This is a genomic window from Cupriavidus sp. C3SS-1, assembly GCF_057073755.1.
In genome coordinates this window covers 2,263,511-2,376,320 of record NZ_CP172699.1, presented here as the reverse complement: position 1 = coordinate 2,376,320, position 112,810 = coordinate 2,263,511, and the positions used below count along the sequence as shown (strand labels likewise).

General features: G+C 66.2%; 97 protein-coding genes, 2 tRNA genes and 1 pseudogene (2 of these 100 cut by a window edge). 53 read left to right on the top strand and 47 right to left on the bottom strand.

The window, feature by feature from the left end; all coding sequences use genetic code 11:
* The 3 genes from ACIGJC_RS11015 to ACIGJC_RS11005 form a co-directional block, all read left to right on the top strand.
* Positions 1 to 638: the 3' portion of a threonine aldolase family protein gene (locus ACIGJC_RS11015; RefSeq protein ID WP_483708807.1), read on the top strand. 397 nt of this gene lie to the left of the window's left edge; 638 of the gene's 1,035 nt are visible here — the last part of the coding sequence; its start codon lies off the left edge, out of view; it ends in the stop codon at positions 636 to 638.
* A 64-nt stretch (positions 639 to 702) separates the two neighbouring features.
* The gene (locus ACIGJC_RS11010) at positions 703 to 1,287 is read left to right on the top strand and encodes an NUDIX domain-containing protein (RefSeq protein ID WP_483708806.1); all 585 of its coding nucleotides are present in this window, start codon (positions 703 to 705) and stop codon (positions 1,285 to 1,287) included.
* Positions 1,288 to 1,314: 27 nt separating this feature from the next.
* Positions 1,315 to 1,542: a sulfurtransferase TusA family protein gene (locus tag ACIGJC_RS11005; RefSeq protein WP_071014635.1), complete on the top strand. Its 228-nt coding sequence runs from the start codon at positions 1,315 to 1,317 to the stop codon at positions 1,540 to 1,542.
* A 76-nt stretch (positions 1,543 to 1,618) separates the two neighbouring features.
* On the opposite strand, the gene galU is transcribed toward ACIGJC_RS11005, so the two are convergent.
* Both galU and ACIGJC_RS10995 read right to left on the bottom strand, forming a co-directional pair.
* The gene (galU, locus tag ACIGJC_RS11000; RefSeq protein WP_483708805.1) at positions 1,619 to 2,515 is read right to left on the bottom strand and encodes a UTP--glucose-1-phosphate uridylyltransferase GalU; all 897 of its coding nucleotides are present in this window, start codon (positions 2,513 to 2,515) and stop codon (positions 1,619 to 1,621) included.
* Between the two features lie 111 nt (positions 2,516 to 2,626).
* On the bottom strand, positions 2,627 to 5,494 hold the full coding sequence (locus ACIGJC_RS10995; RefSeq protein ID WP_483708804.1) for a valine--tRNA ligase: 2,868 nt from the start codon (positions 5,492 to 5,494) through the stop codon (positions 2,627 to 2,629).
* A 649-nt stretch (positions 5,495 to 6,143) separates the two neighbouring features.
* Between ACIGJC_RS10995 and ACIGJC_RS10990 the strand changes: the two genes are divergently transcribed.
* Positions 6,144 to 8,504, top strand: coding sequence for a UvrD-helicase domain-containing protein (locus tag ACIGJC_RS10990; RefSeq protein ID WP_483708803.1), 2,361 nt, complete (start codon positions 6,144 to 6,146; stop codon positions 8,502 to 8,504).
* Between the two features lie 87 nt (positions 8,505 to 8,591).
* Here the strand turns inward: ACIGJC_RS10990 and ACIGJC_RS10985 are convergent, their stop codons facing one another.
* The 4 genes from ACIGJC_RS10985 to ACIGJC_RS10970 all read right to left on the bottom strand — a co-directional run bounded on the left by ACIGJC_RS10985 (position 8,592) and on the right by ACIGJC_RS10970 (position 12,061).
* Positions 8,592 to 9,380 (bottom strand): BPSS1780 family membrane protein, encoded by a 789-nt coding sequence (locus ACIGJC_RS10985; RefSeq protein ID WP_483708802.1) that lies wholly within the window; start codon positions 9,378 to 9,380, stop codon positions 8,592 to 8,594.
* Positions 9,381 to 9,385: 5 nt separating this feature from the next.
* Positions 9,386 to 10,381 (bottom strand): homoserine kinase, encoded by a 996-nt coding sequence (locus tag ACIGJC_RS10980; RefSeq protein ID WP_483708801.1) that lies wholly within the window; start codon positions 10,379 to 10,381, stop codon positions 9,386 to 9,388.
* A 113-nt stretch (positions 10,382 to 10,494) separates the two neighbouring features.
* Positions 10,495 to 10,896: a hypothetical protein gene (locus tag ACIGJC_RS10975; protein ID WP_483708800.1), complete on the bottom strand. Its 402-nt coding sequence runs from the start codon at positions 10,894 to 10,896 to the stop codon at positions 10,495 to 10,497.
* Positions 10,897 to 11,119: 223 nt separating this feature from the next.
* The gene (locus tag ACIGJC_RS10970) at positions 11,120 to 12,061 is read right to left on the bottom strand and encodes an LOG family protein (RefSeq protein WP_483708799.1); all 942 of its coding nucleotides are present in this window, start codon (positions 12,059 to 12,061) and stop codon (positions 11,120 to 11,122) included.
* A 4-nt stretch (positions 12,062 to 12,065) separates the two neighbouring features.
* On the opposite strand from ACIGJC_RS10970, the gene polA reads away from it, so the two are divergent.
* From polA to ACIGJC_RS10950, 4 genes are all read left to right on the top strand, one after another.
* Positions 12,066 to 14,885: a DNA polymerase I gene (gene polA / locus ACIGJC_RS10965; RefSeq protein WP_483708798.1), complete on the top strand. Its 2,820-nt coding sequence runs from the start codon at positions 12,066 to 12,068 to the stop codon at positions 14,883 to 14,885.
* Between the two features lie 217 nt (positions 14,886 to 15,102).
* Entirely contained in the window at positions 15,103 to 16,437 is a 1,335-nt protein-coding gene (locus ACIGJC_RS10960; protein WP_483708797.1) for an NAD(P)/FAD-dependent oxidoreductase, read from the top strand.
* Between the two features lie 119 nt (positions 16,438 to 16,556).
* Positions 16,557 to 17,432 carry a dienelactone hydrolase family protein gene (locus ACIGJC_RS10955; protein WP_483708796.1) on the top strand — a complete coding sequence of 292 codons (876 nt, stop codon included), beginning with the start codon at positions 16,557 to 16,559 and terminating at the stop codon, positions 17,430 to 17,432.
* 175 nt (positions 17,433 to 17,607) lie between these two features.
* Positions 17,608 to 18,420, top strand: coding sequence for a ZIP family metal transporter (locus ACIGJC_RS10950; RefSeq protein ID WP_483711522.1), 813 nt, complete (start codon positions 17,608 to 17,610; stop codon positions 18,418 to 18,420).
* Positions 18,421 to 18,435: 15 nt separating this feature from the next.
* On the opposite strand, the gene ACIGJC_RS10945 is transcribed toward ACIGJC_RS10950, so the two are convergent.
* The 3 genes from ACIGJC_RS10945 to ACIGJC_RS10935 form a co-directional block, all read right to left on the bottom strand.
* Positions 18,436 to 19,299: a sulfurtransferase gene (locus tag ACIGJC_RS10945; protein WP_483708795.1), complete on the bottom strand. Its 864-nt coding sequence runs from the start codon at positions 19,297 to 19,299 to the stop codon at positions 18,436 to 18,438.
* Positions 19,300 to 19,333: 34 nt separating this feature from the next.
* Positions 19,334 to 20,257 carry a DMT family transporter gene (locus ACIGJC_RS10940; RefSeq protein WP_483708794.1) on the bottom strand — a complete coding sequence of 308 codons (924 nt, stop codon included), beginning with the start codon at positions 20,255 to 20,257 and terminating at the stop codon, positions 19,334 to 19,336.
* Between the two features lie 196 nt (positions 20,258 to 20,453).
* Entirely contained in the window at positions 20,454 to 21,557 is a 1,104-nt protein-coding gene (locus tag ACIGJC_RS10935; protein ID WP_483708793.1) for an aromatic ring-hydroxylating oxygenase subunit alpha, read from the bottom strand.
* A 365-nt stretch (positions 21,558 to 21,922) separates the two neighbouring features.
* Between ACIGJC_RS10935 and ACIGJC_RS10930 the strand changes: the two genes are divergently transcribed.
* From ACIGJC_RS10930 to folE2, 4 genes are all read left to right on the top strand, one after another.
* Complete coding sequence (locus ACIGJC_RS10930) at positions 21,923 to 22,225, top strand: exodeoxyribonuclease VII small subunit (RefSeq protein WP_483708792.1); 303 nt, start codon at positions 21,923 to 21,925, stop codon at positions 22,223 to 22,225.
* The gene (locus ACIGJC_RS10925) at positions 22,222 to 23,106 is read left to right on the top strand and encodes a polyprenyl synthetase family protein (RefSeq protein WP_483708791.1); all 885 of its coding nucleotides are present in this window, start codon (positions 22,222 to 22,224) and stop codon (positions 23,104 to 23,106) included. Before ACIGJC_RS10930 ends, ACIGJC_RS10925 begins: the two co-directional genes overlap by 4 nt.
* A gap of 43 nt (positions 23,107 to 23,149) precedes the next feature.
* A complete protein-coding gene (gene dxs / locus ACIGJC_RS10920; protein ID WP_483708790.1) occupies positions 23,150 to 25,066 on the top strand; it encodes a 1-deoxy-D-xylulose-5-phosphate synthase in 1,917 nt (638 codons plus the stop codon).
* Positions 25,067 to 25,300: 234 nt separating this feature from the next.
* Entirely contained in the window at positions 25,301 to 26,113 is an 813-nt protein-coding gene (gene folE2, locus ACIGJC_RS10915) for a GTP cyclohydrolase FolE2 (protein WP_483708789.1), read from the top strand.
* Between the two features lie 70 nt (positions 26,114 to 26,183).
* Here the strand turns inward: folE2 and tsaD are convergent, their stop codons facing one another.
* A complete protein-coding gene (tsaD, locus tag ACIGJC_RS10910; RefSeq protein ID WP_483708788.1) occupies positions 26,184 to 27,218 on the bottom strand; it encodes a tRNA (adenosine(37)-N6)-threonylcarbamoyltransferase complex transferase subunit TsaD in 1,035 nt (344 codons plus the stop codon).
* Between the two features lie 163 nt (positions 27,219 to 27,381).
* On the opposite strand from tsaD, the gene ACIGJC_RS10905 reads away from it, so the two are divergent.
* From ACIGJC_RS10905 to dnaG, 3 genes are all read left to right on the top strand, one after another.
* Positions 27,382 to 28,632, top strand: coding sequence for a BaiN/RdsA family NAD(P)/FAD-dependent oxidoreductase (locus ACIGJC_RS10905; RefSeq protein WP_483708787.1), 1,251 nt, complete (start codon positions 27,382 to 27,384; stop codon positions 28,630 to 28,632).
* 225 nt (positions 28,633 to 28,857) lie between these two features.
* Positions 28,858 to 29,304 carry a GatB/YqeY domain-containing protein gene (locus tag ACIGJC_RS10900; protein ID WP_483708786.1) on the top strand — a complete coding sequence of 149 codons (447 nt, stop codon included), beginning with the start codon at positions 28,858 to 28,860 and terminating at the stop codon, positions 29,302 to 29,304.
* Between the two features lie 193 nt (positions 29,305 to 29,497).
* Positions 29,498 to 31,312: a DNA primase gene (dnaG, locus tag ACIGJC_RS10895; protein WP_483708785.1), complete on the top strand. Its 1,815-nt coding sequence runs from the start codon at positions 29,498 to 29,500 to the stop codon at positions 31,310 to 31,312.
* A 97-nt stretch (positions 31,313 to 31,409) separates the two neighbouring features.
* On the opposite strand, the gene ACIGJC_RS10890 is transcribed toward dnaG, so the two are convergent.
* Positions 31,410 to 31,814 (bottom strand): hypothetical protein, encoded by a 405-nt coding sequence (locus tag ACIGJC_RS10890; RefSeq protein ID WP_483708784.1) that lies wholly within the window; start codon positions 31,812 to 31,814, stop codon positions 31,410 to 31,412.
* Here ACIGJC_RS10890 and rpoD point away from each other — a divergent pair.
* From rpoD to ACIGJC_RS10860, 6 genes are all read left to right on the top strand, one after another.
* On the top strand, positions 31,804 to 34,074 hold the full coding sequence (gene rpoD, locus ACIGJC_RS10885) for an RNA polymerase sigma factor RpoD (protein WP_483708783.1): 2,271 nt from the start codon (positions 31,804 to 31,806) through the stop codon (positions 34,072 to 34,074). The two genes, ACIGJC_RS10890 and rpoD, sit on opposite strands and share 11 nt — an antisense overlap.
* A gap of 10 nt (positions 34,075 to 34,084) precedes the next feature.
* Positions 34,085 to 34,163, top strand: a tRNA-Ile gene (locus tag ACIGJC_RS10880).
* Between the two features lie 135 nt (positions 34,164 to 34,298).
* Entirely contained in the window at positions 34,299 to 34,682 is a 384-nt protein-coding gene (locus ACIGJC_RS10875; RefSeq protein WP_483708782.1) for a single-stranded DNA-binding protein, read from the top strand.
* 214 nt (positions 34,683 to 34,896) lie between these two features.
* Positions 34,897 to 36,234, top strand: coding sequence for an MFS transporter (locus tag ACIGJC_RS10870; protein ID WP_483708781.1), 1,338 nt, complete (start codon positions 34,897 to 34,899; stop codon positions 36,232 to 36,234).
* Between the two features lies 1 nt (position 36,235).
* Positions 36,236 to 37,474, top strand: coding sequence for a metal-dependent hydrolase family protein (locus ACIGJC_RS10865; protein WP_483708780.1), 1,239 nt, complete (start codon positions 36,236 to 36,238; stop codon positions 37,472 to 37,474).
* 118 nt (positions 37,475 to 37,592) lie between these two features.
* Positions 37,593 to 38,492, top strand: a complete 900-nt coding sequence (locus tag ACIGJC_RS10860) for a LysR substrate-binding domain-containing protein (protein WP_483708779.1) — start codon at positions 37,593 to 37,595, stop codon at positions 38,490 to 38,492.
* A gap of 34 nt (positions 38,493 to 38,526) precedes the next feature.
* Here the strand turns inward: ACIGJC_RS10860 and ACIGJC_RS10855 are convergent, their stop codons facing one another.
* Positions 38,527 to 39,456, bottom strand: a complete 930-nt coding sequence (locus ACIGJC_RS10855; RefSeq protein WP_483708778.1) for a 2-hydroxyacid dehydrogenase — start codon at positions 39,454 to 39,456, stop codon at positions 38,527 to 38,529.
* A 1-nt stretch (position 39,457) separates the two neighbouring features.
* Positions 39,458 to 40,237, bottom strand: a complete 780-nt coding sequence (locus tag ACIGJC_RS10850) for a class II aldolase/adducin family protein (RefSeq protein ID WP_483708777.1) — start codon at positions 40,235 to 40,237, stop codon at positions 39,458 to 39,460.
* A 117-nt stretch (positions 40,238 to 40,354) separates the two neighbouring features.
* Here ACIGJC_RS10850 and ACIGJC_RS10845 point away from each other — a divergent pair, with 117 nt between their 5' ends.
* From ACIGJC_RS10845 to ACIGJC_RS10830, 4 genes are all read left to right on the top strand, one after another.
* Complete coding sequence (locus tag ACIGJC_RS10845) at positions 40,355 to 41,035, top strand: Crp/Fnr family transcriptional regulator (RefSeq protein WP_483708776.1); 681 nt, start codon at positions 40,355 to 40,357, stop codon at positions 41,033 to 41,035.
* Between the two features lie 108 nt (positions 41,036 to 41,143).
* A complete protein-coding gene (hutC, locus tag ACIGJC_RS10840; RefSeq protein ID WP_483708775.1) occupies positions 41,144 to 41,899 on the top strand; it encodes a histidine utilization repressor in 756 nt (251 codons plus the stop codon).
* 211 nt (positions 41,900 to 42,110) lie between these two features.
* Positions 42,111 to 43,784 carry a urocanate hydratase gene (gene hutU / locus ACIGJC_RS10835; RefSeq protein ID WP_483708774.1) on the top strand — a complete coding sequence of 558 codons (1,674 nt, stop codon included), beginning with the start codon at positions 42,111 to 42,113 and terminating at the stop codon, positions 43,782 to 43,784.
* A gap of 90 nt (positions 43,785 to 43,874) precedes the next feature.
* Entirely contained in the window at positions 43,875 to 45,173 is a 1,299-nt protein-coding gene (locus ACIGJC_RS10830) for an MFS transporter (protein ID WP_483708773.1), read from the top strand.
* Positions 45,174 to 45,192: 19 nt separating this feature from the next.
* On the opposite strand, the gene ACIGJC_RS10825 is transcribed toward ACIGJC_RS10830, so the two are convergent.
* Positions 45,193 to 45,522, bottom strand: a complete 330-nt coding sequence (locus ACIGJC_RS10825; protein WP_483708772.1) for a hypothetical protein — start codon at positions 45,520 to 45,522, stop codon at positions 45,193 to 45,195.
* 235 nt (positions 45,523 to 45,757) lie between these two features.
* On the opposite strand from ACIGJC_RS10825, the gene ACIGJC_RS10820 reads away from it, so the two are divergent.
* Positions 45,758 to 47,251, top strand: a complete 1,494-nt coding sequence (locus ACIGJC_RS10820; protein WP_483708771.1) for a DEAD/DEAH box helicase — start codon at positions 45,758 to 45,760, stop codon at positions 47,249 to 47,251.
* 50 nt (positions 47,252 to 47,301) lie between these two features.
* On the opposite strand, the gene gluQRS is transcribed toward ACIGJC_RS10820, so the two are convergent.
* Positions 47,302 to 48,207 carry a tRNA glutamyl-Q(34) synthetase GluQRS gene (gluQRS, locus tag ACIGJC_RS10815; RefSeq protein WP_483708770.1) on the bottom strand — a complete coding sequence of 302 codons (906 nt, stop codon included), beginning with the start codon at positions 48,205 to 48,207 and terminating at the stop codon, positions 47,302 to 47,304.
* 15 nt (positions 48,208 to 48,222) lie between these two features.
* Positions 48,223 to 49,146, bottom strand: coding sequence for a LysR family transcriptional regulator (locus ACIGJC_RS10810; RefSeq protein ID WP_483708769.1), 924 nt, complete (start codon positions 49,144 to 49,146; stop codon positions 48,223 to 48,225).
* A gap of 151 nt (positions 49,147 to 49,297) precedes the next feature.
* Here ACIGJC_RS10810 and ACIGJC_RS10805 point away from each other — a divergent pair, with 151 nt between their 5' ends.
* Positions 49,298 to 49,996 (top strand): pirin family protein, encoded by a 699-nt coding sequence (locus ACIGJC_RS10805; RefSeq protein WP_483708768.1) that lies wholly within the window; start codon positions 49,298 to 49,300, stop codon positions 49,994 to 49,996.
* A gap of 229 nt (positions 49,997 to 50,225) precedes the next feature.
* On the top strand, positions 50,226 to 51,221 hold the full coding sequence (locus ACIGJC_RS10800) for a CobD/CbiB family protein (RefSeq protein ID WP_483708767.1): 996 nt from the start codon (positions 50,226 to 50,228) through the stop codon (positions 51,219 to 51,221).
* 17 nt (positions 51,222 to 51,238) lie between these two features.
* On the opposite strand, the gene ACIGJC_RS10795 is transcribed toward ACIGJC_RS10800, so the two are convergent.
* Genes ACIGJC_RS10795 through ACIGJC_RS10785 form a run of 3 tightly spaced genes read right to left on the bottom strand, consistent with a single transcriptional unit; the run spans position 51,239 to position 53,802 of the window.
* Entirely contained in the window at positions 51,239 to 51,544 is a 306-nt protein-coding gene (locus ACIGJC_RS10795; protein WP_483708766.1) for a putative signal transducing protein, read from the bottom strand.
* A gap of 42 nt (positions 51,545 to 51,586) precedes the next feature.
* Positions 51,587 to 52,558 carry a ribosome small subunit-dependent GTPase A gene (rsgA, locus tag ACIGJC_RS10790; RefSeq protein ID WP_483708765.1) on the bottom strand — a complete coding sequence of 324 codons (972 nt, stop codon included), beginning with the start codon at positions 52,556 to 52,558 and terminating at the stop codon, positions 51,587 to 51,589.
* Positions 52,555 to 53,802, bottom strand: a complete 1,248-nt coding sequence (locus ACIGJC_RS10785) for a M48 family metallopeptidase (RefSeq protein WP_483708764.1) — start codon at positions 53,800 to 53,802, stop codon at positions 52,555 to 52,557. The genes rsgA and ACIGJC_RS10785 overlap by 4 nt, the downstream gene beginning before the upstream one ends.
* A 191-nt stretch (positions 53,803 to 53,993) precedes the next feature.
* Between ACIGJC_RS10785 and orn the strand changes: the two genes are divergently transcribed.
* A complete protein-coding gene (orn, locus tag ACIGJC_RS10780; RefSeq protein ID WP_483708763.1) occupies positions 53,994 to 54,617 on the top strand; it encodes an oligoribonuclease in 624 nt (207 codons plus the stop codon).
* An 84-nt stretch (positions 54,618 to 54,701) separates the two neighbouring features.
* Positions 54,702 to 55,583: an AEC family transporter gene (locus tag ACIGJC_RS10775; RefSeq protein WP_483711521.1), complete on the top strand. Its 882-nt coding sequence runs from the start codon at positions 54,702 to 54,704 to the stop codon at positions 55,581 to 55,583.
* Positions 55,584 to 55,611: 28 nt separating this feature from the next.
* Here ACIGJC_RS10775 and mog read toward each other — a convergent pair whose 3' ends face one another.
* Positions 55,612 to 56,250: a molybdopterin adenylyltransferase gene (gene mog / locus ACIGJC_RS10770; RefSeq protein ID WP_483708762.1), complete on the bottom strand. Its 639-nt coding sequence runs from the start codon at positions 56,248 to 56,250 to the stop codon at positions 55,612 to 55,614.
* On the bottom strand, positions 56,247 to 56,855 hold the full coding sequence (gene yjgA / locus ACIGJC_RS10765; RefSeq protein WP_483708761.1) for a ribosome biogenesis factor YjgA: 609 nt from the start codon (positions 56,853 to 56,855) through the stop codon (positions 56,247 to 56,249). The genes mog and yjgA overlap by 4 nt, the downstream gene beginning before the upstream one ends.
* 57 nt (positions 56,856 to 56,912) lie before the next feature.
* On the opposite strand from yjgA, the gene pmbA reads away from it, so the two are divergent.
* Positions 56,913 to 58,280, top strand: a complete 1,368-nt coding sequence (gene pmbA / locus ACIGJC_RS10760; protein ID WP_483708760.1) for a metalloprotease PmbA — start codon at positions 56,913 to 56,915, stop codon at positions 58,278 to 58,280.
* 149 nt (positions 58,281 to 58,429) lie between these two features.
* Here pmbA and ACIGJC_RS10755 read toward each other — a convergent pair whose 3' ends face one another.
* The 4 genes from ACIGJC_RS10755 to ACIGJC_RS10740 form a co-directional block, all read right to left on the bottom strand.
* Entirely contained in the window at positions 58,430 to 58,690 is a 261-nt protein-coding gene (locus ACIGJC_RS10755) for a hypothetical protein (protein ID WP_483708759.1), read from the bottom strand.
* A gap of 305 nt (positions 58,691 to 58,995) precedes the next feature.
* On the bottom strand, positions 58,996 to 59,496 hold the full coding sequence (locus tag ACIGJC_RS10750) for a dihydrofolate reductase (protein WP_483708758.1): 501 nt from the start codon (positions 59,494 to 59,496) through the stop codon (positions 58,996 to 58,998).
* On the bottom strand, positions 59,493 to 60,287 hold the full coding sequence (locus tag ACIGJC_RS10745; RefSeq protein WP_483708757.1) for a thymidylate synthase: 795 nt from the start codon (positions 60,285 to 60,287) through the stop codon (positions 59,493 to 59,495). The genes ACIGJC_RS10750 and ACIGJC_RS10745 overlap by 4 nt, the downstream gene beginning before the upstream one ends.
* 130 nt (positions 60,288 to 60,417) lie before the next feature.
* Positions 60,418 to 61,131: a TerC family protein gene (locus ACIGJC_RS10740; RefSeq protein WP_483708756.1), complete on the bottom strand. Its 714-nt coding sequence runs from the start codon at positions 61,129 to 61,131 to the stop codon at positions 60,418 to 60,420.
* Positions 61,132 to 61,653: 522 nt separating this feature from the next.
* Between ACIGJC_RS10740 and egtD the strand changes: the two genes are divergently transcribed.
* Entirely contained in the window at positions 61,654 to 62,772 is a 1,119-nt protein-coding gene (gene egtD / locus ACIGJC_RS10735; RefSeq protein ID WP_483708755.1) for an L-histidine N(alpha)-methyltransferase, read from the top strand.
* 82 nt (positions 62,773 to 62,854) lie between these two features.
* A complete protein-coding gene (locus tag ACIGJC_RS10730; protein WP_483708754.1) occupies positions 62,855 to 64,111 on the top strand; it encodes an SUMF1/EgtB/PvdO family nonheme iron enzyme in 1,257 nt (418 codons plus the stop codon).
* A 101-nt stretch (positions 64,112 to 64,212) separates the two neighbouring features.
* Here ACIGJC_RS10730 and ACIGJC_RS10725 read toward each other — a convergent pair whose 3' ends face one another.
* Together ACIGJC_RS10725 and ACIGJC_RS10720 are read right to left on the bottom strand one after the other, a co-directional pair.
* Positions 64,213 to 66,081: a DEAD/DEAH box helicase gene (locus ACIGJC_RS10725; RefSeq protein ID WP_483708753.1), complete on the bottom strand. Its 1,869-nt coding sequence runs from the start codon at positions 66,079 to 66,081 to the stop codon at positions 64,213 to 64,215.
* Between the two features lie 830 nt (positions 66,082 to 66,911).
* A complete protein-coding gene (locus ACIGJC_RS10720; protein WP_483708752.1) occupies positions 66,912 to 67,136 on the bottom strand; it encodes a hypothetical protein in 225 nt (74 codons plus the stop codon).
* A 439-nt stretch (positions 67,137 to 67,575) separates the two neighbouring features.
* On the opposite strand from ACIGJC_RS10720, the gene ACIGJC_RS10715 reads away from it, so the two are divergent.
* Complete coding sequence (locus ACIGJC_RS10715) at positions 67,576 to 69,624, top strand: serine/threonine-protein kinase (RefSeq protein WP_483711520.1); 2,049 nt, start codon at positions 67,576 to 67,578, stop codon at positions 69,622 to 69,624.
* 45 nt (positions 69,625 to 69,669) lie between these two features.
* Here the strand turns inward: ACIGJC_RS10715 and ACIGJC_RS10710 are convergent, their stop codons facing one another.
* Positions 69,670 to 70,914 carry a formylglycine-generating enzyme family protein gene (locus tag ACIGJC_RS10710; protein ID WP_483708751.1) on the bottom strand — a complete coding sequence of 415 codons (1,245 nt, stop codon included), beginning with the start codon at positions 70,912 to 70,914 and terminating at the stop codon, positions 69,670 to 69,672.
* 324 nt (positions 70,915 to 71,238) lie between these two features.
* On the opposite strand from ACIGJC_RS10710, the gene ACIGJC_RS10705 reads away from it, so the two are divergent.
* The 8 genes from ACIGJC_RS10705 to ACIGJC_RS10670 all read left to right on the top strand — a co-directional run bounded on the left by ACIGJC_RS10705 (position 71,239) and on the right by ACIGJC_RS10670 (position 83,354).
* On the top strand, positions 71,239 to 71,664 hold the full coding sequence (locus tag ACIGJC_RS10705) for a DUF4399 domain-containing protein (RefSeq protein WP_483708750.1): 426 nt from the start codon (positions 71,239 to 71,241) through the stop codon (positions 71,662 to 71,664).
* 16 nt (positions 71,665 to 71,680) lie between these two features.
* The gene (locus ACIGJC_RS10700) at positions 71,681 to 72,109 is read left to right on the top strand and encodes a DUF4399 domain-containing protein (protein ID WP_483708749.1); all 429 of its coding nucleotides are present in this window, start codon (positions 71,681 to 71,683) and stop codon (positions 72,107 to 72,109) included.
* A 394-nt stretch (positions 72,110 to 72,503) separates the two neighbouring features.
* Positions 72,504 to 73,961, top strand: a complete 1,458-nt coding sequence (locus ACIGJC_RS10695; protein ID WP_483708748.1) for an efflux transporter outer membrane subunit — start codon at positions 72,504 to 72,506, stop codon at positions 73,959 to 73,961.
* A 207-nt stretch (positions 73,962 to 74,168) separates the two neighbouring features.
* Complete coding sequence (locus tag ACIGJC_RS10690; RefSeq protein WP_483708747.1) at positions 74,169 to 76,748, top strand: FHA domain-containing protein; 2,580 nt, start codon at positions 74,169 to 74,171, stop codon at positions 76,746 to 76,748.
* On the top strand, positions 76,745 to 78,124 hold the full coding sequence (locus ACIGJC_RS10685) for a beta-barrel domain-containing protein (RefSeq protein WP_483708746.1): 1,380 nt from the start codon (positions 76,745 to 76,747) through the stop codon (positions 78,122 to 78,124). The genes ACIGJC_RS10690 and ACIGJC_RS10685 overlap by 4 nt, the downstream gene beginning before the upstream one ends.
* 61 nt (positions 78,125 to 78,185) lie before the next feature.
* Positions 78,186 to 78,938: a peptidylprolyl isomerase gene (locus tag ACIGJC_RS10680; RefSeq protein WP_483708745.1), complete on the top strand. Its 753-nt coding sequence runs from the start codon at positions 78,186 to 78,188 to the stop codon at positions 78,936 to 78,938.
* Complete coding sequence (locus ACIGJC_RS10675; protein WP_483708744.1) at positions 78,919 to 82,038, top strand: peptidase domain-containing ABC transporter; 3,120 nt, start codon at positions 78,919 to 78,921, stop codon at positions 82,036 to 82,038. The genes ACIGJC_RS10680 and ACIGJC_RS10675 overlap by 20 nt, the downstream gene beginning before the upstream one ends.
* On the top strand, positions 82,035 to 83,354 hold the full coding sequence (locus ACIGJC_RS10670; RefSeq protein WP_483708743.1) for a sigma-54 interaction domain-containing protein: 1,320 nt from the start codon (positions 82,035 to 82,037) through the stop codon (positions 83,352 to 83,354). The genes ACIGJC_RS10675 and ACIGJC_RS10670 overlap by 4 nt, the downstream gene beginning before the upstream one ends.
* Positions 83,355 to 83,410: 56 nt before the next feature.
* Here the strand turns inward: ACIGJC_RS10670 and ACIGJC_RS10665 are convergent, their stop codons facing one another.
* The 5 genes and pseudogenes from ACIGJC_RS10665 to ACIGJC_RS10645 form a co-directional block, all read right to left on the bottom strand.
* Positions 83,411 to 84,187, bottom strand: coding sequence for a PP2C family protein-serine/threonine phosphatase (locus tag ACIGJC_RS10665; RefSeq protein ID WP_483708742.1), 777 nt, complete (start codon positions 84,185 to 84,187; stop codon positions 83,411 to 83,413).
* A 638-nt stretch (positions 84,188 to 84,825) separates the two neighbouring features.
* Positions 84,826 to 84,900: transfer RNA gene (locus ACIGJC_RS10660), tRNA-Arg, on the bottom strand.
* A gap of 210 nt (positions 84,901 to 85,110) precedes the next feature.
* A pseudogene (locus ACIGJC_RS10655) lies at positions 85,111 to 85,203 on the bottom strand (transcriptional regulator); the annotation flags it as partial.
* Positions 85,204 to 85,215: 12 nt separating this feature from the next.
* Entirely contained in the window at positions 85,216 to 85,365 is a 150-nt protein-coding gene (locus ACIGJC_RS10650) for a hypothetical protein (protein WP_483708741.1), read from the bottom strand.
* Between the two features lie 49 nt (positions 85,366 to 85,414).
* Positions 85,415 to 85,747, bottom strand: coding sequence for a DMT family transporter (locus tag ACIGJC_RS10645; RefSeq protein WP_483711519.1), 333 nt, complete (start codon positions 85,745 to 85,747; stop codon positions 85,415 to 85,417).
* 246 nt (positions 85,748 to 85,993) lie between these two features.
* Here ACIGJC_RS10645 and ACIGJC_RS10640 point away from each other — a divergent pair, with 246 nt between their 5' ends.
* Positions 85,994 to 86,500 carry a hypothetical protein gene (locus ACIGJC_RS10640; RefSeq protein ID WP_483708740.1) on the top strand — a complete coding sequence of 169 codons (507 nt, stop codon included), beginning with the start codon at positions 85,994 to 85,996 and terminating at the stop codon, positions 86,498 to 86,500.
* 16 nt (positions 86,501 to 86,516) lie between these two features.
* Here ACIGJC_RS10640 and ACIGJC_RS10635 read toward each other — a convergent pair whose 3' ends face one another.
* Both ACIGJC_RS10635 and ACIGJC_RS10630 read right to left on the bottom strand, forming a co-directional pair.
* Entirely contained in the window at positions 86,517 to 87,695 is a 1,179-nt protein-coding gene (locus ACIGJC_RS10635; RefSeq protein WP_483708739.1) for a benzoate/H(+) symporter BenE family transporter, read from the bottom strand.
* 94 nt (positions 87,696 to 87,789) lie between these two features.
* On the bottom strand, positions 87,790 to 88,719 hold the full coding sequence (locus ACIGJC_RS10630) for an amino acid ABC transporter substrate-binding protein (protein ID WP_483708738.1): 930 nt from the start codon (positions 88,717 to 88,719) through the stop codon (positions 87,790 to 87,792).
* A 495-nt stretch (positions 88,720 to 89,214) separates the two neighbouring features.
* Here ACIGJC_RS10630 and ACIGJC_RS10625 point away from each other — a divergent pair, with 495 nt between their 5' ends.
* Positions 89,215 to 91,143, top strand: coding sequence for an ATP-binding cassette domain-containing protein (locus ACIGJC_RS10625; RefSeq protein WP_483708737.1), 1,929 nt, complete (start codon positions 89,215 to 89,217; stop codon positions 91,141 to 91,143).
* Here ACIGJC_RS10625 and ACIGJC_RS10620 read toward each other — a convergent pair.
* A complete protein-coding gene (locus ACIGJC_RS10620) occupies positions 91,140 to 91,283 on the bottom strand; it encodes a hypothetical protein (RefSeq protein WP_483708736.1) in 144 nt (47 codons plus the stop codon). The genes ACIGJC_RS10625 and ACIGJC_RS10620 overlap by 4 nt on opposite strands.
* A complete protein-coding gene (locus tag ACIGJC_RS10615) occupies positions 91,280 to 92,497 on the bottom strand; it encodes an MFS transporter (protein ID WP_483708735.1) in 1,218 nt (405 codons plus the stop codon). Before ACIGJC_RS10615 ends, ACIGJC_RS10620 begins: the two co-directional genes overlap by 4 nt.
* Positions 92,498 to 92,834: 337 nt before the next feature.
* Here ACIGJC_RS10615 and ACIGJC_RS10610 point away from each other — a divergent pair, with 337 nt between their 5' ends.
* From ACIGJC_RS10610 to ACIGJC_RS10590, 5 genes are all read left to right on the top strand, one after another.
* Positions 92,835 to 94,826 (top strand): DNA topoisomerase IV subunit B, encoded by a 1,992-nt coding sequence (locus tag ACIGJC_RS10610; RefSeq protein WP_483708734.1) that lies wholly within the window; start codon positions 92,835 to 92,837, stop codon positions 94,824 to 94,826.
* Positions 94,827 to 94,902: 76 nt separating this feature from the next.
* Positions 94,903 to 95,706 (top strand): lytic transglycosylase domain-containing protein, encoded by an 804-nt coding sequence (locus ACIGJC_RS10605; protein WP_483711518.1) that lies wholly within the window; start codon positions 94,903 to 94,905, stop codon positions 95,704 to 95,706.
* A gap of 72 nt (positions 95,707 to 95,778) precedes the next feature.
* A complete protein-coding gene (parC, locus tag ACIGJC_RS10600; RefSeq protein WP_483708733.1) occupies positions 95,779 to 98,121 on the top strand; it encodes a DNA topoisomerase IV subunit A in 2,343 nt (780 codons plus the stop codon).
* A 105-nt stretch (positions 98,122 to 98,226) separates the two neighbouring features.
* Entirely contained in the window at positions 98,227 to 98,784 is a 558-nt protein-coding gene (locus tag ACIGJC_RS10595) for a chromate transporter (protein WP_483708732.1), read from the top strand.
* The gene (locus ACIGJC_RS10590; protein ID WP_483708731.1) at positions 98,781 to 99,311 is read left to right on the top strand and encodes a chromate transporter; all 531 of its coding nucleotides are present in this window, start codon (positions 98,781 to 98,783) and stop codon (positions 99,309 to 99,311) included. Before ACIGJC_RS10595 ends, ACIGJC_RS10590 begins: the two co-directional genes overlap by 4 nt.
* 63 nt (positions 99,312 to 99,374) lie before the next feature.
* Here ACIGJC_RS10590 and ACIGJC_RS10585 read toward each other — a convergent pair whose 3' ends face one another.
* Positions 99,375 to 101,051 carry an L-lactate permease gene (locus tag ACIGJC_RS10585; RefSeq protein WP_483708730.1) on the bottom strand — a complete coding sequence of 559 codons (1,677 nt, stop codon included), beginning with the start codon at positions 101,049 to 101,051 and terminating at the stop codon, positions 99,375 to 99,377.
* 377 nt (positions 101,052 to 101,428) lie between these two features.
* Between ACIGJC_RS10585 and ACIGJC_RS10580 the strand changes: the two genes are divergently transcribed.
* Complete coding sequence (locus ACIGJC_RS10580; protein ID WP_483708729.1) at positions 101,429 to 102,076, top strand: LysE family translocator; 648 nt, start codon at positions 101,429 to 101,431, stop codon at positions 102,074 to 102,076.
* Positions 102,077 to 102,098: 22 nt separating this feature from the next.
* On the opposite strand, the gene ACIGJC_RS10575 is transcribed toward ACIGJC_RS10580, so the two are convergent.
* The 7 genes from ACIGJC_RS10575 to ACIGJC_RS10545 all read right to left on the bottom strand — a co-directional run bounded on the left by ACIGJC_RS10575 (position 102,099) and on the right by ACIGJC_RS10545 (position 107,264).
* The gene (locus tag ACIGJC_RS10575) at positions 102,099 to 102,743 is read right to left on the bottom strand and encodes a glutathione S-transferase family protein (RefSeq protein ID WP_483708728.1); all 645 of its coding nucleotides are present in this window, start codon (positions 102,741 to 102,743) and stop codon (positions 102,099 to 102,101) included.
* A 32-nt stretch (positions 102,744 to 102,775) separates the two neighbouring features.
* Complete coding sequence (locus tag ACIGJC_RS10570; RefSeq protein WP_483708727.1) at positions 102,776 to 103,966, bottom strand: aminotransferase-like domain-containing protein; 1,191 nt, start codon at positions 103,964 to 103,966, stop codon at positions 102,776 to 102,778.
* A 42-nt stretch (positions 103,967 to 104,008) separates the two neighbouring features.
* Positions 104,009 to 104,338: a DHCW motif cupin fold protein gene (locus tag ACIGJC_RS10565; RefSeq protein WP_483708726.1), complete on the bottom strand. Its 330-nt coding sequence runs from the start codon at positions 104,336 to 104,338 to the stop codon at positions 104,009 to 104,011.
* Between the two features lie 19 nt (positions 104,339 to 104,357).
* Entirely contained in the window at positions 104,358 to 104,813 is a 456-nt protein-coding gene (locus tag ACIGJC_RS10560; protein WP_483708725.1) for a RidA family protein, read from the bottom strand.
* Positions 104,814 to 104,824: 11 nt separating this feature from the next.
* The gene (locus ACIGJC_RS10555; RefSeq protein WP_483708724.1) at positions 104,825 to 105,811 is read right to left on the bottom strand and encodes a DMT family transporter; all 987 of its coding nucleotides are present in this window, start codon (positions 105,809 to 105,811) and stop codon (positions 104,825 to 104,827) included.
* 15 nt (positions 105,812 to 105,826) lie between these two features.
* Positions 105,827 to 106,465: a LysE family translocator gene (locus ACIGJC_RS10550; RefSeq protein WP_483708723.1), complete on the bottom strand. Its 639-nt coding sequence runs from the start codon at positions 106,463 to 106,465 to the stop codon at positions 105,827 to 105,829.
* Positions 106,466 to 106,586: 121 nt separating this feature from the next.
* Entirely contained in the window at positions 106,587 to 107,264 is a 678-nt protein-coding gene (locus ACIGJC_RS10545; RefSeq protein ID WP_483708722.1) for a VOC family protein, read from the bottom strand.
* An 84-nt stretch (positions 107,265 to 107,348) separates the two neighbouring features.
* Between ACIGJC_RS10545 and ACIGJC_RS10540 the strand changes: the two genes are divergently transcribed.
* The 3 genes from ACIGJC_RS10540 to ACIGJC_RS10530 all read left to right on the top strand — a co-directional run bounded on the left by ACIGJC_RS10540 (position 107,349) and on the right by ACIGJC_RS10530 (position 111,478).
* Positions 107,349 to 108,887, top strand: a complete 1,539-nt coding sequence (locus ACIGJC_RS10540; protein ID WP_483708721.1) for an aminotransferase-like domain-containing protein — start codon at positions 107,349 to 107,351, stop codon at positions 108,885 to 108,887.
* Positions 108,888 to 108,992: 105 nt separating this feature from the next.
* Complete coding sequence (gene htpG, locus ACIGJC_RS10535; RefSeq protein WP_483708720.1) at positions 108,993 to 110,894, top strand: molecular chaperone HtpG; 1,902 nt, start codon at positions 108,993 to 108,995, stop codon at positions 110,892 to 110,894.
* A gap of 68 nt (positions 110,895 to 110,962) precedes the next feature.
* The gene (locus tag ACIGJC_RS10530; protein ID WP_483708719.1) at positions 110,963 to 111,478 is read left to right on the top strand and encodes a DNA-deoxyinosine glycosylase; all 516 of its coding nucleotides are present in this window, start codon (positions 110,963 to 110,965) and stop codon (positions 111,476 to 111,478) included.
* Positions 111,479 to 111,490: 12 nt separating this feature from the next.
* Here ACIGJC_RS10530 and ACIGJC_RS10525 read toward each other — a convergent pair whose 3' ends face one another.
* Complete coding sequence (locus ACIGJC_RS10525) at positions 111,491 to 112,573, bottom strand: SRPBCC domain-containing protein (protein WP_483708718.1); 1,083 nt, start codon at positions 112,571 to 112,573, stop codon at positions 111,491 to 111,493.
* Positions 112,570 to 112,810: the 3' portion of an ArsR/SmtB family transcription factor gene (locus ACIGJC_RS10520; RefSeq protein ID WP_483711517.1), read on the bottom strand. Its footprint extends 128 nt past the window's final position; 241 of the gene's 369 nt are visible here — the last part of the coding sequence; the start codon falls outside the window, past its right edge — the gene reads right to left on this strand; its stop codon occupies positions 112,570 to 112,572. Before ACIGJC_RS10520 ends, ACIGJC_RS10525 begins: the two co-directional genes overlap by 4 nt.

The window sequence follows — 112,810 nt, the reverse complement described above, 5'->3', positions numbered from 1 at the left end:
AGCCCAAGGTGGTGTCGCTGACGCAGTCCACCGAGGTCGGCACGGTCTATACGGTGGAAGAGGTGCGCGCGATTGCCGCCATCGCCAAGCGCCGGCAGCTTCGCGTGCATATGGACGGCGCGCGTTTCGCCAACGCTGTGGCCTCGCTCGGCGTGCATCCGTCGGAGATCACGTGGCGCGCCGGCGTCGATGTGCTGTGCTTCGGCGGCACCAAGAACGGCTTGCCGGTGGGCGAGGCGGTGGTGTTCTTCGACCGGCGCCTGGCCGAGGACTTTGCCTATCGCGTCAAGCAAGCCGGGCAGCTTGCATCGAAGATGCGTTTCATTTCGGCGCCGTGGCTCGGGCTGCTGGAAAACGATGTCTGGTTGTCGAACGCCCGCCACGCCAACGCCATGGCGCAACTGCTGCAGTCACGCATCGCCGACATTCCCGGTGTGCGCATCATGTTTCCGACCGAGTCCAATGCCGTGTTTGCCGAGCTGCCATTGCCGGCGATCGAAGCGCTGCGCGCGAAAGGCTGGCGCTTCTATACGTTCATCGGCGCGGGCGGCTGCCGCTTCATGTGCGCGTGGGACCTGCAGCCGGAGACCGTCGAGGCCCTGGCGGCCGATCTGCGCGCGGCCTGCGCCGCCTGCTGAAACGAGCCGGCAGGCGTAAGATACCGGGCGGTAGCACATAACGAGACACACCCAGGAGCCCCTGATGCAATACCGATTCTGCCCGCAATGCGGCGCGCCGCTCGAGGTGCTGCCGCTGTCGGGGCGCGAACGCCACGCCTGTGTCCAGTCGGACTGCGGCTTCGTGCACTGGAACAACCCGCTGCCGGTGCTGGCCGCGGTGGTCGAGTACGAAGGCAAGCTGCTGCTCGCGCGCAATGCGGCGTGGCCGGAACAGATGTTCGCGCTGGTCACCGGCTTCCTGGAGCGTGACGAGACCCCCGAGCTTGGCGTGGCGCGCGAGCTCAAGGAAGAAACGAATCTCGACACCGAAGCCGTGTCGCTGATCGGCGTTTACGAGTTCATGCGCAAGAACGAGCTGATCATCGCTTATCACGTGAAGGCGAGCGGCAATATCGCACTGTCCGAAGAACTGGCCGAGTACAAGCTGGTGGCGCCCGAAAAAATGCGCATCTGGTCCGCCGGCACCGGGTTCGCGGTGGCCGACTGGCTGCACGCCCGAGGGTATCCGGTACGCTTCTTCGATCGCCGCACGGGCGAAGACATCCCCGACCCGCGCCAGCCGAGTGACTTCAGCGTCCTGAGCGGTTCGCTACAATACCGGGTCTGAAGACTGATAAAAGCAAGGAAGAGAGGAATGGAGTTCCAGAAAGAAGTGGATGCGCGCGGCCTGAACTGCCCGCTGCCGATCCTGCGTACCAAGAAGGCCCTGGCCGACATGGCCAGCGGCGAGGTGCTCAAGGTGCTGGCCACCGACCCCGGCGCCACGCGCGATTTCCAGGCGTTTGCCAAGCAGACCGGCAACGAATTGCTGTCGCACCAGGAAGTCGACAAGGTGTTCGTGTTCTACATGCGCCGCCGCTGAACGCTGCGGCCAGACGGCCGGAAAGCAGAAAAGCCGCCCAAGGGCGGCTTTTTTACTGGCGCGTGCCGACCTGTTGTCAGGCCGCCGTGCCGTCGGCCAGGTACGTGCCGCGGTGTTCCAGGTAGTCGCGGAAGCCCGTGCCGACTTCGGGGTGCTTCAGCGCGTACTCGACGGTCGCCTTCAGGTAGCCGAGCTTGCTGCCGCAGTCGTAGCGGGTGCCCTGGTAGCGGTAGGCCAGTACCTGTTCCTGGCTCAGCAGCGACTGGATCGCGTCAGTCAGCTGGAACTCGCCGCCCGCGCCCGGCTTCAGTTCGCGCAGGTGGTCGAAGATGCGCGGCGTCAAAATGTAGCGGCCGACCACGCCGAGGTTCGACGGGGCCTCTTCCGGCGCCGGCTTTTCGACGATGCCCGACATCTTGATGACGCCTTCGTCCCATTCGCGGCCATCGACCACGCCATAGGAGCGGCTTTGTTCCGGGGCGATCTCTTCGACGCCAAGCACCGAGCAGTTGTAGTGGTTGTACAGGTCCACCATCTGCTTCATCACCGGCGGGGTGCCGTCGATCAGGTCGTCCGCCAGCATCACCGCGAACGGGGCTTCACCCACGAGCTTCGCGGCGCACAGCACGGCGTGGCCCAGGCCCAGCGCTTCGGGCTGGCGCACGTAGTAGCACTCCACATTGGCGGGCTTGATTGAACGCACCACATCGAGCAACGCCTGCTTGTTCTTGGCCTCAAGCTCCACTTCCAACTCGAAGGCCTTGTCGAAGTGATCTTCGATGGCGCGCTTGGAGCGGCCGGTGACGAAGATCATTTCGGTGATGCCGGCGGCCATGGCTTCTTCCACCGCGTACTGGATCAGCGGTTTGTCGACCACGGGCAGCATTTCCTTGGGGCTGGCCTTGGTGGCCGGCAGAAAACGGGTGCCCAGGCCCGCGACCGGGAAGACGGCCTTGGTAACGCGATTTTCCATGTCTGGTATTCCTTCGGTTTCGATTTATAACCGTGCCGGATCGTGCGGGGCCCGTCTGTCGGTCTCTGTCCGACGCAAGCCGGAACAGAGGCCGATGCACCCTCAAATAGTTTAGGCCGGCAGGCGCTGCAACTGGTCCTGGAGCTTGACCAGCGTCTGTTCGAAATCGGTCAGGCGCTGGGTTTCCTGTGCCACCACGGCGGGCGGCGCCTTGGCGACAAAGCTCTCGTTCGACAGCTTGCCACGGCACTTTCCGATTTCGCCGGCGATGCGCTCGATCTCCTTCGACAGGCGCACGCGCTCGGCGGCAACGTCGATCTCGATCTTCAGCAGCAGGTGGTTGCCACCGACGATGGCTACCGGCGCGCCGGCGCCTTCGGTCTGCAGGGTGGCGTCGTCTTCGAAGATGCGCACCTCGGATAGCTTCGCCAGTGCCTGGATGTGCGCGCTGGCCTCGCGCAGGAAGGCGTTGTCGCCATGCGCATAGAGCGGAATACGCTGGGCCGGCGAGATATTCATTTCGCCGCGCAGGTTGCGGCAGGCGTCCACCATGGCCTTGAGCTGCGCCACCCATTGCTCGGCGGCTTCATCGATCTTCGCCATGGCCGGCAGCGGGTAGGCCTGCTGCGCGAGGCTTTCGCTGCCATCGCCCTTGGCGCGGCCGGCCAGCGGCGCGACCTTTTGCCACAGCTCTTCCGTGATGAACGGGATGATCGGGTGCGCCAGGCGCAGCACGGTTTCCAGCACGCGCAGCAGCGTGCGGCGCGTGGCGCGCTGCTGGGCTTCCGTGCCGGTCTGGATCTGCACCTTGGCCAGTTCCAGGTACCAGTCGCAGTACTCGTCCCAGACGAACTTGTAGATGGCGTTGGCGACGTTGTCGAAACGGTACTCGGCAAAGCCCTTTTCGACCTCGGCTTCCACGCGCTGCAGCAGCGACACGATCCAGCGGTCGGCCTGCGAGAAGTGCAGGTAGCCGTCCGGGCCACAGTCGTTGTTGCACGGGCCCATGCCGCAATCATGGCCTTCGGTGTTCATCAGCACGAAGCGCGTGGCGTTCCACAGCTTGTTGCAGAAGTTGCGGTAGCCTTCGCAGCGGCCGGTGTCGAAATTGATGTTGCGGCCCAGCGTCGCCAGCGAGGCAAAGGTGAAGCGCAGCGCATCGGCGCCAAAGGCGGGGATGCCTTCGGGAAATTCCTTCTTCGTCTTCTTCTCGATCTTCGGTGCGTCCTTCGGGCGGCGCAGGCCGGTGGTGCGCTTCTTCAGCAGCGTGTCGAGGTCGATGCCATCGATCAGGTCCACCGGGTCGAGCGTGTTGCCCTCGGACTTGCTCATCTTCTTGCCTTCCGAGTCGCGCACCAGGCCGTGCACGTAGACGGTATGGAAGGGGACCTGGCCGGTGAAGTGCTTGGTCATCATGACCATGCGCGCCACCCAGAAGAAGATGATGTCGTAGCCGGTCACCAGCACCGACGACGGCAGGAAGTGCTTGAGTTCGGGCGTTTGCTCGGGCCAGCCCAGCGAGGAGAACGGCACCAGGGCCGACGAGAACCACGTGTCGAGCACGTCTTCCTCGCGGCGCAGCGCGCCGGTGCTGCCGGCGGCCTTGGCCTTGGCAAGCGCTTCTTCTTCCGTGCGCGCGACGAAGCAGTTGCCGGCGTCGTCGTACCAGGCCGGGATCTGGTGGCCCCACCACAGCTGACGCGAGATGCACCAGTCCTGGATATTGGCCAGCCACTGGTTGTAGGTGCTGTTCCAGTTCTCGGGCACCAGCTTGATCTCGCCGCTTTGCACGGCGTCGAGCGCCACTTCGGCGATCGAGCGGCCCGGGTGGAAGGTGCCTTCCGGCGCCGGCTTGCTCATGGCGACGAACCACTGGTCGGTCAGCATCGGTTCGATGGCGCTGCCGGTGCGTTCGCTGCGCGGCGTCATCAGCTTGTGCTTCTTGGTCTCGACCAGCAGGCCTTGGGCGTCGAGGTCGGCGACGATGGCCTTGCGCGCGTCGTAGCGATCCTGGCCGGCATAGTGGCCGGGCGCGTCGGCAGTGATCTTGGCGTCCAGCGTGAGGATCGAGATCTGCGGGAGATTGTGGCGCTGGCCGACGGCGTAGTCGTTGAAGTCATGCGCCGGCGTCACCTTGACCACGCCGGTGCCGAATTCGCGGTCGACGTATTCGTCGGCAATCACGGGGATGCGGCGGCCGGTCAGCGGCAGTTCCACTTCCTTGCCGATCAGGTGGGCGTAGCGCTCGTCCTCGGGATGGACCATGACGGCCACGTCGCCGAGCATGGTTTCGGGGCGGGTGGTGGCGACGGTCAGGTGCGTCAGGCCGCCCTTGGCGTCGGCCTCGACCAGCGGGTAGCGGATATGCCAGAGGAAGCCTTCTTCCTCGACGCTGTCGACTTCCAGGTCCGACACGGCGGTGCCCAGCACCGGATCCCAGTTCACCAGGCGCTTGCCGCGGTAGATCAGGCCCTGTTCATGCAGGCGCACGAAGACCTCGGTGACCGCCTTCGACATGTCGGGCGACATGGTGAAGTACTCGCGGGTCCAGTCGATCGACGCGCCCATGCGGCGCACCTGGCGGGTGATGGTCGAACCCGACTCTTCCTTCCAGGCCCAGACTTTCTCGGTGAATTTTTCGCGGCCCAGGTCGTGGCGGGATACGCCTTGCGCTTCGAGCTGGCGCTCGACCACGATCTGCGTGGCGATCCCCGCGTGGTCCGTGCCCGGCACCCAGAGCGTATTCGCGCCCAGCATGCGCGCATGGCGGGTCAGGCCGTCCATGATGGTCTGGTTGAAGGCATGGCCCATGTGCAGCGTGCCGGTCACGTTGGGCGGCGGCAGCTGGATGGCGAAATCAGGCTTGGCCGGGTCGAACGTCGGCTGGGCGATGCCGCGCTTCTCCCACTCGGGGCCCCACTTCGCCTCGATGGCGGCGGGTTCGAAGCTCTTGGCAAGGGATTGGTCTTGGGCGGTCATGCTGGGATGTCGAGGTTTTGCGTCGGGGCATGTCGCAGGCGGGGTGCGCTAGGCCTGCGGCTGGCGGGGGCATTGTGCATTGCGCCAGTAAAACCCCAAATTATACGGAACGTCGCCGGACGGGGAGGAATTCGTTCGCTTCGCGGGGTGGGGGGTCGGTATAATTTGGGGTTTGAATTTGATTGTGTGGCGGGTTTTGGGGTTGGACTGGCCTTGGCGTGCTTGGCAATAGCTGCTGTTTCGCCGGCGTAGCCGGCGAGTCACTTTTTGTCCGAGCCAAAAAACGCGTTTACCGGCGGGCACAAGCCCAAGCTCGTAGGGACCACCTCCTTCGAAATCGCTGAGCTGGGAGTGGCCCCCGGTGGATGCTCTCGGGTGAGGCAGCCTCGGCCTCTTCGAGTCTTTCCACCGAGAGTTGTCGCTGCGGCGTCGAATTGCTCCGCCCTTTCCAGTGGGGACCACTCAGAGAGTAGCGGTTTCGAAGGAGGTGGCTTTATCGGGCATGCCCGCCGGTAAACGCGCTTTTTGGTTACTTTTTGTCGCTTGGACAAAAAGTGACCCGCCCGCTACGCCGGCGGAACCGCAGCGCCTCCACGAGCCCAGACCCGTAAACAACCAACCACCCATCCGCCTAATCAGAACATCCCTGATGTCCGACCTGCTCGCCAACCTGAACGCCGAACAACTCGCCGCCGTCACGCTACCTGACGAGCCGGCCCTGATCCTGGCCGGCGCGGGCAGCGGCAAGACGCGCGTGCTGACCACGCGTATCGCCTGGCTGATCCAGAACGGACGCGTATCCCCCGCGGGCATCCTTGCAGTGACCTTCACCAACAAGGCCTCCAAGGAAATGCAAACGCGCCTGTCGTCCATGCTGCCGATCAACACGCGCGGCATGTGGATCGGCACGTTCCACGGCCTCTGCAACCGCATGCTGCGCGCGCATTTCCGCGATGCCGGCCTGCCGCAGACCTTTGCCATCCTCGACAGCCAGGACCAGCTTTCAGCCCTCAAGCGGCTGCTAAAAGCCCTCAATGTCGACGACGAGAAGTACCCCGCCAAGAACCTCCAGTACTTCATCAACAACGCCAAGGAACAAGGCCTGCGCCCGGCCGACGTAGAGGCCAACGACGACTTCAACCGCCGCTTCGTCGACCTCTACGCAGCCTACGACCAGCAGTGCCAGCGCGAAGGCGTGGTGGACTTTGCCGAGCTGCTGCTGCGCTGCTACGAACTGCTGCGCTACAACGACGCCATCCGCCAGCATTACCAGCACCGTTTCCGCCATGTGCTGGTGGACGAGTTCCAGGACACCAACGTGCTGCAGTACCAGTGGCTCAAGCTGCTGGCCGGCCACGGCACGCAAAATCCGGCCGCGGTGTTCGCCGTGGGCGACGATGACCAGAGCATCTACGCGTTCCGTGGCGCGAACGTCGGCAATATGCGCGACTTCGAACACGAGTTCCGCGTCCGCAAGATGATCAAGCTGGAGCAGAACTACCGCTCGCACGGCCATATTCTCGATTCTGCCAACCACCTGATCTCGCACAATGCCCGCCGCCTGGGCAAGAACCTGCGCACCGATGCCGGCCACGGCGAGCCGGTGCGCGTATTCCAGGCCGGCTCGGACCAGCAGGAGGCGGCGTGGATGATCGAGGAGATCCGCGACCAGATCGCGCAGGGCATGAGCCGCTCGGAAATCGCGATCCTCTACCGCAGCAACGCGCAGTCGCGCGTGATCGAGCATGCGCTGTTCTCGGCCGGTATCGCGTACCGAGTGTACGGCGGCCTGCGCTTCTTCGAGCGCGCCGAAATCAAGCACGCGCTGGCCTACCTGCAACTGCTGGAGAACCCCCGCAACGACGCTGCCTTCGGCCGCGTGGTGAACTTCCCCGCGCGCGGCATTGGCGCGCGCTCGCTCGAACAACTTCAGGACGCCGCCCGCCAGTACAACTGTTCTCTGTCAGAGGCCGTGGCCTATGTGGCCGGCGCGGCGGGCAGCAAGCTGGCAGCATTCGTCCGCCTGATCGAGCAGATGCGCGCCGAGACGCGGCGCATGACGCTGGCCGAGGTGGTCGAGTACGTGACCAACACCAGCGGCCTGATCACGCATTACCAGGGCGAGAAGGAAGGCCAGGACCGCATCGAGAATTTGCAGGAACTGGTGACCGCGGCGCAGGCGTTTGTCGTGGAGGAAGGCTACGGGCTCGACGCGCTGGCCGCGGTGATCCCGGTCGGCTTCGAATCGCGCGTGGCCCAGGCCGTGCCGCAACTCGCCGACGGCGATCAGGCGCAGCAGGTGCTCGACCCCGAAGCGCTGCCGGTGGTGATGACGCCGCTGGTGGCCTTCCTGACCCACGCTTCGCTGGAGGCCGGCGACAACCAGGCCCAGGCCGGCCAGGACGCGGTGCAGATGATGACCGTGCATGCGGCCAAGGGCCTTGAATTCAACGTGGTGTTTATCACGGGACTGGAAGAAGGCCTGTTCCCGCATGAAAACAGCGCGATGGAGCCGGACGGGCTGGAGGAAGAGCGTCGCCTGATGTACGTGGCGATCACGCGTGCGCGCGAGCGCCTGTACCTGTCCTTTGCGCAAAGCCGCGTGTTGCACGGCCAGATGCGCTACCACGTGCGCTCGCGCTTCTTCGAGGAACTGCCCGATGGCGCGCTGAAGTGGCTGACGCCGCAGCAGCAGGGCTATGGCGGCGTCAGCCGCCAGGAACGCGACACCGCGTGGGGCCGCGACTGGTTCCGCAAGCCCGAGGATGTCCCGTACTCCGGCAACAAGCCCACCGGCGGCATGGACACCGGCAACGGCTACGCCGATGCCAAGCGCGAGGCCGGCACGGGCTTCCGCGTCGGCCAGCAGGTCTTCCATACCAAGTTTGGCGAGGGCAAGATCAAGGCGCTGGAAGGGGATGGCGCGGATGCCCGCGCCCAGATCGATTTCAAGCGCCACGGCACCAAGTGGCTGGCCCTGGCGGTGGCGAAGCTGGACCCGATCAACTGAGCGGGGCCGGCTTCGTGGCGGATTCAGGGGAGGGGTGGCCGGAATTCGGCGGTCCTTTGCCGCCGCGCCGACCGTTGCCTTGGCCGCTCAGGTCGGCGTGGCTTCTTCCGCGGGGACGACATTGAAGCAGCCCCGGTACGTCGCATAGAACGAGCAGTACAGGATGGCCAGCATCAGCAGCGAATACGGCGTGACCAGGAACGACAGCACGGTCTCGGCGCCGAACGCGCTGAAGAGGAGTTCAAGGAAGAACGGAATCGCCACCAGCAGCACGGCGAACAGCACCACGTAGGTGAAGAAAGCCCCGCGGTTGCGCCAGCACGCGGTCCAGCTGAAGAACATCGCCTTGACGGGCGGCACGCCATGCCACGCTGCCAGCAGCGGCGCGAACCAGAACATCATCGCGATCGGCGTGTAGAGCAGCGCGCCAATCAGCAGCGCATAGTAGAGCTGGCGCACGGCCTCGGCCGTCAGCGTCTCTTCCTTCAGCAGGATCGGCAACAGCGCGCTCATGTCCACCAGTGCGCCGGCGATCAGGCTCAGCAGGAACACCAGCCCCGCATAGACCCCGCCGAGCACCAGCAGGTTGCGCGTGGCTTCCTTGCCGTTGGTGCGGAATCCGGCCAGTAACACCGTCGGCAGCACGCGCTTGTTCTGGATGACTTCACGGCAGGCTGTCATCACGCCCACCGACAGGCCGGGCGTCACGACCAGCAGCGCGATGATGCCGATCAGCGGTACCACGATGGCCAGTTGCGCCGCGATCAGGTAGATGAACAGCAGCATCAGGAACGCAAGCGGATTCTTGCGGAACAGCCAGATGCCCTGGCGGAACCAGACGTAGCCTTCCTTGGCGGGGACTTCCAGTAGTTGCATACCAATCAGATCCAGGCGAGCGCGGCGGCGTCCGCGGTCATGGCAAGGCGCCGGCGCAGAATGCGTTCGAAATGGGTCGGGTCATGCGGCTGAAGCATGTCGGCTTCGCGCGGGAGGTAGAAGTCCCACAGGCGCGACACCCAGAAGCGCAGCGCGCCCGCGCGCAGCATGTTGCGCCAGTGCGTGGTTTCAGTGTCGGTCAGCGGCCTGACCGCATGATAGGCCCGCACCAGTGCCTGCGCCCGGGCGTTGTCCAGCTCGCCGGTGGCCAGGTCGATGCACCAGTCGTTGACGGTCACGGCCAGGTCGAACAGCCACTTGTCGTTGCCGGCGAAATAGAAATCGAAGAAACCGCCCAGGCGGTGGTGGCCCTTGCCGTCTTCCTCGAACAGCGCGTTGTCGCGGAACAGGTCGCAGTGGCACGGCCCGCCCTGCAGCACCGCGTAGTCGGCACTGCCGAAGAACGCCGTCTGGTGCGCGATTTCCTGCTGCAGCAGCGTCCGCTGCTGCGCGTCGAGGAACGGCACGATCTCGGCTTCGGTCTGCTGCCACCAGGACAGGCTGCGCAGGTTGGGCTGCTGGCGCGGGTAGTCCTCGCCGGCCACGTGCATGCGCGCGAGCATGTCGCCGACCTGCGCGCAGTGCTCGGCGTCGGGCTTGAGCTGGGATGCGCCCGGCAGGCGCGTGACGATGGTGGCGGGCTTGCCCTTGAGCGTGCGCAGGATCTCGCCGTCGCGCGCCGGGATGGGCGCGGGCACGGTGATGTCGCGTGCGGCAAGGTGCGCCATCAGGTGCAGGTAGTAGGGCAGCTGCGCGAACGTCAGCCGCTCGAAGATAGTCAGCACGTACTCGCGCGTGCAGCCATCCTGCTCCATGGTCAGAAAGAAGTTGCTGTTCTCGATGCCGGAGGCGATGCCGCGCAATGCGCGGACTTCGCCAAGGTCGTAGTCAAGCAGCCAGCGGGCGATCTCGTCCTGCGAGACCGTGGTGAATACGGCCATACTCGTCGTGTGATGCGAAACGGAAAGCGGCGGCACGAAGGGGGCCGCCGCCGCGGCAATACTGCCGGAGGACCGGCGCGGCCCGGGCATGCCCGGGCCGTGGGTAGTCGGAATCAGAACTGCAGATTGACCGAAGGCACGCGATTGACGTCATGCTCGCGGATCTTGGGCGAGCTGTCTTCCGGCTTGCTCATCTGGTACTTGGTGCCGAACCCGGACTTTACCTGGATATCGGTGGCACGGCCCTTGTCGCGGTACTCACGCACTTGCGTGCCATCGCGCTCATTGAGCTGGAAGCTCGGCTCGCGTGGCTTGTTGATCTGCGACTTTGCGGCCGGGGCAATCGGTTGGTTGTTGATCCGGTTCAGTTCCTGCTGCGTCAGGGCGTTGCTTTCCTCGGCGGGCTGCGCAAGCGTGACGCCGGGCAGTGCCAGCGCCAACACCGCGGCGGCCAGGGCAAGGCGCGGCGTCCGTGCGGTGGCCTTCTCTGCGGACCGGAGTGAGGGGGAGTTCATCAGGGGCTCCTGTGCGGCGCAGCGGTCGGGACGGCACGCTGCGCGGCGGAATGGGGCGTTGGCTGCAACCCGGGACGCCGGGCTTTGGCAAGCGGATACCTCCCATTCTAGCAATTCCTGCCGCGAAAGGGCCGCTGCCGTGGCCTCTGGGGCACCCGGGCAACGCCGTATCGGGTGGCCCTTGCGCCGGTGACGCAGGGCTCCCTTGTCCACCACTCTTGTCTTACAGGTAGAACATTTCTTCCTTGGGCGGGATCGGCTTGTCGCCGCCGCGGCGCTCGTAGTATTCATAGACCGCTTCGAGCACTTCATGCGGCTCGTCGACGATCTTCATCAGATCGAGGTCGTGTTCCGCAATGAGTCCCATGGGCAGCAGCGTGAAGCGGAACCAGTCAAGCAGGCCCTTCCAGAAGCGGCTGCCGAACATCACCACGGGCACCGAACGCGACTTGCCGGTCTGCACCAGCGTCAGCACCTCGGCGAGTTCATCGAGCGTGCCGAAACCGCCCGGCATGACGATGAAGGCGTCGGAGTTCTTGACGAAGGTGACCTTGCGCGTAAAGAAATGGCGGAACCGCATGGCAATGTCCTGGTACGGATTGCCCTGCTGTTCGTGCGGCAGTTCGATGTTCAGGCCGACGCTGGCCGACTTGCCGGCGTGCGCGCCCTTGTTGGCCGCTTCCATGATGCCGGGGCCGCCGCCGGAGATCACGGCGAAGCCGGCGTCGGAGAACAGCCGCGCGATTTCGATGGTGCGCTGGTAGTAAGGCGAGTCTTCGCGCAGGCGCGCGCTGCCATAGATCGACACCGCTGGCCGGATCTCCGACAGGTACTCGGTGGCCTCGATGAACTCTGCCATAATCGTGAACATTTGCCACGAGGCGCGCGCCTTCTTTGCGGTGGCGCGATCTTCGTCGGCCAGCGCACGCAGGCTCGGAATCATCTTGCGCGGATTCGCGCGCGAGCCCGCCGTGCCATCGGCCGGCGCCTGCGCGGGGTGGCCCGCGGCGGCGGCGTCGGCCGCGGCGGCCACGGCCGCGGCGTGTTCAGCAGCAGCTTCCGGCGGGGGTTGGACGGTATCGCCGGAGATATCGGAAACATCCGGGTCGGCAAGGGGGGCGGTCGAGGCACCGCCAGCTGCAGCACCAGTCAATTTAGAGTCCATGGGAATGTCGGATAGTCCAAAAACACTCTTGCTCGTCGATGGATCGAGCTATTTGTATCGCGCTTATCACGCGCTGCCGGACCTGAGGAATGGTGAGGGTCTGCCCACAGGGGCAATCTACGGCATGATCAATATGCTGCGCAAGCTGCGCAACGATTACCCGGCAGAGTATAGCGCCTGCGTGTTCGACGCCAAGGGCAAGACCTTCCGCGATGACATGTATCCGGCGTACAAGGAGCATCGCCCGTCGATGCCCGAAGACCTGGCGCGCCAGATCGAGCCGATCCACGAAGCCGTGCGCGCGCTCGGCTGGCCGATCGTCGTGGTCGACGGCGTGGAGGCCGACGACGTGATTGGCACGCTCGCGCGGCAGGCGTGCGAGCAGGGCGTGCGCACGGTGGTGTCCACCGGCGACAAGGATCTTGCGCAGCTCGTCAACGACCACGTCACACTGGTCAACACCATGAGCGGCGAAGTGCTCGACCCGGCCGGCGTCAGCAACAAGTTCGGCGTGCCGCCGGAACGCATCGTCGACTACCTGTCGCTGATCGGCGATGCGGTCGACAACGTGCCCGGCGTGCCCAAGGTCGGCCCCAAGACCGCCGTGAAATGGCTGAACGAACACGGCACGCTCGACGCGATCATGGCGAACGCCGCGGGCATCAAGGGCGTGGTCGGCGAGAACCTGCGCAATACGCTGGACTGGTTGCCGAAGGCGCGCGAGCTGGTCACGGTGAAGACCGACTGCGACCTCAACGCATCGGTGGCGGATTTCCACGCGCTGCGCGAAATGGGCGAGGACAAGGAAAAGCTGATCGCGTTTTTCACGCGCTATGGCTTCAAGACGTGGCTGCGCGAGGCGACCGGCGAAAGCCTTCCTGATCCGCGCGCGCAGGCACGCGCACGCGCCGCGGCGGCACCGGCGCAAGGCGGGCTGTTCGATGCTCCGGCCGCCCCCTCGGCCGCGCCGGATGCCATGCCCGCCGAGGACGCGGCGCCGAGCGAGATCCGCTACGAGATGGTGACGAGCGAAGCCGCGTTCGAAGCGTGGATGCAGCGTATTGAAAGCGCGCCGCTGACGGCGATCGATACCGAGACCACATCGCTCGATCCGATGCTCGCGCAGCTGGTCGGCATCTCGCTGTCGGTGGAGCCTGGCGAGGCATGCTATATCCCGGTCGGCCACCGCGGCCCCGATGTCGCTGGCATGGACAACAACGGCCAGCTTTCGCGCGATGCCGTGCTCGCCCGCATGCGCGCGTGGCTGGAGGACGACAGCAAGCTGAAGCTCGGCCAGAACATCAAATACGACATCCACGTGTTCGCCAACCACGGCGTGACGCTGCGCGGCGTCGCGCAGGACACCATGCTGGAAAGCTACGTGCTGGCCTCGCACCGCAATCACGGCATGGACAGCCTGGCTGAGCGCCTGCTGAACCTGAAGACCATTACTTACGAAGAAGTCTGTGGCAAGGGCGCGAGCCAGATCGGCTTCGACCAGATCGACCTGGCGCGCGCCACCGAGTACGCGGCCGAAGACGCCGACGTCACGCTGCGACTGCATCGCAAGATGTTCCCGCAGGTACACGCTGCGCCGGGCCTGCGCCGCGTGTACGAGGAGATCGAGATCCCGGTGTCCGTGGTGCTGCAGAAAATCGAACGCAACGGCGTCCTGATCGATGCCGAACGGCTGGCCACGCAGAGCGCCGAACTGGGCCAGCGCATGCTCGCGCTGGAGCAGGCCGCGTACGATGCGGCGGGGCAACCGTTCAACCTGGGCTCGCCCAAGCAGATCGGCGAGATCCTCTTCAACCAGATGAAGCTGCCGGTGGTCAAGAAGACCGCGAGCGGCGCGCCGTCGACCGACGAAGAGGTGCTGCAGAAGCTGGCCGAGGATTACCCGCTGCCCAAGGTGCTGCTGGACTACCGCGGCCTGGCCAAGCTCAAGTCCACCTACACGGACAAGCTGCCGAAGATGGTCAACCCGAACACCGGTCGCGTGCATACCAGCTACGGTCAGGCTACGGCGGTGACGGGCCGGCTGGCATCGACGGAGCCGAACCTCCAGAACATCCCGGTGCGCACGGAAGAGGGCCGTCGCATCCGCGAAGCGTTTATCGCGCCGCCGGGCAGTGTGATCGTATCGGCCGACTACTCGCAGATCGAGCTGCGCATCATGGCCCATATCTCGGGCGACGAGAACCTGCTGCGCGCGTTCGCCAACGGCGAGGACATCCACCGCGCCACCGCCGCCGAAATCTTCGGCGTCGAGCGCGAGGCCGTCAGCAGCGAGCAGCGCCGCTATGCCAAGGTGATCAACTTCGGCCTGATCTACGGCATGAGCGCGTTCGGGCTGGCCAGCAACCTGGGCATCGAGCGCGAAGCCGCCAAGCACTATATTGACCGCTACTTCATGCGCTACCCCGGCGTGGCGCAATACATGGAAGACACGCGCCAGACCGCGCGCGAACAGGGCTATGTCGAGACCGTGTTCGGCCGCCGCCTGTGGTTGCCGGATATCAAGGGCGGCAGCGGGCCGCGCCGCCAGGCCGCGGAGCGCGCGGCCATCAACGCGCCGATGCAGGGCACGGCCGCGGACCTGATCAAGCTGTCGATGATCGCGGTGCAGGGCTGGCTGGAACGCGACGGCTTGCAGACGCGCCAGATCATGCAGGTGCACGATGAACTGGTGCTCGAAGTGCCGCAGGCCGAACTGGAGCTGGTCAGGGTCAGGTTGCCGGAGCTGATGTGTTCGGTGGCGCAGCTGCGCGTGCCACTGGTCGCGGAAGTCGGCACCGGCGCGAACTGGGAAGAAGCGCACTAAGACCACGTTGCGCACGCAATGAAGAGACGGCCGGTGAGTACCCGGCCGTATTCATTTGCATGCCCTTGAGGCCCCGAAAATACGACACCTGATGTACGGAATGAAGCGACCGCTGAATCGGTAATTGCCGTCTTGCCTGCGCTATTGCGATGCAGCAAACTGAGGGCAAGTGCCGGACGGCCAAGCGTTTCTCAGCAAAAAAAGCATCGGGTAGACCATGACCACAGGAGCAGACGGCAGGGCGCATCGCATCATCGTTGTAGGGGGCGGGGCAGGCGGACTGGAGCTGGTGACACGGCTTGGCGACAAGCTCGGCAAGAAGGGCGTCGCCGAGGTGGTGCTCGTGGACCGCTTGCCCACGCATATCTGGAAACCGCTGCTGCATGAAGTTGCCGCGGGCAGCATGGATCCCAACACGCACCAGCTCGAATACGCGGCGCAGGCGCGCTGGCATCACTTCGAGTTCCAGCAGGGCGAGCTGACCGGCATCGACCGCTCGCGCAAGACGATTTCGGTTGCCGCGTGCATGGACCCCGACGGCGCGGAACTGCTGCCGGCGCGCGAACTGCGATACGACACGCTGGTGCTGGCCATCGGCTGCGTCACGCATTTCTTCGGCGTGCCCGGCGCGGCGCAGAACGCGATTGCCCTTGATACCGTCGCGCAGGCGGAGCGTTTCCGCCGCAGGCTGATTGCGGCCTGCGTGCGCGCGCAGAACGGTCGCGGGCGTGTCGGCGAAGACGGCCGACCACGCGTGGATGTGGCCATCATCGGGGCGGGCGCGACCGGCGTGGAGTTGTCGGCGGAACTGCGCAACACCGCGCACGTGCTCAATGCTTACGGACTGCACCAGCTCGACCCGCGCCGCGATGTGCGCATCCATGTGATCGAGGCGGGCCCGCGCATCCTGCCGGCGCTGTCCGAACGCGTCTCGGCCGAGACGGCGAAGCTGTTGCGCAAGCTCGATGTCGACGTCCTTACCAGCGAGCGCGTGACCGAGGTGACGACCGAAGCGGTGCTGACCGCCAGCGGCAAGCGCATCGACGCGGACCTGACGGTGTGGGCCGCGGGCATCACGGCGCCGCCCGTACTGGCCGCGCTCGGCTTGCCGGTCAGCCGCCAGGGGCAGATCCTGGTGCGCCCGACGCTGCAGAGCGAGGGCGATCCGGATATCTTCGCGTTTGGCGATTGCGCAAGCTGCCCGTGGCCCGAAAAGCAGACCGCGGTGCCGCCGCGCGCCCAGGCCGCGCATCAGCAGGCTACCTTCCTGTTCGACGCGCTGCGCGCGCGGCTGTCCGGCAAGCCGCTGCCGGAATTCGGGTTCAAGGATTTCGGCTCGCTGGTGTCGCTCGGGCATTTCAGTGCGGTGGGCAGCCTGATGGGCGGGCTGATCGGCGGCTCGATGTTTATCGAGGGCCTGATGGCGCGCTTTATGTACACCTCGCTCTACCGCATGCACGTACTTGCGCTGCACGGCGCGGTCGGCATGGGGCTGGACACGGTGACGCACTGGCTGCGCAGCAAGACGAGCCCGCGGGTGAAGCTGCACTGAGCCGCACCCGGGTGAGGGCGGGTGCACGTGACGGCATGTTTGCTTAGAATCGGCGGTTGGCGTCCCCTCGGGCATTTTCCGGGGCGGCCGCCCAACCGCCAACGATCCTGGAGACATGCATGCTGAAACCCGAAGTGGAGAGCCTGGTACCCGGCCAGACTTTCAATCGCCGCGGCTTCGTCAAGACAGCGCTGGGCTCGGCGTTCGCCGCGGCCGCGCTGCCCGTGATGGCGCAGGCGATCAAGACTGACTTCGCGGGCCTGACCGCCGGCGAGGTGACGATTCCTTCCGGCGGATTCGGCATGCCGGCCTACCGTGCGCTGCCCGAAGGCAAGGCGAAGTTGCCGGTGGTGCTGGTGGTCAGCGAGATCTTCGGCGTGCACGAGTACATCGCCGATGTTTGCCGCCGCTTTGCCAAGCTCGGCTACCTGGCGATCGCGCCGGAGTTGTTTGCGCGCCAGGGCGACCCGCAGAGCTTCGGCACCATCCAGGAACTGCAGGCGAACCTGATCGCCAAGGTGCCCGACGCGCAGGTCATGGGCGACCTCGACGCCGCGGTGGCCTGGGCCGGTGCGAATGGCGGCGACGTATCGCGGCTGGCCATTACGGGTTTCTGCTGGGGCGGGCGCATTACGTGGCTGTATGCCGCGCACAGCGAGCGCCTGAAGGCCGCGGTGGCTTGGTATGGACAGCTGGCCGGCGAGCCTACGCCGCTGAAGCCGAAGAGTCCGCTGGACCTGGTTGGCAAGCTGGACGCGCCGGTGCTGGGCCTTTATGGCGGCAAGGACACGGGCATCACGCAGGAACAAGTGGAAAAGATGAAGGCGGCGCTGTCGGCGTCCTCCGATCCGGAAGCCAAGGCGTCCAAAGTGATCGTCTATCCCGAGTCCGGCCACGCTTTCCACGCCGACTACCGCCCCAGCTACCGCGAGGCGGATGCCAAGGATGGCTGGAACAAATGCCTGGACTGGCTACGGCAACACGGAGTCGCCTGACAGGCTGTGCCGCTGCCGCGGCGCGCGAGGATTGCAAAGTGAGCGCCGGAATACGTACAATGCGGCCTTCCAGTTGCAACATTGTTGCGTTTGCCGTCCGACCAGCGCCGGGCGGATCCGGCCCGTCGCCAACGCGGCATGGCCGCCCCGGGAGCCCATCATCCACTCGACCCTTCTGTATATCCTGCTCGCCGCCACCATTTCCGGCGTGGGCAGCATTTTTGGCGCCGCGCTGCTATCGCTGACGATGGCCGGGCGCGTGGTCGAGCGCATGGTCAGCTTTTCCGTCGGCGTGTTGCTGGCCACTGCCTTGCTCCATTCGCTGCCGGAGGCGTTTGAATCGGGCGCCGATCCGCGGGCGCTGTTCGGCACGCTGCTGGCCGGACTGCTCGGCTTCTTCCTGCTGGAAAAGATCTCGCTGCTGCGCCATTCACACCATCATGAGGGCGACGGGCACCACCATCACCACGGGCATGACCGCGAGGAGGCCGGCCGCAGCGGCCTTACCATCCTGGTCGGCGATACCTTCCACAACTTTGCCGACGGCATCGTCATCGCGGCGGCTTTCCTGGCCGATCCGCATATCGGCCTCGTCACGGCGCTGGCCATTGCCGCGCACGAAATTCCGCAGGAAGTCGGGGATTTCATCGTGCTGCTCAACGCTGGCTTCTCCAAGGCACGGGCGTTCGCCTTCAACCTGCTGTCGAGTGTCGCGGCCGTGGCCGGCGGCCTGGTCGGGTATTTCCTGCTCGACCAGATGAGCGGCTGGATCCCCTATGTGCTGGTGATCGCGTCCAGCAGCTTCCTTTACATCGCCGTGAGCGACCTGATGCCGCAGATGCAGCGCAAGCCGCGCTGGCGCGAGTCGGCCATCCAGGTGGTGCTGGTGGCCGCCGGCATCACGGCGATCGTCTTCATTACCAATGGGGTTCACGAGCGCCACGCCCACGTCGGCCATGGCCATGCGGCAGCCGTGGCTGCCGACTGAGTCTTCCGCGCAGGATCAGCCCGCGGCGCCGGTCGCGACCGGGCGAGCCGGATCGGCGCACCATTCGCTCCACGAACCCGGATACAGCGCGGCGCCTTCCAGCCCGGCGACTTCCAGCGCCAGCAGGTTGTGGCAGGCGGTAACGCCCGAGCCGCACTGCATCACGGCGTTCGTCGCCGCATGCTGGCCCAGCACGGCCGCAAACTCCGCGCGCAGTTGGGCCGCTGGCTTGAACTGGCCTTCCGAAGTCAGGTTGTCCTTGAAGAAGCGGTTGGCCGCGCCGGGGATGTGTCCGCCGACAGGATCCAGCGTCTCGTTCTCGCCGCGGAAGCGGTCCGGCGAGCGGGCGTCCACGACCAGCCGTGTCGGGCGATCGAGGTTTTCGAGCAGCGCGGCGGCGTCCACGGTGGTGACCAGCGGCTGGCCGCGCTCCAGATTGCCCGGCATCTCGGGGTCCGGCGTTGCGCCATGTTCGAGCGCTAGTCCGGCCTTGACCCAGGCGGGCTTGCCGCCATCGAGCACGCTCACGGCGGCGTGGCCGATCCAGCGCAGCAGCCACCACAGGCGGGCGGCGTACATGCCACCTTGCGCGTCATAGGCAACCACTTCGGTGCCGCTGTTCACGCCCAGCGCGCGCAGTCGGGCCGTGAACGCGTCGGGGTCTGGTAGCGGATGGCGGCCGTTGCGGCCGGTTTTCGGCCCCGATAGTTCGTTGTCGAGATGCAGGTAGAACGCGCCGGGCAAATGGCCGACCTGGTAGGCCTCTCGGCCGGCGGCCGGGTTGGCCAGGTCAAAGCCGCAATCGATGACCACAACTTGGCGCGCGGGCGCCGCCTGCAAGGCCTGCAGCGCGGCGACGGAAATCAGCGGATTTGGCATGGGGCTCCTGGAGCAATGGGTGAACCCGAAAATGCTACACCTCCGGATGCACTTCCGCCTCCGGCGATTTGACCGGCGTATCCGGCGTCGGTTTGTGTCCGGAGTCCTGGCGCGCGCGGGCGAGCGTGGTGGCGATGCCGCTGGCAATGATCAGCCCCATGCCGAGCCACGAAAGCCAGTTGAGCTTGTCCGACCAGATCAGCATGCCCCAGATGCTCGAAAACACGATGCCGGCGTACTGCAGGTTGGCCGTGAGCAGCGTATTGCCGCGCTTGTAGGCGCGCGTCATGGCGGTCTGGCCGAGCGTGGCCAGGACGCCGATGGCGAGCAGCAGGCCAATGCCGTGCCAGGTGTGAGCGGTGGGGCCGGAATACAGCATCCAGACCAGCCCGACCACCAGGCCGACGGCCGAGAAGTAGAAGACGATACGGTGCTCGGGCTCGCCAAGCTGTCCGAGTTGCCGGACCTCGACATAGGCCAGCGCGGTAAACATGCCCGAGATCAGCCCGATCAGGCCGCCGGTGAGCTGGTCCTTGCCCACCGACGGCTGCAGCAGGAACAGCACGCCCGCGAAGGACATCAGGATGGCCACGATCAGCTTCTTATCCGCGGTGCCGGCGGTGCCCGCGAGCGCGGCACCGGCGCCCAGGATCAGCGCGATCCACACGGGCGACATGTAGTTCAGCGTCATCGCCGTGGCCAGCGGCAGCAGCGTGATGGACGTGAACCACAGCAACAGGGCGGTCACACCGAACAGGCTGCGCTTGATGTGCGTCACCATGTGCGGCGTGCGCACCGACACGCCTTGCGACGCCATCAGCGCCCACATGATGGCCACGCCGATCACGCTTCGATAGAAGACGATCTCGCCCGTGGTGTAGAACTCGGATGCCAGCTTGACGCCCACCCCCATCAACGAAAACGAGAAGGCGGCAAACAACATCCAGAGCGATTGCATGGCGTGGGAGGAGGGGGCGGATCGAATGGGGGCGCGAGTGGGGCTTCATGGTGCGGGGCCGCGTCGCGAATCGGAGCGGTGAGGCGAGGGCCACGACCGAGCCGCCATTGTAGCGTGCGTTGTGATGCCGCCAACGCAAAACGGACCGCCTGGGCGGTCCGTTCCTGTCTGCCTTGTGCGGTAATCGCCCGTCGGGTCAGCCCTGATAGGCCATGGCGCGGCGGTACCACTCATGGAAGTGCTGCATGCCGTCTTCCATCGGCGACTGGTAGGGGCCAACCTCGCTGGTGCCGCGCTTCATCAGCGCCAGGCGGCCGGCATCCATGCGCTCGGCGATCTCGTCGTCCTCGATGCAGGTCTCCATGTAGGCGGCGCGCTCGGCCTCGACGAACTCGCGCTCGAACAGCGTGATTTCCTCGGGGTAGTAGAACTCGACCACGTTGCGGGTCTTGCGCGGGCCCATCGGGTGCAGCGTGGAGACCACCAGCACGTTCGGGTACCACTCCACCATGATGTTGGGGTAGTACGTCAGCCAGATCGCGCCGTGCTTGGGCAGCACGCCGTTATTGAAGCGCAGGACTTCGTCGTGCCACTTCTGGTAGGTCATGCTGCCGGGCCGCTTCAGGCCGGCGTGCAGCCCCACGGTCTGCACGCTGTGCCACTCGCCGAACTCCCACTTCAGGTCGTCGCACGAGACAAAGCTGCCCAGTCCCGGGTGGAACGGCACGACATGGTAGTCCTCCAGATAGACCTCGATAAAGGTCTTCCAGTTGTAGTTGCACTCATGGACCTCGACGTGGTCGAGCAGGTAGCCTTCGAAGTTCAGGTCCTCGGCCACGCCCAGCCTGGCCAGGTCGGCGCGTACATCGCGCTTGCCGTCGAACAGCAGGCCGTTCCAGTTCTGCAGGGGCGAACGCTTCAGGTGCAGGCAGGGCTGCTGGTCGAAATGTGGCGCGCCGAGCAGCTCGCCCTTCAGGTCGTAGGTCCAACGGTGCAGCGGGCAGACGATGTTCTTCGAATTGCCCTTGCCGTTGAGCATAATGGCCTGGCGATGACGGCAGACGTTGGACATCAGCTCCACGCCAGCCGCGTTGCGGACCAGCATGCGGCCTTCGTCCTCGGCCTTCAGCGTGTGGTAGTCGCCGACCTCCGGAACCATCAGTTCGTGTCCGACATAGCCCGGACCATTCCTGAACAGCAGTTCTAGTTCTTGTTGATGCAGCGCCTCATCGAAGTAAACATCAACGGGCAGTTGCGTATCAGCCGGCGCCAGTTGGAGCGCGGTGCTGAGATTGGACATTATCCCCACTCCCAGATAACTAGGTGAAAGCAGTGAACAACCCAACCATCGAAAAATGAATCGATTTGGGAAACTTTGTCGACCGCCTTGCGGGCCTGGCAGGGCCGGCGCGGACTGCGGCGACGAGCCGGGGATTGTACCCCGGCCAAAAAGTTAAGGGCCTGATTTTTTTGCCTTTTTAGCGAAAAAGTCGACCCGGGTCGTCTTTTGGGTGCCGTACTGGGCGCATTCGGAATGACGACCCAAGCGCACAAGTCACATTCCGCGAAATGGTGAACGCGAGGTGACGGATTCGCCTGGCGCCGGAGTGGGGCGGGAGCCAGCTTTGGCGTAAAATCCGGCTTCCCACTGATCCAGGGCCTGACATGCCAAGAACCACGACCGATCCGGTCCAGACCGAAGACACCGCCGCGGGCTCCGCGCCCCCCGCGTCGTATGAAGCGGCAATGGCCGAACTGGAAACGCTGGTCGCCAGCATGGAAAGCGGCGAGCTGCCGCTGGAAGCGTCGCTCTCGGCGTATCGCCGCGGCGCCGAGCTGGTCCGCTATTGCCAGCAGAAACTCGAACGCGTGGAGCAGCAGGTCCGGGTGCTGGAAGGCGACGTGCTGAAACCCATGGCTGCAGACGCCGGAAATGCCGGCAACGCCAACGGCCTGGAGCAGGAATGACGGATTTCGCAAGCTGGATGCGGGCGCTGGGCGCCCGGACCGAGGCCGCGCTGGACCAGGCGTTGCCAAATGCCGACACCGTGCCCCAGACACTGCACGAGGCCATGCGCTATGCTGTGCTCGGCGGCGGCAAGCGCGTGCGGCCGCTGGTGGTGCATGCCGCCGGCGATGTGACGGGTGCGCGTGCCGAGGCCTGCGATGCGGCGGCCTGCGCGGTTGAAATGATCCACGCCTATTCGCTGGTTCACGACGACATGCCCTGCATGGACGACGACGACCTGCGCCGCGGGCGACCGACCGTGCACAAGGCCTATGACGAGGCCACCGCGCTGCTGGTGGGCGACGCGCTGCAGACCCAGGCCTTCATCGTGCTGGCCCGGGTGCAGGCGGTGCAGCCCGAGGCGCGGCTGAAGCTGGTCGCCGAACTGGCCATGGCGTCGGGTTCGGTCGGCATGGCCGGCGGACAGGCCATCGACCTGCAGAACGTCGGCAAGGCCATGTCGCGCGAGGCGCTGGAAGCCATGCACCGCATGAAGACCGGCGCGCTGCTGCGCGCGAGCGTGCGCATGGGCGCGCTATGTGGTGAAATCGACGCCCAAGGCCTGGCGGCGCTGGACCGGTACGCCGCGGCCGTGGGTTTGGCGTTCCAGGTGGTGGACGATATTCTGGACGTCACCGCCGATACCGCCACGCTGGGCAAGACCGCGGGCAAGGACGCCGCGCATGACAAGCCGACCTATGTCTCGCTGATGGGACTGGAAGCGGCGCGCGCACTGGCCGCGGAACTGCGCCAGTCGGCGCATGACGCCCTGGCCGGATTCGGCGCACGGGCGACCCGCCTGGCCGATCTGGCTGACCTGATCGTGCTGCGCACACATTGAACTGACAAGCCGGACAGCAGAAACCGGCGGCCGAACGGACATCATGACCTACGCACTGCTCAAAAAGATTGACGCCCCCGCAGACCTGCGCAAGCTGGACCGGCGCGAATTGCGGACACTGGCCGATGAACTTCGCGCCTATGTGCTGGAGTCGGTCTCGCAGACTGGCGGCCACCTTTCGTCGAATCTCGGCACGGTGGAACTGACCATCGCGCTGCATTACGTTTTCCACACCCCCGACGACCGCGTCGTCTGGGACGTCGGTCACCAGAGCTACCCGCACAAGATCCTGACCGGCCGTCGCGACCGCATGAATACGCTGCGCCAGTTCGGCGGCATCTCGGGCTTCCCGCGCCGCAGCGAGAGCGAGTACGACACCTTCGGCACGGCGCATTCGTCTACCTCGATCTCGGCCGCGCTGGGCATGGCCCTGGGCGCGCGCACGCTCGGCGAGAAGCGCGTGTCGATCGCCGTGATCGGCGACGGGGCGATGACCGCGGGCATGGCCTTCGAGGCCCTGAACAATGCCGGCGTGTACAAGGACCTGCCGCTGCTGGTGGTGCTGAACGACAACGACATGTCGATCTCGCCGCCCGTCGGCGCGCTCAACAAGCATCTGGCGCGGCTGCTGAGCGGCCAGTTCTACGCAGCCACCAAGAAGGGCATCGAGAAGGTGCTGTCGGTGGCGCCGCCGGTGCTGGAATTCGCCAAGCGTTTCGAGGAACACGCCAAGGGCATGATGGTGCCGGCGACGCTGTTCGAGGAATTCGGCTTCAACTACATCGGGCCGATCGACGGCCATGATCTCGATTCGCTCGTGCCGACGCTGCAGAACATCCGCAAGCGCGCGCTCGAAGGCGCGGGCCCGATGTTCCTGCACGTGGTGACCAAGAAGGGCCAGGGCTACAAGTTGGCAGAGGCCGATCCGATCCTGTACCACGGCCCGGGCAAGTTCAACCCGGCCGAGGGCATCCGCCCGGCCGCCAAGCCGGCGCGCAAGACCTATACGCAGGTCTTCGGCGAATGGCTGTGCGACATGGCCGCCGCCGACAAGCGCCTGGTCGGCATTACGCCGGCGATGCGCGAGGGCTCGGGCATGGTCGAGTTCGAGAAGCGCTTTCCGGAGCGCTACTACGACGTCGGCATCGCCGAGCAACACGCGGTGACGTTCGCGGGCGGCATGGCCTGCGAAGGCCTGAAGCCGGTCGTGGCGATCTACTCGACGTTCCTGCAGCGTGGCTATGACCAGCTGATCCACGACGTGGCGCTGCAGAACCTGCCGGTGGTGTTCGCGCTGGACCGCGCGGGCCTCGTCGGTGCCGACGGCGCCACGCACGCCGGGGCCTACGATATCCCCTACCTGCGCTGCATCCCCAACATGATGGTGATGACGCCGTCCGACGAGAACGAATGCCGCCAGTTGTTGACGACCGCGTTCCACCAGAATTGCCCGACCGCCGTGCGCTACCCGCGCGGCGCCGGCCAGGGCGTCGCCACCGAGGCCGCGCTGAAGGACTTGCCGGTCGGCAAGGGCGTGATGCGCCGCACCGGCGGCGCGCGCGCGGGCCAGCGCGTGGCGCTGATGGGCTTCGGTTCGATGGTGCACCCGGCGCTCGGCGCGGCGCAGGCGCTGGACGCATCGGTGGCCGACATGCGCTTCGTCAAGCCGCTCGATGTCGAGCTGGTCAAGCGCCTGGCCCAGGAGCACGACTACCTGGTCACGGTGGAAGAGGGCAGCATCATGGGCGGCGCCGGCAGCGCCGTGCTCGAGGCGCTGGCCGAAGCCGGCATCGATATCCCGGTGCTGGTGCTGGGCCTGCCCGACCGCTTCATCGACCATGGCGACCCGGCCCTGCTGCTGTCGCAGTGCGGGCTCGACGCCGCCGGCATCGAACGCTCGGTGCGCGAACGCTTCGGCATTGGCCAGGCGAGCGTCGCGATCGCTTCGCGCGTGGCCTGACACGGCCGGGCGCGCCGATCACCCGTACGATCTGTAAGGGTACGGAGCCGCTTCGGGCGGCTCCGTGTGAATTCCCTTAAACTCCCCTTTTTTTGTGTTCGCAGCTGCGGGTCGGCTTGAATTTGGCCGGCGCCGTGGTTTCACACTCGTTGCGCGGCATGGATGGACTGCGAAAATGCCGCGACCGTAAGGGCTTGCGCCACTCCGCTGGTGTGGTCCTGGAGGAAACCGTAGATGAATGACATCAATCCCGCCTTCGTGATGCCCGACGTCCAGTCGAGCCGTGACACCCGCCAGATCCCCATCCAGCGTGTCGGGGTCAAGGGCGTGCGCTATCCGGTCTCGCTGAAGACGCCGGCCGGCGTGGTCCCGAGCGTGGGCACCTTCAACCTCGACGTGCATTTGCCTGCCGAGGTCAAGGGCACGCATATGTCGCGCTTTGTCGCGCTGCTGGAAGAGGAGCGCGCCCCACTGGAGCTGGCGAGCTTCCGCGTGCTGCTCGACAAGATGCTGGAAAAGCTCGAAGCCGAAGCCGGCCGCATCGAGGTCACGTTCCCCTACTTCATCAGCAAGATCGCGCCCGTGTCGGGCGTGGAATCGCTGATGGACTACGAGGTCACGTTGACCGGCGAGATCCGCAACGGCGTGACGCGCGTGTTCCTGAAGGCGCTGGTGCCGGTGACCAGCCTGTGCCCGTGCTCGAAGAAGATCTCGCAGTACGGCGCGCACAACCAGCGTTCGCACATCACGATGAACGTCGAACTGGCGGGCGAATTGCCGGTGGAGGCGCTGGTGCGCATGGCCGAGGAAGAGGCCTCGTGCGAGCTGTGGGGCCTGCTCAAGCGTCCCGACGAGAAGTTCGTGACCGAGCGCGCCTACGAGAATCCCAAGTTCGTGGAAGACCTGGTGCGCGACATTGCCATGCGTCTCAATGCGGATGATCGCATCGTGGCCTACGTGCTCGAGGCCGAAAACTTCGAGTCGATCCACAACCACAGCGCCTATGCGGTGATCGAGCGCGACAAGCGGCTGGAACCGACGGCGTAAGCTGGTCTCCATCCAAACAAAAAGGCCACCTTTCGCGGTGGCCTTTTTGTTTCCTGCGCAGGCAGCCCGTTCAGGCGGCAGAAGGCAGGCGGATATCCGACAGGTCCCAGCGCGGCGTCACGCCATAGCCGTAGCTGCGCTGCGCCAGCTGCGGCGCGGCCTGCAGCCGCATGGCGCCGGCGAAGGCGATCATTGCGCCGTTGTCGGTGCAGAAGGCCAGGTCCGGGTAGTAGACGTCGATCTTGCGCTGCTTGCCAAGCTGGTCCAGGCGTTCGCGCAACTGGCGATTGGCGCCGACGCCGCCGGCTACCACCAGCCGCTTGTGCCCGGTCTGCTTGAGCGCGGTGAAGGACTTGGCGGCCAGTACATCGACGATGGCGTCGACGAAGGACCGTGCCAGGTTGGCGCGGTCCTGCTCGCAGGTATTGGCCAGCTTGCGGGTCTGCGTCAGCACGGCGGTCTTGAGGCCGGCAAACGAGAAATCGAGGTTGCCCGAATGCAGCATCGGCCGCGGCAGCTCAAACGCGCCGGGCGTGCCGAATTCGGCCAGGCGCGAGACCTCGGGTCCGCCGGGATATCCCAGGCCGAGCAGCTTGGCGGTCTTGTCGAAGGCCTCGCCGGCGGCGTCGTCGAGGGTCTCGCCGAGCAGGGCATAGTCGCCGACGCCTTTCACTTCCATCAGTTGGGTATGGCCGCCGGAAACCAGCAGCGCCACGAACGGGAACGGCGGCGGCTCGTTTGTGAGCAGCGGCGACAGCAGGTGGCCTTCGAGATGATGCACGCCGATCATCGGCACGCTCAGCGCGAAACCCAGCGCGTTGGCGACCGAGGCGCCGACCAGCAGTGCGCCGGCCAGTCCCGGGCCCTGGGTGAAGGCAATGGCATCGATATCGGCGCGGCTGCGGCCGGCGTCGTCCAGCACCTGCTGCAGCAGCGGCAGTACGCGGCGGATATGGTCGCGCGAAGCGAGTTCGGGGACCACGCCGCCGTACTCGCGGTGCATGGCGATCTGCGAATGCAGGGCGTGGGCGAGCAGGCCGGCTTCGGTGTCGTAGAGGGCGAGGCCGGTTTCGTCGCAGGAAGATTCGATGCCGAGGACAAGCATGGGAGCGGTGCGGCGATCCGGTCCGGTCGGGAACCGAGCGAAACCGCCGTCAAAACAACGAGTTGCGTGAAGCGTAGCAGGGTAGCACACCGGCGCCCGGTCCGCTTTTCGCTACAATCTGCGCTTTCCTGCGTGGCAGGGTCTGGATTTGGCGAGGGTTGGGATGAGCAGTTCGGCGGGCTTGCAGGCGGGCCGGTATGACGTGGCCGTGCTGGGCGCTGGCGCGGCCGGCATGATGTGTGCCGCAGTGGCGGGCCAGGGCGGCGCGCGCGTGGTGCTGATCGACCACGCCACGCGGCTGGCCGAGAAGATCCGCATTTCGGGTGGCGGCCGCTGCAATTTCACCAACCTGCAGGCGGGGCCCGCCAACTATCTCTCGGCCAATCCGCACTTCTGCCGATCGGCGCTGGCGCGCTACACGCCGCAGCATTTCCTGGACCTGATGCGGCGCTATCGCATCGACTGGCACGAGAAGCACCGCGGCCAGCTGTTCTGCAATGACAGCGCCGAGGACGTCATTGCCATGCTGCGCGCCGAGTGCGATGCCGGCCACGTGCGCTGGCAGACCGGCTGCAGCATCGTCGAGGTCCGCCGTGAGGGGGACGACTACCTGCTGCTGACCTCGCAGGGCGCCGTGCGCGCGGGCGCGCTCGTAGTGGCCACCGGCGGCCTGTCGATCCCCAAGATCGGCGCCACGGACATTGGCTACCGCATTGCGCGCCAGTTCGGGCTGAAGGTCGTGGAGACCCGGCCGGCGCTGGTGCCGCTGACCTTCGACGGCCAGGCCTGGCAGCCGTTTGTGCCGCTGGCCGGAGTGTCGCTGGAGGTGGATATCTCCACCGGCTCGGGCAAGGCCGCCGGCGCCTTCCGCGAAGACCTGCTGTGGACGCACCGCGGACTGTCCGGTCCGGCTGTGCTGCAGATTTCAAGCTTCTGGCAGCCGGGAACGCCCATCAAGATCGACCTTTTCGACGGCGAGGATGCCGCCGACTGGCTGCTGGAGCACAAGGCGGGCAGCCGCAAGCACCTGGCCAACCTGCTGGGGCAGCGCCTGCCGGCGCGCCTTGCGGATGCATGGTGCACGGCGGCTGGCGTGGACGGCGGCTTGCCGCTGCACGACATTGCCGACAAGGCGCTGCGGCGGCTTGGCGCAGCGCTGAACGACTGGCGCGTGGTGCCGTCCGGCACCGAAGGGTATCGCAAGGCTGAAGTGACGCTGGGCGGGGTGGATACGCGCGGCCTGTCTTCCTCCACCATGATGGCGCGGGACGTTCCGGGCCTGTATTTCATTGGCGAAGTCGTCGATGTGACCGGCTGGCTGGGCGGCTACAACTTCCAGTGGGCCTGGGCTTCGGCCGTCGCGGCCGGACAGGCGCTGGCCGAGACAGCGCATAACGGGCGCGCCATCGCCTGAGTGAGGCGTTTGGGGCGCAATTTCCGCCGCTGAGGCGTGGTGCTACAATCGACAACTCTGCATAACTGGCCCTGCGACAAGCACATTGGTAGCCAGGTGCTGCCCAACATTGCTGTACTGACGGCGCCCGCCTTTGCGCGCAGGCCCGCTGTGGCCAGGCCGCGGCGGGTTTTTGCGTTTCTGGCTTGCCGCAGCCGCCTGCCAACCCGTTTCCGGAAGATCACGATGTCCCTCAAAGCCAGAATCAGCGACGACATGAAGGCCGCCATGCGCGCCCGCGAAACCGAGCGTCTCGGCACTATCCGCCTGCTGCTGGCCGCGATCAAGCAGCGCGAAGTCGACGAGCGCATCGAGCTGGACGACACCGCCGTGCTCGCCGTTGTGGACAAGATGCTCAAGCAGCGCAAGGATTCGATCACCCAGTTCCAGCAGGCCGGCCGAGACGACCTGGTTCAGAAGGAGCAGGCCGAGGTCGATGTGCTCAAGGTCTATATGCCGGCCGCGCTGTCCGATGCCGAGATAGCCGCCGAAGTCCAGCAGGCCGTGGCCGATACCGGTGCTGCAGGTCCGCAGGACATGGGCAAGGTCATGGGCGTGCTCAAGCCCAAGCTTGCGGGCCGTGCCGACATGACCGCCGTCTCGGCGCTGGTCAAGGCGGCGCTGTCCAGGTAAGTGCGCGTTTAACCCAGTAGTTGGAAAATTGCCGGTAAATAGTTGGAAATGGCCGGCGATGCAGATAGTGCGGGCGCAATGTCGCGCCTACACTACAATCATTCCATAGCAGCCGGGAGCATTTCCGGTCACGCATCTTCAAAAAAGCGGCTGCCCGGCCACGGGACGGCCATGCCACAGGACGGTCAGTCGGGTGATTCCGCAATCCTTCATTCAGGACCTGCTCAACCGTGTCGACATTGTCGATGTGGTGGGCAAGTATGTGCAGCTGAAGAAGGGCGGCGCCAATTTCATGGGGCTGTGCCCGTTTCATAACGAGAAGTCGCCGTCGTTCACGGTATCGCCGACCAAACAGTTCTATCACTGCTTTGGATGCGGTGCGCATGGCTCGGCTATCGGTTTCCTGATGGAGTATTCCGGGCAGTCTTATCCGGAAGCGGTGCGTGAGCTTTCCCAGTCGGTCGGCATGACCGTGCCCGAGGAGCGCGACCGCCTGCCGCCAGGACAGCGTGCGGAGCAACAGGCGCGCTCGGTAGCGCTGTCCGATGCCATGACACGCGCCACCGATTTTTATCGCCGCCAGTTGCGCGGCGCGCCGCAAGCCATCCAGTACCTGAAAGGGCGCGGCCTGACGGGCGAGATCGCGGCCAGTTTCGGCCTGGGCTATGCGCCGGATGACTGGCAGGGCCTGGAAGCGGTGTTTGGCAGCTACCGCGACGACAGCATTGCGGCTCCGCTCGTGGAAGCCGGCCTGCTGATCGAGAGTAGCGAAAAGCGCGATGCGGACGGCAAGCCGCGCCGCTATGACCGCTTCCGCGACCGCATCATGTTCCCCATTCGCAACACCAAAGGCGCCGTCATTGGCTTCGGCGGGCGCGTCATGGGGCAGGGCGAACCCAAATACCTTAATTCGCCCGAGACGCCGCTGTTCAGCAAGGGCACCGAGTTGTACGGCTTGTTCGAGGCGCGGCACGCGATTCGGGAAACCGGCTACGTCCTGGTGGTCGAAGGGTATATGGACGTGGTGGCGCTGGCGCAGCTCGGGTTTGCCAATGCCGTGGCGACGCTCGGCACGGCGTGTACGCCCGTGCACGTGCAGAAGCTGTTGCGGCAGACAGATTCCGTGGTGTTTTCGTTCGACGGGGACGCGGCGGGCCGCCGTGCTGCCCGCCGTGGACTGGAAGCCTGCTTGCCGCATGTGGCGGATAACAAGTCCATTCGCTTCCTGTTCCTGCCGGCCGAGCACGACCCGGACAGCTATGTGCGCGAAGAGGGCACCGAGGCGTTCGCGGCGCAGGTGCGCGATGCCATGCCGCTGTCGCGCTTCCTGCTGCAGTCGGTGACGGAAGAACTTGACCTGCGCCAGCCGGAAGGCCGCGCCCGCGCGCAGTATGAAGCCAAGCCGCTGCTGCAGGCCATGCCGGCTGGCGGGCTGCGGCTACAGATTATCCGCGAACTTGCCGATGCTACCGGTACGACGCCCGCCGAAATCGAGGCGCTTTGCGGCCTGCGCAGCGACCCGGCCCGGGCTGGGCGCTTTGCCCAGCCGCGTCCGCGTACCCGGCGCCAGGCGCCGACGGGTCTGGAGCAGCGCGTATTGCAATTGTTGATGTGCTATCCGTCATTGTCGGCACGACTGGACGAGGACAGTCGTGCACTTCTGTTAGATTCGGAGGGCGGCGAAGCCGACGTTCTCGCGCACCTGGTCGCCGCCTGCGACGAGGTGGAGGGCCAGGTGAATTTCGCGGCATTCAGCGAGCATCTGGCGCAATCGCCCTATGCCGAGGCATACGCGGCTGCACGCACCGCGGTGCTTCGAGAAGAGATCGAAGAGGAACCGGCGACACAGGAATTCGACGCCGCCGTCACCAAACTGCTGGCCGAACCATTGAGTCGTGAGCTGGAACGGCTTCAGGCCGCCGTGATCGCGGGCACGGCCGACGAGGCAGCCAAGGAACGCATGCGCTGGCTGGTTGGCGAAGTCCATCGCCGCAGGCGGCTTGGCTAGTGCACAGATACGCACAATCGCTGGTGCATGGGGCGGTGGTGCCAACGAGGAGGTAAAGGGGAAAGCCAGCGCAGTGTTGAGCTTAACCCTTGATTTTTCAGGTGAAACCCATACCTGACAGGAAGCTGGCTATCTGTGGCGTGCTACAATAGCCGGTTTGGATTGCGAAATCTTTCTCTCCATATCTGGTGAAAGTGAGCGTGCCAATGGCAAAGGCCAAAGCAACCGAAAAGGTTTCCGTAAAGGCTTCCCAATCCGGGAGCGGCAAGGCGTCTGTGAAATCCGCGGCGGCGAAAACATCGACCGCGCCCGTCAGGACGCCAGCCCGGTCTGCGCCATCAAAGTCTGCGCGAGGCGCTGAATCGCCCGCCGAGACCACTGCCACCAGAAATCGCACATCTGAAACGACAAAGGCCTCGACTTCGGCACGCGAGAGCGGCAAGAGCGCCAGCAGCGCCAGTACCAGCGGCAAGGTCGCCGCATCTGCACCAGTGAAAGGCAAGAGTATCACCGTGGCGAAACAGCAGAATACCGAAGTCGAGAGCAAACAGCCGGCCGCCGCCGGTGCCAAGAGGGCGAGCGCCAAGGCAGGCGCTGCTGCGCCGGCGCCGAAGGCACGCGCGGCATCTCCTGCAGCCGTTGCATCCGAGCGTCCCGCAGCGCCGGCCAGCAAGCCCGAGCCGAAAAAGCGCGGCCGCAAGCCCAAGGCCGAGATGCAGCACGATGACAGCACGACGGGCGACGTGATCGAAGAGTTCGACGAGAACGAGACCCGCACAGCAACGCCTGCCGCGGCACCGAAGTCCGAAAAGCAGAAAGCCAAGGACCGCAAGGCCAAGGAAAAGGCGCTGCTCAAGGAGTTCGCCTCGACCCGGCAGGGCACCGAGGAAGAACTCGAGCTGCGCCGCCAGAAGCTCAAGGCGCTGATCAAGCTCGGCAAGTCGCGCGGCTATCTCACGTACGCCGAGATCAACGATCACCTGCCGGACGACATGGTCGATTCGGAGACGATCGACACGCTCGTCGCCACCCTGAACGACATCGGCATTGCCGTGTACGAGCAGGCGCCGGACGCCGAAACGCTGCTGCTCAACGACAACGCCCCGTCGGCCACCAGCGAGGAAGAGGCCGAGGAAGAAGCCGAAGCCGCGCTGTCGACGGTGGACTCCGAATTCGGCCGCACCACGGACCCCGTGCGCATGTACATGCGTGAAATGGGCACGGTGGAGCTGCTGACGCGCGAAGGCGAAATCGTGATCGCCAAGCGCATCGAGGCGGGCCTGAAGGACATGGTGATGGCCATTTCGGCCTGCCCGGTCACGATCTCGGAGATCCTGGCCAATGCCGAGCGCGTCGCCAGCGACGAGATCAAGATCGACGAATTCGTCGATGGCCTGATCGACCCGAACGCCGACGACGTGGCGCAAGAAGCTGCCGGCGCATCGGCGGCGGACGAGGAAGAGCTCGACTCGGATGACGAAGAGGAATCCGACGAAGAAGACGAAGACGACGACGCTGCCGGCGCCGGTGCCTCGGCTCGCCAGCTCGAAGAGCTGAAGTTGTCCGCGCTCGAAAAATTCCGCGTGATTGCCGAGCAGTTCGACAAGATGCGCCGCGCCTTCGAGAAGGAAGGCTACAAGTCCAAGCCTTACGTCAAGGCGCAGGAAGCCATCCAGTCCGAGCTGATGGGCATCCGCTTCACCGCGCGCAGCGTCGAACGGCTGTGCGACACGCTGCGCGGCCAGGTGGACGAGGTGCGCAAGCTCGAACGCGCCATCCTGAACAACGTGGTGGACAAGTGCGGCATGCCGCGCGCGGATTTCGTCGCCCGCTTCCCTGGCAACGAGACCAACCTCGAGTGGATCCACACGGTGATCGCCGACGGCAAGCCGTACAGCACCATCGTCGAGCGCAACGTGCCGGCCGTGCATGAACTGCAGCAGAAGCTGATCGACCTGCAGGCGCGCGTGGTGCTGCCGCTCAAGGAACTCAAGGGCGTCAACCGCAAGATGGCCGAGGGCGAGAAGCGCGCGCGCGAAGCCAAGCGCGAGATGACCGAGGCCAACCTGCGCCTGGTGATCTCGATCGCCAAGAAATACACCAACCGCGGCCTGCAGTTCCTCGACCTGATCCAGGAAGGCAACATCGGCCTGATGAAGGCGGTGGACAAGTTCGAATACCGCCGCGGCTACAAGTTCTCCACGTACGCGACGTGGTGGATCCGCCAGGCCATCACGCGCTCGATCGCCGACCAGGCGCGCACCATCCGCATCCCGGTGCACATGATCGAGACGATCAACAAGATGAACCGCATCTCGCGCCAGATCCTGCAGGAAACCGGCAATGAGCCGGATCCGGCAACGCTGGCCGAGAAGATGGAGATGCCGGAAGACAAGATCCGCAAGATCATGAAGATCGCCAAGGAGCCGATCTCCATGGAAACGCCGATCGGTGACGACGACGACTCCCATCTGGGCGACTTCATCGAGGACACCAACACGCTGGCTCCGGCCGAAGCGGCGCTGCACGGCTCCATGCGCGGCGTCGTCAAGGACGTGCTGGATTCGCTCACGCCGCGCGAAGCCAAGGTATTGCGCATGCGCTTCGGCATTGAGATGAGCACCGACCACACGCTCGAAGAAGTCGGCAAGCAGTTCGATGTCACGCGCGAACGGATCCGCCAGATAGAAGCCAAGGCACTAAGAAAGCTGCGCCACCCGAGCCGCTCTGATAAGCTCAAGAGTTTCCTGGAGGGCAGTTAAACGCTTCCAAGGGCCTCTAGCTCATGCCTGGTTAGAGCAGCGGACTCATAATCCGTTGGTGCCGTGTTCGACTCACGGGAGGCCCACCAATTGCCACGAGGGGTTGCGGAAATTGTCCGCAACCCCTTTGTTTTTTTTGGCTCGGCGGAACACTTCGCCAAAATCAGCGCCTCACCACCCGCGAGCCGAAACGCCCTCCACGACTACCACCAAAGAGTCCCCAAATGATTGATGCCCTGATCTCCGGAAAGCTGTACGGCCAGCCGGCCGAGCGCACCGGCAATGGCGGCCACCGCTTCGTCACCGCAAGGGTGCGCGCCGCGACCGGCGACGGTGAAGCCGTGATCGTGAACGTGATCACGTTCACGCAGAGCGTAGGCGATGCGCTTCTGGCCCTGCAGGACGGCGACAGCGTGTCGCTGTCTGGTTCGCTGACGCCGAAGGTCTGGACGGACAAGAACGGCCAGGTACGCCCCGCGCTTGACCTGGTGGCGCATGGGCTGCTGACGCCTTACCACGTAAAGCACAAGCGTGAGGCGATGGAGCAAGAGCCGGCATCGCGCCGTGCCGACTCCGGCGGGTTCGAGGATGACGACGATCGTCGATAGCCGTTAGCGCCGCGAGGGTCTCGAAGTCTCGCTTCCGTGCAGTGGGATGATTTACACCGGCGTTGGCCTACCCATGCGCTGCGCGCATGCCCGCATGCAGAGATATCGCTAACGCTCGCTGCGCCCCTTCTCCTAACATCGGCTCACCATCTGCTAGTCAGTCGAACGGTGCATCCGCCACGAACCGCGGCAGTGGTTACCGATGAGGAGACCCATGCACAACAGCGCCGCGCCCACGAGCGCCACCGCCACCTATTCGTCCGCGAGCCGCACCCAGCCCGCGCCTGTCATCGAGCCCGCCCAGCGGCGGCGCGCCATCATCGCGACGGTGATCGGCAATGGCCTGGAGTGGTTCGACTTTACCGTCTACAGCTTCTTCGCGATCATCATCGCGAAGCTGTTCTTCCCCACCGGCAATGACCTCAGCTCGCTGCTGCTGGCCGTGGCCACGTTCGGCGTGGGCTTCTTCATGCGGCCGGTCGGCGGTATTGTGCTCGGCATCTATGCCGACCGTGTCGGCCGCAAGGCCGCACTGTCGATGACCATCCTGCTGATGGCGCTTGGCACCACGCTGATCGGCCTCGCGCCGACCTACCAGCAAGTCGGGATTTTCGCGCCGCTCCTGATCGTGGTGGCGCGCCTGCTGCAGGGCTTCTCCGCCGGCGGCGAGATGGGTGGCGCCACGGCCTTCCTGACCGAATACGCGCCCGAGCGCGAGCGCGCCTACTACTCGAGCTGGATCCAGGCGAGTATCGGCGTTGCCGTGCTGCTCGGCGCAGCGGTCGGAACCTTCGTCACGCGTTCGCTGAGCCCCGAAGCGCTCAGCAGCTGGGGGTGGCGCCTGCCGTTCCTGCTCGGTATCGTGATCGGGCCCGTGGGCTACTACATCCGCCACCATCTCGACGAGACCCCGGCCTTCCGCGAAACCACGGAACGCGCCGACTCGCCGCTCAAGGAAGTGTTCCAGGCCTACCCGCGCGAAACGTTCGCCAGCTTCTCGATGGTGATCCTGTGGACGGTGTGCACCTACGTGCTGCTGTTCTACATGCCGACCTATGCCGTCAAGGTGCTGAGCGTGCCGCAGTCGGACGGCTTTATCGCCGGCATGGTGGGCGGCTGCACCATCATGCTGTTCGCGCCGCTGGTCGGCAGGCTGGCGGACCGCATCGGCCGCCGGGTGCTGCTGAGCGGCTCGGCGCTGCTGATACTGGTGCTGGCCTGGCCGATGTTCGCGTATATCAACCATGTGCCCGGCCTGCTGTCGCTGCTGGTGTTCCAGCTGGTGTTCGGCATCCTGATCGCTGCCTATACCGGCCCGATCCTGGCCGCGTTCTCCGAGCTGTTCCCCGCGCGCGTGCTGTCGACCGGCCTGTCTGTGGCCTACAACTTCGCGGTGACGATCTTCGGCGGCTTTGCGTCGTTCATCATCACCTGGCTGATCGCCACCACCGGCAGCAGCATGGCGCCGGCTATCTACGTCATGATCGCGGCCGCCATCAGCCTGGCCGGCACGCGCTTTGTCCGCGAACCCGCTTACCTGCAACAACGCTGATATGACCCAGATTCCACAGATCCTCTTTCGCGGCGGCGATGTGCTCGACCCCGGCATGGGCGAGCTGCTGCGCGGCCACGATGTCCTGGTAGAGGGCGAGCGCATCGTCGCTGTCGGCCCGGCCATCGATGCACCCAACGCCACGCGTATCGATGCACGCGGCAAGACCGTGATGCCCGGCTTGATCGACTGCCATGTGCACGTGCTGGCGTCGCTTGCGAACCTCGGCCTGAACGCGGTGCAGCCCAACGTACTGGTCGCCATCCGCGCGTTGCCGATCATGAAGGGCATGCTTGACCGCGGCTTCACCACGGTGCGCGATGCTGGCGGCGCTGATTGGGGCCTGTCGCAAGCGGTGGCCACCGGCCTCGTGCCGGGGCCGCGCATTTTCCCGTCGGGCAAGGCGTTGTCGCAGACCGGTGGCCATGGCGACTTCCGACCGCGTTCCGACGTGCTGGAGCCGTGCTCGTGCGCGTTCCGCGCCGGCGCTATTGCGCGCGTGGCCGATGGCGTGGACGCGGTGCGCCTCGCGGTGCGCGAAGAGATCCAGAAGGGCGCCACGCAGATCAAGATCATGGCGTCCGGCGGCGTGGCGTCTCCGACCGATCCGATCGGCAATACCCAGTACAGCGAAGACGAGATCCGGGCCATCGTGGCCGAGGCCGAGGCCGCGCAGACCTATGTGATGGCCCACGCGTACACCGGCCGTGCCATCACGCGCGCGGTGCGGTGCGGCGTGCGCACCATCGAGCACGGCAATCTGGTCGACCGCGCCGCCGCGGACGAAATGCGCAAGCACGGCGCCTTTGTCGTGCCGACGCTGGTGACCTATGACGCGCTGGCACGCGATGGCGCGCGCCTGGGCCTGCCCGCCGACTCGGTTGCCAAGATCGAGACCGTGCGCCAGGCGGGCCGCGACTCGCTGCGCATCTACGCCGATGCCGGCGTACAGATGGGCTACGGTTCGGACCTGCTCGGTGAAATGCACGACCATCAGGCCGAAGAATTCCGCATTCGCTCCGAACTGCTCGGCAACCTCGAGGCCATCCGTTCGGCCACCTCAATCGCCGCGGCGATCCTGCAGCGCGATGGCGAACTCGGTGCCGTGCGGGCCGGGGCGACGGCGGACCTGCTGCTCGTGGATGGCAATCCACTCGACGATATCGGCCTGATCGCCGGTCAGGGCGAACACCTCAGCGTGGTGATGCAAGCCGGGCGCATTCACCGTCGCGCGTCCTGATCCACGAAACCTAGGCCCGGTGGCCGCGCCGGGCCTGGCGTGCATTCGCTCCCGCCTTCCTCTCGCTCTCCCTCGTACTCGCGGTCTATCATGGCAGCTCCCGCGACCGGAAGCTCCCATGCGCATCTCTCCGCTACCGCCCCTGGCCAACCTGGTCGCCTTCGAAGCCGCGATGCGGCTTGGCAGCTTCACACGCGCCGCCGTGGAGCTGCATCTGACGCAAAGCGCGATCAGCCGGCAAGTCGCTCAGCTCGAAAGCTTTCTCGGACGCAAGCTGTTCATCCGCGAGCCGCGCGCGCTGCGCCTGACAGTCAGCGGCCAGCGCTATGCCGAGGTTGTGCAACGATTGCTGGTCGGCTGTGCCGAGGCCACCGAAGACGTGATGAAGGTGCGCAGTCACACGGCGCTGACCGTGGCGTGCTCCACTGGCGTGGCCGTGCTGTGGTTGACGCCGCGGCTGGCTTCGTTCCGTGCGGCACATCCCGAGATCCAGTTGCGGCTCATTGTGAATGACAGCCTGGCGTCGCTGTCCGCCGCCGAATTCGACATTGGCCTGTACTACCTGCGCGAGGGTCCGCCGCCCGGGCTGGCGGCGCGGCGACTGTACGGCGAGGATGTCTTCCCGGTGTGCGCGCCGGCCTATCTCGACGGGCGCACGCTAGCCCCGTCGGCACTGGTCAACGAGACCCTGCTGATGCTCGACGATGGCCAGCGGCAATGGATGTCGTGGCAGGCATGGTTTGCGCACCAGGGCGTGCCTGACGCGAATCCGCGTACCTTCCTGACCTCGAACCAGTATCCGATCCTGCTGCAGCTGGCGATAGAAGGGCAGGGCATCGCGCTCGGCTGGCGGCACATGATCGACGGCTGCCTGCGCGACGGCCTGCTGGTGCGTGCTTGCGAAGCGAGTGCCAGTCTTGGTGGCGGCTACTACGCGATCTGGCCGCGCGATCGCATGGAGCCCGCCGCCGCGCGTGCCTTCCGCAACTGGATGGTGCGGCAGGCGACGGCGGCGTGATACCTGGCAGCCCCGCGCGGGCTGCGGCCTGACATCAGTATCCGGCCGCCCGATCGACCAGGTTCATCAGTTCCCGGCCATCACGCATCCTGCGCACGTTCTCCACGCACTGCCGTGCCACAAGTTCATACGACGGATCGCACGCAATATGCGGAGTCGCTTCGATGCGCGGATGGTTCCAAACCGGATCGCCAGGTTCCGGCGGTTCCTTCGAAAACACATCGAGCGCCGCGCCGGCCAGGTGGCCTTCGTCGATCAGCGCGACCAGGTCGGGTTCCACCAGGTGCTCGCCGCGACCAACGTTGATGAAGAAAGCGCCGGGCGGCAATTGCGAGAGTGTCTGCCGGTTCAGCAGGCCATGCGTTTGCGGCGTGAGCGGCAGCGTGCAAACCAGGATGTCGGTCTGCGCGAGCATCGCGGACAAGCCGGCATCGCCGGTGTAGTCGATCACATCGGGAATGCCTTTGCCGCTGCGGCTCCATCCCGCCACCGGAAAGCCGATGGCCGCGAACGTGCGCGCCACGGCGCTGCCGATCTCGCCCATGCCCAGCACGCCGACGCGGCAGCGCGAGAGGTCCGGTGCCGGGTGGCGCTTCCATTCGCCACGGCGCTGTTGCGCAGCATAGTCGCCCAGGCGACGCGCATGACGCAGGGCCATGGCCAGCACGTAATGCGCGATGCCGGTCTGCTGGCCCGGATCAACCACGCGGGTGACGGGCATGCTTGGCGGCAGGTCGGGCGCGGCCAGCAGCTTGTCGACGCCCGCCGCGGCGGCGCAGACCAGGCGCAGGTTGGGGAAGGCGGGCAGCACGCCCGGCTTCAGGCCCCAGGCCATGATGGCTTCGACTTCGTCCGCGGGTGCGTTTTCGCGGCCGTTCCAGACGGCGATGTCGGGCGCGGCTTCACGCAGCGCGGCGGTGATGGGGCCCGCCATGAATGAGGGAAGATGTACGAGGATGCCCATGTCAGTTGCGGAAGTCCGGTTGGATTCGGTCCAGGCGGCGCAGCAGGCCCGGCCATGCCAGGCCCGAGCCCTTTCCCTTGGTGGCCTGGCGCGCCTGCGCGCCCACGTCGGTGCTGACGGCTTCCGGCACCAGCGTCAGCGGCGTGCCGCCGCTCTGCGCGAGTATCTGGACGCGGCATGCGGACTCCAGCGTGTACATCGTCAGGAACGCGTCGGACACCGTGCGCCCGCAGGTCAGCAGGCCGTGGTTGCGCAGGATCATCTGCTTGCTGCCGCCAAGGTCGGCCACCAGTCTCACTTTCTCGTCCTCGCGCAGCGCCACGCCTTCGTAGTCGTGGTAGGCCAGGCCCATGCGCGCGAACATGGCCTGCTGCGAGAGCGGCAGCAGACCGGCCTGCTGCGCCGACACCGCCACGCCGTGCGGGGTGTGGGTGTGCATGACGCAGCCGATCTCTGGCCGCGCCTCGTGCACGGCGCTGTGGATGATGAAGCCGGCGGGGTTGACGTCATACGGCGTGTCCAGCACGGGGTGGCCGTGATGGTCGACCTTGACCAGGCTGGACGCCGTGATCTCGTCGAACAGCATGCCGTAGGGATTGATCAGGAACTGGTCGGGCGCGTCGGGCACGCGTGCCGAGATATGGGTGAAGATCAGGTCATCCCAGCCGAAATGCGCGACCAGGCGGTAGGCCGCCGCCAGGTCGACGCGCATCTGCCATTCCGCGTCGGAAACGCGGTCCCTGACGGAATCGACCGCATCGACGAGTTGTACTTGCGCCATGTGAATGCCTCCGGGGGTGTGTTCTGTGTCGTGAGTGCGGTGGCATTCTGCGCCCGGGCCTGCGCGCAAGTCTGTTAAGTATTGGACAATCTCGCTTTGGCCAGCAGGGAGGGTGATGTGAAAGCCGTGGATTCCGGCAGGGCGCTGCCGCGAAGCGTGTTGGCAAGCGGCTGGCTGCGCAATGCGCCGGCGCGCGTGCTCGACGCCGTGCAGAAGGCCGCACGCCGGCAGCGGTTCGGCGACGGCGACATGATCTTCGCGCGCGGCGATCCGCCGACGTATTTCTGCATGGTGCTGGCGGGCCGCGTGCGCATGAGCCGCGTCAGCGCGAGCGGACGCGAGTCGGTCTATTCGGTGATCGGCCGCGGCCGCTGGTTCGGCGAGATCTCCCTGCTCGACGGCAAGCCGCGCACGCACGACGCTTTCGCCGTGGGCAGCACCGAGTTGCTGGTGCTGGGCCGGCGCGATTTCGACCGTATCCTGGCCGCCCATCCGGAAGGCATGCAACTGATCGTCCAGCAGATCTGCGCGCGCCTGCGCGTCGCCTTCGATCACGCCGAGCGCGCGCAGCAGGCACCCGTCGATGCGCGCATGGCGGCGCGCCTGCTTGAACTGGCCGACCGTACCGACCATGTGGTGCGGGTCTCGGCCGAGGACCTCGGCGATATGGTCAACCGCTCGCGCCAGACCGTCGCCAAGTACCTGCAGGCATGGGAGGACGCCGGCTGGATACGCCGCCATTACCGCCAAGTGGAGTTGCTTGAGCCAGCGGCGCTGCGGCGGCTCGCCACGGCGTGATTCGTGTGCGCCGCGTGGTACATTCGCCGCTGATGTAGATACCACGCTATACAAGTCCAGCGGATATCGCGCACAGTGCCGAGTGTGTCCGCTTCATGGGGAAAACCGTTGTCTCAAGCCTCCGCACAGCCGGGCCGGCCGGCCGCCGGGCTGTCCGACACGCTACCGGCGCCGCTCTACGCGCGCGTTAAGCAATTCATCAGCGGCAAGATCGCCGACGGCAGCTGGCCGCCGCATCATCGCGTGCCGTCCGAAACCGAACTGGTCGAGGACCTGGGCGTAAGCCGCATGACGGTGAACCGCGCGTTGCGCGAGCTGACGGCTGACGGATTGCTGGTGCGCATGCAGGGTGTCGGCACGTTCGTGGCCGAACCGAAGCGCAATTCCGCGCTCTACGCGGTCAACAATATCGCCGAGGAAATCGCCGCGCGCGGCCGCCGCCACCATGCCAGGGTGGTGAAGAGCAGCGAGGAACCGGCCGGCGCGGCCAGGGCCGCCGCACTCGATGTGGGCGAGGGCCAGCGCGTCTTCCACACGGTGATCGTGCACTACGAGGACGATGTGCCGATCCAGCTTGAGGACCGCTACGTCAACGCGACGGTGGCGCCCGACTACCTGGCGCAGGATTTCACCCGCCACACGCCGTACGAATACCTGTCGCGCGTGGCACCGCTGACCGAGGGCGAGCATGTGGTTGAAGCCGTGCTGGCCACGCCCGAGGAGTGCGCCCTGCTGCAGATCGATCGCGGCGAGCCATGCCTGCTGATCCGGCGCCGCACGTGGTCGTCCAATCGCGTGGTGACGGCGGTGCGGCTGCTTCATCCGGGCTCAATGCACCGGCTCGAAGGACGCTTCACGTCCTGAGGCGCCTGCCACAGGTCAAGATGAGCCTGATCTGACGTAGCGGCTGCAACACTCGACGCCCCGGCAAGCCGGGGCGTCGTCACATTCCCTCCCTCATCATGCCTAGCCTCGGGAATACCCCAATACCTCTATACTTGTATATACAAGACTATACATACCCAAGAGATGTTGATTCCCGGCGTGGCCGGGCCAGTGATTCCAAGGAGCTGCCGTGAGTGTGAACCCCCGTTTCCGCGATGTTGAGATCCGTGCCCCGCGTGGCAACAAGCTGACCGCCAAGAGCTGGCTGACCGAAGCGCCGTTGCGCATGCTGATGAACAACCTCGACCCGGAGGTCGCGGAGAACCCGAAGGAGCTGGTGGTCTACGGCGGTATTGGCCGTGCCGCGCGCAACTGGGAATGCTATGACCGTATCGTCGAGGTGCTGACCCGTCTGGAAGACGACGAGACCCTTCTGGTCCAGTCGGGCAAGCCGGTCGGCGTGTTTCGCACCCACCGCGACGCGCCGCGCGTGCTGATCGCCAACTCGAATCTGGTGCCGCACTGGGCCAACTGGGAACACTTCAACGAACTCGACGCCAGGGGCCTGGCCATGTACGGCCAGATGACCGCCGGTTCGTGGATCTATATCGGCAGCCAGGGCATCGTGCAGGGCACGTATGAAACCTTTGTCGAGGCGGGCCGCCAGCATTACGGCGGCAGCCTCAAGGGCCGCTGGGTGCTGACCGCCGGCCTGGGTGGAATGGGCGGCGCGCAGCCGCTGGCCGCCACGCTGGCCGGCGCGTGCTCGCTGAACATCGAATGCCAGCAGAGCCGCATCGATTTCCGCCTGAAGACGCGCTATGTCGACGAGCAGGCCACCGATCTCGACGACGCGCTGGCCCGCATTGACCGCTACACCTCGCAAGGCAAGTCGATTTCGATCGCGCTGTGCGCCAACGCCGCCGAAGTGCTGCCCGAACTGGTGCGCCGCGGCGTGCGCCCTGACATGGTCACCGACCAGACCAGCGCGCACGACCCGCTCAACGGCTACCTGCCGGCGGGCTGGAGCTGGGATGAGTACCGCGAGCGCGCCCAGCGCGAACCGGCCGTGGTGGTGAAGGCCGCCAAGGTTTCGATGGCCGCGCATGTGCGCGCCATGCTGGCCTTCCAGAAGATGGGCGTGCCGACCTTCGACTACGGCAACAACATCCGCCAGATGGCCCAGGAAGAGGGCGTCGAGAATGCGTTCGATTTCCCGGGCTTCGTGCCGGCCTATATCCGTCCGCTGTTCTGCCGCGGCATTGGCCCGTTCCGCTGGGCCGCGCTGTCGGGCGATCCGCAGGACATCTACAAGACCGATGCCAAGGTCAAGGAACTGATCCCCGACGATGCCCACCTGCACCGCTGGCTCGACATGGCGCGCGAGCGCATCAGCTTCCAGGGCCTGCCGGCGCGCATCTGCTGGGTCGGCCTTGGCCTGCGTGCCAAGCTGGGCCTGGCGTTCAACGAGATGGTGCGCAGCGGCGAGTTGTCGGCTCCCGTCGTGATCGGCCGCGACCACCTGGATTCGGGCTCGGTTGCCAGCCCGAACCGCGAGACCGAGTCCATGCAGGATGGGTCGGACGCTGTCTCCGACTGGCCGCTGCTCAACGCGCTGCTCAACACCGCGAGCGGTGCGACCTGGGTGAGCCTGCACCACGGCGGTGGCGTCGGCATGGGCTTCTCGCAGCATTCGGGCGTGGTGATCGTCTGCGACGGCACCGATGAAGCCGCCGCGCGCATTGCCCGCGTGCTGAACAACGACCCCGCCACCGGCGTCATGCGCCATGCCGACGCCGGCTACCAGATCGCCGTCGACTGCGCACGCGAGCAGGGCCTGGACCTGCCGATGCTGCGCGGCTGATCGCTTGACTAAGGCGACTGCCAACAAGAGCAGCATAAGCGGCCGGCTGCCCGCGCGCCGGCCGTTGCCATACCGTTCACGGAGACACCCATGTCCATCCAAAGCACCGCCGGCGCGGCGGTTGCGGCGCCACAGCCGCAACTGTCGCGCGCACGTGCCATTGCCGCGATCACCGTCGGCAATGGCCTGGAGTTCTACGATTTCGTCGTCTACAGCTTCTTCGCCACGCTGATCGGCCGGCTGTATTTCCCGGTTGAAAATCCGACGGGCCAGTTGCTGATGTCGTTCGCCACGTTTGGCGTCGGCTTCCTGATGCGCCCGCTCGGCGGCCTGCTGATCGGCATGTATGCCGACCGCGCCGGGCGCAAGCCGGCCGTCGCGCTGACGCTGTGGCTCATGGGCCTGAGTTCGCTGATCTTCGTGGTGGCGCCGTCGTACGCGCAGATCGGCATCCTGGCGCCGGTCATGGTGGTGGTGGCGCGGCTGGTGCAGGGTTTTGCCATCGGCGGCGAAATGGGCGCTTCGACCGCGTTGCTGCTCGAGTACGCCGATGACCGCACGCGAGGCTTCTATACCGCGTGGCAACCGTTCAGCCAGGGCCTGGCGGCGCTGCTGGGCGCGGTCACCGGCCTGGTGCTGAGCAATGTGCTGGCGCCGGCCGAGCTCGAAGCGTGGGGCTGGCGCCTTGCGTTCCTGATCGGCATTCTCGTGATTCCGGTCGGCCTGGTGATCCGCCGCCGCCTGGAGGAAACCGCCGAGCCCCTGCATCACGGCGAACACGCCGCGCAATGGCCGCTGCTGCGCCGGCATGCACGCGAGGTGCTCGCCAGCATCCTGCTGATGATCGGCCTGGCCTCGTCGACGTATATCGTCATCTACTACCTCAGCAACTACGCCGTGAGCGTGCTGAAGATGCCGCTGTCGCTGAGCATCTGGGCCGGCTGCATCGCGGCGCTGGTGCAGGTCGTGCTGTCGCCATTTGCTGGCTGGCTGGCCGACCGCGTCGGCCGCAAGACGGTGGTGCTGTGGTCGCGCGTGGCGCTGCTGGTAATGGTCTATCCGGCGTTCGTGCTGATCAACGCCGAGCCGTCGCTGGCACGTCTGCTGGTGGTCGTGGCCTGCCTGTCGGTGCCGATGTCGATGACCTCGCCGGCCTCGATGGTGCTGGTCAGCGAGGTGCTGCCGCAGCGCTTGCGCGCCACGGGCCTGTCGATCGCCTACTGCGTGGCGATTGCGATCTTCGGTGGCTTTGCGCAGTACTTCTCGACGCGCCTGATCCAGATCACGGGTGACGCCAATGCGCCGGCGCTCTATGTGATCGGCTGCGGTCTGGTGTCGCTGATCGGGCTGGCGCTGGTGCCGGAAACGCTAGGGCGCCGCCTGAAATGAAGGCAACGGCGGCCGGTGCTCAACCGGCTGCTGGCAAACGGTGCTGTGCGAACGGCCAGGTCGGCAATTGCGTACCGTTGCAGTGCGGCTGGCCGGCGGCCGCCGCGGACGGCGCTGCCGGGCCCGTCGCGCCTGGCAGGCCGAGGAACACCGTGGAAGTCATCAGGAAGCGGTCACGCGCCTGGCGAAGAAAGTCCAGATCCATGTTCAGGCTCAAGGTCAAGGTCAAAGGTTCGGTGTCCTGTCGTGTCGGGGAGTCAATCCGGCGCCGCGACAGCTGTCGTTGGCGACGGACTGGCGGCATCATCGCCGCGCTGTGTGACACGTTGTTGAAATCCTCAAAGCCCATACTGGCTTGAGAGATCAACCGGCGCGATCGGCGCGTGCGCGCAGTGCCGCCTTGCCCACCTGTTCAGTGTGGTGGCAGAGGTGCTAAAATCTAAGTCTTTGATTCGCTTAGGCAAATGCCGTTGGAGGCATTGCCGCGCCAGGATCCGCCCCGGATCCGGCCTGTAGCAAGGCGAGATGAGTTCCAGACGCGTATCCGTTTGTGCCGGGTTCGCCTCCCGCCGCACCCCGATACCATGACGACTACGACCCTACCTGAACAGAACGCCGCCGAGCAGACGTTCGAGAGCTTTGGCCTGGACGCGCGCATCCTGCGCGCCTTGTCCGAGCAAGGCTATACCAAGCCGACGCCGATCCAGGCGCAGGCCATCCCCGTGGTGCTCCTCGGCAAGGACGTGATGGGCGCTGCCCAGACCGGCACCGGCAAGACCGCCGGCTTTGCCCTGCCGATCATCCAGCGCCTGCTGCCGATGGCCAATGCGAGCGCCTCGCCGGCGCGCCACCCGGTGCGCGCGCTGATGCTGACGCCCACGCGCGAACTGGCCGACCAGGTCTATGACAACGTCGCGCGCTATGCCAAGCACACCGACCTGCGCAGCACGGTGGTGTTCGGCGGCGTGGACATGAACCCGCAGACCGATGCGCTGCGCCGTGGCGTGGAAATCCTGGTGGCCACGCCGGGCCGCCTGCTGGACCACGTGCAGCAAAAGTCGGTGAACCTGTCGCAGGTGCAGATGCTGGTGCTGGACGAAGCCGACCGCATGCTCGACATGGGCTTCCTGCCGGACCTGCAGCGCATCATCAACCTGCTGCCGGCGCAGCGCCAGACGCTGCTGTTCTCGGCCACGTTCTCGTCCGAGATCAAGCGCCTGGCCGCGAGCTACCTCAAGCAGCCGGTCACGATCGAAGTGGCGCGCAGCAACTCCACCAATGAAAACGTGCGCCAGATGGTGTACCAGGTGGAAGACGGCCACAAGCAGGCTGCCGTGGTGCACCTGCTGCGCCAGCGCGCGGCGCAAGGCCTGTCGCGCCAATGCATCGTGTTCGTCAACAGCAAGATCGGCTGCTCGCGCCTGGCGCGCCATCTGGAACGCGAGGGCATCAACGCCGCCGCCATCCATGGCGACAAGACGCAGACCGAGCGGATGCAGACGCTCGAAGGCTTCAAGAGCGGCACCATCGACGCGCTGGTCGCCACTGACGTGGCGGCACGTGGCCTCGATATTGCCGACATGCCGTGCGTGATCAATTTCGACCTGCCGTTCAGCGCCGAAGACTATGTGCACCGCATTGGCCGAACCGGCCGCGCCGGCGCCAGCGGCGACGCGCTGTCGATCTTCGTGCCGGGCGATGAGCGCCTGCTGGTCGATATCGAGAAGCTGATCAAGCGCAGCGTCCCGCGTGGCACGCTGGAAGGTTTTGATCCCACCGGCGAGAAGGCCCGCCAGGAAGAGACCGATCGCCGCCGCCAGCGCAGCGATGTGCGCCGCGCGCGCAGCAACGGTGACGGTGAGGGCGATGACCGTCGCCGCCGCCCGGACCACGGTGGCGGCCGCAACGCGTTCCGGCCTTCGGACGACCCGTTCTTCTCGCGTCCCTACGAGCCCAGCCCGAACAGTGCCCCCGCCAAGCCGGCCGAGGAGATGATCGCGGCGGCGCTGTCGCGTGGCCGCCAGGGACCCAAGCGCCCCGTCGCGGCCCTGCTGGGCGGCGCACCGCGCAAGTCCTGATCGCGTATCGCGCACAAATCGCGCACAAGCCGCGAGGCCGGCGCTGCCTGTCAGCGCCCGGCCACGGCTGGCAGCGCCGCCAGGCGCTGCAGCCAGCCCGCGGTGGCTCGTTCGAGCCAATCCTGCACATCCCTCCCTTCGTTTCTTAGCCCGAGGTGCTCGCCTGCCGTTCGCAGTGCATCGAGCGGTGCGCTCGTGTCAATCGCCTGCGCGCCGCTCTGCTTGCTCAGCTTTTCCCCGGCCGCATTGACCACCACGGGCACGTGCAGATAAGCGGGCGTCGGCAGCCCGAGCAGGTGCTGCAGGTGGATCTGGCGCGGTGTGGAATCGAGCAAATCGGCGCCGCGCACGATGTGGGTGATGCCCTGCAGGCCGTCGTCGACCACCACGGCAAGCTGATAGGCCCATAGGCCATCCGCGCGGCGCAGCACGAAGTCGCCTACCTCGGTTTCAAGGTCCTGGCATTGGCGGCCCTGCCAGCGATCATCGAAGCAAAGGGTGGCTGCCGGGCCGTCCGGCACGCGCACGCGCCACGCCCGCGGCAACTTGCCATTGAGCCCGTTGCGGCACGTACCGGGATACCCAAGCGTCTGGTGCCGTTCGCGCACATGCAGCAGCGAATCGGCGATTTCCTTGCGTGAGCAGCCGCAGGGGTAGAGCTGTCCCGCCACGTCAAGGCGATGCAGTGCGTCGGCGTACAGCGCCTCGCGCCGGCTTTGCCAGACCGGCGGCTCGTCGGGCACCAGGCCGAGCCGTTCGAGCGTTTGCAGGATGTCCGTGTCTGCGCCGCGCACGCAGCGCGGATAGTCGAGGTCTTCGATCCGCACCAGCCACTGGCCGCCGTGCGCGCGCGCATCGAGCCAGGTGGCCAGCGCAGTCACCAGCGAGCCCATGTGCAGCGGGCCGGTGGGGGAGGGGGCGAAGCGGCCGCGGTAGCCGCTGGCGGGTACTGCCATGCGCGTGCCCCTGCCTTAGCCTGCCAGTTCGGGTTGCTGCAACAGCAGTGCCTGCGCCAGCCGCGGATCTTCAAGCTTGCCTGACCACCATTGCAGCGCCTTGCCGCGGTTGCTCGTGCGCCAGGCCACCTTGAAGTTGCCGGGCGCGCGCACCTCGACGGTCTCGCGGGCCTGCAGTACGCCGCTTTCGATATGCGGCTGCGCCATCGGCGCCGGCAGCCAGCCGCAGCCAAGGCCGCGGATCTGCGCTTCGAGCTTGTCGCGCATGGTTGGCACCACCAGCACGTCCTGTCCGGCCAGCACGCCGTGCGTGCGCGCAGGCAGGTTGCGCGAGGTGTCGCCCACGGCCACGATCCGGTGCCGGGCGATCTGGATGGTCGACAGCGGCCCTTCCTCGGTCGCGAGCGGGTGGTGCGCGGCCACGGCGAAAACGAACGGCATGCTGCCCAGCGGCCGGATCTGGAAGCCCTGCGTGCTGGGGGCGTCATAAGCGCCGCCGATCACCAGGTCTGCGCGGTTGCTGACCAGCGCATCCCAGGCGCCGCCGAGCACTTCCTTGGCAAAGCGCAGCCGCGTGGCGGTGTTCTCGTTGTAGAAATCCTGGATCACGGGCAGCAGCGCGCGAAAGTTGATCAGGTCGTCCACCACGATGGTCAGTGTCGCTTCCCAGCCGGTAGCCAGCCGCTTGACCCGCCGCGCCAGGTCGTCGGCCGCGTGGAGCAGGTGGCGCCCCTCATCGAGCAAGGCGCGGCCGGCCGGCGTCAGTTCGGCCCGGTGCCGGCGGCGATCGAACAGCAGCACGTCGAGGTCTTCTTCGAGCTTGCGTACCACATAGGTCAGCGCGGAAGGCACCTTGCCCATCTCATGGGCGGCGGCGGCGAAGCTGCCCTTGCGCTCGATGGCGTCCAGGACTTCAAGGGATTCGAGGGAAAGTGGCATATTCAGAAATTCTGAATGATTACTTCTAAGTGGATGCCGTTCAATATACGCCACAGCGCCTAAACTTCCTAGCATCGAAAGCAAATGCCATATCCCACGGCACTATGCCGCAAGGGAAAGGCAAGCCAGGGCCACAAGGAGGGCCATCAAAATGATTGAAATCAGAAGGTCTGAAGAGCGCGGTTACGCCGATCATGGCTGGCTGAAGTCGTATCACTCGTTCTCCTTTGCCGACTATTACGACCCGAAGCACGTCCAGTTCGGGCCGCTTCGCGTGATCAATGAAGACCGCGTTGCCCCGGGCATGGGTTTTGGCACCCATGGCCACCGCGACATGGAAATCATCAGCTACGTGCTGGAAGGCGAGCTGGCGCACAAGGACAGCATGGGCAACGGCAGCGTGATCCGCCCGGGCGACGTGCAACGCATGAGCGCCGGTACCGGCGTGCAGCATTCGGAGTACAACCATGCCGCCCATGACACCACGCATTTCCTGCAGATCTGGATCATGCCGAACCAGACCGGCATCGAGCCCGGCTACGAGGAAAAGCGCTTCGACGCGGCGGACAAGCGCGGCCGGCTGCGCCTGGTTGCCAGTTCCGATGGCGCCGAAGGTTCGGTGCTCGTGCATCAGGACGTGCGCCTGTACGCCGGGCTGTTCGATGGCGATGAGTCTGCCACGCTGGCGCTCCGGCCCGGACGCCGCGCTTACGTGTATGTGGCGCGCGGCCGGATCGTGCTCAATGGCCTGGCGCTGGAAACCGGCGACGCGGCCACGCTGGAGTCCGTGGACGCCCTGGCGCTGACGCAGGGCGAAGGCGCTGAAGTCCTGGTCTTCGACCTGCCCTGATCCCGGGAGCCAGGCCGGTGCGGCGCATGCCGCGCCGCACCGCCATCCCTAACAGCCCGCCGGCCCGCGCCTGCGGGCTGTTTGCCTTTTACCGCGGGATCGTCGTCGGGCATGTACCGCTGTGCTATCTTCTTGCTATGTATTTGCGACCGGCCCCGCACATCGCCGGCAGGTTGCCACCCCCTAGTTTCCGGCCTGGCCGACGCCCGGCCCGTCACCCGGTACCGAGATGACCTTCGTATCCGTTCTCCTGGCGCTGATCGCAGAGCAGTTCCGCGCCCTGGGCCGCAATAACCCGATCCATGAGATCGTGCGCGCGCTCGGTGACCGCGCCGAACACGCGTTCGACACCGGCCGCCCGCGCGATGCCGCGCTGGCCTGGCTCACCGTGGTGCTGCCGCTCACGCTGGGCGTGATGGTGGTGCACTACCTGCTCGCGTCGATCAGCGTCGCGCTCACGCTGGCGTGGAATGTGCTGTTGTTGTACCTGACGCTGGGCTTTCGCCAGTTCAGCCACTACTTCACCGATATCCACGAGGCGCTGAACCGCGACGACCTGCTCGCCGCGCGCGCGTTGCTGCATGAGTGGACCGGCATCGACACCATCGAGATGCCGGTGACCGAGATCGTGCGCCACACGCTTGAAGCGGCGATCGTCGCGGTGCACCGCCATGTGTTCGGCGTGTTCTTCTGGTTCCTGGTGCCGATCGGGCCGGGCGGCGTGGTGCTGTACCGGGCCGCCGAATTCCTGGGCCGCCAGTGGAACCTGCCGTCGACCGAGCGCAGCCCGGCGCTCGGCCGCTTTGCCGCGAGCGCGTTCTACCTGCTGGACTGGGTGCCGTCGCGGCTGACGGCGATCGGGTTTGCCATCGTGGGCAACTTCGAGGATGCCGTCTACGCGTGGCGCAACCACGCCCGCAAGTGGAACGATGCGGTCAACGGCATCCTGCTCGCGAGCGGTGGCGGGGCGCTCGGCGTGCGCCTGGGCACGCCGCTGCCCGAAGACGACTCCAGCGTGGTGCTGCGTACCAGCATGGCGGCAGGCCCCGCGATCGACTACGCGCCCGGCATGGAAGAAGACAACGGCCCCGAGCCCTCGGCCCCGGAATTCGGCGCGGAGCCGGGCGTCCGTACGCTGCAGTCCGCTGTGGGGCTGGTCTGGCGCGCGGTGGTGCTGTGGATGCTGCTGTTGGCGATGCTGTCCCTGGCGCTGTGGGTCGGCTGACCGGCGCACTGACTGACCTAATCACGCGGCGCGCCGCAGCGCCAGCAGGCGCCGAACTGCGGCTCATGCCATTCGTGGCAGTGGCCGCACTGCCACGGCGGCCCCGGCGGCGGTTCGGCCGCCGTCTTCAGCGCGGCCCAGGCTTGCGCTTCCATGTGATCATCGAGAATCCAGACCTGCGGCGCGCTTTCCCGGAATGGGATTTCGCCGACCGCGCCTGACAGCCACGTGTTGCGCAATTCGGCGCGGATGCCGGCGGCGCGCAACATGTTGCGGCAATGCGCCGCGTGCACGATCGAGGTGGCGGACAGCAGCAGTTTCATTGGCAGCGCACCGGCAAGGCAGGTGCAGCCACCTTACCACGGCTACCAGGACTTCTGCTGGCTGGACTCGTGCAGCAGCTGCGTGTACAGCTGGTGACGACGCTCCGAAATGCCGCCGTTCCCGATCGCGGCCAGCACGCCGCAGCCCGGCTCGTTGATGTGGTGGCAGTTGTAGAAGCGGCACTCGGTCAGCAGCGGCCGGAATTCCGGGAACGCGCGCTCGAGCATGCCCTCGCTCAGGTGATGCAGGCCGAATTCCTGGAAGCCCGGCGAATCGAACAGGCAACCGTCGCGGCCATCGACGTTGCCCCACTCCGGCGGCAGGTGGTACAGCCGCGTGAAGGTGGTGGTGTGCTTGCCGGAATCGAGCTTGGCCGAAATCTCGCGCGTCTGCGCCTCCACGCCCGGGATCAGCAGGTTGAGCAGCGACGACTTGCCCATGCCCGACTGGCCGATCAGGATGCTGGCGAGCCCCGCCAGGCGTGGCTTCAGCGCGGCCAGCGCATTCTCGGGATCGCCGTGTACCGACAGCTCGACCGTGTCGTAGCCCAGGTCCCGGTACAGCGCGAGCCTGCGGCGGGCCTCTTCGAGGCGGTCGGGCAGGTCGGTCTTGTTGAGCAGGATCAGCGGGCGGATTTCCATGGCTTCTGCCGAGACCAGCGCGCGTCCGAGCAGATCCTCTGAAAATCCGGGCTCGGTCGCCAGCACAACCACCACCTGGTCGATATTCGCGGCAAGAAGCTTGGACTTGAACTGGTCGGAGCGGTACAGCAGGTTCTTGCGCGGGCTGACGGCGGTGATCACGCACTGGTCGACCGCGGTACGTTCCACGCTGACATGGTCGCCCACCGCGGTGTCGCTCTTCTTGCCGCGCGGAAACGCATGCATGTGCGTGCCGTCGGCCATCTCCACGACGTAGTGGCGGCCGTGCGCGGCGATGACCAGCGCGCCTTCGGCGGCGTTGCCCTTGCCGGAATTACCGCCGGCGGTACGGTGTCGGCTGGTGCGGCTCATGCGTGCGCCAGCAGCCGGTCGATCCGCTGCGCGGCGGGCGGGTGCGAATAGTAGAACGCGCTGTAGAGCGGGTCGGGTGTCAGCGTCGAGGCATTGTCCTTGTACAGCTTGACCAGTGCCGAGACCAGGTGGCTGGCGTTGGTCTGGTCGGCGGCAAAGGCATCGGCCTCGAATTCATGGCGGCGTGACGACTGGCTGGACAACGGCCCCAGCAGGAACGTGAATACCGGCAGCGTCAGGAAGAACAGCACCAGCGCCAGCGCACTGTTGGAAACGCCCAAGTTCGGCGCCACGCCCAGTCCGGTATAGAACCATGTGCGCGTCGACAGCCAGCCCAGCAGCGCCAGGAACACCAGGCTCAGCGCGAACGTCACGGCGATGCGCTTGGCCACGTGGCGGCGCTTGAAGTGGCCGAGCTCATGGGCCAGCACCGCCTCGATCTCGTCGCCCGACAGGCGCGCGAGCAGCGTGTCGAAGAAGACGATGCGCTTGGCCGCGCCAAAGCCGGTGAAGTAGGCATTGCCATGGGCGCTACGCTTGCTGCCGTCCATCACGAACAGGCCCTTGCTGGCAAAGCCGCATTTCTGCATGAGCGCCTCGATGCGCTGGCGCAGCGATTCGTCGTTGAGCGGCTCGAACTTGTTGAACAGCGGCGCGATGAAGGTCGGGAACACCACCAGCAGCAGCAGGTTGAAGGCCATCCATACCAGCCAGGTCCAGACCCACCACAGGCTGCCGGCGCGGTCCATCAGCCAGAGCACCGCCAGCAGCAGCGGCAGGCCCAGCGTGCAGGCTACCAGCAGCATCTTGACCATGTCCGCCAGCCACAGGCCGAGCGTCATCTTGTTGAAGCCGAAGCGCTCCTCGATGCCGAACTGGCCATACAACGTGAAGGGCAGGTCCACGAGCCCGCCGATCAGCGCCACGCTGGCGACCAGCGCAATGCCGTAGGCGTAGCCAGGGCCAAACATGTCGAGCCAGAACTGGTTCAGCCACTGCAGGCCGCCCAGCATGGTAAAGCCGATCAGCACGGCAGCGCCGGCGAGTACTTCAAGCATCGACAGGCGCGTGCGCGCAATGGTGTAGTCGGCGGCCTTCTGGTGCGAAGACAGCGCGATGGTGTCGGCAAAGCGGGCCGGCACGGCGTTGCGGTGCAGGCCAACATGGCGCACCTGGCGGGCCGCCAGCCATAGCTTGGTCAGCACCATGACCACCAGCGCGGCGAGGAAGATGAGGGTGAACATCGGCAAGAGCCTTGTGAGCCAGCGGCGACCGGATGTGTGGCCGACGCTGCGCAGGTTATCCGCGTGGGGTGCCGCAGGTGCGCTGCGACGGACACGGCGGACGGATATGCGAGAATTATAAGTTGTTCGCGCGCGCGGGCCTTCCGCGGCGCTTTTCCCGTTTTTCCCTATCGCCAGACACCGCAGTCCAGATGACAAGCCAAGCCGCCACCAAATCCGTCAAGAGTGAAAACAACCTGGTCTGGTTGGACATGGAAATGACCGGCCTGTCGCCGGAAAACGACCGCATCATCGAAGTCGCGGTGGTGATCACCGATTCCGAACTCAACATCCTTGCCGAGGGCCCGGTGCTCGTGATCCACCAGTCCGACGCCGTGCTCGACGGCATGGACAACTGGAACAAGGGCACCCATGGCCGCTCGGGCCTGATCGACAAGGTCAAGGCCTCGACCCTGACCGAGGAGCAGGCGGAAGCCGAGCTGCTGGCCTTCCTCAAGCGCTGGGTGCCGGCCAGCAAGTCGCCGATGTGCGGCAACTCGATCTGCCAGGACCGCCGCTTCATGGCGCGCTACATGCCCAAGCTGGAGGCGTTCTTCCACTACCGCAACCTGGACGTGTCGACGCTCAAGGAACTGTGCAAGCGCTGGGAGCCGGCGATCCACAAGGGCTTCATCAAGCGCCAGCTGCATACGGCGCTGGCTGACATCCTCGAATCCGTCGAGGAGCTACGCTATTACCGAACCCACTTCATCCGCCATACGCCTGCCGGGGCTGCAGCGCCCGCCACGCCGGATGACGGCACCGCCGCGCAATAAACAAGAATCGGCGGACCGGCCAGCGCCGGTCACGCCGCCCGCCTGCTCCTGCAGGCAGCCTTGGATCCGCTCTGCCTGTTCTCCATGTTCGCCCGCATCGTCTCCATCATCACACCGGTCATCCTGATCATCCTGGTGGGGTGGCTGTATGGACGCAAGGCGCACCCTGACATGGCGGGCATCAACCGCGCGACGCTGGACGTAATCGCGCCGCTGCTGGTGGTGTCGGCCTTCGTCAGCAAGGAATTCGTGCTGGCCGACCAGCTCGTGCTGCTGGCGTGCGCGATCGCGGTGGTGATTGGCTCGGGCGTGCTTGCGTGGATCGTGGCGCGCGCGCTGCGGGTCGATCCGCGCACCTTCGTGCCGCCGATGATGTTCAACAACTGCGGCAACATGGGGCTGCCGCTGTCGGTCTTTGCCTTCGGCCCGGCGGGCCTGGCGCCCGCGGTGGCGTTGTTCGCGGCATCGAACCTGATGCATTTCACGATCGGCATGAAGATCGTGAATCGTCATGCTTCGATTGCGCAGATCGCGCGCAATCCGATGGTGCTGGCTACCGTGGCGGGCGTGGGGCTGTCGCTGGCAAAGCCGTGGTTCGTGTTGCCGGAACCCGTCTACCAGTCGATCAAGCTGCTCGGCGATGCCACCGTCCCGCTGATGCTGTTCGCGCTCGGCGTGCGCATGAAGGACGTGAGCCTGCGCAACTGGGGCATGGGGATAGTGGGGGCCGCGGCCTGTCCGCTCACGGGCATCGCCGTGGCGCTGTTGCTGACAAACTGGGTGCCGCTGACCGAACTGCAGCGCGGTCTGCTCTTTGTCTTCGCCGCGCTGCCGCCGGCGGTGCTGAATTTCCTTGTCGCCGACCACTTCCGGCAGGAGCCGGACCAGGTCGCGTCGATCGTGATGCTCGGCAATATTGCCGCCGTGCTGTTCGTGCCCGTGGGGCTGTACCTGGGGCTGCGCTGAGCCCCCGGCACGGCTGCCACGATGCCGCTCAGGCGGCGGGCTTGCTGCGGATCGCGTTCTTGGGCCGCCAGGCCTTGACCACGTTCTCGTCGGTTTCCATGTAGGGACCGCCGATCAGGTCGATGCAATATGGCACGGCCGCAAAGATGCCCTGGACGACCGGCTTACCGGCATCGTCGCGCAGGCCTTCGAGGGTTTCGCGGATGGCGCGCGGCTGGCCCGGCAGGTTGATGATCAACGCCGCGCGGCTGGCCGTTTCACGGATCACCGCCACCTGGCGCGACAGGATTGCGGTCGGCACGAAATGCAGGCTGACCTGGCGCATCTGTTCGCCGAAGCCGGGCATCTCCTTGGTGGCAACTGCCAGCGTGGCTTCGGGCGTGACATCGCGGCGCGCCGGGCCGGTGCCGCCCGTGGTCAGGACCAGGTCGCAACCGGCTACGTCCACCAGATCGATCAGCGTGCGCGAGATCTGCGCCTGCTCGTCGGGGATCAGCCGCTCGACGCCTTGCCAGGGGGAAATCAGCGTGCGGCCCAGCCATTCGCGCAGCGCCGGGATGCCTTCGTCCTGGTAGGTGCCGGCCGACGCGCGGTCGGAGATCGAGACGAAACCCACCACCAGTTCGTCGGGATGGTTGCGGGCGATCGGTTGCGTGGTCTGCGTCATGCGTCGGGCTCCGGGGTAGGGGGGTGCTCGCTAGCCGCTGCCGCGCTGTCCTTCGCCTCCAGCGCCGTCTTGATGGCCTGGAACAGCTCGCGGAAGTAGCGCGGCGGCTTGGACTGTTCCTTTTCCCTGCGTGCGCTGCGGATAATGTTGCGCAGCGTCTGCACGTCGATGCCGGGGTGCTCGGCCAGGAAACGGGTGAGCGCGGCGTCGTCGGCCAGCAGCAGTTCGCGCCAGCGTTCGATCAGGTGCATGCGCGCGGTCTCGGCCTTGCTGGTGCCCTTGAAGCCTTCGAGGGCGGCGCGGATGGCCTGCACTTCGTCGTCTTCCAGCCCGCGCATGACCTTGCCCACGAACTGCATCTGGCGCCGCTTGCCTTCGTGGCTCGTGGTGCGCCGGGCTTCGTGGATGGCGTCGGCCAGTGCTTCAGGCATCGGCACGCGCGCCAGGCGGTCCTTGGCCAGGGCTTCGAGTTCGGCGCCGATGGCCTGCAAGGCGGTCATGTCGCGCTTCTTCTGCGACTTGCTTTTGGGCTCGTCCATCTCGGGTTCCGGCGCAAAGGCGCCGGGAAAGCGGGAGCCGGGGGAGTTACGGGAATTTCGCGTCATGGGCGGCATTTTATCTTGCTATGATTCCCGCTTGCACTTTTGATGACACCGCCCAGCATGGACACCATCGCCGAACAGACCGCGCATTTCACCTATACCCAGGCCCAGCTCAGCGAGATGGCGGCTGATGTGCTGCGTGTAGCACGCGAGCTCGGCGCGACCGATGCCGCGACCGAGATCTCCGAGGGCAGCGGCCTGTCGGTGTCGGTGCGCAAGGGGCAGGTGGAGACCATCGAGCAGAATCGCGACAAGGTGGTCGGCGTGACGGTCCTGATCGGCAAGCGCCGGGGCAATGCCAGCACGTCGGACTTCTCGCCGGCAGCGCTGCGCGCCACGGCCGAGGCGGCCTACAACATCGCCCGCTTCACTGCCGAAGACGACTGCGCCGGCCTGGCCGAGGAAGAACTGCTCGAACGCGAGCCGCGCGACCTGGACCTGTTCCACCCCTGGACCATCGACGCCGAAGGCGCCATCGACATCGCGCGCCGCTCCGAGGCCGCGGCGCTGGCGGTGTCGCCGCGCATCAAGAACAGCGATGGCGCGAGCGTATCGGCGCAGCATTCGCAGTTCGTGCTGGCCACCTCGCGCGGCTTCACGGGCGGCTATCCGTATTCGCGCCACTTCATTTCCTGCGCGCCGATCGCCGGCTCGGGCAGCGGCATGCAGCGCGACGACTGGTACTCGTCCAAGCGTTCGCCGCTGGCGCTGGCCGCGCCGGAAGACATCGGCCGCTACGCCGCCGAGCGCGCGCTGGCGCGCCTCAACGCGCGCAAGCTGTCGACGCGCCGCTGCCCCGTGCTGTTCGAGGCTCCGCTTGCCGCCGGCCTGCTCGGCGCCTTCGTGCAGGCGGTCTCGGGTGGCGCGCTGTATCGCAAGTCGACCTTCCTGCATGACACGTTGGGCAAGGCGGTATTCGCCCCGCATATCCAGATCCACGAGCGGCCGCACGTGCCGGGCGCCATGGGCAGCGCGCCGTTCGACGAAGAGGGCGTGCGCACGCGCGAGCGCGATGTCGTGCGCGACGGCGTGGTCGAGGGTTATTTCCTCTCGACCTACTCGGCGCGCAAGCTCGGCATGCAGACCACCGGCAACGCCGGCGGCTCGCATAACCTGACGCTCACCAGCAGCCTTGCCACGGCCAGCGACGATTTCCGCGGCATGCTGAAAAAGCTCGGCACCGGCCTGCTGGTGACGGAGCTGATGGGGCAGGGCGTCAATTACGTGACCGGCGACTACTCGCGCGGCGCCTCGGGCTACTGGGTCGAGAACGGCGAGATCCAGTATCCGGTCGAGGAGATCACCATCGCCGGCAACATGGCCGAGATGTTCCGCCAGATCGTGGCCATCGGCTCGGATTCGCTGGTGCGCGGCACCAAGGAGACAGGTTCGATCCTGATCGAACAGATGACGATCGCCGGCAACTGACGGCACGCAGCCCCAGAACAAAAAAGACCGCCCGAAGAACGGGCGGTCTTTTTTTGCACCCGGCGTACCGCAGCCGGGCCCTGCATGGGACGGATAGCGCGAACTGGCGCCGGCTTCTCCGATCCTTTCCTCCGCTCCGGTCGCGTGGCTCAGTGCTGCAGCGCCGCGACCACGCCCCCCACATTGTTGATCGTGTTCATGACGCTCTTCATGTCGACGTCAGTCCGGGTCGAGGCATCGACTTGCGTGACCGGCGCCACGATGGTGTTCGGGCTGGCGAACATGACGCCGCCGCCGCCGGTAATGGCATTGACGCCGCTGTTCAGGAACAGGCTGCCGCCGCGGACGGCGCCCATCCTGGCACGGTCGAGGTCTTGTTCGAGCGGGAGGTTCTGGATGGTCAGGGACATGATGGACTCCTTGGGTATGGCTGGGTGGTTGGCTGGTAGAGCACGTTTGCTGCGCTCGGGGATATATACGCACAGGGTGTGCCAGAGCCCGCCAATGCCGTTGCCAGCTATTTCAAGTCCATGAAAGGAAAGAGGAAATTGGATTTCTTGGCTTGGCTGCCGCCTCGGCCAGCCATGAGGTTGAGTTGGTGGCTCGCCAACATCTCCCCAGTCGGTGTTCGCGCATGGGCAACACATCGGCATCCACGAAAAAAAAAGCAGGTGCCTATCGCACCTGCTTTCATCCTGCCTGGCTGTGGGACTGGCTACTCTTCGCCCGAAGGCGGCCGGTCGTACGTCACAAAGGCGTAGTCGAAGTCATTCGCTTCCGAATGATGGATCTCGCGCGATGTCTCGATCCACTGCGCCCGGTCGATGGCGGGAAAGAACGCATCGCCTTCGACATCGGCATCGATCTCGGTCACTACGAGCCGGTCCGCGCTGGGCATAGCCTCGGCATACAGCTGCGCGCCACCGATCAGGAACACTTGCTCCGCACCGATGCACAGCAACTGCGCCGCTTCGAGCGAGCCCGCCACCTCCGCGCCTTCCAGTTTCAGCGCGGTATTGCGGCTCACCACGATATTGCGGCGCCCCGGCAGCGGCCGGCCGATCGAATCCCAGGTCTTGCGGCCCATGATGATCGGCGCGCCCAGGGTAGTGCGCTTGAAATGCGCCAGGTCTTCCGGCAAGCGCCACGGCAGCGTGTTGTTGCGGCCGATGGTGCCGTTGCGGGCGCGGGCGACGACAAGGGTCAGCAATGTCATACGGCCACCGGTGCCTTGATGGCGGGATGCGACTGGTAGCCGACGAGCTCGAAGTCTTCATAGCGGTAGTCGAAGATGCTGTCCGGCTTGCGCGCGATCTTCAGCGTCGGCAGCGGTAGCGGCTCGCGCGCAAGCTGCGTCTGCACCTGCTCGAAGTGGTTGCTGTAGATATGGCAGTCGCCGCCGGTCCAGATGAAGTCGCCGACTTCCAGCCCGGTCTGCTGCGCCATCATGTGCGTCAGCAGCGCGTAGCTGGCGATATTGAACGGCACGCCGAGGAAGATGTCGGCGCTGCGCTGGTAAAGCTGGCACGACAGTTGCCCGTCGGCCACATAGAACTGGAAGAACGCGTGGCACGGCGGCAGCTTCATGCGCGGGATGTCGGCCACGTTCCAGGCCGACACGATCAGCCGGCGCGAATCCGGGTTGGCGCGGATCTGGTTCAGCAGGTCGGTGATCTGGTCGATGTGGCGGCCATCGGGCGTGGGCCACGAGCGCCACTGCGAGCCGTAGACGGGGCCCAGTTCGCCGTTCTCGTCGGCCCATTCATCCCAGATCGAAACGCCGTTCTCCTGCAGCCAGCGCACGTTGGTCGAGCCCTGCAGGAACCACAGCAATTCCAGGATGATCGACTTCAGGTGCAGCTTCTTGGTGGTGACCACCGGGAAGCCTTCGCGCAGGTCGAAGCGCATCTGGTGGCCGAACACCGAGCGCGTGCCGGTGCCGGTGCGGTCGGCCTTTTCGGTGCCATGCTCGTACACATGGCGCATGAAGTCGAGATACTGTTTCATCGGCGCGGGGCGGGGAGAAGTGACGCGGGCGCGGGCCCGCAAACCATGCATTTTAAAGCAAGAAGGGCCACCCCTTCGGGCGGCCCTTCCGGCGGTGGCCAGGGCACCTGCCCTGGCTTGGCCGCAAGCCTTAGTGGCTGCTGGCCGGCTGCTGCGCCTCGTGTTGCCCGCGGCGCTTCTGCACCAGGTAGCCGGCACCCAGCACGCCGCCGATGATCAGCACGTACAGGCCCCAGTTGATGACCGGGTTGGCTTCGAAGAAGGCCTTGACCATGGGCTCGTGCACGATCATCTTCACGGCCGTGAAGGCCAGCACGCCGGCGCCGATGTAGATGATGGCCGGGAAGCGCGACATCAGCTTGAGCACCAGGCTCGAACCCCACACCACGATGGGAATGCTGATCAGCAGGCCCAGCACCACCAGCAGGAAGCTGCCGTGCGCGGCGCCGGCCACGGCCAGCACGTTGTCAACGCCCATGACGGCGTCGGCGATGATGATGGTCTTCATCGCGCCCCAGAGGGTCGAAGCGCCTGAGCCATGCTCGTCGCCATCGCCTTCGTCGGACAGCAGTTTGTAGGCGATCCACACCAGTGCGAGACCGCCGATCAGCAGCAGGCCCGGGATCTTGAGCAGCCACACCACGCCGATCGTCATGGCCGAACGCACCACCACGGCACCGACGGTACCCCAGACAATGGCCTTCTTTTGCAGATTCGGCGGCAGGTTGCGCGCCGCCAGGGCAATCACGATGGCATTGTCGCCGGCCAGCACCAGGTCAATGACGACGATGGACAGCAGCGCCGTCAGGAACTGCATCGTGAACAGATCGGTAAACCACTCCATGAACTCTCCTCAAGTACGAATCGCCGCAAACGCGCGTTTGGTTCGCCTGGAGTCATGGAGTAAGAGGGGGGACCGGGGTCACCTTTGCAAACCATGATTCCAGGTTGCAAAGGTCTTGCTCGACGCCCGGCGCGGTCTGCGCACCAGTGTCAGCACAACCGGAGACGTCAGTCTCGGAATGACGATTGTGCTAAGGGCATGGCCCCGGAGCTACTCCCCTTTGAAGGGGCGCGGACAGCGTGCATCCGCGCTCGGCGCGATTATAAACGAATTGTTGCGTCATAGCGGCATTGGGGAAGATACGGAGGCGCGTCACAGGTTCCGCCTGCCCCACACAGACAGCGCGAATATTGTGCGATGCAGCAAGCGCAATCGCCGTGCGGCACCTATGCTTGAAGATCGGTTTTCGGCCGATGCGTCCCGGACAGCACAGCGGCGCGTCCCGGACCCGGCGCGTCGCCGGAGGGCCGCGCCACGACTCGGGGAATAAGAAGTGGACCCACGACCACACAAGGAAACGTCATGCCGGCTGTCCCGACCCAGCTTAATGGTTCCCGCTCCGCCAACCCATCGGGCTTCGGCCACCGCAACGCCAACGACGCGCCAGATGCCCGTGATGCAGCCGGCACGCACGATGCCAATCCGTCGCTCCTGACCGCGGCCAACGGTCATGGGCCCATGACCGCACCGCCGCAGCCCGAGTTCATCCAGCAGTACCACGAAGACAGCAGCGCCCTGCGCGGGCAGATACTGGCCGGCTTGCAACAGTCCGAAGCGAGCATCGGTCCCAAGTTCTTCTACGACGTGCTGGGCTCGCGGCTGTTCGAGGCCATCACCGACCTGCCCGAGTACTACCCGACGCGTACCGAGGCATCGATCTTCGCCAGCGCCGCGCCCGCCATCGCCGCGCGCGCCGGCGCCGGCTGCGTGCTGATCGACCTGGGTGCCGGCAACTGCGAGAAGGCGGCGCGGCTGTTCGGCAGCCTGAGGCCGGCGCAGTATGTGGCGCTGGATATCTCGGTGGAGTTCCTGCGCGGCACGTTGTCGTGCCTGCAGCAGCAGAATCCGGCCATTCCCATGCTCGGGCTCGGGGCCGACCTGTGCGGCAGCTTCGACCTGCCACGCAATGTCCGGCGAGGCAGGCGGCTGTTCTTCTATCCGGGCTCCAGCATTGGCAATTTTTCGCCGATTGACGCGCTGGCGCTGCTGCAGCGCCTTCGTGGCGCAGCCGGGCGTGGCGATGGAGTACTGATCGGCGTGGACCTGCTGAAGGACGAAACCACGCTGGTCGCAGCCTATGACGATCCGCTGGGCGTCACCGCGGCCTTCAACCGCAACGTGCTGCGCAACGTGAACCGCATTGTCGAGACGGATTTCAACGTCGACGACTGGCGCCATGTGGCGAGTTTCGATCGCCAGGCGTCACGCATCCAGATGCACCTGCAGGCGTGCGCGCCGGTCAGGGTGCGCTGGCATGGCGGCGAGCGCAGGTTTGGCGAAGGCGAGCGCATCCATACCGAGGATTCCTACAAATACCGGCCCGGCGATTTCGCCTTGCTGCTGGAAGCCGCCGGCTTCGACGATCCGGTGTACTGGACCGATCCGCTGGGCTGGTTCGCGGTGTTCCACGCGCGAGCCTGAAGGGTCTCCCGCCTGGTGTCATAATGGCCGCTGCCATGGCGGGCGGCCGCCCGTCTGCGTCCTTCCGAACGGATGTCTACCGATGAGCGGCTTCTCCATGCTTCCCGATCTCTACTTCAGTGGCGGCCCGGCTGGCTGGTCCGATGCCCGGCGCCTGCCACGCGAAGGGCTGGCCCAGGCCCTGGTCGACGCGCGCAGCCGCACCCTGGCCTGGCTGGCCGCCTTCGGCCAGACCCGCAAGGGCTGGGACGTGCCGCGTCAGCACGATGCCAGTCCGCCGCTGTGGACCCTGGGATTTATCGCCTGGCACGCCGAATGGTGGTGCCTGCGCGGCGTGCGGCAGCTTGATCGGGGCGGTGTGCCGGTGCCCGTGGCCCGGGAGCCGTCGCGGCTCGGCGGGGCCGATGAATGGTTCGACCCCGACCGTATCGGTCCGGACGAGCGCTGGGAAATCGTCCTGCCCGATGTCGCCGTGGTCAAGCAGTACGCGTCCGATGTGCTGGACGGCCTGCTGCGCCGCCTGGCCTTGTTGCCAGACGATGGCGACCTCACGCTCTATCCTTTTCGCCGCGCGCTGTTCCTGGAAGACGGGCAGGCCGAAAATCTGGCCGCGTTGCTGCAGGCGCTCGGCCTGGCACCCGCCGCGCCGGTTGCGCCCGGACCGGGCGCGTCGGTCGCGCATGCCGGCACGCTGCATTTCCCCGGTGGCCGCTTCACGCAGGGCTGGTCGGATCCGGACGGCTACGCGCAACCCGACGAATTGCCGCCGCAGCCCACCTATGTGCCCGCCTTCGAGATCGACGCCGCGCTGGTCAGCAACGCGCAGTTCCTGGAATTCGTCGAGGACGGGGGCTATGAGAACCCGGCCTGGTGGTCGGCCGCTGGCCGGCAGTGGCTGATGATGCAGGAGCGCTCCGCACCGCGCTACTGGTCGCGGCATCCGGAATCGCGCAACTGGATGGTGGAGCGATTCGGCACGCTGCGAACGCTCAATCCCGACGAGGCCGTGCGGCACGTTTCGCTGTTTGAAGCGCAGGCCTGGTGCGGATGGGCCGGCCGCCGCCTGCCCGTGGAGGCGGAGTGGGAACTCGCGGCGTTGCAGAACCGCGGGCTGCAGTGGGGAATGTTGCGGGAGTGGACGGCTTCGCCGTACGAGCCGTATGCGGGGTTTGCGGCATCGCCGTCGGACGGCGAGATGGTGTCGCGCTTCGGGACGCATCAGGCGGTGCGGGGGACGACCTTTGTCAGTGCCTCGCGCCAGCGGCATGTGCGGGCCCGGGTGGCGCTGCTGCCGGAGGACGACTTCGCCTTCGTAGGGTTCCGGACGTGTTCGATGTAGAGCCGGTTCCGGCCCGGGGCTGAGCCGCAGGCAGACAAAAAAAGAGCACCCCGCAGGGTGCTCTTCATCACTGTGCCGGCGCCTGTGGCGCCACCAGTGTTTTACCGCTCGTAACGCGAACGGCTGTTGCGCTGCCCACCGAAACCGCCTTCGCGGTTGCCGAAGCTGCGGCCGCCATCACGGGCGCCACGGTCGCCAAAGCTGCGGTTGTCGCCGCCGGCCTTGCGATCGCCGAAGCTGCGGTCGCCGAAGGTGCGCTCGCCACCGCGGTAGCCGTTGCCTCCTTCGCGGTTGCCGAAACCACGGCTTTCGCCGCCGCCGAAGCCGCGGTTTTCGCCGCCGCCGAAGCCGCGATTTTCGCCGCCGAACTTGCGATCGCCGAAATTGCGGTCGCCAAAGCTGCGCTCGCCGCCACGGTAGCCGCCTTCACGGTTGCCGCGGTTGTCGTCGCCGCCACGATAGCCGCCGCCTTCCTGGCCGCCGCGATTGCCGAAACCACGGTTTTCACCGCCGAACTTGCGTTCGCCAAAGCTGCGCTCACCGAAGCTGCGCTCGCCGCCGCGATAGCCGCCACCGTTGCCACGGCCGCCGCCGCCCGGCTTGCCACCGCCAAAGCCAGCACGCGGCTTAGGCGAACGGCGCGGTTCCAGGCCTTCGATCACCGAGGCGTCGATGCGATGGTTGGTGAAGCGCTCGATACGGCGCCACTGGAACATGTCGCCATGGTTGACCAGGTTGATCGCGATGCCCGAGCGGCCGGCACGGCCGGTACGGCCGATACGGTGCACGTAATCCTCGGCCTGCTTGGGCAGGTCGAAGTTCACCACGTGGGTGATGTCCGGCACGTCGATGCCGCGCGCGGCCACGTCGGTTGCCACCAGCACGCGCAGGTTGCCGCGGCGCAGGGCGGTCAGGGTGCGGTTGCGCGCGCCCTGAGTCATGTCGCCGTGCAGGGCGCCGGCGGCAAAGCCGGTGTCGGACAGGCGTTCGGCCAGCGAGTCGGCGTCACGCTTGGTGGCCGTGAAGACGATGGCCTGCTTCAGCGACGAATCGCGCAGCAGGTGGTCGAGCAGGCGTTCCTTGTGCGACATGTCGTCGGTGAAGTGCAGGCGCTGTTCGATATTGCTCTGGTCGGCGCGGACCGCGGCGATCTCGATGCGCTGCGGATCCTTCAGCTGGCGCGAAGCGAGTTGCGCGATGCGGGCGTCCAGCGTGGCCGAGAACATCAGCGTCTGGCGGCTGGCCGGCGTGGCGTCGACGATAGCGTCGATGTCATCGGCGAAGCCCATGTCCAGCATGCGGTCGGCTTCGTCGAACACCAGCATGTCGAGTGCCGACAGGTCGATGCGGCCGGCCGTGATGTGGTCAAGCAGGCGGCCCGGCGTGGCGACCAGGATGTCCGGCATCTTCGACAGCATGGCGAGCTGCTTCGGGTAGGGCATGCCGCCCAGGATGCTCGCGCAGACGATGCGGCGCATGTTGCGGCCATACTTGGCAGCGGCTTCGGTCACCTGCAGGGCCAGTTCGCGCGTGGGCGTCAGCACCAGCAGCGACGGCTGTGCCGGCGACGGACGGGGACGCTTGCCCTTCATGCGCTTGGCGGGTTCGGTCGGGCGGTTCGGCGCCGGCTTTTCGCTGATGCGCTGGATGGCGGGCAGCATGAACGCCGCCGTCTTGCCCGAGCCGGTCTGGCTCGATACCAGCAGGTCGCGGCCAGCCAGGAAGGCCGGAATGGCCTGCGCCTGGACGGGCGTCGGGTTGTTGTAGTTCAGTTCGGAGAGTGCGCGCAGGATGGCCGCATCGAGGCCAAGCGCGGCGAAACCGTTCTCCACTGCATCGGCGCTGGTCGCTTGTTCCGGGCCATTGAGCATGGCATCGAGCTTGTCGAGCGGGCTTTGGGCGGCGGAAGTGATCGAAGCGTCGGTAGCGGAGGCAATAGCTTGCTCCGCACGAATGTCGTGCTGGGTCATGTCGTAATGATCAAAAATGCATGGCACCCCTGCAACGCAAATCGAAATAGGGGTGGGCGCAGTGCAAAGTCTTTAAAAAGGCTTCGGCGCCAATCGGTGAGGCCGTTACGACAGACTCAGCTGACAGTACGGCGGCAGGCAGGGGTGTAGGCAGGCGCTAGGCCAGCCGCTGTTCCCTGGCAGGCAAACAGCTCACAGGCTGTTCAACAGGATCGGAGACGAGGCTACGTCGGTGAGCGGTGCGTTCTGTCGACTACTGAATCCAGGTATAAACCAGGTTCGGCAGCAGGAAAACAGAGCTTGGGAGGGCAGCGGATGCGCCTTGGCGGGATGTGCCTGGCGGGTGGCGGAACTCACAGTTGCGAAACTCACGGCGCGGATTATAGCAGAACCGCGAAAATTTGTTGCGCTGCGAAAAGGTAACCAGATATGTCAGTCGCGCGACACATGGCGCACCTGGCGCTGGCACTCACTCACCTGCGTTGCCAGTTATGGGTTGAAAGCGGGAGGGGCCCGCCTATACTCAAGTCGCGAGCAACGAGATTGCTCGACCGGGGCGGACAATCAAGTTCCCGTATTGGCCTCCTACAGCGATACTGAATCACTGCTCGCTGTGAGCATTGCGGTCATTGTCGTCACTGCCAGAATTCCTGCGAACCTCCGGGTGGTCCGGTGGATCGTCCGCGTCATGGGCGGAGTCATGGGAAGCCTGCTCGACAAGAAATGACCGAACTGCTGATGGCGTTGACCCAGGAAGTCCGGGGCCGTCCGCAACCAGCCCGCCAGGCCATGGCGGGCTTTCTTTATCCGGGCTGCGATCCAGCCACGCGTCACTTTCGGGGCAGCTTGCCCTCGATGCGCTCCAGCGGACGGACATGAGGATTCGCCGGCCAGCCCTGCGGATACGAAACCAGGCGCGATGGCCCCCGTTGCCGCAGTCCGTGCCACCCGCGTCCGCCCGCGCCACCGCTGCGGCTGCCGCCGAGAATGGCGCTCATTGCCTCCCGGTCGAGGTCGACGTTCTCGGTCAGGTCCTTGATCACGATCACTGCCATGGCTTTCTCCTCCGGTCGTGCGGCGCCGCGTCCGCGCGGGGGCGGCGCCGGTTCAGTATAGGCTTGCGTTTTGATGCGCAGGCACGCCGCTGCACCCATCGATATTCATCTTCCCCGAAGAGCAAAAAACGCAGGAGTCGTGCCTGCCTGCTAGCCATTTGCGTTGGAATGCGCCCATGGCAAGCCCCGCGCGGGTTTGCAGATTGAAAGGACATCGCACCCCGCGCGAGATGCGCAGCGATCTGTCGGGGCATTGCCAACAGTTCGATGGTCCTGTTGGTTCCCCGCCGACATGGGCTTGCAGTCGATGTGACCTGCTCGCGCGCAACGTGGCGATCGCGCCGCGGCGTCGGCACGCGCGGTTTGCGGATGCCAAGAGTGCGCACTAGTATCCATCGTGGATGGGGCGTTTGCATGAGTGCGTTCCGCTTGCATCGATATCGGGGCAACGCCGGTGGCCAGTGTCAGAGACCTGATTCAGAAGTTCCAGAACGGCGGGTTGTCCGACGACGAATTCGTTGCGTCCTTCGACATGGCGCTCGCACAGGAGCGCACCACGCCGAGCCAGCTGGCGCGCGTCATCATCGAAGAGAACACCCGCTTCCCGTTTCCGCCCGGCGTGTACGCCGAAGTCATGCGGCGCATCGAGCGCAGCGGCACCACGCAGTTCGATCCGGCAGGCGATTCCACTCACATGGAAGGGCCCGTGACGGGCTCCCTCTATGCCACCTCGCCGGCGGTCGGCACGGTGCCGCCCGCGTCGCGGCCCAAGGGCGTGGGCGATACCCTGAACGGTCGCTTCGTGCTGGAAGAGTGCCTTGGCGTCGGCGGTATGGGAACGGTGTACAAGGCCCTTGACCTGCGCAAGCTGGAGGCATCGGACCGCAAGCCGTATATCGCGATCAAGGTACTCAACCTGCAGTTCAGCGGCCACCCGAAATCGCTGATCGCGCTGCAGCGCGAAGCGCGCAAGGCGCAGACGCTTGCGCACCGGAATATCGTCACCGTTTACGATTTCGACCGCGATGGCCCGGTGGTCTTCCTGACGATGGAATACCTGCCGGGCAGGCCGCTGAGCCAGGTTCTCAAGGCGCCCGGTTTCACCGGCATGCCCGTGGCCAAGGCCATGCCCATCATCGCCGGCATGGGCCACGCGCTGGCCTATGCGCACGAGCGCGGCTTCGTGCATTGCGACTTCAAGCCCGCCAACGTGTTCCTGACCGACAACAGCGAAGTGAAGGTGATCGACTTCGGTATCGCGCGCGGCTTCCTGCCGCCGGCCGATGAATCGGACAAGACCGTTTTCGATCCAGGCTCGCTCGGCGGCATGACGCCGGCCTACGCGAGCCCCGAGATGTTCGAGCACCGCGAGCCCGATCCGCGCGACGACATCTATGCGCTGGCCTGCGTGACCTACGAATTGCTGACCGGCAGGCATCCCTATGAACGCATGTCGGCGAACCAGGCGCGTGCGGCTGGGCTGAAGCCGGTGCAGCCGCGCGAGCTGTCGCGCACGCAATGGAAGACGCTGCGCGAGGCCTTGTCGCTGGACCGCGAGACGCGCACGCCCACGGTCGATCGCTTCCTGGCGGGCATGAGCACGGCGCCCGGCGTGTCGGCGCGGCAGCGCTCCGCGCTGCTGGCGGGCGCCGCCGTGGCGGCCCTGGCAGGCGTCACGGCGGTGGGCTACTTTGCATGGCGCACCAGCCGGCCGGTGCAGACGCCGCCGGCGGTGGCGCAGGCCGACGGTTCGCCCTCCACGCCCTCCGCGCCGGCAGTTCCTCCTGCACCTGCTGCACGACCACCGTCCGAGCCCTTCTCGATGCCTGCCGTGCTGCGCGTGACGGCCGCGGTGCCATGCTCGCTGCTGGCCGCGACTTCGCCAGAGAACGGCAGGGTGCGCGTGCGTGGCTACCTGGCCGAAAGCGTGGGCGTGTCGCGCCTGCGCGAGCAGCTCAACGCGCTGCCCGGCGTGAAGTCGCTCGATGTCGATACGCAGCCGCTCAGCGCCGACAAGTGCGATGTCGCGCGCATGATCGCGCCGTACTGGTCGGGCCGCCGCGAAGGGGCGGTCGCATCGTCGCTGCGCACGCGCGGCGAAAAGCTGCAGCTCACCGAAGGCACGCCGCTGGTGCTCGAACTGCGTACGCCTGCGCAGGATTCCTACGTGTACGTCGACTACTTCGCGGCGGATGGCAATGTCGCCCATCTCGTCCCGAGTGCGCGCGTGCCGAACCACCAGGCGCCCGCCAGCTATAGCGCCACCATTGGCGATGGCGGCGACTGGGTGATCTCGCGTCCGTTCGGCACGGAACTGGTGGTGCTGCTGACGACGCCGGCACCGTTGTTCGACGTGCGGCGTTCCGACGTGGAGTCGTGGCAGGACTACCTCAAGGCGCTTGAAAAGCCGCTCGGGCAGATGGCCCGCAAGTATGGGCAGGACCGCATCAGCGCGGACCTCGTGGAGATCTCCACGCGCGCGAAATAGGCATCGGCAAAATAGTCATCGGCGAAGCCGGCCGCGTCGACGGCGCTACTTCATGTCGCGCGCAACGCGGAAGCCGTTCTGCGACTGGCGCACGCTCGCGCTGTACTTGAAGCGGGTCGATGACACCATGTAGCTCGCACCTTCAAGCCATGAGCCCCCGCGGATCACGCGCGCGCCGCAACTTGCTTCTTCCCAACTGCGGCCATCGACGGGCGCGTTCTTGTAGCTGCTGTGCCAGCAATCCCGTACCCATTCCCATACGCCGCCATTGACGTCGTAGAGGCCGAACGGGTTAGCCGCGAACGAGCCCACGTTGGCGGGCGCGTCCGCGCTCCACGGCTCGCCGCAGTCCTTGCAGTTGGCCGTGCCCTTGCGCATCTGGTCGCCCCACCAGAATGCCGAGGCGGTGCCGCCGCGTGCCGCATATTCCCATTCGGCTTCGGTCGGCAGGCGGTAGGCCTTGCCGGTGGTCTTGCTGAGCCAGCCCACGTACTGCTGCGCATCATCCCAGCTGACATCGCGGATCGGCGCGGTCTTCGCGCTGTTCGCCACGGTAGCGATGCGATCGCACCCGCCGGTGTCGACGCAGGCGTTCCATTGCTCGACGGTCACCTCATAGCGACCGATCGCGAATGGCTGGCTGATCGTGACATGGTGCGGCGGCCTTTCGGCCGGATCGCTGGCATTGCTGCCCATCGTGAAGCTGCCGGCCGGCAGGCTGACCATCACGGGGCAGACCGGGCAGTCGCGGATCTCGCTGCCCTTGGCTTCGGCCGGCTTGCGCTCCCCGCCCAGGCTGACCGAGCCGGACGCTGTCGTGCCTTGCCGTGCGGATGGCGCTGCCGATGTCGCGGCGCCGGCTGCCACCGCTGCGGGCGCTGCCGCGGTGGCGGGTGGCGTGGGACGTTGCTGCACCGGTGGCGTGGGCGCGGGCTTGGCGGGCTGCGCTGCGGCGGCGGGCGGCTGGGCCGGCTTGGCGTGCTCCGGCGGCGCGCCTTTGACGGCCGGGGCGCTGGCCGCGGCGAGACGTTCAATGCGCGCTTTGGCCAGCGACGCAAAGCGGCCGTTCGGATACTGCTTGAGATAGGCCTCGTAGTCGCCGGCGTAGTTGCTGTTCTTGATCGATTCCCAGAACGTCAGTTCGTATTGTTCATCGCTGTTCTTGGGCAGGATGCCGGCCAGGAACATCGGCGCCGCATCCGGCGCCGACATGGGGCTGGCCATGGCATCCGCAACCGTGCTGGCGGCCAGCACCAATGCGACGAGAAATACAGGAGATGTGCGCCACATTTTCGGACCCTGTTGGAACTGCGGCCAGCCCGATGCGCGCGCTTGGGCGGCGCCTGGGCGCATTGTGGTGTTGCGGTGACGTCGGCTTGCTTCAAGATAGCACAGCGTTTGTGAATCCGGAGGTGCTTGCATGCGGCGCGGTGGCGCGCAGCGCATCGGTGTTGCGGCAAGCCGTGCGCCGATGTCATGGCGAGTTCGCTTTTTGCGGGGTTCCGTTCTAACCTAATACCGAATCGCCGAGCGCTGGCCAAAAGCAACCAGAAGAACATGGGCTTGCGGAACCACGTGATCGGGTTTCGGACACTCTCCGGGGAGGCGCCGCGTATGTCCAGACGATTCCTGTTCCGCCTGCTGGCGGCCATGGCAGTTGCTGTGGTGCCGTCCATCTCGATGCCGACTGCGGCGCCGCAGAATGCCGAGGTCTATATCATCTGGCCGCCCGATGGTGCCGTCATCTCCGGCGGCAAGTTCTGGATCCGCATGGGCTTGCGCAACATGGGCGTGTGCCCCAAGGGGATCGAGTCGACCAAGTGCGGCCATCATCACCTGTTGATCGACACTGACCTGCCGCCGCTGGACAAGGAAATCCCCTCCGACAAGAACCACCTGCACTTCGGCGCGGGGGAAACCGATGCGCGCATCGAACTGCCGCCGGGCAAGCACACGCTGCAGCTGCTGCTCGGCGATGCGAAGCACGTGCCGTTCGACCCGCCGCTGTACTCCAAGAAAATCACTGTCACGGTGAAATAGCGCGAGGGGATCCACCATGCTCAAGCTGCTAGCCGCCGCCTTGCTCGGCGCGAGTCTCTTGCTGCCGGCCGCGGCCATGGCTGGGGAGACGCCGGCGCCGCCCGACGCCTACTTGTACATCGGCTTCCCGAACAACGGACAGGTGCTGCCCGCGGGCAAGCCGTTCCGCGTATGGTTTGGCCTGCGCAACATGGGCGTGGCGCCGAAGGACGTCAAGTTTCCGAAGACCGGCCACCACCACCTGCTGATCGACGTGGATCTGCCGCCCATGGACAAGGAAATCCCGAACGATCGCAACCACCTGCATTTCGGTGCCGGCGAAACCGAGACCATGGTCGAGTTGCCGCCCGGCAAGCACACCCTGCAGTTGCTGATGGGCGATGACAAGCACATCCCGACCAATCCACCGGTGTATTCGAAGAAGATCACCATCTACGTGAAGTGATCCACTTCCGCGCGCCGGCGTCCATGCAGCCGCGTACCGCAGGCCGGGCTGTCACCCTGTAGCCGACAGATTGCGCGCAACTGTTGGTCGCAACCCGCCATACGGGGCGAGGTGTCGCGGTACCCGCACGCATGTCTTCCTTCGTAATGCCGCTGAAACCGGCTTGTTTTCAGGGCCCTGCGGCCGAACGCGCGCGCGCATCGCGAAGCTGGCACAGCCTGTGCGTCAGTGCTCCGGAAAGCAACACCAGCACTGCCGTCGTAACGAAGAGCCGTTGTCGCCGCTGCCATTTCAGGGTTGGTGCGCGCGCCGGCGCGAACCACAATACAGACACGCAAATGCAAGTCCGTTCACCGCGGTGGGCGGGCTGCGCGCGTGGTTGCAGGAAGACATCGTGATCAACGCCTCTGCCGATTTGCCACTGACTGTTTCGCGGCCGTGCCGTGCCACCGCATGGATCGCCGCTGCAGCCTGCGCGGGCGCGCTTGCCGGCTGCGCGGACTTCCGGCCACCGGTGTACGAACGTCCGCAAACGCCGGCCAAGACGGAGTGGACGCGACAGGGGTCGATCACCGTATCGCCGACGGAGACCGTGCAGCCCAACTGGTGGCAAGGCTTCCGCGATCCGTATCTCGACAAGCTGATCACGCAGGCGCTATCCGGCAACTACGACATCAAAGTGCTGGCCGCGCGCATCCGCGTCGCGCAGGCGCAGATCGGCGAAGCCAAGGCCGGCCAGTTGCCGGTGGTCGATCTCAACGCCGGCGGCAGCGTCACCAAGACGACCGGGCAGACGACCGTGCGCAGCTTCAACGCGGGCGCCCAGTTGAGCTGGGACATCGATATCTGGGGCAAGGTCGAAAAAGGCGTGCAGGCGCAGACCGCCGAGTTCCATGCCACCGAGGCGGACTGGCGCGCCGGCTACCTGACGCTGGCTGCCGATGTTTCGACGACTTACTTCCAGATCCTGCAGTTCGACGAACAGATCGACCAGCAGGCGCGCACAGTGCAGAAGAACGGCCAGATCCTCGGCACCTACCAGGCCATGTTCCAGAACGGGCTGGTGCCGAAGATCCGGGTGATGCAGCAACAGGCCGAAATCAACCGGCTCACCAAGGACCTGATCGAACTGCGCCGTTCGCGTGACGTGACCGAGAACGCGCTCGCCACGCTGGTCGGTGTGCCCGCAGGCAATCTCAAGGTGCCGCCGGGCAGGCTGCAGGACCGCGTGCAGCCGCCGCCGGTGCCGGCGGGATTGCCGTCGCAGTTGCTCGCGCGCCGGCCCGACATCGTGGCCGCGGAGTATCGCGTACTCGCGGCGTACGACATCGTCGGCCAGGCCCGGCTCGCGCAGCTGCCGAGCATCAGCCTGACCGCAAATGGCGGCGCGGCCAGTTTCGCGCTCAGCAGCCTGCTGAAGACCTTTACCTTCGGCATCGCGCCGGCGATCAGCCTGCCAATGCTGGACCCGAACGTTCGCGCCCGCGTCAAGACCACGGAGGCGCAAGTCAAGGTTGTGGAGAACGAATACGGCCGCACCGTGATGAACGCGTTCGAAGAGGTGGAATCCGCGCTGGTCAATGTCGACGCGCACAAGAAACAGCGCATCGAGTTGCAGCAACAGGTTGACCAGCTGCGCGTGGTGTCGGCGCAGATCGAGGCACAGCTGAGGGAAGGCGTGGTGTCGCAGCTCGAAGTCTTCGAGACCGAGCGCTCGCTGCTGACCGCGCAACTGTCCTTGTTGGCCGTCCACCAACAGATCCTTGCCGATACTGTCACGCTGTACAAGGCGCTCGGCGGCGGCTGGTCCGACGTGCAGGTGCGCAACGCCGCGTCGAACCGTACGCCCTGACGACTGCGCGCCACGCAGCGTTTGCGATACATCGTTCCCTGGCAATACAGCACACCCCGACGGTTTGCGCCGCATGGGCGACACCCTGCGCGCAACGGACGGCACCCAGCCAATTGACTAGCGAGAGGCGTCGCCTACTATGTTCATTGTCGATTCATCCTCGCGGTGCGGCAGCGGTCGAGGCTGCGCTGTTGGTTTCCTGGAAACATGGCTCCCGACGATGCACTGATCATGGAAATGCCGGTGAGGATGGGTCAGGAGTTCGACATTCTGCTGACGCCGGTCTCCCGGCCGGAGTTGGGCGAGATCCGCATCGGCGACGACCTGTTCGCCGTCGGACGGACCGAGGCTCCCTTCATTTCCTACCCCGAAGAACTGACGGCCGCGCTGTCGCGCCGGCATGCGCGCATCTTCGCGGAGCATGGCGCGGTCTATGTGGCGGATCTCGGCAGCAAGAACGGCACGCGCATCAATGGTGCCGACGTTGCCGGACATCCGCTGCGGTTGAGCGATGGCGACGAGTTGTCGTTCGGTTCGGCGCTCTCGTTCCATGTCAGGCTTTCGCCGCGCGTGCCGGCGGCGGAGCCGCCTCGCGTCGCGATCACGCTGCTGCCGGAGCGCAACGAACTGGGCCTGCAGCCGGTCGAGCTGAGCAGCTTCCCGTACCTGATCAGCAAGGCCGACGACACCTTCGCGCGCTACCGCGACCGCCATCCGCAGCAGGTCAACTACCTGTCGCGGCGCCACGCGCATATCTACCTGAAGTGCGGCGTCCCGTTCCTGGAAGACCTGGGCAGCACCAACGGGACGTTCGTCAACGGCCACCGGCTCACCGACCACGGCGTGCCGCTCAATGACGGCGACCTGATCGCGTTCGGCGGCAGCCACTTTGTCTACAAGGTCGCGGTGCTGCGTGAAGGCGATGCCGAAGCCACCGCGACGCGCACCGTGTTCGCGGGCGAACAGGTGGCGCCCGATGTGGAGCCCGTCGCCGGGCATGCCGCGGCACCGGTTCCCGATGACGCCGACAAGACCACCTTTGTCGGTGCAGCCGATTCGTTCCTCGATATCTTCTGTGTCGACTATGCGGCGCGGCAGGAAGACGAGGTCAACGCCGAAGCCGAGGCGCAAGCCGCGGCAGCCACCGATACGTCCGCACGCAAAGGAGGCCGCCCGCGCAGCCGCATGGCGATGCTGGCGGCGGAGATTGCCGGGCGCTTCGGCCTGAACGACCCGGCACGCATGAAGCGGGCAGGGCGCTGGGGCGCTGCAGTCGCGGCGCTGGCCGCGGTGGGGCTGGTCGCGCTCTACCTGCGCGGCATGCCCGAGCGCGACGTGAAGTCGCTGCTTGCCGATGGCCAGTATGCGAAAGCAGCGAAAGCTGCGGACGCCTATCTCGCGCGGCATCCCGACGATGCGCCGTTCCAGGCGATGGGGACGGAGGCGCTGCTGCGCGCCTACGTGCCGCAATGGGCCGGCAAGCTCGGGGCGCACGATTTCAGCGGCGCCGCCACGGTGCTGGCCGCGATGATCTCCGCCAGCCAGCACAACGCGGACGCGCGCCCCCTGGTGGGCGAGCTGGAATGGATTGGCAACCTCGAACGCTATTTCGCGCAGCGCGGCGGCGCTGACGCGCCAATCCGCCTCTACACGGACGAAGCGGTGATACGCAGCCTGCTGACGCACTGGAACCAGGACACCGCTGCGCACCAGCGCGCGCTGGGCCGCATCGCGGGATACGAGCCGGCATTCCGCGATGTCTATGCCAACGCACTGAGCGATGTGCGCAAGCTGCAGACGGACGAGTCGGTCTACCTGGCCGCGATCGATCGGCTCAACGCAACCATTGCCACCGAGCTTGCGCGCGACCAGCCGGAAGCCTTGCAGCCGGTGCTGGCCGACTACAAGGAGAAGTACCCGCGCCTGTCCGGCCTGGACAAGCTGCAGGACGACCTGCGCCGCTACACCGCGCTGATGCAGCCGCTGCGTTCGCGCAGCCCGGGGCCGCTGGTGGCGCGCATGGCCGACGCGAAATTCGCCACGCCGCCGTTCCAGGCGCAGTACGTACGACTGGCGCAGCGCCTGCCTGACGCGGATATGGCACGCCAGTACGCTGTGGCGGCTCAGGCCTGGCTGCGCGGCGACAGCGCCGCGGCCATTGCGGGGCTGCGCCGCATTACTGCGGGACCATGGGCCGACGATGTGGCGAAAGATGCCGCGCACAAGCAGCAGGTCGCCGCGCAATACGCGGCACTGCAAGGCACGCGCGGCGCCAGTGGCCAGGAAGACAAGCTGCTCGGCTTCTACGCCATGCTCGATCCCGACGAGGATAAGTACTACGCGAGGGCCGTGGATGCAGACGTCACGGCGATCCGCGACAGTGCGCTGCGGCGTGCGCGCGAGCAGATGAGCCGCGCCATCGCCGGCTGGAAGCAATACCGCGCCAACGGACAGATTGGCGCCGAGCAACGGCTGGAGCCCGGCATCTCACCGAAGTTCCGCGACCAGGCTCGGCGCCTGGCGCAGGCTCAGGAAGACGCACGGCAGGCGCTGCGCATCGTCGGCCAGCTCAAGGCGGGCGAGAGCGCCGACCTCGCGCAATGGAACAAGGGCGAGGAAGAGATCCGCGCCGAAGTGGACCAGCAGCGCCGCGCCCTGCAGGAACTGCGCATGGTGCTCGATCCGGCCGTGCTCAAGGCGAAGCTGGAATTGCTCGGTGGTGAAGGACCGGGTGCCGCAGCACCAGCCGCCGCGGCGCCGGACAAGGCGAAAGAGGGGCGGCCATGAACGACGCACAGGGCGGCAACCGTCTCAGGCCTCTGTCCGAAGCGCTTGAAGACCACGGCGGCGAGGGTCTCGCCATCCTCACCGCCGAACCATGGCGGCTGAGCCTGCTGACGGTCGTGACCACGTTTGCGTTGGTGGTGGTCGCGCTGATCTGGTCGTTCTTCGGCCACGCCGATGTCATCGTCACGGCCGAAGGCACGCTGGCGCCGGAGTCGGAGGTCAGGCGCTTCTATGCTCCCGTCGACGGCGAACTGGCCGACCTGTACGTCGCCGAAGGGCAGCCCGTATCCAAGGACGACGTGCTGGCGCGCCTGAACGCGCGCGGCGCGATCGAAGCGGCGGCCAACGCGTTGGAAGCACAACTGAAGCTGGAGGACTCGGAGCGCGAGTGGAAGCAGTTCCCGGAAAAGAAGGCACTGATGGAACGCCGCGCTGCCGCCCTCAAGCAGCAGATCGACGTGGCCACGCGCCAGCATGAAACGCGCATCGCCGAAGGCACTACCAAGCTCACCGAACAGCAGCGCGCGCAGGTGCAGGAGGCGCGCAGCAACGTCGAGAACTCGCGGCGCGCACGCGACTTCGCGCGCCAGGAGCAGGACCGGTATGCGCGCCTGTTCGCGCTGCCGGGGGGCGGCGGCGTGTCGCAGTCGCAGGTCGAAGCCAAGCGCGCGGCCACGCAGGAGGCGGACAACACCCTGCGCGTGGCGCAATCCCGACTGGCCGAACTGGAAGCGCGGCAAGGCCAGGAACTGACGCAGGCGAACGTTCAGCTCGAAAGCAGCGGACAGGAACTGGCCGGGCTGCGCGTGCAGTACGACGCGGCCATGCGCGACATCGCCAGCACCGAGGACAAGCTGCGCCTGCAGGTGCAGACCGCGCGCCTGGTGGCCGAGGCGGCCGCACGCATCCGCTTCGAGAATATCGACAAGGACAATTTCCTGCTGATCCTCGCGCCGGTGTCGGGCGTCATCACCGACGTTACCTCTACCCAGCGGGGCGACAAGATCCAGGCCAATACGCCGATCGGCGGCATCGCGCCCAATGACGCGCGCCCCGTGCTCAAGATCGCCATTGCCGAGCGCGACCGCGCGTTCCTGAAGGAAGGCCTGCCGGTCAAGCTCAAGTTCAACGCGTTCCCGTACCAGCGCTACGGGCTGATCGAAGGCACGCTCGAATACATCTCGCCGGCCACCAAGCCCGGGGCGGACAAGCAGCCGGTCTATGAAGGCCGCATCCGCCTGTCGCGCGACTACTACGCCGTGGGAGACAGCCGTTATCCGTTGCGCTATGGCATGACCGCCACGGCCGAGATCGTGGTGCGCGAGCGCCGGCTGATCGACCTGGGCCTGGATCCGTTCCGTCAGGTGGCGGGGTAGCGGGCGCTCACACGAACAAGGATCGCGACCGCGCGGCGCGGCCGATCAAGGAGGTAGGGCCATGACTGGCATCGTGCGTATCGACGACGAGGTACTGGGCGTCGAGGAATTCATCCGCCTGCTCAAGTTCACGGGGCAGTTCGAAGGCCTGGTCGAGCAGATGGTGCGCGACAAGCTGACGGTGCACGCGGCGAAACGGGCGGGCCTGGCGCTGGCGCAGGAAGATATCCAGGAGCGCGCCGACCAGTTCCGGCGCGTGCAGGGCCTGCACCGCGCAGCGGACATGAACCACTATCTCGACGCACTGGGCGTGAGCCTGGACGAGTTCGAGGTCTTCATCACCGACAGCCTCTACCAGGAGCGGATGATGGAGCAGGTCTGCAGCGAAGCCGCGGTGCACGAATATTTCCAGCTCAATTCGCCGCGCTTCGACAGCATCGAGGTCAGCCATATCGTGGTGGACAGCGAGGGCAAGGCCAAGGAGCTGATCTCGTACCTGCAGGATGATCCGGAGAGCTTCGCCGAGATGGCGCGCGAGCATTCGATTGCCGACACGCGCGAGCGTGGCGGCGACATCGGCAAGGTGCTGCGCGGCTCGCTCAAGACCGATATCGAGGCCAAGGTCTTCAACGCCGAGGCCGGCGACCTGCTCGGGCCGTTCGCCTCGCCGGACCGCTCGTTCTTCGAGGTCTTCCTGGTGCGCGCCAAGCACCCCGCGACGCTGGACAGCGACGTCGCGGTGGAGGTGCGCCGGCTCCTGCGTGAAGAGTGGCTGATGGCGAGGGCGCAGGAACATGTCATCGAAGCCCGCTAGCGAAGGCGGGGCGGCGGCAGAGGTGCCGCCGCCGTCGGCTACGTCCCCTGCGCCGGTGTCCACGTCGCTTGCCGATTTCCTGGCGACTGTGGAGATCCTCTCGGCCCTGACGCGCGAGGAACTGGAGCAGCTCGCCGCCGCGGCGCAGACCCAGACGTTCGGCTTTGGCGACACCGTGTGCAATGCCGGCGAGCCAGCCCCGGGCCTGTACATCGTGAAGGCGGGCTCGGTGCGCGTCTTCAACGAGGAACACGGCAAGGAAATCAGCATGGGCGTGCGCAAGACCGGCGAGGTGTTCGCCGACATTGCGCTGCTGCGCGAGTACCACCATGAGTCGTCGGTGCGCGCGTCGGGCAAGACCGAGCTGCTGATGATTCCGCGCAGCGTTGGCGAGAAGGTGGTGGCGGGCAACACCGCGGCGCTGGCGTTCATCACGAGCTATGTCGCCATCAGCTCCGCGGGCGGCTTCGTGGCGCGGTTGTTCGACCTGCGTGGCAAGCTGGACCGGCGCGAACTGGAAGACGCGGTGCGCAGCGTGGGCGTGAAGCGCGTGGCCGCGGGCAAGGAGATCCTGAAGCAGGACGGGCGCGAAGACCGGCGGCTCTACGTGGTGCGCCAAGGCACCGTGCGCATGGTGCGCACCGAGGACGGCGACGAGTTTTCGCTGGCGACGCTGGGCCAGGGCGATATCTTCGGCGAACGCGCCTGCGTGATGCGCCAGGAGCAGATCGCCTCGGCCATCGCCGAGACCGAGGTGCGCCTGCTGGTGATTCCCGAGAAGACGGTGCAGATCATCCTGGAGCGCAACCCGCGCCTGCGCGAGGTGCTCGAGGAACGCATCCGCGTGGTCGACCGCGAACTGCACCGGCAGAAGAAGCTGGCCGAGCGCCGCAAGCGGCCGGTGCTGCTGGACCTTCATTCGAAGCCCGAGCTTGGTGAACGCCTGATCCGCCGTTTCGCGCTGGTCGAGCAGGCCGAGGAGATGGATTGCGGTGCCGCGTGCCTGGCCATGATCTGCCGGCACTACGGCATCCCGATGTCGCTGGGCAAGCTGCGCGAACTGGCCAACGTGACCACACAGGGCGCCACGCTGGAAAGCCTGGCGCGCGCCGGTGAGTCGCTGGGCTTCACCACGCGCGGCGTGCAGTGCACGCGGGACTCGCTAATGGGCTTCGAGCTGCCGTTCATCGTGCACTGGGAGGGCTACCACTACGTGATCGTGTACGGCGTGTCGGGGCGCTGGGTGTGGGTGGCGGACCCGGGCATCGGCTTCCGCAAGATGAGCACGGAAGAGTTCGAGCGCGGCTGGAGCGGCACCTGCCTGCTGTTCAGCCCCGGCGAGAGCATGACGCAGCTGTCGGTGCAGCGCTCGCCGTGGCTGCGTTTCATCAGCTACCTGGCGCCGTACAAGAAGATCCTGGCGCACCTGTTCCTGGCCACGTTCGTGATCCAGATGCTTGGCGTGGTGCCGCCGCTGATCATCCAGAACATCCTGGACGGCGTGGTGGTGCACCAGAACATCGGCCTGCTGCACCTGCTGATCGTCGGGCTGATCATTGCCAACGTGTTCTCGCAGCTGATGGCGACCATCCGCGCCTACCTGGCCAACTTCATGGTGCGCAACATGGACTTCGCCATGATGTCGCACTTCTTCAAGCACACGCTGTCGTTGCCGCTGTCGTTCTTCGCCAAGCGCAAGACCGGCGACATCTTCGCGCGCTTCCAGGAGAACCAGACCATCCGCGCCTTCCTGACCGAATCCACGGTGACGACGGCGCTGAACCTGCTGATGGTGTTCATCTACTTCACCATCATGTTTCTCTACAACGTCAAGCTCACGCTGCTGCTGATCGCGTTCGTGATTCCGATCGCGGCGCTGACGGTGGTGGTGACACCCAGGGTGAAGGCTTATGCGCGCGAAGTGTTCGCGACGTCGACGGACGCCAAGGCCTATCTCATGGAGACCCTGGGCGGCGCCGAGACCGTCAAGGGCATGGGCATTGAACGGCCCGTGCGCCTGCGCTGGGAAGCCAAGTACGCCAAGTCGCTGGAAAAGCAATACCAGGCGCAGGCCTTCCATATCCTCGTCGGCATGATCAGTCAGCTGCTCAACGCGGCCACGACCATCGCGGTGCTGTGGGTGGGCGCCACGCTGGTGCTGCAGCGCGAACTGACCATTGGCCAGCTCATCGCGTTCAACGCCTTCATGGGCAGCGTGCTGGCGCCGCTGATGGGCCTCGTGGCGCTGTGGGGGCAACTAAACGACGCCGGCGTGGCGATGGAGCGTCTCGGCGACGTGCTCGACCTGGAGCCCGAGCAGAAGCCGCAGGACGTGATGTCGCGCGTGATGCTGCCGGACTTGCAGGGCGAGATCGAGCTCGACGGGCTTTACTTCCGCTATGGCGGCGAGGACACGGCCTATGTGCTCGAGAACATCAGCCTGCATATCAAGCCCGGGGAGATGGTGGCAATTGTCGGGCGCAGCGGTTCGGGCAAGACCACGCTGGCCAAGCTGCTGGTGGGGTTCTATCGGCCGACGGAAGGCTCGATGAAGGTGGACGGCTATGACATCGGCGTGATCGATACCGAGTTCTACCGCGCGCAGGTGGGCTATGTGATGCAGACCAACCTGCTGTTCTCGGGCACTATCGCCGAGAACATCGCCTGTGGCGACGAAAGCCCGGACCGCCGCCGTATCGAGGAAGTGGCCCGCATGGCCGACGCGCACCCGTTCATCACCAAGCTGCCGCTTGGCTACGAGCAGATCGTCGGCGAGCGCGGCATGGGGCTGTCAGGCGGGCAGATCCAGCGGCTGTGCATTGCGCGGGCGCTGTACCACGACCCGCGCCTGCTGGTGTTCGACGAAGCCACTTCCGCGCTCGACACCCAGTCCGAGAGCAACATCCTGGCCAATATGCAGGAGATCCTGCGCGGGCGCACGGCGGTGATCATTGCGCACCGCCTCAGCACGATCATGCAGGCCGACAAGATCCTGGTGCTGTACGAAGGCGCCATCGTCGAACAGGGCCGTCACGAGGAACTGCTCGATCGCAAGGGCATGTACTACCAGCTGGTGCACAAGCAACTGAGTTCAGCATGAAGCTCTACAACCAGGGCGCCCGGCCGCCCGCCGCCGATGCCGCCAGCACCTCCGCCGTCTCGTTCGCGGGGCTGATGGAGAAGATCGAGATTTTGCGCTCCACGCTGCGCTGGTCGTCGCGGCTGGAGCGGGTCGATATCGAGAAGCTGCTCAAGCAGGCCACCACGCTGCGCGACGAAGTCATGGGGCTGTCGCACAAGGAGCGCTTCGTGCAGGCCGCGGCCGGCGGCGAGGCGCCGGTGCCCGAGGAAGTCGAACGCATGCCGCGCGAGCGGCGCCAGGCGCTGCTTGAACGCAGCTTTATTTTTGAAGGCACCTTTGGCGACAATCCGAAGCTGCTCGAATCGCTTGAGATCGCGGAGAAGGCGGCGCCCACCGACCTGCCGGTGCTGATCGACGGCGAGAGCGGCACCGGCAAGGAGCTGATGGCGAAGGTGATCCACGCCAACGGCTCGCGCCAGGAGCGGCCATTTATCTCGGTCAACTGCGGGGCGATCCCGGACAGCCTGCTGGAGTCGGAGTTGTTCGGGCACAAGAAGGGCGCGTTTACGGGCGCGAGCAATGACAGGCGCGGCAAGTTCGAAAGCGCGCATACGGGGACCATCTTCCTCGACGAGATCGGCGAGCTGCCGCTGACGGGGCAAGTCAAGCTGCTGCGCGTGCTGGAGGCGCACGAGATCCAGCGCGTTGGGTCGGACGAAGCGATTGCCGTCGATACGCGCATCGTCGCCGCGACCAACAAGGACCTGCGGCGCATGAGCCAGGAGGGGACCTTCCGCGAAGACCTGTTCTACCGGCTCAGCGTGATCCACGTGTCGCTGCCGGCATTGCGCGAGCGGCGCGATGAAATCCCGTTGCTGGTGGCCTACTTCAGCGACGAGGCCGCCGGGCTGCTCAAGCGCCGGCCGGTCAGGCTTACGCCTCGGTTGCGGGATTTCCTGATGCACTACGAATATCCGGGGAATATCCGCGAGCTACGGAACCTGTTGTACCGGGTGTCTTGCCTGGCTGGAGATACGGCGGACCTGGTCCACCTGCCGGTCGATATACGGCCGAAGCCCGCCGCGCTGGCCGTGGTGCCGATCGGTCCTGTCGGCGCGCTTTCAGCGCTGCCCACGTCCCTGGGCGAGGCCAAGCGGGCCGCCAGCGATGAGGCGGAACGGGCGTTTCTTGAACGCGGCCTGCAAGAGGTCGGGGGGACGGTGGCAGAACTGGCGCGGCGCTGCGATATGAACCGGTCGCACTTGCAGATGCTGCTCAAGAAGCATGGGATTCATTCGAAGGATTTCCGAGGGGCCAAGGGCGGAGGGGGATAAGGGGCTTGGCAATCGCCGCTGCTATTGCATACGCGGTGGGCTGCGAAACGCAGAGCCTATGCCTCTACCTCCGGATTTACCAGGGTCCTGTCCGCATAAGGATCCTCAGCACGTACTACCACCACGGTGACATTGTCGTGGCCCCCATGATCCAGCGCCATTTTTACGAGCGTCTGGGCGGTTGCATCAAGGTCGCTACCGCTGGCCAGTGCGGTTGCAATCGCATCATCCTCGACTTCATTGCTTAATCCATCGCTGCAAAGCAGGAACACGTCGCCATCGGCGACATCGACGAACAGCTGTTCAGGCAACAGCGTGTCGGCTGCGCCCACGGCGCGCGTTATGGTGTTGTGCGCGGGATGGTGCCGCGCTTCCTCTGCCGTGATGAGCCCGCGTGCGAGCAAACGCTCCACCTGGCTGTGATCGCGCGTAAGGCGCTGCAGCCGCCCGCCGCGTAGCCGGTAGAGCCGGCTGTCGCCGGCCCAAAGAAATCCGCAACGCCGGTCACCGGTTGCCAGCACCACGACAGTGGTGCCTACGCAGCGCACCTGCAGGCGCGAGGCTTCGGCGATCAGCGTGCGATTGACGTCCTGCAGCGCGGCGCCTACGTCGGCCAGCCGTTCTTCCAGCGACGGCCGTGCCGGCAGCGACGCCAGCGCCTGCGTGACGGCCTGGCTGGCGAAGTCGCCAACGGCATGGCCGCCCATGCCGTCAGCCACGACCCACAGGCCCTGATCCGGCAGATCGAGGCACGCGTCTTCATTGCGCTCGCGCACGCGGCCCACGTCGGTGCAGGCCGCCGATGCCCAGCGGAATTGCGTCACGCCAGTCAAGATGCCCTCCAAGGGTCAAGGACCGGTTGCTTATCTGACCAGCATAGAAGTTGTTGCTGGTCTCGCAAAAGTTGATCAACGTGGTCCCGGCCGATTGGTGAGCCTGGGCCCCCGTCCTTGCCTATGCCGTCCACCAGCGTAGTGGTGGCGCCAGGCCAACAACTGGGCCGTCGATGGCGTTGGCGGCGTCCCGACAGGCGCCGAGGCGCCGGGGGGGCACATTCCCCGCTATTGCCCAGGCGGCGCCAGCCGGGGGCGCTGGCACATTTCCTGCTGAAATCTGGCACGACGCGGCAATGAGTGCCGCGACCAGACACCCGAGGCGGGCCAGCCAGTACAAGCATGGCCCAGGTCAGCCGGCTGGGGGCCTGAAACGTTTCCTGTACAGAACACGAAGGAGCCAGCCATGTCCGGACTGATCGTCAGAGCAGATTGCGCCGTGTATCGCGGTCGCCAGAGCCACCGCACAGGCCAGCCTGCCGCCGCGGCCGGAGGCCGGCATGCCGGCAGCCGGTTTGGCCGCCACGCGCCGCGCCGCGCGCGGCTGGCTTCGCAGGGACGGCCGCAGATCGCAGGCGAATGCCGGCGGCGGTGACTGTGGATGCTTGGGGAGATCTGTTGGGGATAAAGCGAGGGCTTGGTCCCGCCGACAGGAATCGAACCTGTATCTAGCGCTTAGGAGGCGCTCGTTCTATCCATTGAACTACGGCGAGGGACAGAGCTGCCAGGACCGTGGTTCCGCAGGTTGCGGTGATCCTGAAGACGGGGCGGAGTATATCAAAAACCTCCCGCCTGGAGCGTGTTCCGTGCCGTGGGGGGCTATCGCTGGTGCGCGGATTCAGGCGGCGATGAGGACTTCGGCGGGTCTGGATTCCCCAAACGCAATTCAGATCGCGCCGGGGGACGCATGGCGCGCGGTGTCAATCCATAGGGAAGTGGTCAGCCTCATAGCGTTCCACCAGCATGGAAAGGACTTCGAGATGATCGCCCTCGGGCGTGCCTGGCGCGGGATCCGCGCCGCTGCCGGGCTATCTCTTGTGATGCACCAACCGGTCCCACCAATACTGCACCGGATGTTCATGCTCCGGATAGATCGGCGACTTATGGAAGAACTCGGCCCGCACGGCAAAGATGTACAGGGCGACGATGACTGCGGCGACTAGCAGGGCGGTAAGCATGGCGGTCTCCCGTGGCAGGAACCGACTTTATTCTAGGCAGCCGCGGCGGCTAGTGGCCGCTGGTTTTGGAGAAAAGCTGGATCACCGCCACGCCGGCGATGATCAGGCCGATCCCGACGCAGGCCGCCAGGTCCGGCACCTGCCGGTACAGCGCCATGGCGACCAGCGTAACCAGCACGATGCCGGCACCGCTCCAGATGGCATAGGCGACCCCGACCGGCACGGTCTTCATGACCAGCATAAGCAAGTAGAAAGCGCAGGCGTAGCCGGCCACGACCAGGAGGCTGGGCACCAGCCGGGTGAAATTCTCGGCAGCCTTTAGGCTGCTGGTCGCGATGACCTCGGCAACAATGGCCAGCGCCAGGAGCAAATATCCGTTCATCATGGAAACGAGGGGATGCGGGCAGGCAGGGTCGCAAAGTGCGCCCGACCAGCCAGGTGTTGTACAGGCACAGCAGACAAGGACGGATCCCCACGTTGCGGTGGTTGTGCGACGCAGTATTGCAGTTTTGAATGATAGTGTGCAGCCTGCGCGGCATGACCGGCTGTCACGCATCGCAGCGGTTCCCGGCCGACCTTCAAAAAAAATCGTACGGCGGCGGGTTTTTGGTTTCCTGGGGGGAGCGGTATGACACATCAAGGCATTGACGGAGAAACCGTCTGGCCCGCCACGCGTATGGCCGCGGCCGACGCGGATGAATCGGGCGTCTGGCAGAACACCATCGCGGCGGCGGACTACGCGCTGGAGGAGGCAACCCGCATCCAGCGCGGGGTGCAGAGCAATCTCAAGCTGATGCAGGAAGTCCGGGCGCTGCGCGAGGAACTGCGCAAGGCGCACGCGGAGGCCGACCGCTACCGCGGCATGCATGCGCGCGTGGTGGTCAGCATGCGCCAGCTCGAGGAGGAGCAGGCCGCCGAGGTCGGCCGCCTGCAGTCCGAGAACGAGATGCTGCTGGTGCGCCACCGCGTCTACAAGCTGCTGTCCGAGCACTACGGCCTGGCGGCGCTGCGCTTCGACACCGCCGCCTTCTGCGAGCATCGCGACCGCGTGCTCCAGCACGTGCTGTTCCAGCGGCGCAAGGGCGTCGCACTCGAAGACATCCGGTTCCGCGATATCGCCTTCCTGCTGCTCTAGGTTTTCCGGGGCGGGCTCAGGCTGCCTTGTGGCGCAGCACCAGCAGCGCCATCATGCCGCCCGCCACGCCCCAGAAGGCCGAGCCCACGCCGGCCAGCGTCATGCCGGATGCCGTGATCATGAAGGTGAGCAGGGCGGCTTCGCGTTCGTCCGGCGTCTGCATGGCCACGGTCAGGCCATTGGCGATCGATCCGAGCAGCGCAAAGGCGGCCAGCGCCACCACCACGGCCTTCGGGAAGGCGGCGAAGAGTGCCGCAATGCTGGCGGCCAGGACGCCAGCCACCAGGTAGCCCACACCGCAGACCACGGCCGCAGTGTAGCGCCGGGCCGGGTCGGCGTCGGCCTGCGGACCGGTGCAGATGGCGGCCGTGATCGCCGCCAGGTTGATGCCGTGCGAGCCGAACGGCGCCAGCACGGCCGAGGCGAAGCCCGTCACCGTGATCAGCGGGGATGCCGGCACGTGGTAGCCGTCGGCGCGCAGCACCGCCAGCCCCGGGATATTCTGCGAGGCCAGCGCCACGATGAACAGCGGGATGGCGATGCTGACAAAGGCCTGGAGCGAGAACGCCGGCGTGGTCCAGACCGGCACCGCCACCGCCAGCCGGAACCCCTCGAAGTGCAACTGGCCCAGCGCGCCGGCCAGCGCCACCCCGACCAGCAGCACGCCCGGTACCGCGTAGCGCGGCCACCAGCGGCGGCCGGCCAGGTAGGCCGCGAACATCGCCAGCATCAGCACGGTCTGGTCCTGGGCCTGCACGAACACATCCACGCTGATCCGGAACAGGATGCCCGCCAGCAGGGCCGACGCGATGCTTGCCGGCAGCGCGCGCATCAGCTTGTCGAACCAGCCGGTGAGCCCGGCGGCCGTCATCATCAATGCGGCCATCAGGAAAGCGCCGATCGCCTCGGGGTAGGGCACGCCGGGCAGGCTGGCGATCAGCAGCGCCGCGCCCGGCGTCGACCACGCCACCACGACGGGCACGCGCATGGCCAGGGACAGGCTGATGGTGGTCACGCCCATGCCGATGGACAGCGCCCACAGCCATGACGAAATCTGCGCGCTGCTCAGGTGAGCGGCCTGGCCGGCCTGGATCATCAGCACCAGCGAGCTGGTATAGCCGGTCAGCGTGGCGATCAGGCCGGCGACGAATGCGGAAAGGGAAAGATCGGAGAGCTTGACGGAGGTGGCAGGCATGGGGCGGCAGGGCGACAGGGAGACGTAAGCGGCACGCCCCCCATCTTCGCATGACCGCCGGCCGCGCTGCCATGCCTGCAGGCCTTGCCGTGACTCAGTCCGCGACCTTGTCGCTCGGGAACTTGAACGAATCGCGCAGCAGGTAGCTCATGGGGATGTCGAGCGTGATGCCATGCGGGGGAATCGGGGCCTGGAACCACTTGCGGTACAGCTTTGGCGTCTCCTGGTCGTAGACCGCGGCGACCAGCGTCTTGTCCACCAGCTTCTTGAATTCGGCGTCGCCTTTGGGAAGCATGATGGCGTAGGGCTCGATGGTCAGCATCTCGCCCGTGACCCGGAAATCGGTGGGGCGGCTGGCGTTGGCGCGCAGGCCGTACAGCAGCACGTCGTCCATCACGAAGGCGTCGGCCTTGCCGGCTTCCACCATGGCAAAGGCCTGGGCATGGTCCTTGGCCTCGATCAGGTGCCACTGCATCACGCCGCCTTCGTCCATCTTGCGCAGCATGGCCAGCGGCGTGGTGCCCGAGGTGGAAACCACGGTCTTGCCGCGCAGGTCGGCCCACCTGGCGATGCCCGAATCGCTCTTCACGATCATGCGGCTGCCGGCGATGTAGTGCGGGATGGTGAAGGCGACCTGTTCGCGCCGCTCGCGGTTGTTGGTGGTGGAGCCGCATTCCAGGTCGGCCTTGCCCCCGGCGATCGCGGCAATCCGGTTGGCCGGCGTGACCGGCACCCATTCGACGCGCAGCCCGGGCATATGCAGCGAACTGCGCACGGCATCGGCGATCTTCAGGCACAGGTCCACCGCATAGCCGACCGGCTTGCCGTTGGCCACGAACGAGAACGGCACCGAGCTTTCGCGGTGGGCAATGCGGATCACGCCGGTTTGCTGGATGTGCTGCAGGACCGGCGGCGGGGCGGCTTGCGCTGGCCCGGCGGCCAGCAAGCCGGCACAGGCGAGGGAAGACAAGACAAAGGCGACATCGGGGCGCGAAGCCCGGCGCGACTGACCCGGATCGATCATGGAAACCCTCGTCAAAAGATAACGAAAACAAGTGGCGGCCGTTAGGTCGGTTCCGTCTGGTCCCGTGCGGCTCTGAAGTGTCGTTGTCGTGCTGTAACCCCGGACGGGCGCTCGTGCCGGTAAGCTGCCCGGGAGCGCGAGTGCTGCGCGGGCTATTGTTCCATGTGCGCCCCATGGCGGACAACATGCGCAAACACAGCCGTGCGACGCTAGCAACGGCAAGCCGCCGTCCCAGTTGACGGGGCTTTCCCTTACGGATATCTCCGAACTGGAGCGTTGTGCCGGCGATTGATATGCTTGGTTCCGTGTCCTGCGAGCAGGGCACCGAGGAGAGACTCTTGGGCCCGCGTTGCGGGCCCTTTCTTTTTGCGCCGGCTGCCTGGCGCAAGACCCGCCATAAGCCGGCGCCTGCCGGTGGTCTACAATGCGGCCTGCTCCGCGCCGATGCCGCTTGCTGCCGGCGTAACTTCTGAATCTCCCGCCTGATTTCCTCCCATGGCCCTGTTTTCCATTACCGATGCCCAGCTTGCTTTCGGGCACGTGGCCTTGCTCGACCACACCGATTTTTCGCTGGAAGCTGGCGAGCGCGTCGGCCTGATCGGCCGCAACGGCTCGGGCAAGTCCTCGCTGCTGAAGATCGTGGCGGGGCTGGCCGCGCCGGATGACGGCCTGATTGCACGCCAGTCCGGCGTGACGTCGGCCTACGTGCCGCAGGAGCCGCAATTCGAGCCCGGCATCACGGTGTTCGACGCGGTGTCGCAGGGCATGGGCCAGGCACATGACCTGCTGGTGCGCTATGAAGCCGCGGCCGAGCGACTGGCCGACAGCCATGACGAGGCCGCGCTGGCGGAACTGCACCGCCTGCAGTCGGAGCTGGATGCCGCCGGTGCCTGGCATCTGCGCACGCGCGTGGAAAGCACGCTGGCCCGGCTGGGCCTCGATCCGCATACGCGCGTCGATGCGCTCTCCGGCGGCCTGCAGAAGCGCGTGGCGCTGGCGCAGGGACTGGTTGCGGAACCCGACATCCTGCTGCTGGACGAGCCGACCAACCACCTCGACGTGGAGGCCATCCGCTGGCTCGAAGACCTGCTGCTGGTGTTCCGCGGCAGCGTGCTGCTGATCACCCACGACCGCGCATTCCTGGACCGCGTGGCGACGCGCATCGTCGAACTGGATCGGGGCCGCCTGCTGTCCTTCCCCGGCAACTTTGGCGCCTATCAGGCGCGCAAGGAAGAACTGCTGGCGGCCGAGCAGGTCGAGCAGGCCAAGTTCGACAAGCTGCTGGCGCAGGAGGAGGTGTGGATCCGCAAGGGCGTGGAGGCGCGCCGCACGCGCAGCGTGGCGCGCATCCAGCGGCTGGTCGCCATGCGCAACGAGCGCGCGGTGCGGCGCGAGGCACAGGGCAACGTCAAGCTGGAGGTCTCGCAGGCCGATCGCTCCGGCAAGATCGTGGCCGAGCTGACCGGCGTGAGCAAGGGCTATGGCGACAAGGTGGTGGTGCGCGATTTCACCGCCACCATCATGCGCGGCGACAAGGTCGGCCTGATCGGCCCCAATGGGGCCGGCAAGACTACGCTGCTGCGCCTGATCCTGGGCGAATTGCCGCCCGACAGCGGCACCGTGCGCAACGGCAGCAACCTGCAGGTGGCGTACTTCGACCAGATGCGCACGCAGCTGGACCTGGAAAAGTCCCTGGCCGACACCATCAGCCCGGGCAGCGACTGGGTCGAAGTCAACGGCCAGCGCAAGCATGTGATGAGCTATCTCGGCGACTTCCTGTTCGCGCCGGAACGTGCGCGTTCACCGGTCAAGTCGCTGTCCGGCGGCGAACGCAACCGCCTGCTGCTGGCGCGCCTGTTCGCGCGGCCGGCCAATGTGCTGGTGCTCGACGAGCCGACCAACGATCTCGACATCGACACGCTGGAGCTGCTGGAAGAACTGCTGCAGGACTACAGCGGCACGGTGTTCCTGGTCTCGCACGATCGCGCGTTCCTGGACAACGTGGTGACTTCCACGATTGCCGCGGAGGGCGACGGCCAGTGGCGCGAATCGGTTGGCGGGTATTCCGACTGGGTCGCGCAGTCCGAGCGCAGCGCCGCGCTGCAGGCGGCGCGCAAGACCGAGCAGAAAGCCGCAGAACCGGCCAAGGCGAAGGATTCGCGCGATGCGCGCGGCGCCAATCGCACGGTCAAGCTGTCTTACAAGGAGCAGCGCGAGCTTGAGGGGTTGCCGGAGCGGATTGCTTCGCTGGAAGGCGAGCAGAAGACCATCGCCGCGCAGCTTGAGGACGGCTCGCTCTATGTCAGCGACGCGGCCAAGGCTGCCACGCTGGCCACCCGTCACGACGAGATCGAGATGGAACTGCTGGAAGCGCTGGAGCGGTGGGAAGTGCTGGAGGCGAAGTCGAAGGGCGAGGCGGGCTAACCACACCACGCCAGCACCATATTCGTCAGATCCACCATAAACGACGGCCGCAGGTACCCGATAAACCCGAGCACCAGCGCCGCCGCCAGCGCCAGCAGGCCGGCGGCGCGCAGCACGTGCTGGCGGATGACGGAGGTCATGCCGCGGCGGGCTGCGGGCGCGCCAGCGCGTGCTCGCGGATCGGCAGGTTGACCAGCGCCGCCACGACGCCCAGCGCGATCGCGATCATCCACACCGTGTTGTAGCCGCCGGTCCGGTCATACAGGTAGCCGCCCAGCCATGCGCCCAGGAAGCTGCCGATCTGGTGCGAGAAGAACACCACGCCGGATAGCATCGACAGGTACTTCACGCCGAACACCTGGGCGATGATGCCGTTGGTCAGGGGAACCGTCGATAACCACAGGAAACCCATCATCGCGGCGAACACCCACGTGCTGGCGGCCGTCAGGGGCAGCAGCAGGTAGCCTGCGATCACCACCGAGCGCGTCAGGTAGATGGCCGACAGCAGATAGCGCTTGGGCATGCGCTGGCCCAGGGCGCCGGCGGAGTAGGTGCCGAACACATTGAACAGTCCGATCAGCGCGAGCGCTACCGTGGCGATCTTCGGATCGGTCAGGCCTTTGTCCTTCAGGTACGGCGCCAGATGCACGCCGATGAACACCACCTGGAAGCCGCACACGAAGTAGCCCAGCGTCAGCAGCTGGAAATTGCGGTTGCCGAAGGCCTCGCGGACGGCCTGTCCGATGGTCTGGTGATGCCCGCCATGATGCGAAGCCATGTTGGGCTCGCGCAGCGTGAACGCCAGCGGCAGCATCACGCAAGCCATCAGCGCCATCACGAACAGCGCGTTCTGCCAGCCCACCCCCGAAATCAGCGATTGCTCGACCGGAATCATCAGGAACTGCCCGAACGAGCCCGCCGCGGCGGCAATGCCCATGGCCCAGACGCGCTTCTCGGCACTGGCCACGCGGCCGATCACGCCGTACACGATGCTGTAGGTCGTGCCGGACTGCGCGATGCCGATCATGACGCCAGCACCGGTCGCGAAGGCCGTGCCGCTGGTCGACAGCGCCATCACCACCAGCCCGCCGACGTATAGCGCCACGCCGATCAGCATGATGCGCAGTGCGCCGAACTTGTCGGCGAGCGCGCCGGCGAACGGCTGGCTGGCGCCCCACATCAGGTTCTGCAGCGCCAGCGCGAAGGCGAAGGTCTCGCGGTTCCAGCCATGAGTCTGCGTGATCGGCAGGTTGAACAGGCCGAAGCCGTGCCGGATGCCCATGGAAAGGGTGACGAGCAGGCCGCCGCATAGCAGGACGGTGGTCAGGGAGAGTTGTCGGTTCTGGGTCTGCATATCGGGCTCGCTGCGGGCCGCGGGGTGCCTCGGTTGTTGTGGTTTTTGTCGTGCTGGCCGGCGCGGCGTTGGGGGTGCCCGATCCAGTTGCGCGAGTTTACCCCGGCTCGCCGGAGCGCGCCGGGCACGGTGCGCAAGTCCGGACGGGCGGCATGGTAATCCGGACGGCCGGCGACAAAGCCGGCTGGCGCCGCCGTCCTTTTGCCACGATTGACGGTGCGGGCTTCCATTACAATGCAGTGCCCGGCACCCGGCGGCGCCACATATGCGCGCCAAAAATGGCCGAAATGGCCGAAAAGGCCGAAATGGCCGGGATCTCCACTTTCGTAGCGACTCCATGGCGAGCAAAACCAGTCAGTACAGCGAATCCTCCATCCGGGTCCTGAAGGGCCTGGAGCCGGTCAAGCAGCGCCCCGGCATGTACACCCGCACCGACAACCCCCTGCATATCGTGCAGGAGGTGATCGACAACGCGTCCGACGAGGCGCTGGGCGGCTTCGGTTCCGAGATCCTGGTCACGCTGCACCGCGACGGCAGCGTCAGCGTGGAGGACGACGGCCGCGGCATCCCGGTCGGCATCCATCCGGAAGAAGGCGTGCCGGTGGTCGAGATCGTCTTCACGCGGCTGCACGCGGGCGGCAAGTTCGACAAGGGCAAGGGCGGCGCCTACGCGTTCTCCGGCGGTCTGCACGGCGTGGGCGTGTCGGTGACCAACGCGCTGTCGACGCAGCTCGACGTCTCGGTCTGGCGCGACGGCATGGCCTCGACGCTCACGTTCTCCGGCGGCGATGTGACCGTGCCGCTCGCATCGCGCAAGCTCGAGCGCGGCGAGAAGAAGAACGGTACGCGCGTGCAGGTGTGGCCGGATGCGAAGTATTTCGACTCGGCCACGATTCCGCAGGCCGAGCTGCAGCGCCTGCTGCGCAGCAAGGCCGTGCTGTTGCCCGGTGTGAAAGTCACGCTGGTCACTGAAAAGACCGGCGAGTCCCAGACCTGGCAGTACGACCAGGGCTTGAAGGGCTACCTGGTCGAAGCGCTGGCGCAGGGCAGCGGTGCCGAACTCGTGATCCCGATGTTCGAGGGCGAGCATTTCGCCGACCCGGACGCCAACCCCGGCGAAGAAGGCTTTGCCCACGGCGAAGGCGCCTCATGGGTCGTGGCCTGGACCGAAGAGGGCTCGCCGGTGCGCGAGTCCTACGTCAACCTGATTCCCACGCCGGCCGGCGGCACGCACGAGTCCGGGCTGCGCGAAGGCCTGTTCCAGGCAGTCAAGAGCTTTATCGAGATGCACGCGCTGCAGCCCAAGGGCGTCAAGCTGATGAGCGAGGACGTGTTCGCGCGCGCCTCGTTCGTGCTCTCGGCCAAGGTGCTGGACCCGCAGTTCCAGGGCCAGATCAAGGAACGCCTGAACAGCCGCGACGCCGTGCGGCTGGTATCGACCTTCAGCCGTCCGGCGCTGGAGCTGTGGCTGAACCACCACGTCGAGTACGGCAAGAAGCTGGCCGAACTGGTGATCCGCCAGGCCCAGGCGCGCACGCGCGCCGCGCAGAAGGTGGAAAAGAAAAAGGGCTCGGGCGTGGCCGTGCTGCCCGGCAAGCTGACCGACTGCGAATCGACCGACGTCACGCGCAACGAGATCTTCCTGGTCGAGGGCGACTCCGCCGGCGGCTCGGCCAAGATGGGCCGCGACAAGGAATACCAGGCCATCCTGCCGCTGCGCGGCAAGGTGCTCAACACCTGGGAGACCGAGCGCGACCGCCTGTTCGCCAACAACGAGGTGCATGACATCGCGGTGGCGATCGGCGTGGACCCGCACGGCCCGAACGACGAACCCGACCTGTCCAACCTGCGCTACGGCAAGATCTGCATCCTGTCCGACGCGGACGTCGACGGCGCGCACATCCAGGTGCTGCTGCTGACGCTGTTCTTCCGCCACTTCCCGAAGCTGATCGACGCGGGCAACGTCTGCGTGGCACGCCCGCCGCTGTTCCGCGTCGACGCGCCCGCGCGGGGCAAGAAGCCCGCGCAGAAGCTATACGCGCTCGATGAAGGTGAGCTCGAAGCCATCCAGGACAAGCTGCTCAAGGACGGCGTCAAGGACGGCAGCTGGCAGATCTCGCGCTTCAAGGGCCTGGGCGAAATGAGCGCCGAACAGCTCTGGGAGACCACCATGAACCCGGATACGCGGCGCCTGCTGCCCGTGGCGCTGGGCGAGTTCGACCTGCCGCAGACCGTCGAGATGATGAACATGCTCATGGGCAAGGGCGAGGCCGCGCAACGCCGCAGCTGGCTGGAAGAGAAGGGCAACGAAGTCGAGGCCGATATCTGACGGGCTGTCTGTGCGCGGACAGACAAAGGGGCATAATGCCCCCTTTGGCTTCCCCGCACGCAAGCCGGACCGCATGATGAGAACGAGACCGACACCGACACGCAAACCATGGCATCACGCAGCCGCGGCCGTGCTGATGGTGGCCGGTCTCGTCTGCGCGCCGGCGGCACATGCCGAGCTCTACGGCTTCATCGACGCGGATGGCATCGCCCACTTTGCCGACCGCAAGCTCGACGAGCGCTACAAGCTGTTCATGCGCAACGGCGGCAGCTTCGATAGCTCGCGCGGTGCGCGCGGCTCGGGCGACGCAGGCGCTGGCGCGATCGATCTCGAGCAGCACAAGCTGTACCGCTACATCGTCAACCACCCGAACATCGCCAAGGTCGAGCCGATGATCCGCCAGATCGCGGACAAGCAGGACGTCGACCCGGCGCTGGTCAAGGCGGTGATGGCGGTGGAGTCCGGCTTCAACCCGTCGGCCGTGTCGCCCAAGGGCGCCATCGGGCTGATGCAGGTGATTCCCGACACCGGCGCGCGCTTTGGCGTGAGCGCCGACGCGCGCCGCAGTGTCGAGCAGAAGCTGGCCGATCCGCGCATCAATATCGCGGCCGGCGTGCGTTACCTGCGCTGGCTGATGGAGCTGTTTCCCGACAACCTGGAACTGGTGCTGGCCGCGTACAACGCGGGCGAGGGCGCGGTGCAGCGCTACAACAACCGCGTTCCGCCGTACCCGGAAACGCAGCAGTACGTGAGCACCGTGCTGCAGTTCTACCGGCTCTACCAGCCTGGCGGCGGTCCGGCCGTGATGCGGACCAGCGCGGCAGCCGGCGGGCCGTCGCGCGTGAAGATGGTGATCGGCGGACGGCGCAACATGCCCTGACCGGATTCCCCAAACAACAAGCCACCCGGCGCGCCGGCATCACAGTATGGCGCGCCGTCTTCTTGCCAATCCATGGAACAACAAGACATCACGTTTCAACCCGAAGAGCCGGCGGATTCGCTGACGCTGGCGCGCTACGCCGAGCGGGCCTACCTCGACTATGCCGTCAGCGTGGTCAAGGGCCGCGCGCTGCCCGAGGTCGCGGATGGCCAGAAGCCCGTGCAGCGGCGCATCCTGTTCGCCATGCACGAGATGGGCCTGCGCGCCGACTCCAAGCCGGTCAAGTCCGCACGCGTGGTGGGCGACGTGCTGGGCAAGTTCCATCCGCACGGCGACCAGTCGGCCTATGACGCGCTGGTGCGCCTGGCGCAGGACTTCTCGCTGCGCTATCCGCTGATCGACGGCCAGGGCAACTTCGGCTCGCGCGATGGCGACGGCGCCGCGGCGATGCGATACACCGAAGCGCGCCTGACGCCGATCGCGCGCCTGCTGCTCGACGAGATCGACGAGGGCACGGTCGACTTCATCGCCAACTACGATGGCTCGATGGAAGAGCCCCGCCTGCTGCCCGCGCGCATGCCGTTCGTGCTGCTCAACGGCGCCTCGGGCATTGCCGTGGGCATGGCCACGGAAGTGCCGCCGCACAACTTGCGCGAAGTGGCCGGCGCCACCGTGGCGATGATCCGCAACCCGAACATCACGCTGGCCGAACTGCTGGCGCTGATGCCCGGCCCCGACTATCCGGGCGGCGGCCAGATCATCTCGCCCGCGGCGGATATCGCCCAGATCTATGAATCGGGCCGCGGCAGCCTGAAGGTGCGCGCGCGCTGGACTATCGAGGAAATGGCGCGCGGCCAGTGGCAGCTGGTTGTGAATGAACTCCCTCCGTCCACGTCGGCGCAGAAGGTCCTTGAAGAGATCGAGGAGCTGACCAACCCGAAGATCAAGACCGGCAAGAAGGCCCTGACCCCGGAACAGCAGCAGCTCAAGGCCACGGTGCTGGCCGTGCTGGATGCCGTGCGCGATGAATCGGGCAAGGATGCGCCGGTGCGGCTGGTGTTCGAGCCCAAGAGCAAGAATATCGGGCAGCAGGAATTCATCCAGACGCTGCTGGCGCATACCAGCCTGGAATCGGGCGCGCCGATCAACCTCGTGATGATCGGCACGGATGGCCGTCCGCGCCAGAAGGGCCTGCGCGATATCCTGCGCGAGTGGATCGACTTCCGCTTCGCCACCGTCACGCGGCGCACGCGCCATCGCCTGGCCAAGGTGGAAGACCGCATCCATATCCTCGAAGGCCGGATGCTGGTGCTGCTGAACATCGACGAGGTGATCCGCATCATCCGCGAGAGCGACGAGCCCAAGGCCGCGCTGATCGAACGGTTTGGCCTGAGCGACCGCCAGGCCGAGGACATCCTGGAAATCCGCCTGCGCCAGCTGGCCAGGCTGGAAGCGATCCGGATCGAGAAGGAACTGAAGGACTTGCGCGAAGAGCAGGCCGACCTGGACGTACTGCTGAAGTCCGACACCATGATGCGCCGTCGCATCATCAAGGAGATCGAGACCGACGCCAAGCAATACAGCCCGGAAGACAAGGACCCGCGCCGCACGCTGATCCAGGAAGAACGCCGCGCCAGCGCCGAGGTGCGCGTGGTGGACGAACCGGTCACGGTGGTGGTGTCGCAGAAGGGCTGGGTGCGCGCGCGCCAGGGCCACGGCCACGATGCGCAGCAGTTCACCTTCAAGGCGGGCGATGCGCTGTATGACACCTTCGAGTGCCGCACGGTTGACGTGCTGCTGGCGTTCGGCACCAATGGCCGCGTGTACTCGGTGCCGGTGGCCGGCCTGCCGGGCGGGCGCGGCGACGGCGTGCCGCTGACCACGCTGATCGAGCTGCAGCCGGGCAGCCAGATTGCCCATACCTTCGCCGGCAACGCCGAGCAGCGCATGCTGATCGCCACGCAGGGCGGCAATGGCTTCCTGACCAAGGTGGGCGACATGACCGGCCGCCAGAAGGGCGGCAAGTCGTTCCTGACGCTGGACGACGGCGACGCACCGCTCACGCCTGCGCCGATCGGCGACGAGGCCACGCACGTGGCCTGCCTGTCCGGCAACGGACGCCTGCTGCTGGTGGCGCTGGAAGAGGTCAAGGTGCTGTCGGCCGGCGGCCGCGGCGTGATCCTGATGGAGCTGGAGCCGAAGGAGACGCTGCTGCAGGCGGTTGGTGTGGGTGCGCCGGGATTGCTGGTTTCTGGTACGACGCCGCGTGGCGGCAAGCCTGACTCGCAGAAGCTGGCGGGGGCGAACCTGATGCCGTATGTCGGCAAGCGGGCGCGCAAGGGCAAGGCGCTGGACAGCAAGCTAAAGGGCGTGCGGATCGATCCGGTGAAGATCGTACCGCCTGCTGGCAACTAACGCCGCAGCGGATTTTTTCCCCTCTCCCGCAAGCGGGAGAGGGGAGTACCGCCGTGGCAGGTTTCACGCTATCTCCGTCGCCGGCCCTTGCCTGTAATTCTTCCCATGTCCCCCCTGGCCCCACCCCCCACGCCCCGCGCCCTGTTCCTCGAATTCGCCCGCATGGGCCTGTCCGGCTTCGGCGGTGTCCTGCCCTTCGTGCGCCGCGCCGTGGTGGAGCGCAACCGCTGGATGGATGATCGCGATTTTGTCGAACTGCTGAGCCTGGGCCAGGTCCTGCCCGGGCCCAATGTCATCAACCTGGCCTTGATGCTGGGCCTGCGCTTTGCCGGCTGGCGCGGCGCGCTGGCCGCGTTCAGCGGCCTGGTCATGGTGCCGATGGGACTCGTGCTCGGTTTGCTGCTGCTATACCAGCACTATCAGGAAGTGCCCGCCGTGCAGCGCATGCTGGCGGGCATGACGGCGGTATCGGCCGGCCTGATGCTGGCCACGGCCATCAAGCTGGCTCACAGCCTGTCGCTGACGCTGCGAGCCGTGCTGATCGGCGGCGCAGCCTTTCTGCTGATCGGTCTGCTGAGCTGGCCGCTGGTGCCGGTCATGGTTGTGCTCGTGCCGCTCGCGCTGTGGCTCGAGTGGCGCGCAAACCGCGGAGGGCAGCCATGAGCTCAGCCGGGCTGCTGGCCAGCCTGTTCGCCCATTTCAGCGCGCTGTCGCTGCTGGCTATCGGCGGGGCGAGTTCCACCTTGCCGGACATGCATCGCTACCTGGTCGAGGCCAATGGCTGGCTGACCGATGCGCAGTTTTCGGCGATGTACGCAATCTCGCAGGCGGCGCCGGGTCCCAATGTGCTGTTCGTGTCGCTGTTCGGGTGGCAGGTGGCGGGCTTTGCCGGATCGCTTGCGGCCATGTTCGGCATGTGCGGCCCGTCCAGCCTGATCGCGCTCGCGTTCGAGTATTTCTCCGGGCGTTCGCCGCATGCGACCTGGCCCGGCCTGATCCGGCGCGGGCTGGCGGCGCTGACGATCGGCCTGCTGTTCTCATCGGGCTGGGTGCTGGCGCGCAGCGTCGACCACGGCTGGGGCGCAGCGGCTATCACCGTGGTGACGGTCCTGCTGATGCTGAAGACCCGCGCGCACCCGTTGTTGCTGGTAGCCATCGGGGGAGTGGCCGGCCTGCTCGGCGTGCTCTGACGCATCCAATGAGAAGCCCCGCCGGAGCGGGGCTTCATGGGGCGGTGAAACGGTCAGGCCACGTCAGTGGATGACCATCTGCGTGAACGGATGCACGTAGGCCTGCAGCGTGACGAAGATACCCACCAGGATCGCCAGCGCAATCGAGTGGAAGAACACATAGCGCAGGATGTCGCCTTCATGCCCGTACCACTTGGTAGCGGTGGAGGCCACCACGATGGACTGCGCGTCGATCATCTTGCCCATCACGCCACCCGAGCTGTTGGCCGCGGACATCAGCACCGGCGACAGGCCAAGCTGCTCCGCCGTGGTCTTCTGCAAACCGCCGAACAGCACGTTGGACGCGGTGTCCGATCCCGTCAGCGCCACGCCGAGCCAGCCTAGCATGGTGCCGAACAAAGGGTAGAGCACGCCGGTCTGCGCGAACGCCAGGCCCAGCGTCGCATCGAGGCCCGAGTAGCGGGTCAGGTAGCCGATGCCGAACATCGCGCTGATGGTCAGCAGCGAGAACTTGGTCAGCTTGATGGTTTCCCAGTATTCCCTGGCCAGGCGCGGGATCGAGTAGCCCATCAGCAGGCCGCCAATGACGGCGGACACCAGGATGCCGGTGCCGGCCATCGACAGCACGTTGAAGGCAAAGACGGCCGGCTCGGCGATTTCCTTGGGCGTGACGGGCGGATGCTTGATGATCGCCTTGTCGAGGCCCGGGATCGGGAATTTCCATTGCCACAGCGCGTCCATGAACTTCTTGAACTCGGGGATGCCCCAGACGAACACGAAGACGGTCAGGATGATCCACGGCAGCCAGGCCTTGGCGACCGAGATGCCGGCCGAAGCGGCGCTGGCGGCGGCTTCGGCGGCCACGGCTTCGGGGTGGTCGACCTTGGAGTCGTCGTGGCGGCCGAGGATCTTGGTCGAGGTCCAGATCTCCTTGGGGTGCCAGATCTTCAGGAAGAGCGTCAGGCAGCCCATCGAGATCAGCGAGGAGATCACGTCCACCAGCCATGGGCCGTGGAAGTTCGAGACCAGGAACTGCGGCACCGCGAAGGTCACGCCCGCAACGAGAATGGCCGGCCAGATCGCGATCATGCCGCGGAACCCGGCGAAGGCCCAGATCAGCCAGAACGGCACCAGCACCGAAAAGAACGGCAGCTGCCGGCCGATCATGGCCGACAGCGTGACCTGGTCGATGCCCGTTACCGACGACAAGCCGATGATCGGCGCACCGAGCGCGCCGAAGGCCACCGGCGCGGTGTTGGCGATCAGCGCCAGGCCCGAGGCGGCCAGCGGCGAAAAGCCCAGGCCGATCAGGATGGCACCGGTCACGGCCACCGGCGTGCCAAAGCCGGCCGCGCCTTCAAAGAAGGCGCCGAAGCTGAAGGCCACCAGCAGCAACTGCAGGCGGCGGTCTTCGGTCACGCCCGAAATGGAGTTCTGCAAGACCTTGAACGACCCGTTCAGTGTGGTGAGCCGGTGCAGGAAGATGATGTTGAGGACGATCCACCCGATCGGGAACAGCCCGGAGACAATGCCCAGCCCGGCGGCCTTGCCCGCCATGGCCGCAGGCATGCCGAAGACCGCGGCAGCTACGACGACGCCAACGACCAGCGCCAGGCCGGCGGCCAGGTGCGCCTGCATATGAAAGAAGGCCAGCGCTGCAAGCAGCACGGCGACCGGGACGCCCGCGGCAATGGTGGACAGCGCCATATTGCCTAGCGGGTCATAGACTTGACTCCACACGATTGAAATCCTCCTCTGGTTTGGCTCGGGCGGCCCGGGCGATCTCCGTGCCCTTGGCTGCCGCTGTACACGCGTACCGACGTGCGGCGTCAGCCGCACACGCGAGTCGAACAAGGATTGTAAGGATGGGTTCCTGGTTCGCCGCCTTAAATCCGGTCATGACATCCATGAACCGGTTTCAGGGATCAGGGTTTGCCAGGGGGCAGCATGGCGCACGTGCTGCCTGAAGCCCAGAGTACTCTAAACGGCGCCTCTTAGAAATGTATGCCAGCCAGGAAATCAACATAATGTCGGCTTGGCAATGGCGCGCGGCGTGCGTAGCCTGTCTGGCGGATGCCGTAGAGATCCGGGATCCCGGATCCGATCAAGGAGACACCATGCCTGAGTTCCTCCCCCCATGGCCGCTGCTTGGCGCATTCGTGCTGGCGAGCCTGGCGTTGGCCGTGACCCCCGGGCCGGCCGTGGTCTATATCGTGACGCGCACGCTGGCGCAGGGCCGGCGCGCCGGGCTGGCGTCGGTTGGCGCCGTGGCCCTGGGCAACCTCGGCAATGCTGCGGGCGCCGCGCTCGGGCTGGCGGTGCTGTTCTCGATTTCGGCGCTGGCTTTCACGGTCGTGAAGTACGCCGGGGCGGCCTATCTGATCTGGCTCGGCATCCGCACCTTGCGCACCGCGCCCGCGGTGGATGCGGATACGCCGCCTCCGGCGCGCCCGCTGCGCCAGGTATTGCGCGATGGCTTCGTGGTGGCGCTGCTCAATCCCAAGACCGCTATCTTCTTTGCCGCCTTCCTGCCGCAGTTCATGAATCCGGCGGCTTCAGCACTGACGCAGAGTCTGGCGCTGGGCGTGGGTTTCGTGCTGATCGCGGCCACGACGGACGTCTGCTACGTGACGGCAGCGGCGGCCGTGATGCCGGCGCTGCGCCGTGCCGGGCGGGCACGGGCGGCCGGCCGCTACCTGACGGCAGCGGCCTTTATCGGGCTCGGGGTGTTCACGGCGGCGTCGGGTTCGCGCGCCGGCAAGTAAGGGCGGGGCCGCCGCAGCGCGCTTAGCGCAGCGGCAGTTCCAGGATGCCCTCGGCGGCCGGGCGTGCGCGCATGGCGGCGAGCCAGCGCTCGAGTTCCGGCCGCGGCTCGTGCTCGACCGGCGTGCCCATCCAGCGATGGGCGGCGCAGGCCAGCGAGATATCGGCCATGGTGAAGCGATCGCCGCCGATGAACTCGCGCCCGGTCAGGGCCTTGTCGAGCATCGCAGCCAGCGGTTTCGTGCGCGCGCATGACGCGGCCACGGCGGCATCGTCGCGCTTCTCGGGCGCAATGCGCACCATATTGAGGAAGGCGGTGACCATGGCCGGGCTGAAGGTGGTGGTCTGCCAGTCCATCCAGCGATCGGCCGAGGCGCGTGCCTTGACGTCTTCCGGCCACAGCGTGCCCTCGCCATACTGCGCGCACAGGTAGCGCACGATGGCATTGGACTCCCACAGCACGAAGGGCTCGCCGCCGACATCCGTGCCGCGGAAGTCCTCGATCACGGGAATCTGGCGGTTGGGATTGAGGCGGACATAGGCCTCGGTGTCCAGGTCGCCCTGGCTGACGCCGATGTCGACGCGCTCATGGTCCAGGTGCAGCTCGCGCGCGCACCAGACCACCTTCTGTACATTGATCGACGACAGTCGACCCCAGATCCGCAGCATGAAGATTCTCCCCTGATCTTTTGCGGTGTTTTTCAGGCCGCGCGGGCCTGCGATGCCGACGCGATGGCTTTGCGGAACACTTCGCCCAGGATCGCCACGCCCTGCTCGATGCGCTCGGGCGGCACCGTCACGAACGCCAGGCGCAGCGTGTTGCGCTGCGGGTTGCTGGCGTAGAAGGGCGCGCCCGGCACATAGGCGACATTGCGCTTCACGGCTTCTTCCAGGATCGCCATGCTGTCCAGGCCCAGCCCTTCAGGCAGCTGTACCCAGATGAACATCCCGCCTTCCGGCTCGTTCCAGCTTACGCCTTCGGGCATGTGGCGCGCCAGTGCGCCGAGCATGACCTGGCATTGCTTTCCGTACAGTTCACGGATGGTCGGGATGTGGCGGTCAAGCAACCCGTCGCGGATAGTCTCGTAGGCCACGCGCTGGGTGAACGTCGGCGTATGCAGGTCCGATGCCTGCTTGGCCTGGCACAGCTTGAAGTGGAGCTCAGGCGGGGCGATCACGAAGCCCAGGCGCAGGCCCGGCGCCAGCACCTTCGAGAACGAGCCCATGTAGATCACGCCGTCGGGGTTCATCGACAGCAGCGTCGGCAGCTGGTCGCCGGTGTAGCTCAGTTCGCCGTACGGGTCGTCTTCGACCAGCAGCACGCCGAATTCCTTCGCGCGCGCCACCAGGGCCTGGCGGCGTCCCAGCGGCAGGCGGCGGCCGGTCGGGTTCTGGAAGTTGGGCAGGGCGTACAGGAAGCGCGCGCCGGCGGTCAGTTCGGCGGTCAGCGCTTCAGGCTGCAAGCCCTTGTCGTCGGTGGGAATGGAGGTGAATTCCGGCTCGAACAGCGAAAACGCCTGGAGCGCGCCGAGATAGCTCGGTGTTTCCACCAGCACCTTGCTGCCCGGGTCGATCAGCACCTTGGCGATCAGGTCCAGCGCCTGCTGCGAGCCCGTGGTGATCAGCACGCGCTCCACGTCCACGTTGTGGCGCCTGGCGATGAACTCGCGCAGCGGCAGGTAGCCTTCGGTGGCCGCGTACTGCAAGGCCGCGGCCGGGTTGTCGGCGAATACACGGGCCGTCGCCGCCTCCATGGCCGCTACCGGGAAGGAGGCCGGCGAGGGCAGTCCGCCGGCGAAGGAAATGACTTCCGGACGCTCGGTCACCTTCAGGATTTCGCGGATGGCCGAGCTGGTCAGTTGCTGCGCCCGGCGGGAGATGGCCCATTGCATGATGTTTCTCTTTTCTCTGGGGAGAACCGCCTGGCGGGCGGCTCAGTCAACGATGAATAGTCTGGCCCCGGTCGGCGTCGACGATCGGTGCGGTTCCGCCTGGTCGGCAACCTGGTAGCTCGTGCCCGCGCGGAGCACGAACTGGCGGCCGTCTTCCAGTTCGGTATGCAGTTCGCCGTCCAGCACGAACAGGATATGGCCCTTCGAGCACCAGTGGTCCGCCAGGTAGCCGGCCGAGTACTCGACCATGCGCACCCGGATCTCCCCAAACTGGCGCGTGCGCCAAAGCGCCTCGCCCCGTTCGCCGGGGTGGCGCGTGGGTTCGACCGCGGACCAGTCGGTGGTGCCGAAGGGCAGGTTGTCGATGCGCATCGCGGCAGCGGCCGATGGTTCAGTTCACTTCGACGATCATTTCGATCTCGACGCAGGCGCCCAGCGGAATCTGCGCCACGCCGAACGCGCTGCGCGCGTGCTTGCCCTTGTCGCCGAAGATTTCGGCCAGCAGCTCCGAGGCACCATTGGTCACCAGGTGCTGCTCGGTGAAGTCTTCGGTGGAATTCACCAGGCTCATCACCTTGACGATGCGCGTGACGCGGTTCAGGTCGCCCACGTGGCGGTGCAGCGTGGCCAGCAGGTCGATCGCGATCGACCGCGCGGCGGCCTTGCCGGCTTCGGTGTCGATGTCCTTGCCGAGCTTGCCGGCCCATACCTTGCCGTCCTTGCGGGCGATATGGCCCGACAGGAACACGGTATTGCCGGTCTGCGCGGCCATGACATAGGCGGCGGCCGGGGCGCCGGCGGTGGGTAGTTCGATGCCCAGGCGTGCAAGGGTATCGTAGACGGACATGTGATCTCCTGTCAGTGAGTGCGTTTCGGAAGGATAGGGGGCGTTTCGGCGGTGGTGCCGGCGACCGTGGGCGCGGCCCGCTGCACGGCGGCGCGCCGGCCCAGCGCCACCACGGCGATCACCGCCACGGCGAAGGCGATGGTGGCCGGATCCAGCGGCTCGGCCAGCAGCAGCGCGCCGCCTGCCAGCGTCAGGAACGGCTGCAGCAATTGTATCTGCCCGACACGCGCCACGCCGCCTTTTGCCAGCCCGGCGTACCAGAACAGGAACCCGATGAACATCGAGAACACGGACACATAGGCCATACCGATCCAGGCACGCGGCGATGCGGCGGCGATCACGGCGCTGTCGCGCCAGCCGAGCCAGCCCACCACGGGCAGCAGCACCGGCAGAGACACCACGAGCGCCCAGCTGATGGTCTCCAGCCCGCCCAGCTCGCGCGACAGCTTGCCGCCTTCGGCATAGCCAAGCGCGCCGAGCACCACGGCGGCGAACAGGTACCAGTCCGGTTGCTGCAGCGCCCCTGCACCCTGCCATACGGCAAAGCCGGTCACAAGCGCGCTGCCGGCCACGGCCGACAGCCAGAATGCGGGCGAAGGCCGTTCACGCCCGAACCAGGCGGCGAACACCGCGGTGGCGAGCGGCAGCAGGCCGATCACGATGGCGCCATGGCTGGCCGGCACTTCGCGCATGGCCTGCGAGGAGAACAGCGGAAAGCCGACCACCACGCCAAGCGCGGTCACGGCCAGCCTGGCCCATTGGCCGCCACGCGGGCGTCGCTGCGCATCGAGCGCGCCGCGCATGGCCAGCAGCGCCAGTGCCAGCACGGCCGCGATCACGGCGCGGGCGAGTGCGACGAAGTTCGCGTCCAGTTCCGTCACGGCCATGCGCGTGAACGGCAGCGTCTGGCTGAAGATCGCCACGCCGGTAAAGCCCAGCAGCATGCCGCCGGAATGCGGCGGGTGCGAGGGGGAGGAACTTGCCTGCGGATCAGTCATGTTGATGCTGGTGGATCAGGGCGCCGCGGGGCGCACGCTGACGGCGATCCACACGGCGGTAAGGGCCAGCGCCAGACCCATGGTGCGGTTGAACCAGCGCACGCGGTTGCCTTGCATCAGCCATTGCCGCAGCGAGGCGCCCAGCACGCCGTACAGGCTGTTGCTGACGAAACCGAACATGCCGAACGTGGTGCAAACCAGCAGCACGCGCTGCGCGGGCGAGGGCGCGCCGGCCATGTACGACGCGGCGGTGGCCAGCGCCATCATCCACGCCTTGATGTTGGCGTACTGCAGCACGGCGGACTGCCACACATTGAGCGGGCGCAAGACCTGCTTCTCCGCCAGCACGGTGCTGCGCGCGATCCTGGCGGCCAGCCACAGCAAGTAGCCCACGCCGGCCATATGCACGATGGTGGCCAGTGCCGGACTGCGCAGGATCAGCGCGCCGACGCCGACCGCGCACAGCGCCAGGATGCTGGCAAAGCCGAAGGCCACGCCCACGCAATGGGGCAGCGTGGCGCGCAGGCCGAAATTGGCTCCCGTCACGGCGGCGATGGTGGTGTTGGGTCCTGGTGTGAAGGAACCCACTGCAAGCAGCGTGATGAGCGCCAGGAATTGCGCTGCCGAGAGGCCGGTCAGGAAATTTCCGGTCATGGCGCCCAGGCGAAGTTGACGACCACGCGCCGGTCGGTGCCGTGGCAAGGATCGTCGTCGAAGCGTTTGCGGGTGACGGTCATCGGTGAATCTCCGTGGTCTTGTTCTTGTTGGCGTTCGGCTAGCGCAGGGTGCGGATGCCCTGCGGGGTTTCGATTTCAGCGATCAACTGCGGCGGACCATCGCATTGTTCCAGCGATATCAGCGTCTCGCCGCCCAGCCATGCCAGGCCCTGGCGCAGCAGTTCGGCATGCGGATGCTGGCCGGTGAGACGGCGCAGCGCCAGGTCCTGCCGCGGCAGGCTGGCGCCAGGATGCGGGGAAACGTCCCACTGGATCAGGCTCGGCAGCAGGCCGTCGCCGGCGCTGGCGGCTTCACCGTGCCAGGCGGGCAGGCTGCCGTCTTCCGGCACCGTGATGCGCCAGCGCAGGTCCCCACGCTGCATCGGAATGACCGGCGCGATCCGGTCGGGATATTGCGCCTGCCAGCGCGTCAGGTCGGCGGGGCGCTCCACGCGCGCGGCCCAGTGCAGCAGGAAGGGGCCGGCCTGCAGCCGCGCGCGCACGCGGTCGCTGTCGTGCCCGAACCAGCGCGGGCGCTGCGGCGCAGGCGCGTCCGGATCGACCGCGATTACCTCCAGATACATCCCGCCAAACAAGCCGAGCACGCGGTTGTGCGTGCCCATGGCCGCATGGGCGCCGCCTCCGTGCGGAGCGATGCCAAGCGCGTCGGCGACGTATGCCGTGCCGGTGTCGAGGGTCGATGCAGCAATGACGAGGTGATCGAGGGCGAGCTTCATGTTGGCTTGATGGTAGACAAGGTAGTCGGTACAGTACCGGTACAGTTATGCGGATCGTATTCAGTACAGTTGCAGGAGCACCACATGGACGGCAGCCAGCAGCAGGATTCCTCCGCCGCGCCCGATCGCAAGGATAGCGGAAGCGGCGCGCAGGACACATCAGGGCGCGCGTTGCGGCTGGTCGTGCCACCCGGCGCGGCAGGCAGTACGGAACGCATGCCCGACCCGGTGCCGTCGGCGCAGATGACGCTGGTCGAGCAGCTCACAGAATGGGCCCGCATGCGCATCGACGAACGCGTGTTCCGCGCCGGCATGCGCATGCCGTCGATCCGCCAGCTGGCGCAGGAAAAGGGCATTTCGCGCTTTACCGTGGTGGAGGCGTACGAGCGGCTGGTGGCGCTGGGCTACCTCGAATCGCGCCGCGGCTCGGGCTTCTACGTGCGCGAACGCGTGGCGCAGGCCTCGGCCGCGCCGGTGGCGCCCGTGGCGGTGGCCGCGCGCAATATCGACGTGACCTGGCTGCTGCGCAGCATGTTCCATACCGCCGAGACCCGCAAGGCGCCCGGTCTCGGCTTTCTGCCCAACGAGTGGCTCGATGGCGAACTGATCGCCAGCGCGCTGCGCGGACTGGGCCGCCAGCCGGGCAACCATTTCCTGGCCAGCGGCACGCCGCAGGGCTTCCTGCCGCTGCGCCAGCAGCTGCGCACGCGGCTGGAGGAGCTGGAGATCGGCGCCACGGCAGAGCAGATCGTGCTGACGTCGGGCATCACGCAGGCGCTCGACCTGATCGCGCGGCTTTACCTGTGCCCCGGCGACACCGTGCTGGTCGGAGACCCGGCCTGGTTCGTGATGTTCGGCCGTTTTGCCGCGCAGGGCGCGCAGGTGATCGGCGTGCCCTACACGGCCGAAGGGCCGGACCTGGAGGCGCTGGAGCGCATCGTGCAGGCGCACCGGCCGCGGCTGTTCGTCATCAACTCGGTGCTGCACAACCCGACCGGCACCTCGCTGTCCGCCGCCAAGGCGTTCCGGCTGCTGCAGATGGCCGAGCAGTACGATTTCCTGATCGTCGAGGACGACATCTACTGCGACCTGTGCCCGCCCGGCCATGCCGCCACGCGGCTGGCCAGCCTGGACCAGCTGCGCCGCGTGATCTACCTGGGCAGCTTCTCCAAGACGCTGGCGGCGAACCTGCGCGTGGGCTTCATCGCCGCGCACCCGGACCGGGCCGCGACGCTGACCGATAGCAAGCTGCTGGCAGGCCTGGCCACGCCGGAAATCAACGAGCGCGTGCTGTACAAGGTGCTGACCGAGGGCCACTACCGCAAGCATGTGGAGCGGGTGCGCGGCCGGCTGGACCGGGCCCGCGACGACACCCGGCGCGAGCTGGAGCGCCGCGGCCTGCGGCTTTTCCCGGGCCAGCATGCGGGCATGTACCTGTGGGCCGATACCGGCCGCGATACCAATGCCATCGCCACGGCTGGGCATGACAAGGGCTACCTGTTCGCGCCGGGAAGCCTGTTTTCGCCGTCGCAGATGCCGTCCGGCTGGATGCGCTTCAACGTCGCCAGCAGCGGCGACCCGGACATGCTCGACTTCCTGTCCCGGCAGCTGGACCGGCGCTGAAGCCGCCGGCCGGTCTTGAAATTGGCCGGAGCCGGCCCTATTTCCGTGAGCACTGGCCTTGCGCCACCCTCACACCCTGATTTTCCGGATTCGAAAAGGAGAACCATGTCCGCACCGCACGAAACGATGAGCTTCCAGGCGGAAGTGAAGCAACTGCTGCACCTGATGATCCACTCGCTGTACAGCAACAAGGAAATTTTCCTCCGCGAGCTGGTCTCGAATGCTTCCGACGCCACCGACAAGCTGCGCTTCGAGGCGATCGCGAACCCCTCGCTGCTCGAAAACGACGCCGACCTGGCCATCCGCATCGAAGCTGACGCCACCGCCCGCACGCTGAAGATCACCGACAACGGCATCGGCATGAGCCGCGACGAGGCCATCCGCAACCTGGGCACCATCGCGCGCTCGGGCACCAAGGAATTCTTCCAGCAACTGTCCGGCGACCAGCAAAAGGATGCCGCGCTGATCGGCCAGTTCGGCGTGGGCTTCTACTCGGCCTTTATCGTCGCCGACAAGGTCACGGTCGAAACCCGCCGCGCGGGCCTGGCCGCCGACGAAGCGGTGCGCTGGGAAAGCGCGGGCGACGGCGAGTTCAGCGTCGACGCCATCACGCGCGCCGAACGCGGCAGCACCATCACGCTGCACCTGCGCGAAGGCGAGGACGATTTCCTCTCGGCCTGGCGCCTGAAGAGCATCATCCAGAAGTACTCGGACCATATCTCGCTGCCGATCCGCATGCCCAAGGAAGTGTGGGATGCCGAGGCCAGCACCTACAAGCGCACCGACGAGTGGGAGAGCGTCAACCAGGCCAGCGCGCTGTGGACGCGTCCGAAGTCGGACATTACCGACGAGCAGTACACCGCGTTCTACCAGCACATCGGGCACGACAACGAAGCGCCGCTGGCCTGGACCCACAACCGCGTGGAAGGGCGCAGCGAATACACGCAGCTGCTGTACATCCCGGCGCGCGCGCCGTTCGACATGTGGGACCGCAACCACAAGCACGGCCTCAAGCTCTACGTGAAGCGCGTCTTCATCATGGACGACGCCGAGCAGCTGCTGCCGTCGTACCTGCGCTGGGTCAAGGGCGTGATCGATTCAGCCGACCTGCCGCTGAACGTCTCGCGCGAACTGCTGCAGGAAAGCCGCGACGTCAAGGCGATCCGCGAAGGCAGCACCAAGCGCGTGCTGTCGATGCTGGAATCGCTGGCCGATAGCGAAGACGAAGCCGAGCGCACCAAGTACGCGACCTTCTGGCAGCAGTTCGGCCAGGCGCTGAAGGAGGGCATGGGCGAGGACCAGGCCAACCAGGAGCGCATCGCGAAGCTGCTGCGCTTCAGCTCGACGCACACCGACAACGCCGACCAGACCGTGTCGCTGGCCGCCTATGTCGGCCGCATGAAGGAAGGGCAGGACAAGGTCTACTACGTGACGGCCGATACGTGGGCCGCCGCGAAGAACAGTCCGCACCTCGAGGTCTTCCGCAAGAAGGGCATCGAAGTGCTGCTGCTGACCGACCGCGTCGACGAGTGGATGCTGTCGTTCCTGCGCGAATTCGATGGCAAGGAGCTGGTGTCGGTCGCCCGCGGCGACCTCGACCTGGGCACGCTTGCCGACGAGGCCGAAAAGGCCGAGCAGGAGAAGGCCGAGACTGAATGGAAGGATGTTGTCGCTCGCGCCAAGACCGTGCTCGAAGGCAAGGCCAAGGATGTGCGCGTGACGCTGCGGCTGACCGAGTCGGCATCGTGCCTGGTTTCGGACGAAGGCGACATGAGCGGCTACCTGCAGCGCCTGCTGAAGCAGGCCGGCCAGAAAGCGCCGGATGCCCAGCCGATCCTGGAACTCAATCCCGAGCACGCGCTGGTGAAGAAGCTGCGTGACCTGCCGGAAGGCGATGGCTTCAATGACCGTCTGCTCGTCCTCTTCGATCAGGCGCTGCTGGCTGAAGGGGGCATGCTGGATGACCCGACGGCCTATGTGCAGCGTGTGAACAAGTTGCTTGCCTGAACACGGGCGTAAGGAAAAGGGCCGGGCGACCGGCCCTTCTTGCCTGCGGACGTAAGCGATAACGACGCATGACGCTGAAGCGCTGTTTTCCCCCTGTCGTGGATGCCGAGACCCGCGTATTGATCCTCGGCAGCCTGCCCGGCGAGGCGTCTTTGGCGCAGGGCCAGTACTACGCGCACAAGCAGAATCAGTTCTGGCGGCTGGTTGGCGATACGATCGGCGTGGACCTGCGTTCTATGGAGTACGACGCGCGGCTGCAGGCGTTGCTCGCGCGCTGTATCGGCCTGTGGGACGTGGTGGCCGAGGCGCGGCGCGAAGGCAGCCTCGATAGCAGTATCCGAGACCATGCGGGCAACGACCTGACCGGCCTGGTCGAGTCCTTGCCCAGCCTCGTGGCGATTGCGTTCAATGGCGGCACGGCGGCGCGCATTGGCGCGAAAGCGCTGGCGCATCACGCGGATCGGCACCAGCTTGTGATGCTTCCCTCCAGCAGCCCGGCCTACACGCTGGCGTATGCACAGAAGCTGCACGCCTGGCAGGCATTGCAGGCATGGCTGCCTGCCAGGGCGCGGGAACGACGCTGATATTTCGACCAGTCAGCCAAGATCCGGCTGCGTAGCCGCATAGCTCGGCCGCGCGCGCATGACCGCATGACCCCGCCGGATATTCGGCCGCGTCTCCAGCATCGCCGCGCTCTCGGGGAATCGCCCCAGGTACTCGACGATCGGCGCGAAGAACAGGTCGGCCATCGACAACGCATTCCCGACCAGGAAATCTCGGCCGCCATAGGCCTGCTCCAATGCATCCAGCTGCCGCTCGATATCGGGTAGAGCCGCCTCGATGATTGCGCGATCAGGCTTGCCGTCCGGGCCCTTCGGAAACACGTAGTGCAGCACGTAGCGCCGCACCATCGCATCGTAGCCGTGGCAGTTGATCAGGCTGATCCACTGCTCGCAGCGCGCGCGGGCAGTGGGTCCGGTTTGCGGAATCAGGTTCGGGCCGCCAAAGACTTCGTTGATGTAGCCGAGGATGGCGCGCGTCTCGTAGAAGTCGATCGGACCATCGGTGAATGCCGGGATGCGGCCGAACGGGTTATGAGTCAGCAGTTCGTCGACGTGCGGCGCCACGGGCTTGAACGTGTAGCGCACGCCTTTCTCCGCGAGCGCCAGCCGCACCGTGCGCACGTAGGTGCTGCGCGCATCGCCGTAGACAGTCAGCGTGCCGGCGCTGCCTTCGGCATCCACATAGTCGCTGAGGTTGTTGAAGACCGATTGCCAGCCCATGTTGTGCGAATCGCGCGTGGCGGCGTCGGGGAAGCCGCTATGGCGCATGTGCAAGTGCGTGCCGCCATCCTTGTCGGTCAGCGTGATCTCGATCAGCGTGCGCACGCCGGCCGGTAGTTCGCTGCCTTCCCATTGCCACGTATAGGCCAGGAAGTTGGCGCGATCGATCGTCTGGTACTCGCCACCGACGATGTGTTGCTCGCCGTCCTTCGCTCCCATCACCAGCCGGTAACGGCCGCCCACTCGCGCATCGGCGCTGGCTTCCCGCACCTGCATGCCACGCGGGCAATGCCAGGCAGCCAGAGCGCTCTGGTCCGTGAATGCATCAAAGACCCGCTCGCGCGGCGCGCGGATCTGGCGGGTCATCTCCAGGTGAAACGTTGCAGCTTCAGTCATGACTTGATCCCCTTCTTTCGATCGGTGACAGCAGTCTCGGTTTGCGTCTGCTCGACAAAAGCCACCAGCCTGTCGAGATTGCCTTCCCAAAGCCGGCGATAGGTCTCCAGCCAGCCGTGCGCATCGCGCATGGCCCCGGGGCGCAAATGGCAGATGCGCCAGCGGGCGTTGATTTCGCGCTCGATCAGGCCCGCATCGGCCAGCACACGCAGGTGCCGGGAGATGGCCGGGCCAGAG

Excerpts from the sequence above, each read along its gene's own strand:
- ACIGJC_RS11010 (WP_483708806.1), top strand. The coding sequence starts at position 703 with ATGCAATACCGATTCTGCCCGCAATGCGGCGCGCCGCTCGAGGTGCTG.
- ACIGJC_RS11005 (WP_071014635.1), top strand. The coding sequence starts at position 1,315 with ATGGAGTTCCAGAAAGAAGTGGATGCGCGCGGCCTGAACTGCCCGCTG.
- galU (WP_483708805.1), bottom strand. The coding sequence starts at position 2,515 with ATGGAAAATCGCGTTACCAAGGCCGTCTTCCCGGTCGCGGGCCTGGGC.
- ACIGJC_RS10995 (WP_483708804.1), bottom strand. The coding sequence starts at position 5,494 with ATGACCGCCCAAGACCAATCCCTTGCCAAGAGCTTCGAACCCGCCGCC.
- ACIGJC_RS10990 (WP_483708803.1), top strand. The coding sequence starts at position 6,144 with ATGTCCGACCTGCTCGCCAACCTGAACGCCGAACAACTCGCCGCCGTC.
- ACIGJC_RS10985 (WP_483708802.1), bottom strand. The coding sequence starts at position 9,380 with ATGCAACTACTGGAAGTCCCCGCCAAGGAAGGCTACGTCTGGTTCCGC.
- ACIGJC_RS10980 (WP_483708801.1), bottom strand. The coding sequence starts at position 10,381 with ATGGCCGTATTCACCACGGTCTCGCAGGACGAGATCGCCCGCTGGCTG.
- ACIGJC_RS10975 (WP_483708800.1), bottom strand. The coding sequence starts at position 10,896 with ATGAACTCCCCCTCACTCCGGTCCGCAGAGAAGGCCACCGCACGGACG.
- ACIGJC_RS10970 (WP_483708799.1), bottom strand. The coding sequence starts at position 12,061 with ATGGACTCTAAATTGACTGGTGCTGCAGCTGGCGGTGCCTCGACCGCC.
- polA (WP_483708798.1), top strand. The coding sequence starts at position 12,066 with ATGTCGGATAGTCCAAAAACACTCTTGCTCGTCGATGGATCGAGCTAT.
- ACIGJC_RS10960 (WP_483708797.1), top strand. The coding sequence starts at position 15,103 with ATGACCACAGGAGCAGACGGCAGGGCGCATCGCATCATCGTTGTAGGG.
- ACIGJC_RS10955 (WP_483708796.1), top strand. The coding sequence starts at position 16,557 with ATGCTGAAACCCGAAGTGGAGAGCCTGGTACCCGGCCAGACTTTCAAT.
- ACIGJC_RS10945 (WP_483708795.1), bottom strand. The coding sequence starts at position 19,299 with ATGCCAAATCCGCTGATTTCCGTCGCCGCGCTGCAGGCCTTGCAGGCG.
- ACIGJC_RS10940 (WP_483708794.1), bottom strand. The coding sequence starts at position 20,257 with ATGCAATCGCTCTGGATGTTGTTTGCCGCCTTCTCGTTTTCGTTGATG.
- ACIGJC_RS10935 (WP_483708793.1), bottom strand. The coding sequence starts at position 21,557 with ATGTCCAATCTCAGCACCGCGCTCCAACTGGCGCCGGCTGATACGCAA.
- ACIGJC_RS10930 (WP_483708792.1), top strand. The coding sequence starts at position 21,923 with ATGCCAAGAACCACGACCGATCCGGTCCAGACCGAAGACACCGCCGCG.
- ACIGJC_RS10925 (WP_483708791.1), top strand. The coding sequence starts at position 22,222 with ATGACGGATTTCGCAAGCTGGATGCGGGCGCTGGGCGCCCGGACCGAG.
- dxs (WP_483708790.1), top strand. The coding sequence starts at position 23,150 with ATGACCTACGCACTGCTCAAAAAGATTGACGCCCCCGCAGACCTGCGC.
- folE2 (WP_483708789.1), top strand. The coding sequence starts at position 25,301 with ATGAATGACATCAATCCCGCCTTCGTGATGCCCGACGTCCAGTCGAGC.
- tsaD (WP_483708788.1), bottom strand. The coding sequence starts at position 27,218 with ATGCTTGTCCTCGGCATCGAATCTTCCTGCGACGAAACCGGCCTCGCC.
- ACIGJC_RS10905 (WP_483708787.1), top strand. The coding sequence starts at position 27,382 with ATGAGCAGTTCGGCGGGCTTGCAGGCGGGCCGGTATGACGTGGCCGTG.
- ACIGJC_RS10900 (WP_483708786.1), top strand. The coding sequence starts at position 28,858 with ATGTCCCTCAAAGCCAGAATCAGCGACGACATGAAGGCCGCCATGCGC.
- ACIGJC_RS10875 (WP_483708782.1), top strand. The coding sequence starts at position 34,299 with ATGATTGATGCCCTGATCTCCGGAAAGCTGTACGGCCAGCCGGCCGAG.
- ACIGJC_RS10870 (WP_483708781.1), top strand. The coding sequence starts at position 34,897 with ATGCACAACAGCGCCGCGCCCACGAGCGCCACCGCCACCTATTCGTCC.
- ACIGJC_RS10865 (WP_483708780.1), top strand. The coding sequence starts at position 36,236 with ATGACCCAGATTCCACAGATCCTCTTTCGCGGCGGCGATGTGCTCGAC.
- ACIGJC_RS10860 (WP_483708779.1), top strand. The coding sequence starts at position 37,593 with ATGCGCATCTCTCCGCTACCGCCCCTGGCCAACCTGGTCGCCTTCGAA.
- ACIGJC_RS10855 (WP_483708778.1), bottom strand. The coding sequence starts at position 39,456 with ATGGGCATCCTCGTACATCTTCCCTCATTCATGGCGGGCCCCATCACC.
- ACIGJC_RS10850 (WP_483708777.1), bottom strand. The coding sequence starts at position 40,237 with ATGGCGCAAGTACAACTCGTCGATGCGGTCGATTCCGTCAGGGACCGC.
- ACIGJC_RS10830 (WP_483708773.1), top strand. The coding sequence starts at position 43,875 with ATGTCCATCCAAAGCACCGCCGGCGCGGCGGTTGCGGCGCCACAGCCG.
- ACIGJC_RS10825 (WP_483708772.1), bottom strand. The coding sequence starts at position 45,522 with ATGGGCTTTGAGGATTTCAACAACGTGTCACACAGCGCGGCGATGATG.
- ACIGJC_RS10820 (WP_483708771.1), top strand. The coding sequence starts at position 45,758 with ATGACGACTACGACCCTACCTGAACAGAACGCCGCCGAGCAGACGTTC.
- gluQRS (WP_483708770.1), bottom strand. The coding sequence starts at position 48,207 with ATGGCAGTACCCGCCAGCGGCTACCGCGGCCGCTTCGCCCCCTCCCCC.
- ACIGJC_RS10810 (WP_483708769.1), bottom strand. The coding sequence starts at position 49,146 with ATGCCACTTTCCCTCGAATCCCTTGAAGTCCTGGACGCCATCGAGCGC.
- ACIGJC_RS10805 (WP_483708768.1), top strand. The coding sequence starts at position 49,298 with ATGATTGAAATCAGAAGGTCTGAAGAGCGCGGTTACGCCGATCATGGC.
- ACIGJC_RS10800 (WP_483708767.1), top strand. The coding sequence starts at position 50,226 with ATGACCTTCGTATCCGTTCTCCTGGCGCTGATCGCAGAGCAGTTCCGC.
- ACIGJC_RS10795 (WP_483708766.1), bottom strand. The coding sequence starts at position 51,544 with ATGAAACTGCTGCTGTCCGCCACCTCGATCGTGCACGCGGCGCATTGC.
- rsgA (WP_483708765.1), bottom strand. The coding sequence starts at position 52,558 with ATGAGCCGCACCAGCCGACACCGTACCGCCGGCGGTAATTCCGGCAAG.
- ACIGJC_RS10785 (WP_483708764.1), bottom strand. The coding sequence starts at position 53,802 with ATGTTCACCCTCATCTTCCTCGCCGCGCTGGTGGTCATGGTGCTGACC.
- orn (WP_483708763.1), top strand. The coding sequence starts at position 53,994 with ATGACAAGCCAAGCCGCCACCAAATCCGTCAAGAGTGAAAACAACCTG.
- ACIGJC_RS10775 (WP_483711521.1), top strand. The coding sequence starts at position 54,702 with ATGTTCGCCCGCATCGTCTCCATCATCACACCGGTCATCCTGATCATC.
- mog (WP_483708762.1), bottom strand. The coding sequence starts at position 56,250 with ATGACGCAGACCACGCAACCGATCGCCCGCAACCATCCCGACGAACTG.
- yjgA (WP_483708761.1), bottom strand. The coding sequence starts at position 56,855 with ATGACGCGAAATTCCCGTAACTCCCCCGGCTCCCGCTTTCCCGGCGCC.
- pmbA (WP_483708760.1), top strand. The coding sequence starts at position 56,913 with ATGGACACCATCGCCGAACAGACCGCGCATTTCACCTATACCCAGGCC.
- ACIGJC_RS10755 (WP_483708759.1), bottom strand. The coding sequence starts at position 58,690 with ATGTCCCTGACCATCCAGAACCTCCCGCTCGAACAAGACCTCGACCGT.
- ACIGJC_RS10750 (WP_483708758.1), bottom strand. The coding sequence starts at position 59,496 with ATGACATTGCTGACCCTTGTCGTCGCCCGCGCCCGCAACGGCACCATC.
- ACIGJC_RS10745 (WP_483708757.1), bottom strand. The coding sequence starts at position 60,287 with ATGAAACAGTATCTCGACTTCATGCGCCATGTGTACGAGCATGGCACC.
- ACIGJC_RS10740 (WP_483708756.1), bottom strand. The coding sequence starts at position 61,131 with ATGGAGTGGTTTACCGATCTGTTCACGATGCAGTTCCTGACGGCGCTG.
- egtD (WP_483708755.1), top strand. The coding sequence starts at position 61,654 with ATGCCGGCTGTCCCGACCCAGCTTAATGGTTCCCGCTCCGCCAACCCA.
- ACIGJC_RS10730 (WP_483708754.1), top strand. The coding sequence starts at position 62,855 with ATGAGCGGCTTCTCCATGCTTCCCGATCTCTACTTCAGTGGCGGCCCG.
- ACIGJC_RS10725 (WP_483708753.1), bottom strand. The coding sequence starts at position 66,081 with ATGACCCAGCACGACATTCGTGCGGAGCAAGCTATTGCCTCCGCTACC.
- ACIGJC_RS10720 (WP_483708752.1), bottom strand. The coding sequence starts at position 67,136 with ATGGCAGTGATCGTGATCAAGGACCTGACCGAGAACGTCGACCTCGAC.
- ACIGJC_RS10710 (WP_483708751.1), bottom strand. The coding sequence starts at position 70,914 with ATGTGGCGCACATCTCCTGTATTTCTCGTCGCATTGGTGCTGGCCGCC.
- ACIGJC_RS10705 (WP_483708750.1), top strand. The coding sequence starts at position 71,239 with ATGTCCAGACGATTCCTGTTCCGCCTGCTGGCGGCCATGGCAGTTGCT.
- ACIGJC_RS10700 (WP_483708749.1), top strand. The coding sequence starts at position 71,681 with ATGCTCAAGCTGCTAGCCGCCGCCTTGCTCGGCGCGAGTCTCTTGCTG.
- ACIGJC_RS10690 (WP_483708747.1), top strand. The coding sequence starts at position 74,169 with ATGGCTCCCGACGATGCACTGATCATGGAAATGCCGGTGAGGATGGGT.
- ACIGJC_RS10685 (WP_483708746.1), top strand. The coding sequence starts at position 76,745 with ATGAACGACGCACAGGGCGGCAACCGTCTCAGGCCTCTGTCCGAAGCG.
- ACIGJC_RS10680 (WP_483708745.1), top strand. The coding sequence starts at position 78,186 with ATGACTGGCATCGTGCGTATCGACGACGAGGTACTGGGCGTCGAGGAA.
- ACIGJC_RS10675 (WP_483708744.1), top strand. The coding sequence starts at position 78,919 with ATGTCATCGAAGCCCGCTAGCGAAGGCGGGGCGGCGGCAGAGGTGCCG.
- ACIGJC_RS10670 (WP_483708743.1), top strand. The coding sequence starts at position 82,035 with ATGAAGCTCTACAACCAGGGCGCCCGGCCGCCCGCCGCCGATGCCGCC.
- ACIGJC_RS10650 (WP_483708741.1), bottom strand. The coding sequence starts at position 85,365 with ATGCTTACCGCCCTGCTAGTCGCCGCAGTCATCGTCGCCCTGTACATC.
- ACIGJC_RS10645 (WP_483711519.1), bottom strand. The coding sequence starts at position 85,747 with ATGAACGGATATTTGCTCCTGGCGCTGGCCATTGTTGCCGAGGTCATC.
- ACIGJC_RS10640 (WP_483708740.1), top strand. The coding sequence starts at position 85,994 with ATGACACATCAAGGCATTGACGGAGAAACCGTCTGGCCCGCCACGCGT.
- ACIGJC_RS10635 (WP_483708739.1), bottom strand. The coding sequence starts at position 87,695 with ATGCCTGCCACCTCCGTCAAGCTCTCCGATCTTTCCCTTTCCGCATTC.
- ACIGJC_RS10630 (WP_483708738.1), bottom strand. The coding sequence starts at position 88,719 with ATGATCGATCCGGGTCAGTCGCGCCGGGCTTCGCGCCCCGATGTCGCC.
- ACIGJC_RS10625 (WP_483708737.1), top strand. The coding sequence starts at position 89,215 with ATGGCCCTGTTTTCCATTACCGATGCCCAGCTTGCTTTCGGGCACGTG.
- ACIGJC_RS10620 (WP_483708736.1), bottom strand. The coding sequence starts at position 91,283 with ATGACCTCCGTCATCCGCCAGCACGTGCTGCGCGCCGCCGGCCTGCTG.
- ACIGJC_RS10615 (WP_483708735.1), bottom strand. The coding sequence starts at position 92,497 with ATGCAGACCCAGAACCGACAACTCTCCCTGACCACCGTCCTGCTATGC.
- ACIGJC_RS10610 (WP_483708734.1), top strand. The coding sequence starts at position 92,835 with ATGGCGAGCAAAACCAGTCAGTACAGCGAATCCTCCATCCGGGTCCTG.
- ACIGJC_RS10605 (WP_483711518.1), top strand. The coding sequence starts at position 94,903 with ATGAGAACGAGACCGACACCGACACGCAAACCATGGCATCACGCAGCC.
- parC (WP_483708733.1), top strand. The coding sequence starts at position 95,779 with ATGGAACAACAAGACATCACGTTTCAACCCGAAGAGCCGGCGGATTCG.
- ACIGJC_RS10595 (WP_483708732.1), top strand. The coding sequence starts at position 98,227 with ATGTCCCCCCTGGCCCCACCCCCCACGCCCCGCGCCCTGTTCCTCGAA.
- ACIGJC_RS10590 (WP_483708731.1), top strand. The coding sequence starts at position 98,781 with ATGAGCTCAGCCGGGCTGCTGGCCAGCCTGTTCGCCCATTTCAGCGCG.
- ACIGJC_RS10580 (WP_483708729.1), top strand. The coding sequence starts at position 101,429 with ATGCCTGAGTTCCTCCCCCCATGGCCGCTGCTTGGCGCATTCGTGCTG.
- ACIGJC_RS10575 (WP_483708728.1), bottom strand. The coding sequence starts at position 102,743 with ATGCTGCGGATCTGGGGTCGACTGTCGTCGATCAATGTACAGAAGGTG.
- ACIGJC_RS10570 (WP_483708727.1), bottom strand. The coding sequence starts at position 103,966 with ATGCAATGGGCCATCTCCCGCCGGGCGCAGCAACTGACCAGCTCGGCC.
- ACIGJC_RS10565 (WP_483708726.1), bottom strand. The coding sequence starts at position 104,338 with ATGCGCATCGACAACCTGCCCTTCGGCACCACCGACTGGTCCGCGGTC.
- ACIGJC_RS10560 (WP_483708725.1), bottom strand. The coding sequence starts at position 104,813 with ATGTCCGTCTACGATACCCTTGCACGCCTGGGCATCGAACTACCCACC.
- ACIGJC_RS10555 (WP_483708724.1), bottom strand. The coding sequence starts at position 105,811 with ATGACTGATCCGCAGGCAAGTTCCTCCCCCTCGCACCCGCCGCATTCC.
- ACIGJC_RS10550 (WP_483708723.1), bottom strand. The coding sequence starts at position 106,465 with ATGACCGGAAATTTCCTGACCGGCCTCTCGGCAGCGCAATTCCTGGCG.
- ACIGJC_RS10545 (WP_483708722.1), bottom strand. The coding sequence starts at position 107,264 with ATGAAGCTCGCCCTCGATCACCTCGTCATTGCTGCATCGACCCTCGAC.
- ACIGJC_RS10540 (WP_483708721.1), top strand. The coding sequence starts at position 107,349 with ATGGACGGCAGCCAGCAGCAGGATTCCTCCGCCGCGCCCGATCGCAAG.
- htpG (WP_483708720.1), top strand. The coding sequence starts at position 108,993 with ATGTCCGCACCGCACGAAACGATGAGCTTCCAGGCGGAAGTGAAGCAA.
- ACIGJC_RS10530 (WP_483708719.1), top strand. The coding sequence starts at position 110,963 with ATGACGCTGAAGCGCTGTTTTCCCCCTGTCGTGGATGCCGAGACCCGC.
- ACIGJC_RS10525 (WP_483708718.1), bottom strand. The coding sequence starts at position 112,573 with ATGACTGAAGCTGCAACGTTTCACCTGGAGATGACCCGCCAGATCCGC.